General features: G+C 40.6%; 83 protein-coding genes, 1 other RNA gene and 1 pseudogene. 38 read left to right on the top strand and 47 right to left on the bottom strand.

The features are described 5' to 3' along the window. Positions 1-242: pseudogene (locus tag G3O08_RS20895) on the top strand (IS4 family transposase); the annotation flags it as partial. A 229-nt stretch (positions 243-471) separates the two neighbouring features. Here the strand turns inward: G3O08_RS20895 and G3O08_RS21710 are convergent. The 8 genes from G3O08_RS21710 to G3O08_RS09150 all read right to left on the bottom strand — a co-directional run bounded on the left by G3O08_RS21710 (position 472) and on the right by G3O08_RS09150 (position 12,634). Further along, a complete protein-coding gene (locus G3O08_RS21710) occupies positions 472-1,137 on the bottom strand; it encodes an energy transducer TonB (protein WP_163285067.1) in 666 nt (221 codons plus the stop codon). A 254-nt stretch (positions 1,138-1,391) separates the two neighbouring features. Beyond that, positions 1,392-3,539, bottom strand: coding sequence for a tetratricopeptide repeat-containing sensor histidine kinase (locus G3O08_RS09180; protein ID WP_163285066.1), 2,148 nt, complete (start codon positions 3,537-3,539; stop codon positions 1,392-1,394). Positions 3,540-3,882: 343 nt separating this feature from the next. Continuing rightward, a complete protein-coding gene (locus G3O08_RS09175; protein WP_163285065.1) occupies positions 3,883-4,503 on the bottom strand; it encodes an HD domain-containing protein in 621 nt (206 codons plus the stop codon). 194 nt (positions 4,504-4,697) lie between these two features. After that, on the bottom strand, positions 4,698-8,447 hold the full coding sequence (locus tag G3O08_RS09170; RefSeq protein ID WP_163285064.1) for a DEAD/DEAH box helicase: 3,750 nt from the start codon (positions 8,445-8,447) through the stop codon (positions 4,698-4,700). Positions 8,448-8,868: 421 nt separating this feature from the next. Next, positions 8,869-9,111, bottom strand: a complete 243-nt coding sequence (locus G3O08_RS09165; RefSeq protein WP_163285063.1) for a 4a-hydroxytetrahydrobiopterin dehydratase — start codon at positions 9,109-9,111, stop codon at positions 8,869-8,871. A gap of 2 nt (positions 9,112-9,113) precedes the next feature. Continuing rightward, complete coding sequence (locus G3O08_RS09160) at positions 9,114-11,327, bottom strand: S46 family peptidase (RefSeq protein WP_317164049.1); 2,214 nt, start codon at positions 11,325-11,327, stop codon at positions 9,114-9,116. A gap of 16 nt (positions 11,328-11,343) precedes the next feature. Further along, positions 11,344-11,898, bottom strand: coding sequence for a J domain-containing protein (locus tag G3O08_RS09155; RefSeq protein WP_163285062.1), 555 nt, complete (start codon positions 11,896-11,898; stop codon positions 11,344-11,346). Between the two features lie 103 nt (positions 11,899-12,001). Further along, a complete protein-coding gene (locus tag G3O08_RS09150) occupies positions 12,002-12,634 on the bottom strand; it encodes a transposase (RefSeq protein WP_163285061.1) in 633 nt (210 codons plus the stop codon). A gap of 361 nt (positions 12,635-12,995) precedes the next feature. Here G3O08_RS09150 and G3O08_RS09145 point away from each other — a divergent pair, with 361 nt between their 5' ends. From G3O08_RS09145 to G3O08_RS09125, 5 genes are all read left to right on the top strand, one after another. Next, a complete protein-coding gene (locus G3O08_RS09145) occupies positions 12,996-16,997 on the top strand; it encodes a DUF7948 domain-containing protein (RefSeq protein WP_163285060.1) in 4,002 nt (1,333 codons plus the stop codon). After that, positions 16,997-18,007 carry a PorP/SprF family type IX secretion system membrane protein gene (locus G3O08_RS09140; RefSeq protein ID WP_163285059.1) on the top strand — a complete coding sequence of 337 codons (1,011 nt, stop codon included), beginning with the start codon at positions 16,997-16,999 and terminating at the stop codon, positions 18,005-18,007. Before G3O08_RS09145 ends, G3O08_RS09140 begins: the two co-directional genes overlap by 1 nt. Positions 18,008-18,015: 8 nt before the next feature. Further along, a complete protein-coding gene (locus G3O08_RS09135; RefSeq protein ID WP_204336823.1) occupies positions 18,016-20,217 on the top strand; it encodes a hypothetical protein in 2,202 nt (733 codons plus the stop codon). A 7-nt stretch (positions 20,218-20,224) separates the two neighbouring features. Then, entirely contained in the window at positions 20,225-20,923 is a 699-nt protein-coding gene (locus G3O08_RS09130; RefSeq protein ID WP_163285057.1) for a peptidoglycan DD-metalloendopeptidase family protein, read from the top strand. 95 nt (positions 20,924-21,018) lie between these two features. Next, positions 21,019-21,873, top strand: a complete 855-nt coding sequence (locus G3O08_RS09125; protein WP_163285056.1) for a hypothetical protein — start codon at positions 21,019-21,021, stop codon at positions 21,871-21,873. Here the strand turns inward: G3O08_RS09125 and G3O08_RS09120 are convergent. From G3O08_RS09120 to rnpB, 3 genes are all read right to left on the bottom strand, one after another. Next, entirely contained in the window at positions 21,836-22,876 is a 1,041-nt protein-coding gene (locus G3O08_RS09120; protein ID WP_163285055.1) for a tryptophan 2,3-dioxygenase family protein, read from the bottom strand. The genes G3O08_RS09125 and G3O08_RS09120 overlap by 38 nt on opposite strands. 133 nt (positions 22,877-23,009) lie before the next feature. Beyond that, positions 23,010-23,951, bottom strand: a complete 942-nt coding sequence (locus G3O08_RS09115) for a hypothetical protein (RefSeq protein WP_163285054.1) — start codon at positions 23,949-23,951, stop codon at positions 23,010-23,012. Positions 23,952-24,818: 867 nt separating this feature from the next. Then, positions 24,819-25,287: RNase P RNA component class A (rnpB, locus tag G3O08_RS09110), an RNA gene on the bottom strand. A gap of 93 nt (positions 25,288-25,380) precedes the next feature. Between rnpB and trhO the strand changes: the two genes are divergently transcribed. From trhO to G3O08_RS09095, 3 genes are all read left to right on the top strand, one after another. Next, entirely contained in the window at positions 25,381-26,508 is a 1,128-nt protein-coding gene (gene trhO / locus G3O08_RS09105) for an oxygen-dependent tRNA uridine(34) hydroxylase TrhO (RefSeq protein WP_163285053.1), read from the top strand. Positions 26,509-26,722: 214 nt separating this feature from the next. After that, a complete protein-coding gene (locus G3O08_RS09100) occupies positions 26,723-27,052 on the top strand; it encodes a hypothetical protein (protein WP_163285052.1) in 330 nt (109 codons plus the stop codon). An 86-nt stretch (positions 27,053-27,138) separates the two neighbouring features. Further along, complete coding sequence (locus G3O08_RS09095) at positions 27,139-27,858, top strand: SDR family oxidoreductase (RefSeq protein ID WP_163285051.1); 720 nt, start codon at positions 27,139-27,141, stop codon at positions 27,856-27,858. A gap of 83 nt (positions 27,859-27,941) precedes the next feature. Here G3O08_RS09095 and rimK read toward each other — a convergent pair whose 3' ends face one another. Both rimK and G3O08_RS09085 read right to left on the bottom strand, forming a co-directional pair. Then, on the bottom strand, positions 27,942-28,847 hold the full coding sequence (gene rimK / locus G3O08_RS09090) for a 30S ribosomal protein S6--L-glutamate ligase (protein WP_163285050.1): 906 nt from the start codon (positions 28,845-28,847) through the stop codon (positions 27,942-27,944). Next, the gene (locus tag G3O08_RS09085; RefSeq protein ID WP_163285049.1) at positions 28,844-29,290 is read right to left on the bottom strand and encodes an ATP-dependent zinc protease family protein; all 447 of its coding nucleotides are present in this window, start codon (positions 29,288-29,290) and stop codon (positions 28,844-28,846) included. Before G3O08_RS09085 ends, rimK begins: the two co-directional genes overlap by 4 nt. A gap of 37 nt (positions 29,291-29,327) precedes the next feature. Between G3O08_RS09085 and G3O08_RS09080 the strand changes: the two genes are divergently transcribed. Beyond that, a complete protein-coding gene (locus G3O08_RS09080) occupies positions 29,328-30,329 on the top strand; it encodes a succinylglutamate desuccinylase/aspartoacylase family protein (protein WP_163285048.1) in 1,002 nt (333 codons plus the stop codon). 12 nt (positions 30,330-30,341) lie between these two features. Here the strand turns inward: G3O08_RS09080 and G3O08_RS21705 are convergent, their stop codons facing one another. The 4 genes from G3O08_RS21705 to G3O08_RS09060 all read right to left on the bottom strand — a co-directional run bounded on the left by G3O08_RS21705 (position 30,342) and on the right by G3O08_RS09060 (position 32,965). Next, entirely contained in the window at positions 30,342-30,989 is a 648-nt protein-coding gene (locus G3O08_RS21705; protein ID WP_163285047.1) for a response regulator transcription factor, read from the bottom strand. Between the two features lie 76 nt (positions 30,990-31,065). Further along, the gene (locus tag G3O08_RS09070; RefSeq protein WP_163285046.1) at positions 31,066-31,761 is read right to left on the bottom strand and encodes a hypothetical protein; all 696 of its coding nucleotides are present in this window, start codon (positions 31,759-31,761) and stop codon (positions 31,066-31,068) included. Between the two features lie 15 nt (positions 31,762-31,776). Then, the gene (locus G3O08_RS09065; protein WP_163285045.1) at positions 31,777-32,298 is read right to left on the bottom strand and encodes a hypothetical protein; all 522 of its coding nucleotides are present in this window, start codon (positions 32,296-32,298) and stop codon (positions 31,777-31,779) included. Positions 32,299-32,335: 37 nt separating this feature from the next. Beyond that, complete coding sequence (locus G3O08_RS09060) at positions 32,336-32,965, bottom strand: hypothetical protein (protein WP_163285044.1); 630 nt, start codon at positions 32,963-32,965, stop codon at positions 32,336-32,338. A 259-nt stretch (positions 32,966-33,224) separates the two neighbouring features. Between G3O08_RS09060 and G3O08_RS09055 the strand changes: the two genes are divergently transcribed. After that, positions 33,225-33,767 carry a helix-turn-helix domain-containing protein gene (locus tag G3O08_RS09055; RefSeq protein ID WP_163285043.1) on the top strand — a complete coding sequence of 181 codons (543 nt, stop codon included), beginning with the start codon at positions 33,225-33,227 and terminating at the stop codon, positions 33,765-33,767. A gap of 3 nt (positions 33,768-33,770) precedes the next feature. Here G3O08_RS09055 and G3O08_RS09050 read toward each other — a convergent pair whose 3' ends face one another. The 4 genes from G3O08_RS09050 to G3O08_RS09035 form a co-directional block, all read right to left on the bottom strand. Next, positions 33,771-34,556, bottom strand: coding sequence for a sensor histidine kinase (locus tag G3O08_RS09050; protein WP_163285042.1), 786 nt, complete (start codon positions 34,554-34,556; stop codon positions 33,771-33,773). Positions 34,557-34,671: 115 nt separating this feature from the next. After that, positions 34,672-35,349 (bottom strand): hypothetical protein, encoded by a 678-nt coding sequence (locus G3O08_RS09045; protein WP_163285041.1) that lies wholly within the window; start codon positions 35,347-35,349, stop codon positions 34,672-34,674. An 18-nt stretch (positions 35,350-35,367) separates the two neighbouring features. Further along, positions 35,368-35,910, bottom strand: coding sequence for a hypothetical protein (locus tag G3O08_RS09040; RefSeq protein ID WP_163285040.1), 543 nt, complete (start codon positions 35,908-35,910; stop codon positions 35,368-35,370). A 658-nt stretch (positions 35,911-36,568) separates the two neighbouring features. After that, on the bottom strand, positions 36,569-36,739 hold the full coding sequence (locus G3O08_RS09035) for a hypothetical protein (RefSeq protein WP_163285039.1): 171 nt from the start codon (positions 36,737-36,739) through the stop codon (positions 36,569-36,571). Between the two features lie 202 nt (positions 36,740-36,941). Between G3O08_RS09035 and G3O08_RS09030 the strand changes: the two genes are divergently transcribed. From G3O08_RS09030 to G3O08_RS08990, 9 genes are all read left to right on the top strand, one after another. Then, a complete protein-coding gene (locus tag G3O08_RS09030; protein WP_163285038.1) occupies positions 36,942-37,820 on the top strand; it encodes an SdiA-regulated domain-containing protein in 879 nt (292 codons plus the stop codon). A 41-nt stretch (positions 37,821-37,861) separates the two neighbouring features. Beyond that, the gene (locus G3O08_RS09025) at positions 37,862-38,188 is read left to right on the top strand and encodes a PadR family transcriptional regulator (RefSeq protein WP_163285037.1); all 327 of its coding nucleotides are present in this window, start codon (positions 37,862-37,864) and stop codon (positions 38,186-38,188) included. A gap of 2 nt (positions 38,189-38,190) precedes the next feature. Next, positions 38,191-39,852 carry a PspC domain-containing protein gene (locus tag G3O08_RS09020; RefSeq protein ID WP_163285036.1) on the top strand — a complete coding sequence of 554 codons (1,662 nt, stop codon included), beginning with the start codon at positions 38,191-38,193 and terminating at the stop codon, positions 39,850-39,852. Between the two features lie 238 nt (positions 39,853-40,090). After that, positions 40,091-40,276: a hypothetical protein gene (locus G3O08_RS09015; protein ID WP_163285035.1), complete on the top strand. Its 186-nt coding sequence runs from the start codon at positions 40,091-40,093 to the stop codon at positions 40,274-40,276. A gap of 72 nt (positions 40,277-40,348) precedes the next feature. Beyond that, a complete protein-coding gene (locus G3O08_RS09010) occupies positions 40,349-42,754 on the top strand; it encodes an alpha-ketoacid dehydrogenase subunit alpha/beta (RefSeq protein ID WP_163285034.1) in 2,406 nt (801 codons plus the stop codon). A 248-nt stretch (positions 42,755-43,002) separates the two neighbouring features. Then, positions 43,003-45,954: a TonB-dependent receptor gene (locus tag G3O08_RS09005; RefSeq protein WP_239541088.1), complete on the top strand. Its 2,952-nt coding sequence runs from the start codon at positions 43,003-43,005 to the stop codon at positions 45,952-45,954. Between the two features lie 39 nt (positions 45,955-45,993). Next, the gene (locus G3O08_RS09000) at positions 45,994-47,724 is read left to right on the top strand and encodes a T9SS type A sorting domain-containing protein (protein WP_163285033.1); all 1,731 of its coding nucleotides are present in this window, start codon (positions 45,994-45,996) and stop codon (positions 47,722-47,724) included. Between the two features lie 126 nt (positions 47,725-47,850). Further along, positions 47,851-48,657: an N-acetylmuramic acid 6-phosphate etherase gene (murQ, locus tag G3O08_RS08995; RefSeq protein WP_163285032.1), complete on the top strand. Its 807-nt coding sequence runs from the start codon at positions 47,851-47,853 to the stop codon at positions 48,655-48,657. Then, on the top strand, positions 48,657-49,235 hold the full coding sequence (locus G3O08_RS08990) for a hypothetical protein (RefSeq protein WP_163285031.1): 579 nt from the start codon (positions 48,657-48,659) through the stop codon (positions 49,233-49,235). The genes murQ and G3O08_RS08990 overlap by 1 nt, the downstream gene beginning before the upstream one ends. Before the next feature lie 12 nt (positions 49,236-49,247). On the opposite strand, the gene G3O08_RS08985 is transcribed toward G3O08_RS08990, so the two are convergent. Together G3O08_RS08985 and mnmD are read right to left on the bottom strand one after the other, a co-directional pair. Continuing rightward, positions 49,248-49,682, bottom strand: a complete 435-nt coding sequence (locus G3O08_RS08985) for an NUDIX domain-containing protein (protein WP_163285030.1) — start codon at positions 49,680-49,682, stop codon at positions 49,248-49,250. Next, positions 49,682-50,368 carry a tRNA (5-methylaminomethyl-2-thiouridine)(34)-methyltransferase MnmD gene (mnmD, locus tag G3O08_RS08980; protein ID WP_163285029.1) on the bottom strand — a complete coding sequence of 229 codons (687 nt, stop codon included), beginning with the start codon at positions 50,366-50,368 and terminating at the stop codon, positions 49,682-49,684. The genes G3O08_RS08985 and mnmD overlap by 1 nt, the downstream gene beginning before the upstream one ends. 87 nt (positions 50,369-50,455) lie before the next feature. Between mnmD and G3O08_RS08975 the strand changes: the two genes are divergently transcribed. Continuing rightward, entirely contained in the window at positions 50,456-53,779 is a 3,324-nt protein-coding gene (locus G3O08_RS08975; protein WP_163285028.1) for a T9SS type A sorting domain-containing protein, read from the top strand. A 108-nt stretch (positions 53,780-53,887) separates the two neighbouring features. Here the strand turns inward: G3O08_RS08975 and G3O08_RS08970 are convergent, their stop codons facing one another. Together G3O08_RS08970 and G3O08_RS08965 are read right to left on the bottom strand one after the other, a co-directional pair. Continuing rightward, entirely contained in the window at positions 53,888-55,951 is a 2,064-nt protein-coding gene (locus G3O08_RS08970) for an OmpA family protein (RefSeq protein ID WP_163285027.1), read from the bottom strand. Positions 55,952-55,954: 3 nt separating this feature from the next. Then, positions 55,955-57,049, bottom strand: coding sequence for a tetratricopeptide repeat protein (locus G3O08_RS08965; protein ID WP_163285026.1), 1,095 nt, complete (start codon positions 57,047-57,049; stop codon positions 55,955-55,957). A gap of 114 nt (positions 57,050-57,163) precedes the next feature. Between G3O08_RS08965 and G3O08_RS08960 the strand changes: the two genes are divergently transcribed. After that, entirely contained in the window at positions 57,164-58,261 is a 1,098-nt protein-coding gene (locus G3O08_RS08960; RefSeq protein ID WP_163285025.1) for a M42 family metallopeptidase, read from the top strand. Here the strand turns inward: G3O08_RS08960 and G3O08_RS08955 are convergent, their stop codons facing one another. The 6 genes from G3O08_RS08955 to G3O08_RS08930 form a co-directional block, all read right to left on the bottom strand. Then, the gene (locus tag G3O08_RS08955; protein ID WP_163285024.1) at positions 58,262-58,810 is read right to left on the bottom strand and encodes a DUF4924 family protein; all 549 of its coding nucleotides are present in this window, start codon (positions 58,808-58,810) and stop codon (positions 58,262-58,264) included. 1 nt (position 58,811) lies between these two features. Further along, the gene (locus G3O08_RS08950; RefSeq protein WP_163285023.1) at positions 58,812-59,450 is read right to left on the bottom strand and encodes an OmpH family outer membrane protein; all 639 of its coding nucleotides are present in this window, start codon (positions 59,448-59,450) and stop codon (positions 58,812-58,814) included. 4 nt (positions 59,451-59,454) lie between these two features. Further along, positions 59,455-59,715 (bottom strand): hypothetical protein, encoded by a 261-nt coding sequence (locus G3O08_RS08945; RefSeq protein ID WP_163285022.1) that lies wholly within the window; start codon positions 59,713-59,715, stop codon positions 59,455-59,457. A 64-nt stretch (positions 59,716-59,779) separates the two neighbouring features. Next, positions 59,780-60,202, bottom strand: coding sequence for a DUF1987 domain-containing protein (locus G3O08_RS08940; RefSeq protein WP_163285021.1), 423 nt, complete (start codon positions 60,200-60,202; stop codon positions 59,780-59,782). A gap of 167 nt (positions 60,203-60,369) precedes the next feature. Next, the gene (locus G3O08_RS08935) at positions 60,370-61,107 is read right to left on the bottom strand and encodes a LytR/AlgR family response regulator transcription factor (RefSeq protein WP_163285020.1); all 738 of its coding nucleotides are present in this window, start codon (positions 61,105-61,107) and stop codon (positions 60,370-60,372) included. Beyond that, complete coding sequence (locus G3O08_RS08930; protein WP_163285019.1) at positions 61,088-62,173, bottom strand: sensor histidine kinase; 1,086 nt, start codon at positions 62,171-62,173, stop codon at positions 61,088-61,090. Before G3O08_RS08930 ends, G3O08_RS08935 begins: the two co-directional genes overlap by 20 nt. Positions 62,174-62,251: 78 nt before the next feature. On the opposite strand from G3O08_RS08930, the gene G3O08_RS08925 reads away from it, so the two are divergent. The 4 genes from G3O08_RS08925 to G3O08_RS08910 all read left to right on the top strand — a co-directional run bounded on the left by G3O08_RS08925 (position 62,252) and on the right by G3O08_RS08910 (position 65,345). Continuing rightward, positions 62,252-62,857 carry an acyl carrier protein phosphodiesterase gene (locus G3O08_RS08925; protein WP_163285018.1) on the top strand — a complete coding sequence of 202 codons (606 nt, stop codon included), beginning with the start codon at positions 62,252-62,254 and terminating at the stop codon, positions 62,855-62,857. Between the two features lie 39 nt (positions 62,858-62,896). Then, a complete protein-coding gene (locus G3O08_RS08920; protein ID WP_317164050.1) occupies positions 62,897-63,232 on the top strand; it encodes a type II toxin-antitoxin system RelE/ParE family toxin in 336 nt (111 codons plus the stop codon). Position 63,233: 1 nt separating this feature from the next. Then, entirely contained in the window at positions 63,234-63,524 is a 291-nt protein-coding gene (locus G3O08_RS08915) for a helix-turn-helix domain-containing protein (RefSeq protein WP_163285017.1), read from the top strand. 351 nt (positions 63,525-63,875) lie between these two features. Continuing rightward, positions 63,876-65,345: an MltF family protein gene (locus tag G3O08_RS08910; RefSeq protein ID WP_163285016.1), complete on the top strand. Its 1,470-nt coding sequence runs from the start codon at positions 63,876-63,878 to the stop codon at positions 65,343-65,345. Here the strand turns inward: G3O08_RS08910 and G3O08_RS08905 are convergent. After that, on the bottom strand, positions 65,342-65,941 hold the full coding sequence (locus G3O08_RS08905; RefSeq protein ID WP_163285015.1) for a hypothetical protein: 600 nt from the start codon (positions 65,939-65,941) through the stop codon (positions 65,342-65,344). The two genes, G3O08_RS08910 and G3O08_RS08905, sit on opposite strands and share 4 nt — an antisense overlap. Before the next feature lie 31 nt (positions 65,942-65,972). Between G3O08_RS08905 and G3O08_RS08900 the strand changes: the two genes are divergently transcribed. The 5 genes from G3O08_RS08900 to G3O08_RS08880 all read left to right on the top strand — a co-directional run bounded on the left by G3O08_RS08900 (position 65,973) and on the right by G3O08_RS08880 (position 70,775). Then, complete coding sequence (locus tag G3O08_RS08900; RefSeq protein ID WP_163285014.1) at positions 65,973-66,623, top strand: alpha/beta hydrolase; 651 nt, start codon at positions 65,973-65,975, stop codon at positions 66,621-66,623. 88 nt (positions 66,624-66,711) lie between these two features. Continuing rightward, positions 66,712-67,083: a BlaI/MecI/CopY family transcriptional regulator gene (locus tag G3O08_RS08895; RefSeq protein ID WP_163285013.1), complete on the top strand. Its 372-nt coding sequence runs from the start codon at positions 66,712-66,714 to the stop codon at positions 67,081-67,083. Beyond that, a complete protein-coding gene (locus G3O08_RS08890; protein ID WP_163285012.1) occupies positions 67,080-68,324 on the top strand; it encodes a M56 family metallopeptidase in 1,245 nt (414 codons plus the stop codon). The genes G3O08_RS08895 and G3O08_RS08890 overlap by 4 nt, the downstream gene beginning before the upstream one ends. Before the next feature lie 100 nt (positions 68,325-68,424). Further along, positions 68,425-70,209 carry an agmatine deiminase family protein gene (locus tag G3O08_RS08885; RefSeq protein ID WP_163285011.1) on the top strand — a complete coding sequence of 595 codons (1,785 nt, stop codon included), beginning with the start codon at positions 68,425-68,427 and terminating at the stop codon, positions 70,207-70,209. A 95-nt stretch (positions 70,210-70,304) separates the two neighbouring features. After that, positions 70,305-70,775 carry a hypothetical protein gene (locus G3O08_RS08880; RefSeq protein ID WP_163285010.1) on the top strand — a complete coding sequence of 157 codons (471 nt, stop codon included), beginning with the start codon at positions 70,305-70,307 and terminating at the stop codon, positions 70,773-70,775. 131 nt (positions 70,776-70,906) lie between these two features. Here the strand turns inward: G3O08_RS08880 and G3O08_RS08875 are convergent, their stop codons facing one another. Continuing rightward, positions 70,907-71,746 carry a mechanosensitive ion channel family protein gene (locus G3O08_RS08875; RefSeq protein ID WP_163285009.1) on the bottom strand — a complete coding sequence of 280 codons (840 nt, stop codon included), beginning with the start codon at positions 71,744-71,746 and terminating at the stop codon, positions 70,907-70,909. A 22-nt stretch (positions 71,747-71,768) separates the two neighbouring features. Then, entirely contained in the window at positions 71,769-73,595 is a 1,827-nt protein-coding gene (locus G3O08_RS08870) for a MutS-related protein (protein WP_163285008.1), read from the bottom strand. Positions 73,596-73,637: 42 nt separating this feature from the next. Between G3O08_RS08870 and G3O08_RS08865 the strand changes: the two genes are divergently transcribed. Together G3O08_RS08865 and G3O08_RS08860 are read left to right on the top strand one after the other, a co-directional pair. Next, a complete protein-coding gene (locus G3O08_RS08865; RefSeq protein ID WP_163285007.1) occupies positions 73,638-74,087 on the top strand; it encodes a MarR family winged helix-turn-helix transcriptional regulator in 450 nt (149 codons plus the stop codon). A 16-nt stretch (positions 74,088-74,103) separates the two neighbouring features. Then, positions 74,104-74,715 carry a YceI family protein gene (locus G3O08_RS08860; protein WP_163285006.1) on the top strand — a complete coding sequence of 204 codons (612 nt, stop codon included), beginning with the start codon at positions 74,104-74,106 and terminating at the stop codon, positions 74,713-74,715. A 111-nt stretch (positions 74,716-74,826) separates the two neighbouring features. Here G3O08_RS08860 and G3O08_RS08855 read toward each other — a convergent pair whose 3' ends face one another. From G3O08_RS08855 to G3O08_RS08840, 4 genes are read right to left on the bottom strand one after another with little or no spacing between them, the layout of a single operon-like run. Then, positions 74,827-75,612 (bottom strand): outer membrane beta-barrel protein, encoded by a 786-nt coding sequence (locus G3O08_RS08855; protein WP_163285005.1) that lies wholly within the window; start codon positions 75,610-75,612, stop codon positions 74,827-74,829. Then, positions 75,602-76,738 carry a M23 family metallopeptidase gene (locus G3O08_RS08850; RefSeq protein ID WP_163285004.1) on the bottom strand — a complete coding sequence of 379 codons (1,137 nt, stop codon included), beginning with the start codon at positions 76,736-76,738 and terminating at the stop codon, positions 75,602-75,604. The genes G3O08_RS08855 and G3O08_RS08850 overlap by 11 nt, the downstream gene beginning before the upstream one ends. A 59-nt stretch (positions 76,739-76,797) precedes the next feature. Then, positions 76,798-77,130 (bottom strand): hypothetical protein, encoded by a 333-nt coding sequence (locus G3O08_RS08845; RefSeq protein WP_163285003.1) that lies wholly within the window; start codon positions 77,128-77,130, stop codon positions 76,798-76,800. A 3-nt stretch (positions 77,131-77,133) separates the two neighbouring features. Continuing rightward, positions 77,134-77,718 (bottom strand): nitroreductase family protein, encoded by a 585-nt coding sequence (locus tag G3O08_RS08840; RefSeq protein ID WP_163285002.1) that lies wholly within the window; start codon positions 77,716-77,718, stop codon positions 77,134-77,136. A 361-nt stretch (positions 77,719-78,079) separates the two neighbouring features. On the opposite strand from G3O08_RS08840, the gene G3O08_RS08835 reads away from it, so the two are divergent. Then, complete coding sequence (locus tag G3O08_RS08835) at positions 78,080-79,462, top strand: M20/M25/M40 family metallo-hydrolase (RefSeq protein WP_163285001.1); 1,383 nt, start codon at positions 78,080-78,082, stop codon at positions 79,460-79,462. On the opposite strand, the gene G3O08_RS08830 is transcribed toward G3O08_RS08835, so the two are convergent. Together G3O08_RS08830 and G3O08_RS08825 are read right to left on the bottom strand one after the other, a co-directional pair. After that, the gene (locus tag G3O08_RS08830; protein WP_163285000.1) at positions 79,459-80,262 is read right to left on the bottom strand and encodes a TIGR00266 family protein; all 804 of its coding nucleotides are present in this window, start codon (positions 80,260-80,262) and stop codon (positions 79,459-79,461) included. The genes G3O08_RS08835 and G3O08_RS08830 overlap by 4 nt on opposite strands. Further along, positions 80,255-81,556 (bottom strand): mechanosensitive ion channel family protein, encoded by a 1,302-nt coding sequence (locus tag G3O08_RS08825; RefSeq protein WP_163284999.1) that lies wholly within the window; start codon positions 81,554-81,556, stop codon positions 80,255-80,257. The genes G3O08_RS08830 and G3O08_RS08825 overlap by 8 nt, the downstream gene beginning before the upstream one ends. A 115-nt stretch (positions 81,557-81,671) precedes the next feature. On the opposite strand from G3O08_RS08825, the gene G3O08_RS08820 reads away from it, so the two are divergent. Continuing rightward, positions 81,672-82,766 (top strand): vWA domain-containing protein, encoded by a 1,095-nt coding sequence (locus G3O08_RS08820; protein WP_163284998.1) that lies wholly within the window; start codon positions 81,672-81,674, stop codon positions 82,764-82,766. 217 nt (positions 82,767-82,983) lie between these two features. Continuing rightward, the gene (locus G3O08_RS08815) at positions 82,984-83,484 is read left to right on the top strand and encodes a hypothetical protein (protein ID WP_163284997.1); all 501 of its coding nucleotides are present in this window, start codon (positions 82,984-82,986) and stop codon (positions 83,482-83,484) included. Positions 83,485-83,882: 398 nt separating this feature from the next. On the opposite strand, the gene nqrF is transcribed toward G3O08_RS08815, so the two are convergent. Genes nqrF through G3O08_RS08785 form a run of 6 tightly spaced genes read right to left on the bottom strand, consistent with a single transcriptional unit; the run spans position 83,883 to position 89,889 of the window. Continuing rightward, positions 83,883-85,181 (bottom strand): NADH:ubiquinone reductase (Na(+)-transporting) subunit F, encoded by a 1,299-nt coding sequence (gene nqrF / locus G3O08_RS08810; protein WP_163284996.1) that lies wholly within the window; start codon positions 85,179-85,181, stop codon positions 83,883-83,885. Between the two features lie 38 nt (positions 85,182-85,219). Then, entirely contained in the window at positions 85,220-85,834 is a 615-nt protein-coding gene (nqrE, locus tag G3O08_RS08805; protein WP_163284995.1) for an NADH:ubiquinone reductase (Na(+)-transporting) subunit E, read from the bottom strand. Between the two features lie 21 nt (positions 85,835-85,855). Next, entirely contained in the window at positions 85,856-86,560 is a 705-nt protein-coding gene (locus tag G3O08_RS08800) for an NADH:ubiquinone reductase (Na(+)-transporting) subunit D (protein WP_163284993.1), read from the bottom strand. Beyond that, positions 86,557-87,321, bottom strand: a complete 765-nt coding sequence (gene nqrC, locus G3O08_RS08795; protein WP_204336821.1) for an NADH:ubiquinone reductase (Na(+)-transporting) subunit C — start codon at positions 87,319-87,321, stop codon at positions 86,557-86,559. The genes G3O08_RS08800 and nqrC overlap by 4 nt, the downstream gene beginning before the upstream one ends. A gap of 2 nt (positions 87,322-87,323) precedes the next feature. Continuing rightward, positions 87,324-88,523 (bottom strand): NADH:ubiquinone reductase (Na(+)-transporting) subunit B, encoded by a 1,200-nt coding sequence (locus tag G3O08_RS08790; RefSeq protein WP_163284991.1) that lies wholly within the window; start codon positions 88,521-88,523, stop codon positions 87,324-87,326. A 13-nt stretch (positions 88,524-88,536) separates the two neighbouring features. Next, positions 88,537-89,889, bottom strand: coding sequence for a Na(+)-translocating NADH-quinone reductase subunit A (locus G3O08_RS08785; protein WP_163284989.1), 1,353 nt, complete (start codon positions 89,887-89,889; stop codon positions 88,537-88,539). Between the two features lie 128 nt (positions 89,890-90,017). On the opposite strand from G3O08_RS08785, the gene G3O08_RS08780 reads away from it, so the two are divergent. After that, the gene (locus G3O08_RS08780; RefSeq protein ID WP_163284987.1) at positions 90,018-91,385 is read left to right on the top strand and encodes a type IX secretion system plug protein; all 1,368 of its coding nucleotides are present in this window, start codon (positions 90,018-90,020) and stop codon (positions 91,383-91,385) included. A 70-nt stretch (positions 91,386-91,455) separates the two neighbouring features. Continuing rightward, positions 91,456-91,842 (top strand): Co2+/Mg2+ efflux protein ApaG, encoded by a 387-nt coding sequence (gene apaG, locus G3O08_RS08775; RefSeq protein WP_163284985.1) that lies wholly within the window; start codon positions 91,456-91,458, stop codon positions 91,840-91,842. 537 nt (positions 91,843-92,379) lie between these two features. Here apaG and G3O08_RS08770 read toward each other — a convergent pair. Beyond that, the gene (locus G3O08_RS08770; protein WP_163284983.1) at positions 92,380-95,547 is read right to left on the bottom strand and encodes a ligand-binding sensor domain-containing protein; all 3,168 of its coding nucleotides are present in this window, start codon (positions 95,545-95,547) and stop codon (positions 92,380-92,382) included. Positions 95,548-95,726 lie beyond the last annotated feature (179 nt).

The following is a 95,726-nucleotide window of genomic DNA, read 5'->3' as shown; positions in this document are numbered from 1 at the left end:
AAACGCATCTACAAGAAATAGAACGTATAGAAAAACTAATACTGCTGGTTATGATGGCTTTGGTTTGGTGTTATAAAGTTGGTATCTATCTGCATCAAAATGTAAAACCAATAACAATAAAAAAACATGGCCGCAAAGCAAAAAGTATCTTCAAGCATGGATTAGACCATTTAGCAAGCTGTTTGTTAAATCCTAAGAATCAGAACAATATGGATATATATCAATTTTTGTCATGTACTTAGAAAATTCAACTATTCGAATCTCTGCCTTTAAGCGCGAAACGGGCTTTAACTTTCCGTTCATCGTATATTTGAAATACGTGGTATCACTCTTAGTTGGATGCAAGGTAACCTGGGCAGTTAAACTCGTAATTCCACAGAGGAAAAAGCTCATTACAAGGATGGAAAAATAATGCTTCATTGCTTCTGTTTCAAACCCAAATATACGTTGAAGCGTTGCACCTAAAAGTGTTTACTTCAACTTAAAGCTTACAGGTAAGTAAAAACTTACTCTTACTGGTTTTTCGTCTTCCGTCGGTGGCGACCACAATGGCATATTCTCAATAATTTCCCAGACAACAAGATCGCAATAACCATCGAGACCATCGCCGCAGATGTTTAAAACAATCGCCTTCCCGGATTCATTTACCACAAATTTGATTCTCACTCTGCCATTAACACCGCTGCTTAAGCTCTCTATCGGATATTTAATATTTTCACCAAGATAATTCATCAAATCGCTATAACCTTTCCCAAATTGTGTAAAGAGCAACGTGTCACTGACTGGCTCCTCATCCGCACAATATCCATAAACCAACTTATCAAAATTGCGCTCACGAACAACCTTGCCAGTTTCATCATAATACTGCCATTTGCCGGAAGGGCGCCCGTCCTTATAAAATTTGTGCTGGGTTAAGCTTCCTGTATCCATATCAGATATTCTCCGTTCCACAGCACTTCCATTTTGCGATGAAGTAATAATTCTTACATCAGCCTTGCGTGATGGAACGGGTTTTAGATTTCCTCTTTTCTTCGTCTGGTAATATGCCGTATCTGTAGTGATGGCTGAAGAATTGGTTTGAGCTGAGAGACCATCCAGGACAAAACACAAAATAATTAAAGATGAAAAATATTTCACTGAATTAAATTAAAAATGTTAATCATTTATAGGCGATCTTGAGGAAACCTATTTCAACTTAAAATTTAAATAAACAGCTAAATTAGAATATGTAATCATCGTTTTACAATTCATTCTAAATATTTCACATCATGGTTTATTCTCAAACAAATCCCAGACACGAAAGTCGCACTATCAAATCAGACCTTTGCCATAGAGCTGTGCAACACCCACTCTGCCAATTGTATCTACTACAATGCTAAACACAAAGCAGTTTACGCCAAAGCCTTCAAACTCCTTTTTTCAGAAGGGAAAAACACTTCTACTTCAGTTCCACCGGTTTCAATAGTGCGAAATTTCAAATAGCCCCCGTGGAGTTCAGCAAAATCGCTGACTATACGCAAACCTATCCCTGTACCTTTCTCTCCCTGGGTTCCACGTTTCGAAATGACTTTATGGCTCTTGTTAATCTTTGCGACCAATTCTTCAGAAATTCCTTCGCCCGCATTGCGAACTAGGAAATATGTTCCCTCTGCATCTTTAAATGTTTTCAATTTGATCTTTCCACCCTTGGGCGAAAATTTGATCGCATTAGAAATCAAGTTGAACGCTATACTTTTAAATTGATTCTTATCTGCCGGTATGGTTCGCGCGCGACCCCAGTCGGTGGAAATAAGGAGTTCCTTATTTTCTATTTGCCGCTTGCTATTTGTCAGGCACTCATTCACCACCGACGCGACGGATAGTTCTTCTACATCTGGTTTTCCTTTTCCAGTTTTCGCCTGAGACCATACCAGAATATTTTGAAGTGAAATTAACCCGGCCTTCGTCTCCTGCTCCAGCTGCTGAGTGAGCTTGGCGAATTCTTCCGGTTCTAAATCGTCCGAATTCATAAGACCTACCAACGATGAAATGCTTGTAAGTGGTGCCTTTAAATCGTGTCCGAGAACAGAAAAAATATTGTTTTTCAGTTCGTTCAGCTCTTTGAGCTCTTCTTTTTGAACTTTTACGGTTTGGTACTGGGTTTGGAGCTCTTGACGCAAGGCGGCTTCCTTTTTAAGGGACTTACTTCGCCTGCTGTAGCCAATGAAAAGGATTAACGTTATAACCAGCACTAATCCCAGAAGCAACCACAACCCAATTGACATGATGCGCTGCCTTTTGATTTCTGCATTTTGGGATACCTGATTCGCTTTTAAAAGCATATTTTCGGTGTGAGCCAAATCTGTTTCGTACCGTGTTCTCAGCTCTGCAAATTCATTTTCATTTTGCCTCATCCTGATAGAATCTGAATAAGCGCTATATGCTTCGAAGTGATTTAAGGCAGTTCGGAAATCTCCATCTTCGCGTTCCAACTCGTATAAGCTTTTATGGCTGTCTGCAATCATTGGCAGTGAGTTCAGATTCTTGGCTATGCCGAGTGCCTTATCATAATACGTTTTCGCAACAGTATAAGCACCATTGGTAGAATACGTTTTGCCCAGACCCCAGTTCCCATAAAACAATCCCGGGTAAATCTGGTGTTCTTCACTGATTTGAATTGTTTCCGAAAAAGCCTTTCTAGCCGCCTCGATATCTCCATTGCGCAGGTTTATCTGCCCCAGCGTATTATACACAAGGGCAAGGCCCCCAACGTCTCCTATTTCTTCACGTATTTTTAGGGAGAGGTATATATAATGACGTGCAGAATCCATTTGCTGATTATTCTCTAAAGTAAGCGCCAGATTGAGGTAATTGGATGCAAGCCCTGCGTTAAAACCCTGAGATTTATTGATGACTATAGCTTTTCGGTAGTGCTTTTCGGCCATTGCATAATCTTCAAATTGCTCACGGTAGAGTTCTCCAATATTGTTGAGGCTTACTCCCAATTCCAAATACCGCTCTTCCCTTTCGTAAAAACCCTTTGCTGCTAAGGCATATTGAAGCGATTTTTCAGTATTGTGATCGTGCAGGTAAGAGATGGAAATATTTGAAGTAAGGGCATAATACTGCAGGCTGTCGGTGCTTTTTAAATAGCTTAATGCCTCGTTGCCATAAACTATGGAAGCCCCGTAAAGCGACTGTTCGGCCTTTAGCTGACTCATCACAGCGTTGGCCATCACTAGTTGTGATGAGTCGGCAGATTTGCGAGCCAATGCTAAGCATTCCATCAAAATGGGCTCAGCAGATTCTAACTGCCACTTTTTTAGCAAAAGGATTCCCTCGTTATAGCGCAAATTGAAGTAATCTTCATGATGGGGAGCAGTGCCTAATCGCGCCCGCGATTCATTTAGCCAAACTTCCGCTTTTGTAAAATCCCCAACGTCTATGTGTTTCGTTAAAGAGTCTATGGCAGTTTTCAGCTCGGGCGACCTATCTGTTTTTTGTGGATAAGCCTCGTTCATAAAAGTAAAGGCAAGAAACAGCAATAGGAATAAACGCATAAAAGAAGAATTTAGATAAAGAGTAAACTTAACCAAATGTAGGACAGCTTTGAAGTTAAGTTCTGTTAGTTTAAACAATGTGCTGTGTATTATCAATGCTTTTGATTCAAAAATATATTAAGAATCCGTTTCAATCTGACCTTCAAGACATTCCCCACTGCTTAGTTTAAAACTTGGTCTCCGGCATAAACCATTTCAAGAATTTGAGAAAGGGAATTAAGGAATCAAAAAATAATTCATTCACAATGGTAGGCTTACTTAAAAGTTGATTTTGCTAATAAAACCCTAATTTCTCGTAGCGTTTTTAAGAAAGCGTTGAAACAAAAAATCTAAAACCAACTACTCACAATATTTCAAGCTCCTTTCTCAAATTATCCCTCGCCTTCTTCTCTCTCAATTCAAAAAACCGCTTGGTTCTAAAAATCCTCTCCGAGTCCAGAAATGACCGAACCACCTTCTTCCGACCCTTTATGTAAAAAATATCAGGGTAAATGGAGTATTCTTTTCTGACATTCTGGGCATAAATACTATATTTTTCAAAGGTATCACCAAGTATGGCCAGATCGAAATCAATTAGATACGAAGTGTCAGAGTCATCACTAAATTTATGATGCTTCGTCGCGAGAATCTGCTCCTTGCATCGCTCAACACGCTTTGGTTCAAGCCCAAGCAGTGAAAGTTTTTCTGCTGCAATCTCCGCACTTCTCTCTTCATTTTTCTGGCGCTTTACGTTGTAAACAATATCATGATAAAAGATGGAAAACGAAACGACATCCCAATCTTCCAATTCATCCCTATTCTCTTCCGCCAATCGCAGCATATAATCCAAGTGATTGAGATTGTGGTAGTACCGCTTCTTTTGGCTGTAAGCCGATACAATTTCCTTCCACAACTGCTCTCTAAATTCCGCATCGTTCGTGTAGGCTGAAACCAACTGATAAAAATGAGACTTTAAGTAATCCATGATTCAAATATCTCTCGGTTTATGTTTATTTCACTTGATTATTGTATAACGCTTATGCCTATTTCTAATTGCCCATTGCCTATTGCACATTGCCTATTGCCTATTGCTAATTGCACATTGCCTATTGCCCATTGCACATTGCACATTGCACATTACCTATTGCTAATTGCACATTGCCTATTGCCCATTGAAATTCACCCAAACAAATCCATTAAATCATCTTTGTTCAACTTTTTCAAAATGCCCTCATCAGTAGTAACAATGTCTCCCGCGATAGCCTTTTTCTTTTTCTGAAGCTCCATAATCTTCTCCTCAACGGTGTTTTTACAAATCATTCTGTAGGCTATTACCTTCTTATCTTGCCCTATACGGTAGCAGCGGTCAATGGCCTGATTTTCTACTGCAGGGTTCCACCATGGATCAACAATATAAACGTAGTCGGCAGCCATTAAATTTAATCCGGTGCCACCCGCTTTCAGGCTAATGAGGAAGACTCTGCAAGTCTCATCTTCCTGAAAATGCTCCACACTCGCTTGCCGCTGTGTGGTGTTAGATTGGCCGTCAAGGTATTCATAAGAAATCCCTTCTTCTTTTATTCTGCCTTCAATAACCCGCAGCATTTTTACAAATTGAGAAAATATTAAAATCTTGTGATTCGCTGTTTTCTCTTTGATATGCCTTACGAGCAAATCTATTTTAACCGACTTCCCGGTGTATTTCTCATCACCCGGCAATATTTCGGGTGTATCGCATATTTGTCGCAATTTTGTGAGTCCTTCCAATACAGCAAACCGCGCTTTGTTTACTCCCTCCTCATCTATTTTTTCAATCAGCCTGTTGCGGTATTCATTCCTGAAAGCGTCATACACTTTCTGTTGCGATTTGTCCATTTCGCAATAAAGCACTTCTTCGGTTTTGTCGGGAAGCTCTGTGGCAACTTGCTTTTTTGTACGCCGAAGTACAAAAGGCTTAATCAATCGCTGCAATTCGGCGGCTCTGTTTTCATCGCGGTCGGTATCAATTGCTTTCGCGAAATCATTCTTGAAATTCTTAGCTGCACCGAGAAATCCCGGATTCAAAAACGACATTTGCGCGAAGAGATCAAAGGTGTTATTCTCAATAGGTGTGCCCGTCATCGCAATGCGATTATTCGCTTTAAGCAAACGCACAGCCTTGTATCTTTTGCTGGCCGGGTTTTTAATGGCCTGCGATTCGTCGAGAATCACATAATTAAAATTATAATCTTTAAAGACTTCAATATCGCTTAACGCATGACCATAACTGGTAAAAACGATATCGTACTTCTTAAAATTATCTGTAGATTTAATGCGCTGACTTCCATAATAAAAATGAACTTTTAAAGAAGGTGCGAACTTTTTAATCTCATTTTCCCAATTAAAGAGAAGCGAAGTGGGAACGACAATTAAATTGGCCTGCTTGGTTTTTAAAATCACATGCTTTAAAAAAGTGATTATCTGTAGGGTTTTCCCGAGCCCCATATCATCTGCCAGAATACCGCCCCACTTAAATTCATCCAAAAAACAAAGCCACTGAAACCCATCTTCCTGATAATGTCTCAAAGTGCCTTTTATACCTTTCGGCAAAGGGTGGGTTTGGATTTTATCAAAATTTAAAAGCTTCGATTTCTTATCATTAATTTGCAAGGTCACTTCATCATCAAGGGCATCAAAAAGCTCTTCTACCAGAGTAAACTTTTTACTCGACACCAGAAGTTTATCTCCTTTTACTTCTCCGCTTTCAAATAAACGCTCCAACTTTTTAAGCCACTCTGCAGGAATAATTCCCTTTGAACCATCACTCAATTCTATATAATCACTCCCGGGAATAAATCGTTTCTTAAGCTGATCTATTCCAATCTCTATGTCGCCAAATGCAATTTTCGCCTCTACTTCAAACCAATCAACACCTGATTTAACGGAATAAATCACCTTTCCAGGATACGGATTTACCTTAAGCCCTTTTAAATCGCGCAGGCCAAATACCTTTATTTCCAGCTCTTCAAATTTTCCAAAAATCTTAATGAATGTATTGTCCTTCATTAAATCTCTGTAGCTAATATGAAGGTAATCTGTTCTGGAAAACTGGTCTTTAAACATCGGATATATTTCGCAGAGTTCATTTCTGAATTCATCTGCTTTTTGCATATCCTGCTCGGTTTTAACAATTCCTTCTTCACCAACTTCCCACTGACTTTCTTGTGAAAGGGCATCCATGAGATAATCGTTTTCATACCGGATAAATGGTCGAAAAAGAACGAAATTACCTACTTCCGAGAGGTAAATTTCTTTGGCAACAGCCGTAACAGTTTGAGTACTCACTGCATATTTTTTAAAGTTAATAAACTCTACATCACTTGATTTAAGTGCATAGCCGAGGTATTTTTCAAAAAGTGCGGGCAATTTACTTAGCGCAACCATTTTACCATCTAGCTTGCGCGCGCTTCTAACATGATTGATATCAGAGTCTGAAATAAGAAGATAAATGTGCTCACCCGATTTCAAGAAATTTCTATGCAAATCTTCTATATTTTCTGCATTGAGAAACACTTCGGCACCACCTTGATTAAAAGCTACCTGAATTTCTACAAATCCGTCTTTCTCGGTGAGGATATATTTTAATCGGGGTGCAGTCGATTGAAATTTTACGTCTAGCAGGTCTCCCTTGCGAAAGTTGCGGTGCGAAGGAGCTGTATTCAAATAGATATTGGGATGCTCTTCCAACGCGGTTTTATATTCGAGCAGATATTTAATCTTCTCATCCATCGACTCACTCCCAAAGCTTACGCTCAACGCATTACACAAAGCCAGAAGCGAAATATCTCTGTTTTGCTTCACTACATGATCAGAAAAACCTATTTTATCATACTCCTTAAAACCAATGGACATTGGCACACCTTTTTTATTGGCGCGTGCTACAATAGGTATCAGATCAAAATCGCCATCATACGGATCAAATTCCAATGAAAAACCCATCTCAAAATCGGGCTGATCCGTATCGCTGATAGTCGGTAATTCATGATTTGGGTTTGTACTAAACGCGCTGCCGGGATTTTCTAAGCTCCACAATTCGGGCGATATCAAATTGGAAAGAGATGGCTTTGGAACAATGGTTTTCACATTATCCGAAAATCCAATTTCGAAATAATCCATCCAGTTGGCTTCTTTGTCAAAACCGTAGTTATTAAGCATTTCGGCACCCTTTTTCTCAACAAAATCTTCATCTAAATCTGTAAAAAGCGCTGTCAACTGCTTACCGGAAACTTCTTTTAAAAAAACAGCAATATGATCGCACACTCGCTTTCGCTCATCACCACACGAACAGGATAGTTTAAGATCGATATTATCAGAAACTGCGTTAAGTGTAAAGATTTCGGCCTGAGAATAAAAATAAGTCTTCCTTATTGCCAACGTAATTTCATAGTGACCTTTATCCGCTTGGCGAATAGTAAAGTCACGCAATTCGGGAATATGCCTCTTGTAAAGAGATCGGTATAGTACTTCCCTATTAAAAGATTTGAAATTCTTTAACAGCCAGCCATTTTCTGTTATTTCTAAAGACGCTTGATCGATTTTAGATACTTCCGGCCAGGTAAATTCTTGATTTTTATCAAAGCTAAGGCTTAAAGTTTTCCAATTTGCTTTGATCCAAAGCCCTGCGGCTGCAATGTGTTTACACGCGCCCTTTCCGCTATAAGGACAGTTGCAACCCATCTCGTAAATCAATTTTACCGAATGGATATCCACATTCAGAAAGACTTGATATGACATTGTCCCCTTTACCCCAAAAAAGATGTTTTTCTGCAGCGGCTTAATAGAAACGCTCTCCACATGTCCCGAAAGGTAATAAGCACGCCCCCTTTGAAGCACTTCCGGAATTACATTTCTATTAAAAAACCCATCTACACGGTCACTTATTGAAATCATGCCACGAAAATAAAGGCTTTAAGAGTATGCTGAAACCAATGTTGATAAGAATTGATATCTAATTTTTGCTTTTTTTGGAATAATTGGAAATAGCGAAAACCGGATTTGAAAACGCTAGCTTTTTAGGTTAAGCTTCTTGTTTGGGTTTTTTGGGATGCCGTGACAAATAACTAAAGCTTCTCCGAATTAACCTTAGTCATGATTAACCTTAGTCATGAAAATCCTGGCGAGGCGCCAGAGTATACCAAGCCGTAGGCATGGCGAGACGCCACGCTAAAAAGCGTAGTAAACTGAGCGTGTGCGCAAAACTATTTTTCGAATCACAAACAGACCCCTTAATGACCCACGAAACCATGCGCCCGCAATCTGAAATCTGAAATCATCATTCTGAAATCAAAAGTCTGAAATCATCATTCTGAAATCACAAATCTGAAATCTTATCAATCGCCTTAGCCAATTTATGATCCTTCTCGGTAACTTTATCTCCATCATCATGCGATTGAAGCGCAATGTCGACAGTATTGTAAACATTGGTCCACTCGGGGTGATGGTTCATCTTTTCGGCTATCAATGCCACTTGACTCATAAAGCCAAACGCGCCGACAAAGTCTTTGAATTCAAATGATTTTTTGAGCTTGTTATCTTCTTCTTTCCAGTTCTTCATAATTAATTGGTAACAGGCTCTACCGTCTTTTGTTCACCTCTTGATGATTCTGCACCAGCGGATGAAACCAATTTCATTTCATCTACAAGGTGTCCCGCGCCGGCAAATTTGTCTACAATGAAAAGCACGTATTTTACATCGACCATGATGTTGCGGCAAATCTCTCCGTTAAACATCAAATCGCTCATCGTGCTCTCCCAGGTGCGGTCAAAGTTCAACCCAACCAGCTGACCTTTCCCATCAAGTGCGGGGCTTCCCGAATTGCCCCCTGTGGTGTGATTAGAACCGAGAAAGCAGACGCGAAGCTCTCCATCAGTAGCATACTTGCCGTAATCGCCATTTTGCTGAAGCTCGAGCAATCTTTCAGGCACATCAAACTCTTTATCACCGGGAATGTATTTTTGCACAATTCCATCGAGGGTTGTGTAGGCTTTGTATTCCAGTCCATCTTGCGGTTCAGAACCTTCCATTTTACCGTAAGTCAGTCGCATGGTACTATTTGCATCCGGCCAGTATTTTTTATTCGGAAATAATTCCATGGTTGCCTTTACGTATTCTTCCATCATCTCGCTTTCCCGATTCACAAAGTTTTCGTACCCCGCTCTTACTTTTCCGTTGTACGCCTCAAGCAGCTCATCGCCAATTTTGTAAATGGGATCGTTGTTTAGAATTTTTACCTGCTTCTTACCCGATAGGTCGAGTAGTTTTAGCAATCCTGCTTCATTGTCCATCATCGATTCATCGTAAATGGCATCGGCAGCAGCTTTCGAATTTCCGTATTTAGCGAGATAGGTATTCAGCGTAGGCGAATTTAAAACATCGGGACACCTTTCGGCAAATATTGCCAGTTGTGCAGCCATAATGCGGCGATCTGTTTCAGCGTCGTAATCTTTATTAAACCCGGCAATCGAATTTCTAAGACGTTCTTTTTCCTCTTTCATTTTGCCATTTTCTGTAAGGGATGCGTTTTCTGAAGCCAGCTTTTTAAAATTCGTAGAAAACCGAATCGCTTCGGGGCCGTAATAGAAAAATTCGATCAAAAACGTGCGCGCAAGTTGGTACTGCTCGTTTTCGCTGTAAAGCACAGCAAACTCATCGGGCAATGCTGCATAGCTATCAAAACCTTTGGCCCGGGCGGCATCTACAAACAATTTCTCCTGCGCCTCTTTCTTTTCTACCGCGTCAAATCGCTCAAGACCCATATTCTGGCCTATCCATTTTTTGTATGCATTGCTTATTCGAGATTGCTTTGCCGCATATTGAATACGCAATTTATCGCTGCTTTCCATAGCAGCATCAATCACGCTCAAACTCGCTTCGCGCATCGCAATAGCTACAGGGTTTTGAACCTCTGTAATGTATTTTACGCCATAGCTCGAAAGGTATTGATCGGTACTACCGGGAAATCCAAAAACCATCGTAAAATCGCCTTCTTTCAGGCCATCCATATTTACCGGAAGGCTGTACTTTGGGGTATAAGGCACATTGTCTACGCTGTAATCTGCCGGTGAATTATCGGGAGCTGCATAGATTCTAAAAAGTGAAAAATCGCCTGTATGGCGTGGCCATTCCCAGTTATCTGTATCGCCACCAAATTTACCTATTGACGATGGCGGAGCTCCTACCAAACGCACATCGCGATACGTTTCGGTAACAATCATATAGTATGCATTTCCATAAAAGAAAGGCTTTACGCTGGCTTCGTAGCCATTTCCTTCGGTAGCTCCTTTTTCGAGCGCTCTCGTTACATCGGCAATAGCCGCCATTTTCTCATCGCCTTTTAATCCTTTTGTACGTTTCTCCACAAATTCTGTAACGTCTTCTATTCGCACCACAAAGGTGGCTGTGAGGTTCGGGTTCTGGAGTTCCTCGCCATGATTCATTGCCCAGAATCCATTTTTGAGGTAATCATTCTCAACCGATGAGTGCGATTGAATTTGCGAATATCCGCAGTGGTGGTTGGTTAATATCAACCCTTCTTCAGAGATGACACTCGCCGTGCAACCGCCACCAAAATGCACAATGGCATCTTTTAAACTGCTTTGATTAATGGAATAAATATCTTCGGCAGATAGCTTTAATCCGGCATTTTGCATATCGCCTTCCACAAGCTTTGCCAGCGTAGAAGGTATCCACATTCCTTCATGGGCGTGGCCAAATTGAAAACTTAATACGCATAGAAATAGAACCGAAAATTTCAGAAAAGTCTTAATCACAATTATAGGGTTTAAATTAGGAATCTTTATTTTTTATTAGAAAATACCAGAGGCCGTAAAGAAACAAAATCCCGAGGAAGATAGGAAATATATGAAATTCGGCTTCTTTGCCATCCGGCCGACCGTAAACCACCTCTCTGTAATAGCCCACAAATGGAGAGAGAATCATTACTACGCCAATACCGACAAACACATAATTGGCCGCAGAATTAATCACTAAAGCCGTGCGATAAATGGGTGATTTTTCAAACTCCCTAAACCGCAAATCCGCGTTTCCCATTGCTCTCTCTCTGGCGCCAGCGGCATAATCTCGTCCGTATTTTCGCTGCAAGATTTCGCGGGCTTCCTTCCGTTTTTGATAACGGATCACCGCATCTCTCACGTAGGCATCGCGGTTCATCAGCACCTCATAAGCCTCATTTACATCAATAAATTTGTGGCGACTGGTTTGATTGCCGCTTTTATCGGGATGATATAATTTGGCAAGCCTTCTGTACGCAGCCTTTATATCAACATCAGTGCTGTCTGTAGGCAGTTCGAGAATACGATAATATTTCTCAAAGATTTTCAATGGTCATAAAAATAGGAAATTCCACAAACAATGAGGTGCAAAAGAACGTGCAATCTATGAATTTAGTGCCTCAGCTTATATCTAACACCAACTTCCGTTCTGGTTAAGAATAGAATTTGTCATCCTTCCAATTTTGGGGATTACTGACAATATAATCTGATATGCGCTGGTATTCACCGTCATCCCTGATAATGTGGTCATGAAAGCGTGGCTGCCAGCCATTTTCCAATCCCAGCCTATTTGCATGAAACGTTACCGCAGATTTATAAGATCGGCCAATGGCAGATACCGTTTCGGCATTCGGGGACATTTCAGACATTTTTTGATTTTTATTAGGTGGTGGCGATCCACCATCCGGTATATCCGGCACATCCGGTAGAGACGTTGCATGCAACATCTGTACAACGGGCGGCAACGGCGGCAAACCCGGCGATAGCGCAGATTTATCAGATTCCCCTGATCCAGGTTTATTCAAAATCAAAATGCCATGCATATGATTTGGCATCACCACAAAATCACCCAATTCCACATGCGGAATACGTTGCGGAATGGTATACCAGAAAACATCAGCAAGAATTCCGGTGCGCGACAAGTCCATTTTATCATTTACAATTTTTCCGAAAAAACATTTGCGGCCTGCTGTGCAAATTGTAATGAAATAGGCACCATTCCATCCATAATTCCACCATTGCGCCCGGGCAGATGGAATGCGGTATTTGTTTTGGTATTTTTTCATTGTTATGGTTTTATAATTCAATTATACGTAGAGACGTTGCATGCAACGTCTGTACATTATGGCATGCAACGTCTGTACATTATGGCGTGCAACGTCTGTACATTATGGCGTGCAACGTCTGTACATTATGGCATGCAACGTCTGTACATTATGGCGTGCAACGTCTGTACATTATGGCGTGCAACGTCTGTACATTATGGCGTGCAACTGTACATTGTTATGGAATACAATATTTGTAATGTACAAATAAATTTAACGCGTGTAATGAACGAAGCCATGCAATGCCCATACAATTCAAATCTTCGAATTACACCTCGTAAATTTGTTTTCCGTAAATTCACCCTCCAAAATGCGTATCAAATTGAGAATTTACCAATTGCTTTTGTTTGTATTCGTTTTCGCTGCTGCGAATGTGTCGGCTCAACATCGTTTTATCGAAAATGGCGGCCAGTGGAATCATGCGGTGAAATACCGCGCAGATATCCCTGGCGGAAAAGTGTATTTCGAATCTGATCGGTTTACTTTCGATCTCTACGATGTAGAAACTACCAGCGCCGTTTTTTCAGCCCACTCGGGCAATCCAAACCCAATGCCGCCACCTGAAAAGCTAAAATGTCATGCCTATCAAATGATATTTAAAAATGCTTCCGGTTTGCCTTCCGGCGAAAAGGCCTTTGATACAGATTACAACTTTTATATTGGCAACGACCCAACAAAATGGGCCGGAAACTTAAAAGCCTTCGAAGCTGTGCGATACACCGAAATTTATCAAGGCATTGATCTCAAAGTGTATAGCAATGCCGTTTTGAAATACGATTTTATTTTAAAACCAGGCGCTTCGCCAGGTCTTATCCAAATAGAATACGCCGGTGTAAAACCAAAAATCAATTCTGCAGGACAGCTCGAGATCTCTACTTCAGTTGGCGATGTACTCGAATCAAAACCCTTTGCTTATCAGATAATTAACGGCAATATTACGAAAGTGGAATGCAAGTACGTTCTAAGCCGCAATATCCTTGGGTTTGAGCTTGGAGATTACGACCCATCACGAGAACTTATTATAGATCCCGAATTGATTTTCAGCACTTTTAGTGGCTCCTTTGCAGACAATTTCGGATACTCTGCAACATATGATTCGCAAGGGTTCTTATACTCTGGCAGCTCTGCCTTTGGGACTGGTTATCCCGTTACAATAGGCGCCTATCAAGCCACCTGGGCCGGCGGAGAGGGACAAGGCAGCCTTACAGGAACAGATATTGCCATCACCAAATATTCACTTGATGGTACTTCCCTAATTTACAGCACCTATCTTGGCGGAGCAAAAGATGATCTTCCACATAGTTTAATTGTAAATGATAACAACGAACTCTACGTATATGGCACATCCGGCTCAGCAAATTTTCCCACTACTACCAATGCTTTTCAAACAACATTTGCCGGCGGTACGCTTTTTGTCCCCGGCGGTATAGGTGTATCGTACCAGGAAGGAACCGATATTATTGTTTCGCGGCTAAGTGCAAATGGCGGATCATTGCTTTCATCAACCTATCTGGGTGGGCAGGGAAACGACGGAATAAACTCTGCCACCAGCCTCAAGAAAAATTACGCCGACGAGATGCGTGGCGAAATAGAAATAGACGGTGATGGAAATATCATTATCGGATCTCATACCTATTCCGATGATTTTCCGGTGTCTGAATCTGCCTTTCAAACCGTAAAAGATGTCGGCCAGGATGGTATTCTGGTTCGCATGAATCCAGATCTTTCAGAAGTACTCGCAGCGACCTTTTTTGGCGGTGATGGTGCCGATGCCATTTACTCAATAGATGCCACGTACGACCGGAGAATTACGGTTGCCGGCGGCACCACATCGCTCAATCTTCCCACAAGCGCCAATGCTTTTCAAACCGAATTTGGCGGAATAGCCGATGGTTTTATTGCAGTTTTTAACGAAGACATGCAATCGCTAAACGCCATGACCTACTACGGATCAAGCGCTTACGATCAAATTTATTTTGTGGAGCGCGATGACGTGGGTCGCCCGCATATTTATGGACAAACGAGAGCACCCGATAATACGTTTATCGATAATGCTGATTACGCAATACCCAATAGCGGTATGTTGCTCAGCAGCTTTTCCGACAATTTGGATTCCCGAACCTGGTCAACTGTTTTTGGAAACGGTCAGAATATACCGAATCTCTCACCAACCGCCTTTTCGGTTGATATTTGTAACCGCATTTACCTTTCTGGATGGGGCGGTCCACTTGTAAACGGAGGTGTGGGCGGCACCAATGGCCTACCCATTACTTCAGATGCCATTCAAGCCACAACCGATAACAATGACTTTTATTTTATGGTGCTCGAAGGCGATGCAAGCGCATTGACCTTTGCCTCTTTTTATGGCGGTAACCAAAGTGCAGAGCATGTTGACGGAGGCACCAGCCGGTTTGATAAATCTGGTAAAATATATCAGGCAGCATGCGCCGGCTGCGGAAGTCACGACGATTGGCCTGCCTTTCCCTCAAATGCGTACAGCCCAACAAATAACAGCACCAACTGCAACCTCGGCGTAGTAAAAATCGACTTTGACCTGCCTCTTATTTTCGCCGATTTCGAAGCTGAAAATTTCTGTCTGCCCGATTCCATTGTATTGGAAAATACCAGTACGCTTTACAGCGGAAGCAATCCGAACTATCAATGGCTACTGCCCGATGGAACTTTTTCATTCAATGAAAATTACACCTTTCACCCCGGTAATTCGGGCACTTTCGAAATTGCATTGGTGGTAACCGATCCCGACGCCTGTAATATTTCAGATACGATTGTAAAAACAGTCACCGTTTATCCCGAGCTGGAAATCATGATCGCTGATACCCTAACATCATGTACTAGCACAAACTTCACCGTTACCGCCAATTCGCAGGGTTCAGCGAGTTCTTATCAATGGGCTACCGATCCCAATTTTACAACAACTATTTCTACCGACAGCAGTTTTACCTACAACCCCGATTCCGATCAAACCATTTACCTCCTCACTTCAAATGGCCTTTGCCAAAGCGTTGACAGCATTTTTCTTTCGCCAAAACCAGATCTTCAAATCAGCTTGAGCGATACCTTACTCTGCGCTGTGCAAGAATTACCGATTTCGGTATCCCTTTCGGGGAATGTGGATGCAGCGACTTTCGATTGGCTTCCCGATGATAAAATCATTTCGGGCGACTCCACCCAAAATATCGTTTTAGATGCCTCTGAAACAGTTACGCTTACCGCTTCCGCGAATACAGAATACGGTTGCGAACTCACAGCATCTATTGAAATAACTGTAAACCCTATTTCACTGGAAACGAACAGCGATACGCTTGCTTGTTTAGGCGAACCCCTAATGCTATCAGCAAACAGCAATGGGCTGGCGCAAAGCTTTTTATGGTCAACCGACAGCGATTTTGGCTCTCTTTTAAATCCATCCGGCGACAGCACAATTACAGTTACGCCAACCAGCATTACGTACTATTACATAAAAGCTGTAAATGGCGGCTGCAGCCTGATAGACAGTATAGCTGTGAGCTTGCTCTCCGCGGGTACAAGCGTATCGGCAAACCAGTATATCTGCATTGGCGATACAGCCAGGATTACAGTTAGCAACGATTTTCCCGGAAATAAACTATCACACATCTGGGAACCCGAAGAGTATATTTTATCTGGTCAGGGAAGTACACAGATTCTTGTTTTGGTAAACGAACCAACGACTTTTACAGTAATCAGCTCCACTTCTCAGGGCTGTTCCGTTGAGAATTCAACAACGGTTTATGTCTCAAGCCTGGGCAGCATGGCCATAGAAGCTTCTGCCGATCCTGAAAATATTCTGGAAGGCGGATCTAGCACCCTCACTGCCTTGCCCGCTGCCGATTTTTACAATTATCAATGGAGCCCGCCTCAAACGCTTGCTAGTCCCAATTCGAGAATTACCACCGCCAGCCCAATGGTTACGACCACCTATGAAGTGCTGATCATTGACAATGGCGAGTTTGGCACCTGCCTGCGAAGAGATAGCGTAACGATTTACGTATTTGAAGCAATTTGCGGCGAGCCCAATATTTTTATACCCAATACCTTTACGCCAAATAGCGATGGCGAAAATGATGAAGTATGGGTGCGCGGCGGAAACATCACCGATTTGGAATTTTCGATTTTTAACCGCTGGGGCGAGTTGGTTTTCAAAACTACAAATCAAAGTATAGGCTGGGACGGAAGTTATAAAGGCAATCTAGCAGAGCCTGCCGTTTACGTTTTCCATCTGCGCGCACGTTGCGGTAACGGGCAAGAGTACTTTACCAAAGGAAATATTACCCTGCTGCGCTAATGAAGACCATCGGAATAATAGCCAGTTTATTTTGCTTTGCGCAAACGCTCTCTTGTCAAGACGTACACTTCTCGCAGTTTTTCTTTTCACCTCAAATGCTCAACCCCGCAGAAATTGGAAATTTTGATGCCCAATACCGGCTCAATGCCAATCAAAAAACCCAGTGGAAAGAAGTGAGCCGGCCTTATACCAGTTTTGCTCTAATGGGCGATGGTCGCTTTGCATTTACCCCTAAAGAAATCGCAATGGGGCTGCTCATTATGAACGACAATGCCGGCGATTCGAGATACAATACGCTGAGTATTCTGGCAGGTGGCTCATACAGATACCTTATTCACGGAAGTGAAAAACACAGCTTACAGGGCGGACTGCAAACGGGAGTAACCCAGATAAAACTGAATTACGACGCACTAAGTTTTAATAACCAGTTTAATGGCGTGGTGTACGACCCCAATCTGCCAACCGGAGAAAATTTTGCCCGAAATAGCAGGTGGTACTTCAACCTGAATGCCGGTGCGACATACACCTACAATCCCGAATACCGGAAAAGTCTGACTATCGGTTTTTCGGGGCATAATGTTACCTCGCCAAAGCAATCGTTTTACAACGATACAGGCATAAAGCTGCCCTTTCGCTCATCGGTTTACGCCACGGCAGATTGGAAAATAGCCGAAGATTTTGACCTGATGCCGGCTGTGCGCTGGATGGATCAGGCTACGTTTACAGAAGTAATTTTTGGATCGGCACTGCGCTATGTGCTTATGGACGAAAGCATAATCTACCGCAGCATTTTTGCCGGATACTTTGGCCGTTTTGGCGATAGCGGCATTGCTATGGTGGGCTTTGACCTGGATGCCTGGCGCGTGGCAGCGAGCTACGATATAAATGTGAGCTCCCTAAAACCGGCGAGTAGAAACCGAGGTGGATTTGAATTTTCAGTGCAGTATTTATTCAATAAATCAAGTGGCAAAAACCAGATTCCACACAAATTCTGCCCGGTGTTTCTATGAAGTCAATCTTGAAAATAGCGCTAATACTTGTGGCTGCCTTTTTCGCGGAAGCGGCAACTGCCCAGAGATTGCAGGACTGGTTGAACCTGGGCGACAAGGCCATGGAAGAAAATGACCCCTACGGAGCATTGCGCTACTACACGCGCGCTATGGAAATGGACAGCGCAAAAGGCGAAGTAAAGTACAAATATGCAGAGGCGCTGCGGGCAAATCACGATTACGCAAAAGCGGCCTACTACTACGGCGAGGTGTATCGACGTGAGCGCGGTAGGATATATCCGCAAGGGGGCGTATGGCTTGCCACGATGCAAAAACAGGCTGGCGAATATGCCGAAGCAAAACAAAATTGGAGGCGTGTACGAAATCAGTTTTCAAGAGATAGAAATGGATATTATTATAAAAAAGCAGTGCAGGAAATGCGCTCTACGACGCTTGCTATGGACTGGAGCAAAGATGAAACACCCTTTGAGCTGGAGCAAATAGGGGAGCCGATAAACTCTGAACAAAGCGAATTTGCCGGCTATTTTATTGATGACGGAGAATTGATTTTTTCGTCCCTCCGTGGTACATTTAACGAAAAAGGGCAGCTTACAAGCAAACCCGAAAAATACATTCCCCGGCTTTATAAAGCAGACTCAGCGCTCAAAACTGTTGAAATTTATTCCGAATTTCCATTTTCTAACCCGGTATTTAATTATGCTTCTTCCGCAAATGAAGAGAGGATTGCCGTGGCAGGAATAAACAAAAAAGGGAAAAACACCATTTCTATTTTTGAAAAAGGCAGCAAATCATTGATTTATCAAATTCCTGCCGATAGCGATACTGCCTGGTATTCACAGCCTGCCTATGGCTTTGTGGGCGACCGCAAAGTGCTTTTCTTTTCTTCAAACCGCCCAGGTGGTTTTGGGCAAGAAGATATCTGGTATGTTTTTGCCGATGAGCCCAATGGAGAGCCTGTTAATGCAGGTAAGTTTGTGAATTCGCCAGGAAGCGAGATTACGCCTTTTTACCGCGGCGATTTGCAAAAACTTTACTTCGCATCTGATTGGCACGCCGGTTTTGGGGGCTACGACATTTTTGAAAGCGATATGATAGGCAGCAATTTGGGCTTTCCGGAAAATCTGAAACAGCCGTTTAACTCGCCTGCAAATGATCTCTACTATTCGTTTAATGAAAAAATTGGAAAAGGCAGCATTAGCTCAAACAGACTGGGTAGCAAGGCCAATGATGGCGCAGGATGCTGCAATGATCTATGGCTATTTACGGAAGAACTGATTCAAAAATCGGATACCCTTCCACAAATTACAACCCTCGAAGAGTTGAACGATTACCTTCCGGTAAAGCTCTACTTTCACAATGATGAGCCCGATCCGCGTACCCGAACCGAGACTACGCCTCAAAACTATTTGGATACATACCGAAACTACGTGGCACTGCTTCCGGAATATCGAAAAGAGTATCGTGCCGGACTAACTGAAGATGAAGGCGATGAAGCTGAAGATGCGATGGATTTATTTTTTATTGACGAGATAGACCAGGGCGTAAATGATCTGGAACAGTTTACCAAATTGCTTTTGGTTGAATTGGAAAAAGGCCAAAGAGTGGTGGTAACGGTAAAAGGATTTGCGAGCCCGCTGGCAGAAACAGATTACAATGTAAAGCTTACCTCGCGCAGAATTTCTTCATTGGAAAACTACCTTAAAAGCTATAAGCGCGGCATTTTTTTACCTTATTTTCAAGCTTCCGCTGAAGCTGGTGGAACCCTTGATATAAACAAAATTCCTTTTGGAGAGTACGTAGCGAGTGCAGTGGTAAGCGACAACCCCAACGAGCGAAACGCCATCTATAGCATTGCAGCAGCTCAGGAGCGCAAAATTGAAATCGTATCGGTGCAGCGCGCGCAAAACGATACCAGCCTTGCAGAAATTCGTTTTAATTCAGAGATTCAAGATTTTGGAACCATCACTGCCGGCTACTCTATTCCTTTTTCGTTCGCGTTTTCTTGTGTGGGGAATTTGACTATTGACTCCATTCGTACCAACCCTATGGAAATCACCATTTTAGACCAATCATATGAAAACGGATCTGGTCGCATAGCGGGTATTTTGCACCCCTCCCATTCGCGCGGAAAGCAAAATAATGTAATTTTGATCTTTGCAAACATTCCCGGGCAAAGCAGGGAGCTAAATATCACCTACGAGATTGAGTAAAAAAAACATGACATACACCATTTTTGGTGAGCAGTTTACACCAAAATTCAGCCTGCCTCTTGGTGGAGAATTATCGCCTGAAGATTTTATCACGATAGACCTTTCCAAAAAAAATCCAGATTTACTCAATGGAACTACCGACGACGTAGCAGGCCTTCACGCTTATGTTTTTGGAAAAATAGAAGCTGCCAATGCGAAATGCGCTTATGGTGGATATGCCGAAAAACGAGATTTATACCAACGCAGCAGCCACTTTGCCGACAGCGAAGATTTTAGATCAGTGCACTTGGGTATTGATTTCTGGATGCCCGCCGGAACCGATATTGTTGCGCCAATGCCGGGTAGAATTCACAGCTTTAAAAACAACGACAATCCAGGCGATTATGGCCCGACGATTATTCTGGAACACCATATCGGAAACGAGAAAATTCATGCGCTTTACGGTCACCTAAGCAAGGTCTCGCTTCCCGGACTAATGGAAGGACAGCTTATAAACCGCGGTCAAAAAATAGGCACCTTGGGTATACCCGACGAAAACCGCGACTGGCCGCCTCACCTCCACTTTCAACTCATAAAAGATATAGGCGAATACAAAGGCGACTACCCCGGCGTATGCCACAAAAAAGACAAGAAATATTATCTGGAAAATTGCCCCGACCCACTGGTTTTCTTTGAGAATAGCTGGAGCAAGAAAATGGTTTCTTGATCACTTATTATAGTGTTTCTATTAAAAAAGCGCCCAGCTTATTTCATTTTCAGCTTTTTAGCACTACCTTGGTACATCGTTTAACGTGTCTCACCTTGACCAAATTTTTCAAAATATCATTTACAGATTTCCTTTTTTACGGCATTTTCGTATTGCTCCTTACAGGATGTAACACTAGAGACAGTTCCGAATTCGAAAGCACAATTGAGGCAGAGCCAGCTTCGGTTATGCCCAAAGATTTGTGGATTGCCGACGCAGAAAACTGGACAAATTTAGATCTGAAAAAGAAAGAAGATTACAAGCTCTACTCCACTTATTCCAATTCCGATAAGGAAATTGAAATGCATTTTGATCCGGAGAAAAAACTTTTTCTGGTCAGACTTTTAAACGATCCCAAATTCAATCAAAATTTATTCTGCGAAGAAGGACGTATTGTATTTTCAAACCACTCCACACAAAATGACAGTTCGCAGTGGATGGCTGCATACGCTAATGGTAAAGCCTATGCTGCCGCAGAAAAAGCGGCTGGCGACTGGAAAAGCCGCGGTATTGATGAAGTACCTATTGATTTTAATGCCGTAAATGCAGCTTTAAAAACTGCAGCCGACTATCAGCGAAAGGAACTTAAACAGAGCTACCACAGTAGATTTTTAGATAATCAGGAAAGAATAACTGCCGCTTTTAATTCTGAAATCTCACTTTCATTTTCATTAAATGTGCGCAAAGGCGATAAAGTAAATATCGACCTTACAGACGATTCTAAAGACGTATATTTTATAGTTGAACCTAACAATGGTTCAAATATGGAGCATAGCAGCTGGGATGGAATTGCCGAGAAGACAGGAGACATGGCAATTATCGTCTATGCTGTAAATGCACAGCCGGGGAAAAAATTTACCCTAAAAGCAAAGGCTACCCCGCAAAACCAAGAGATTGCCCAAGTGCGTTAGGAAGTTTTGGCAGGCTTTGGCGCGCAACGAGTAAACCGTTAAGCTGAGCCAGCTCGGTAAAAATATAGTGCTTGTCCATTGCCGCTTTCAAATATCCTCTTCCACTCGAATTACCGGTTCCCACTCGGGTACCGATCATTCTTGTAACCATATTCATATGCCGGGTTCGCCAGGTAGACATTAGCTCATCAGTTTCGAGCAGAGATATTAACAATTGGTAGGGCAAATGCAAAAGTGGATAGCCGCGGTAAAGCATAATAAAAAGTGCAGCGCGCGAAGCTTTTGCCGAAAGGCGACGTGAATCTTCTTCCTCTTTTCCATAAAGTACCTTGTCAAAAAGATCGAGGTTGGCGTGTTCAATTTCAATCAAACTGTCTTTGTAGGCAGCTCGGTACTGACTCCAAAATGGATGTGTTTCGATATTATCCGCTTCTATTTTCTCACCCCAAAGTTCTGAATCTTCAAAGTAAGGCATGCGCTCAAGCCAAACATTCAGCAGGGTAATAAGTGATGGGGACGACTCGGTATTTTTAACCTTGTCTACATCTTCTTTGTGCAACTGCGAAACGTAATACTGCTTTCCATGACGATCTTGATACTGCAGACCAAGACGCGCTTCGAGCTCTTTCCATTGTATACTTTGAAAACCACTGGCAGGGCGCAATAAATCCCTGAAATCAAGAAAATCAAGCGATGACATGGTTTCCATAACATTGATTTGATCTACCAGCAAGCGCAAAATGGTATTGATCCGATGGCCCCGATGAACAACAACCTGTAATGCGGGGCTATTGTCATTAACTGTTGGCGACGATAGAATATCAATAATTGAGTTTAATTCATAGAGCACCTGCTTAAACCATAACTCATACGCCTGATGTGTAATGATGAACAGCATTTCGTCGTGGGCGTCTACCCCCGCAATGTCGCTTTCAAGGTCTTGGGCATTCAGTATTTTATTGAGTTGGAGATAATCTTTATAGTAAACTTCCTTTTCGGCCATGGATGGTTTCTTTTTTGAAAGCCGAAAGATAGGTATTCTATATTTTTTTAGAATGAAATCTTAAACTATTTCGGATAGTTTAATCTCAATAAAGCCAATTGAAGGAAATTGAAGGAAAATAACGGTTTAAAATCTATTCAGCGTATTTTCCCGCCTGAAGCACATAGTTCGCGCATTCAATTTGAAAACTGATTATTTCTGGTTTTTTGAAGGGAATATCCCATTGACCGCTGTATTCAATTTTTGATGGAAGCAGACGGCCTTCTTGCAGTTTGTTTTCGACCTTCATGGTAATATCAAAATCAAAGAGAATTGTATTGTGAGCCAGCCGGTATTCGCGGGCAATAACTTCGTGTGTATCGCGGTGAAAATAGGAAGTCATATCGCGGATAACCACTTCGTCCTCATCGCCCTCTTTTACGTAACACGAAAATGCAATGCATGGAATGGAATCTTGCCAGGAATAGGCGTAAATGCTGTAATTGTAGAAAGGCGTCATTGTCTCATCAAAAATCGCCATTTTATCGCCTATAAAAGGTACATTTTGAATTTCCTGACCGGGATTAAAAAGCATTTTTTTGAGTTGAGCTTTATGCTTATCCAATCCCGATCCACTAAGCTCCTGCTCTTTTTCTACAATTTGGTTACCGACACGTTGCTTTTCGGTGGGAAAAAACACCTCGTCGTACATTTCGGCCGTGAGGTATTTCCAGGTGCCATTTCGCTTTTTAAGCTTTCCGTTTGTTTTTTCGTAGGTTATGTCAACCCACATTATTTCGTCGGTGCTCAAAAACTGCCTGGCTTTTCGCTGCAGCGTTCCCCTTTCAGATTCATCTTTCTCATAAACAACCATAGCACTTTTCATATCGTGCGGAAAATATTTGAGGTTTAAAAAAGCCTGATAAAAAGTGGTGTCTTCCTGAATTTGCCTTATAAAATCGGCGGCGTCAAAATCTTCAAGCCCGGCGCTTACAACAAACTCATCGAGGGTGATGAGTTTGGCAATATCTGTTTGGGCATTCGCTTTTGCAAAGCCCGCAATAAATAGAACGGAAATGGCAATTCTTGACAACATGGTCTTATGTAACGTAAATGTATGGATAGAGTTTTAGAAGCTTTACAAAATATGCAAATTGCTGCATTTTTTAAGGCGGTACTGTGCTTAGTTTTGCTCTTTCGCTCCGCAGGATATCCATCCTGCGCCCTGTTCCGTTCAAATTACGACTTTCATTTTAGTTCAAGAACCTAGAGAATTCATCGATCATTATAGTTTTATTTGAGTAAAGACCACCTAGTTCTTCAGCTGTATTTCCGCGGGGTGGATACCCACTACGCACTCCCGCTGGTCGACGGAGCGTATTGCGATAACAAGCGCGACGCTCCACAGGGTATCAACCCAATGTCATTAAGTTAACACCTCGCCCCGCCCCTGAAGGGAGTTTACATCACGGTACAGTGAATATTAGAATTTGAATGTAGGATTCGTGTCATTGCCCCGCTACTAAGGGTATCCACCCAATGTCATTAAGTTGAGGTTTTTATAGTTTAAAAGCGCTAAAATGGCCTAGCTCTTAAAGTGGCGTAAACTCAAAGTCTTATAATAAACGGCGATGCCGTTAAGGCCTGAAAGGCTGACATTCAATAGCCCAGGGTGCAGCGCAGGGTTATTGAATGTCAGGAATTTAGGTTTTGGCGACATTTTTGCCTTTTCGCAAAAATGATGTCAAAACCGAGTCTAAATGAATATGGTTCGTTTTTACCGCAGCATTTCAGATGGCAGCGGAGCGTGACGCGTGCCAGCGAGTTTTCTTTAACTTAATGACATTGGGTATCAACCCAGCGGCCTGCTTCGATCATAACACGACTTTCATTTTAGTTCAAAAACCTAGAGATCCTCCTTATGATATTAATCAGCCTAAAGCAAAAAAGGTCGCCTTGCAGCGACCCTTAAAAACCTATAAGCCGGATTCTGTACGCCGATGTTTTACCATCTGCGCTTCCATCATTTATCTGGGTTTACCGTCGCCGATAAACTCTAGCAACCTACCCTCCCGGATCGGGCGAGCAGCCCTCAAGCCCGGGTTTACATGGTCTTGCAATCCACGAGGTTTTCCTCCCATGCCTGTTGCCAAACATGGCTGTGGGCTCTTACCCCACTCTTTTCACCCTTACCCCTCGACTCCGCTCGGGGACCGATTCGACTCCGCTCGGGAAGCAGCCGAAAAAGCCGATATAAATCCCGAATGATCGATAAACGAACCCCCAGCGAAGCCGAGGGGCGGTATTGTCTCTGTGGCACTTTCTATTGCTCCGATAAATCGAAACATCTTCCCGTTAGGAAGCGTGGTGCTCTGTATTGTCCGGACTTTCCTACACGCTTTTGCAAACGCATCGATGGAACGGTTTTCACGCAAAGATAAAAGACCTTTTTATCAAAAACGATTTTTCTTATCTTTGCGCCCTTATTCTTCAGGATAAATCATAATTTAACTTGCCATTGAAAGATGAAAAAACTCCATAATGAAGAGGATTGGCGCATTTTAAAAAAGCGCATGGAAGAAGGTAGTGACGAGCGCGTAACCATCTCCTTTTACCAATATGCCAAATTGGGAAATCCTCAACTTTTCCGCGATTATCTGTTTATCCACTGGAGCGAATTGGGCGTTTATGGACGCACCTACGTAGCTCACGAGGGAATCAACGCACAAATATCTGTTCCCCTAGAAAATCTCGACGCATTCCGCGATCATGTTTACAGCATTAGCTTCTTAAATGGAATACGCTTGAACATTGCCATTGACGACGATGGAAAAAGTTTTTATAAGCTGATTGTAAAAGTGCGTCCAAAAATTCTGGCCGATGGGCTGGAAGATGAGACTTTTGACGTGCGCAATCGCGGTACGCACTTAGGTGCAAAAAAATTTAACGAGATTACTTCGAAAGACGACACCATTTTAATTGACATGCGCAACCACTACGAACACGAAGTGGGTTATTTCAAAAATGCAATTACCCCCGATGTGGACACCTTTAGAGATTCCCTTCCCTATATTTTGGATAATATAAAAGGATTGGAAGACAAAAATCTGGTGATGTACTGCACCGGTGGCATTCGTTGCGAAAAGGCATCTGCATGGCTGAAGCATCAGGGGTTTAAAAATGTCTTTCAACTCGAAGGTGGAATTATTGAATACGCGAGGCAGGTAGAAAACGAAAAGCTTGAAAACCGCTTTATCGGAAAGAATTTTGTTTTTGATGAGCGAATGGCCGAGCAGATTTCAGACGAGGTTGTTGCAAAGTGCCACCAATGCGGAGCGGCTTGCGATACACATACCAATTGTGTGAACTCCGGCTGCCACTTGCTTTTCATTCAATGCGAGAAGTGCAAAGAAAAAAATGAAGGTTGTTGCAGTCCTGACTGCCGCGCCGTAATTCACCTTCCGGAAGATGAACAGTACAAACTTCGTGAAGGAATAGACCGTGGAATGCTGACTTTCAAAAAAGGAAGATCGGAGCATCTGGATCATAAAACGATTTACAAACCACTTGAGGCGGCGATTGCTGGTATAAAAGTTAGCTTTAAGCTGCAAGAGAGTCGCGAGTCGCTAGTCTCTAGTCGCGAGGGAGAATAATGGCGAGAAAAGGGTCGCGAGTTTTGAGAAAGTATCATCCTTGGATTAAACTCCAGACTTCAACATAAGGTATATAACGCTAGAGATAGTTTAATTGTAATTTCTAAAAAATATCTCAAATCGGAGAACCGCTTGAGGCTTGAGGCTTAAAGCCTGAGGCTTAAAACTATTGCACACAATCCAATAATTATTAACTTTCGCAAAAAATAAACCGGTGATCACCTTCCGTCCATACAACCTTATTATTCCAATTTTCAAAATAGAAGATTTGGTGCCGGGTGGTTTAAGAACAATTCGGGCAGCATTTAATGCTCCCGATATTCAAGAAGATGAATACCTTCTTGCGGTAGGATTAAAAAACGCTACAGAGGTAAGACAGGCTATGGAGATCATCGAAGATCTGGGTCTTCATTTCGATCAAAAATCATCGCGTAGCGACGATTTTACCATCCTTGCCAAAGAGGGAATATGGTGGCCTGTTGCCTGGCTGGTAAACAATGAGGGCAGTTCGTGGTTTATTGCTGATGTAGAAGCACCCGTTTAATTTAAGCCCGCGCATCTGCACCTCGCGGTGATTCCAAACCCACCGGTAAAAGTCTCATTGAAACTCATTTTTAAAAAATTTAAAACATGAAATTACAAGGAAAAAACGTACTTATTACCGGCGGTAGTAAGGGCATTGGATATGGAATAGCAGAATCTCTGGTAAAAGCCGGTTGCAACGTGGTTATTACAAGCCGCCATGCCGAGGAAGCCACTAAAGCTGCAGAAAAACTGAGCAAATCTGGCGGAAAAGCTATTGGCCTGAAAGCCGATGTACGCGAAATGGCTGAAATGGAACGTGTAGCCAAAGCTGCAGAATCAGAATTTGGAAAACTTGATGTGGTAATTGCCAATGCCGGCCTAGGCCACTTTGCAAATATAGAAGAACTCACCGAGAAGCAGTGGAAGGAAATGATTGACACCAACCTTACCGGATTGTTTACCACGATAAAATCGACGGTAAAAATGCTCAAGGCAACTAAAGGTTACTTTATTTCGATAGCGAGTTTGGCGGGAACCAATTTCTTTGAAAACGGTTCCGGTTACAACGCCAGTAAATTTGGTGCTGTTGGGTTTACACAAGCTGTAATGCTCGATTTGCGAGGAAGCGATGTGAAAGTAACTACGATTATGCCGGGCTCTGTTACGAGTCATTTTGCCGGTCATACGCCGAATGCCGATGATGAATGGAAAATTCAACCCGAAGATTTGGGCGAAATGGTGATCGATCTTTTGAAGATGAATCCGAGAACGCTTCCTTCCAAAATAGAAGTGCGTCCGTCTAAGCCACCATCAGCTAAGAAATAGCCCCGCGATAAATCGCAGGTGGTACCCTCGCGATTTATCGCGAGGCTTTGCTCATCGCGAGCCTGTAGGGTCATCGAGCAAAGCTATGCCCCCACCCTATCAGACTTCAATCCTTTTGTTGCTCTGCTTTCAATGTATTTTATCACTTCACCGGCTATGTCTTTCCCCGTTGCTTTTTCTATGCCTTCAAGTCCTGGCGATGAATTAACTTCTAGCACCAGTGGACCTCTGGCTGATTCGAGCATATCGACCCCGGCCATTTCCAGCCCCATAGCTTTCGCGGCTGCGAGCGCTAGAGCGCGCTGTGATTTCGTTAGCCGCACCATGCTGGCACTTCCACCTCGGTGAAGGTTTGACCTAAATTCGCCTTCAGCTCCCTGGCGCTTCATCGCTCCTACCACTTTACCGTTTACCACAAAGGCTCTAATATCTGCTCCACCGGCCTCTTCAATAAATTCCTGAATAAGCATATTGGCATTTAAGCCATGAAAAGCTTCAACGACTGATTTTGCAGCCTTTTTGGTTTCAGCCAAAACAACCCCAATTCCTTGAGTTCCTTCCAGAAGTTTAATAACAATTGGCGCTCCGCCCAGCTCTTTAATCAAAGGCTCGATGGACTTGGGATTTTTGGTGAAAACCGTTTTAGGAATGCCAATATCGTGTCGCGAAAAAATCTGAAGGCTGCGCAGCTTATCGCGCGAGCGCACTATGGAAATAGACGAGTTTACAGAAAAGACTTTTTGCATTTCAAATTGTCGCACTACAGCAGTTCCATAAAACGTGACTGATGCGCCAATTCTTGGAATTACTGCATCAACATCAGTTAGTTCCTCGCCATTATAGATAATTCTGGGGTTGTTGTGCTCGCCAATAATAGAACACTTCAAATGATCTATTACCAAGCACTTATGCCCTCTTTTTTCTGCCGCTTCTTTTAAACGACGGGTAGAATATAATTTTCCATTTCTGGAAAGAATAACAATTTTCATAATCCTTTTTTTCTTTGGAGATAGCTGCGCGAAACGTCAATCAGAAAATCATTTGTGAGAAACTTTCTTCCCAGAAGAACGGTGTAGTTCATCGTAGATCTATCTGTAAGTGTAACATCTGTAAGCTTTACAATGTTTCCGAGCTTAATTTTTAATTGCACCACATACCTGCTTTGGAAGGTACCATTGGAGCTTTTTATTTTTCTTTTTTTGAATTTTTCAAAACGTACCACTTTATGCGACCTTTTCAGAAAATGACAGCATAAAATTCGCTTTCCCGCCATTTTTTCAATCCATATCTTATCGCAATGCGCAGATGATGAGCGTGCACCGCTATCTATTCGTGCCACAATACCAAAACGCTTCATATCGGGAAAGTCGATTTTCTCTTTATTGCCTATGATAAGTTTCTCCGATATGTCGTCTTTTGGTGCTTTTTCCATTTTGGGAAGCCAAAGGTATTATTTTTGAAAATAGCCAATGAATAGTTTGGCTTATATTTGCAGCTTCTTCTTTAAATTATTCGCTATCGCAAATTCAGAAATTAAAATTAACGGCAAAACTTTTAGTTCCGGAGAATCGGGAAAAGTAAAGGCCAACATCGCAAAATTGCCATCCGGAACGCTTATTGACCTACCTATATATGTTTTCAGAAGCAAGAAAAAAGGTCCTACCGTACTGCTTAGCGGCGGCCTTCACGGCGATGAGATCAATGGAATTGAGATTATAAGAAGGATGCTCGACGAGTCAAAATTCGACTTTTTGAACAGAGGCTCTGTTATAGCTATTCCAGTAATGAATATTTACGGCTTCTTAAACTTTAGCAGGGAAGTACCTGACGGAAAAGACATTAACCGCAGTTTTCCGGGTCATTCCGGAGGCTCACTGGCATCGCGGGTTGCTCATTTTTTGAATAAAAACATTCTTACACAAATAGACTACGGGATTGATTTTCATACTGGCGGAGCCTCCCGATTTAACTTTCCTCAGGTGCGCTATGCCGATGCGGATAAGAAAGCAGGACAATTGGCGGAAGCTTTTGCCCCTCCGGTTATTTTAAAAAGCAACCTGATAGATAAAAGTTTGCGGAAGCAAGCGCATAAAATGGGTAAACCCATGCTTGTTTTTGAAGGTGGCGAGAGTTTGCGGCTCGATGAAGAGGTGGTACAGGAGGGAATTGGTGGCGCACTTCGCGTATTGCATCACCTAAAGATGATAGATCATGCTCCACCCGCAGAGCATCAGCCAGTGGTTTTAGGGCAATCAACCTGGGTGCGCGCCAAGCGATCTGGCATTTATACCGGCACAATGAAAAGCGGTATGTCAGTTGGGAAAAATGATACAATAGGTATGATTACTGATCCATTTAGTGAATTTAAAGTCAAAATCACAGCGGGAAGAGCCGGTTTTATTATTGGCCATAACAATATGCCTGTAGTAAATCAAGGCGATGCACTAATACATTTGGGGCTGCTGAAATAAAGATCAGAGGGTTTATAGCTCTACGATATGATGCTTTATAGCCGACATAACCAGACCAACGCGCGAGCGCGATTCGAGCTTTGTAAATAGTGCATCTCTGTATCCATCAACCGTTCTGGGGCTGACACTCATCTTATTGGCAATTTCTTTGTACGTATATTCGGTACAGCACAATTTCAAGAATTCCATTTCACGGTCTGACAGCAATTCCAGCACATGACCTTCACCATCTTGCCCCGAAAAAGACTTGTAGAGGTACCCCGAAACAAAATCGGAGTGGTAAAAACCATTTTTATACACATCGTGAATGGCACGAACGAGTTCGGCAGGTTCAGCATCTTTGAGGAGATATCCGCGGGCGCCTGCTCTTATTATTTTAACCACCGAAAGGTCGTCATCGAGCATGCTTAGACCAATTACTTTTACAGAAGGTTTGTCTTTTTGCAAGGCTGCCGTCGCTTCCCAGCCATTCATTACGGGCATATTCATGTCCATTATTACCACGTCCACATCATTTTTCAATGCGTATTCGTACATTTCTTTACCGTTTTCGCATTGGTAAATCACGTCAAAATCACGCGACAGCAATAAGTTAGCAATTCCATTGCGCACCAGCTTATGGTCGTCAGCGATTGCAATCTTTATATCTTTATTATTCACTGTTTTGGTTATTTAAGGGGTTGGAAAAATACAGAATCTTTTCAGATATTAAAGATTCATTGGCAAGATCATTTAATTATTGAAGAAAGCTGGAAGATTTTATGCTTCTTCTCGGTTTTGGATTATTGTTTGCATCGCCAAATTTGAGCTGGATTATTATGGCGGTTAAGAGAATTAGGTAGAAGATTATGATAAGTACAATATTCACGTTCTGCAAAGATTTTTTTGCGTTAACCTGGCTTGTGAATTCAGTGGCTGTCCAATACGAAAACGTACTTGTGTAATAAAATAAAAAACCCATTAGCAACCATAACCAACCCATTTTTAGTGGAGAAGAATTTAAGGGATTTCGCATCATTCCAAAAAGTATGATTAAGGCGCCCAATGCAACGGTTATGGACATTAATGCCAATCCCTGCACCGAAAAAGTTTGATTTGCTATTCCGCTCCACACGAAACTCAAAGTTGAAAGAAATCCAAAGGCAAAAATTCCTGTTAGCCATATTTTTGTACGCCTGTTCCCATTTATATTCACAAAAATATTGAAGATCAAAATTATATTTACCAGAATGACGACGTTATAAAAATCAACATTTGATCCTCTGGTAACCATTAAGGCATAAGCAGTTATCTGTGACAAACTCGCTGCTAGTAAAAAAATTCCAAGCCATCTAAAAGATTTATTCAATTTTCGAAAATTAACCAGACAGATTATGCTCGCTCCAAGACTTATGGTGTAAATAAAGATGCGCACCATTAATATTTCGTTCATTTCATATTCAATTAATTAGTGAAAAATTTCCGTTTGGTTTTCAACACACATGCTTGGGCATACGTCAAGATGGTCATAAAAGAACAAATTTCGTTGAGCCGGCGGGACTTCGGAGTCCGGAATAAGATGCTTGTATTTTGTGTCAGTACTTCCTTGCACGAGCGCACTCACAACCAAAGTACTTCCATTGTCGTTTACGCCGAGATTTAATGCAATTCCTTTGAACTCCTCTCGCCGAGATTCGGCTAATTCTTTAAGGTTATCAAAAATGGTATCTTGAATGAGAAAGGTTTGAATGTTTTGAGTACCATTATCGCGCGTTCTAACTTTTAGCTTTTTAAAAAACGCCATTTGGTGGTATGTCTTAATCATACGAACTGCCTCTTCCAGCTCGATTTGCTCAACATGTCTATCCGTTGCATTTGTTGTACCACCTGAAAAGAAAACAGGGTTGCAAAATACCAATTTGGTTAATACAATACCTACAAAAAGGCCGATTACAAAAAAAGCGGACTTATGAAATAATGAAGTTTTCATGGTTTTTTGGTTGGTTAGGAAATTTAGGTATACTTTTTTATTTTATATTGGACCAGGGTTTGTTAGCGCTGGTTAATCTTTTTTCATTTGTAACACATATGTCAGGACATACGTCGAGATGGTCTTCTATAAAAGTAGTATCCTGATCATCATTGGGTAGGATGAGATACTTACCACCTTTGTCATCCAATTTATAACCAACCATAATAAGTGTATGCCCCTTCTGAACACCTTTAATATCTTCGGTTATCAATCCGGGAATTAAAGCGATTCCGGCAAAGTCTTGTCCTGCTGCATCTTGAATATTTCTGATTGACTTTGCTTCAATTGTGAACATCCGAATATTCTGATCTCCAATATTCCCATTAGCATCATGCACCCTCGTTTTTAAAACCGGAGTTCCGTTTATGTAATTTTGGTGATACTTATGAGCAATTGCAGCAGGCAGGGGTTGAGGAGTGATTACAAAAGAATCTGGAGGAGCCAAATTCTTTAAACTAATTTTGAAATCGTCTTGTAACTCCTCCGAAACAGCTCTAAGTATTCTATTTTCATTTTCACATTTAACCAATAAGCTTTCTGAATTGGAAAGTCTATTCTGAAAATAAAAATAAGTTGCACCACCACCAACAAGAAGGCCAATAAATAAAAGCAAAGACTTTTTCATAGTATAAGGTTTTGGTTATGAAATCAATACCCAAATATATCAGAAATATGATTAAGAATTACAACTTTCAAAATCCTGCATTTCTCTAAATCAATTTAAATATCTGACTATCAGTGATTAAAAATTATATGAGATTAAAATTTGGGTGATTTCACCCCCCTGTTTAGGCCATTACACGATATAATATTCAGTGATTTTCAGGTGTCAAGAACTATTACGACCCTATACCTTTACCAACATAATCAAAAACCACCGCGTCATGAATAACGAAATAAAAGAATCCATCCAAATTATCTCAGAAGTCTTTCCGGTTTCTTATGCCAATACCGATTTCGGTTACAAACATTTTCACACCTCTACTTCGGGCATCAAACACATTTTTTGCAAGGGTACAAACAAGCCAGAATACTTTATAAATACAGAACCGCGTGCAGAAATGGAAAGATACGAAGATCTCGATGTCATTGAGCTCACTTCAAATCGCGCGGCCTCACAGAAAAAATATAGTTTCTATATAGGTATCTCAAAACTGGAGATAGAACCTACTGATTCAATCTACGAGTCGCGTAATGTGCTATGCAACAGAAATTTTATAGCGTCATATATGCGCTTAAGTCAGCGAGAGAAAGAAGTTTTAAAGCAGCTTGCTTTAATGAAGACTTCAGAAGAAATTGCAAGCCAACTTTGTATTTCGCCCAATACGGTAAAAAATCATAGAAGAAATATCAGGCAAAAAGTAGAATTCGTATCACGCGAAGAAAGCAGTCGGTTTTTATACTGGGTGCGTGGATTTGTATCTTAGTATTCAGACGTTTGCTTTAAATCTCGGAAGCTTGATGAGAACTTTCGTTCCGCTACCTTTTCCACTTTCTATCGCAAACTCGCCACCCAACATTCCTATTCGCTTTGTCATACTGCCCATCCCAACTCCTTTTGTGGTTTCTTCGGTTTCTTCAAACCCCACACCGTCATCTTGAATTTCTAAGGTTAAAAGATCTTGCATCATAACGGCAACAACTTTTATACGACCCGCCTGAGCATGTTTTAGGGCGTTGCTCAAAGCTTCCTGTACACATCTGAATAGAATGATTTCAGAATTCGGCGTAAGCCAATTGGCAGGAATCTCGCCATCAAAAGAACAATTCAATTCTCCCGAAGCGTTTATAACATCTACTTCGCGGGCTATAGCATTCTGCAAACCCTCGCGAAGAATATAATCGCCGTTTAGTGTCTTGCTTAAATTTCTCAAGTCTTGCAGCGATCTGGTAATTAAATCTTTTGCATTCTTCGCGTGTTCTTTGTAGTCAGTGTCGCTCATGGCATTGAGATTGAGCTTAGCCACAGTAAGGGTTTGGCCAATATTGTCGTGAATTTCTTCTGATATATTGCGCATTACCTGCTCACTTAGCTCTAGCTGCGTGCGCAAAAGCTCTTCCGAAAATTCTTGCTCCATAACCAGTCGCTCATTCTCAAATTCGAGCTGGCGCCGTCGGTACATCAAAACAAAAGCAAAGAAAAAGCCAACCATCAGAACAAATAAAATCGTTCCCATGAGCGTAAAAAAGAGTACGTCGCCTTCGTTGATATTCATTTTTCAGTCAGCCTTAGCGGCAATACATTAATTATAAGGATAGCATAAAACGGATGTAAGATAGCATGTAAAAATAATTTTGGCAATTCTGTTTATAAATATGTGCTTACGAGACCTATTTGGTCTTAATAATTTTATGAGAATCCGTTTGTTCAGGATTGTATTTACGCTCAACAATCAAAGCTCCGAACAAAACGCAGTAGTATATCAAAACCATAAAGACATTTACCATATTAAGTGAAACCTTATTCATTTCTGTCTGAAAAAACTTTTGCGAAGTCCAAAAGAAAAATATGGCAGAATGATAAAAAAGAAAGGCCGTAAGTGCATAAAATTTAGGAAGCTTGAATGGGCTAAACTTTAAGGGTGTATTTAGAATATCTAAAAAGTAGATCATGGCAGCAATAGAATAAACCACATTTGCTATTGATATTGCCTCAATGGCTACTTCAACCTTATTAATTGAAATAACCGTATAAATTAATATAGGCAGTGACCCAATAATAAAGACAAGATTATTGGCTTTTATGGTCAGCCTATTTTTGGAAAAATTAGAAAATATGAGATATATAAGTATGTAATAGAATGGTGTCAAAAGACTTAAATAAATCTTATTGTTTCCGTACTTAGTGCCCAGATAGATTGCCAAAAATTGCGCAAGCCCTGAGAAAAGGAGAAATACAGCCAGCCAGATAAATGACTTTCGGATATATTTATGCTGACTTAACCCGAATAATCCTCCCAATACAGCAATAGAAAGAAGAATGTAATTTAAGATAAGGAAAAACTTCATTATACCAATTATAGAATCTTATTCTACCCAATTTGTATTCCAGAGCCAATTGGAATTTTCAACGCACATTTCGGGACATGCCAGCGTATAATCGTAAATATAATCACTCCACCGCTCGCCCGATTTTGGAAGCATTAATTCGCGCTTTACGCCGGCGGTTGAATCAGCATCTACCACTGCTACCCAAATAAGCGTATGCGAACTGTCCGCAAGATTATAGGCGGGAATAGCACTCAATCCCAAGAATTCCTTTCCAAGAGCCAGGGCTTTTGCTTTTAGAGGCTCAATTAACTGTTCCTGATCTACATAAAATTGAACTATTGCTTTATCACCAGTTCTTAACACGCCTTTGCTGTCTTTTTCATTATTAGACTGATGATAATCGCTAAAAAGTTTATAAGCTACAGTATCGCTAATAGGCTGGGCAAAGACTGAAGGCGGGGGTGGTGTCAGGAAATCAGAGCGTAGAGAATTATCGTCGGCCATAACGGTTTTGTATAAGGCAAAAATCAAAATAAGTACTGCCCCGCTGATGAAGGTAATAATAAATGGTCTATTCATTAGAAGTGGTTGTTTAAATAGTGAGCAAAATTGGTTAAGCTTGGCGAATAAGTTAGGAATGGATGTATCGCCAGTCTATTCTATCAATTTCACAAAAGAACAAAATAGAGAGCAGAAAAACACGGCTAAAAATCAAAAAGGGTGTTTTCACCCCCCTACCTCCCGTTAAAAAACGGTATATATTCAGGTGTTTTAACGCACTCAAAACAAGCATCTTGCCGTATCTTTGACCCAGAAGGTAGCAACACGCTCTTTATACGTTTAATGAAAAATGAAATGTTAGGATTCATTTTAGCGAAAAAGCAGGTATACGACCAAAACCAATAAGCATCACGCACATACCTGGTTTTCGATAACCAAAACCCTTACTCAAACTATCTAAACGTAGATAGAAACTTGAGATTAAGCTTAAACTATATTGACGACCTTACAATTGGTAAACACAACAATCACCTAACAACCATTAAGCCCTTAATTGCACATTTTGTCGTGAAGAAATGTTGCTCTTAAGGTGTCGCTATGAAATTAAAAGCCCGAAACGCTCGTTTCGGGCTTTTTGCTTTACATCTGTGTAAAGAAATAAAATATAAAATATTGTTGCACAAGGAGATATCAGTATTTCACTGAATAACTTCAAAGTAACATTCTCTCAAAAATACTACTGCAAATCTTTGTACGCAGGAGTGATATGCTGACCCTGGGCTTGAACCGGGGTTTTGTCAATAGTCTCGTGCTTGGCGTAAGCCGCACACCCTTTGTGAGCATTTGAACATGAAGTGATAACCAAAATAAAGGCTAAACCGGAGATTAAGCTGATCGTTTTTTTCATTCCTTATTTTTCTGAAATACTATTTCTTATACACGAGGGCTTTTTAAAAGGTTTCAATATCACTTCTATTCGCCGTTTAAACTTTCGAAAATACCGCTTATAAAGTACTGGGTAAAATAATGGTACTTTGTTTTGCATAGTACCATATGGAATTATATATTTGTCCCGTAATAATATCTAAACAGCAATTACATTAATGATTATGAACCGAATTACAGCGCTATCATTTTTTCTATTACTTATTGTGATTCAGTCATGTGCACAAGAAAGCAGCTATAATTTCTCGAAACCAAACGAAAAAATAGTCCTGCCGGAAATTTTGCACGAAATATCGGGGCTAACCATGATTGATCAAAATAGCTTTGCCTGCGTACAGGACGAAGTGGGAACTGTGTTTTTTTACAATATGGAAACCAAAAAAATCGTTCGCCAGATTAATTTTGAAAAAGAAGGCGACTATGAAGCTATAACTGAAGTTGGCGATGACCTTTATATTTTAAGAAGCGATGGACAGTTAACCAAACTGGAAAAATATGAATCAGAGAATTTTAAAATAGAAACCTACGATACGAAAGTTCCCGCCAAAGACAATGAAGGATTATGCTACGACGCTGCAAATAACCGGCTTTTAATTGGCTGTAAAAGCAAACTTGATATTGCGCCAGAAAATAGAGACCTGCGCGCCATTTATGGATTTGACTTAAAAACGGCCACCCTAAGCACCAAACCTGTTTTTGAATTTGATGTAGCCGAAATGAAGGCTTTCGCCGAGGCAAGTGGTATTAAAATGCCATATAAAATCAAAAAAAACGGCGAAAAGAAAGCAGGCTCAATTAAGTTCAACATGTCGGCCATTGCTATACATCCACTTTCGCGAAAGCTCTATCTCATATCTGCTAAAGATCATTTACTCTTTGTATTTGACCAAAACGGTAAGCCGGAATACGTTGAGCTACTTGATCAAAAACTATTTAACAAAGCCGAAGGAATTACTTTTTTAGCTAACGGCGATTTATTGATTACCAATGAAGGCCAAGATCACAAGCCTACCCTATTGCGCTTTAAAATGAAAGAGAAATAGGATCAATTTATAAACAACACATTGAAACATGGACTAAAATCATGAAAATTGAAAACACAAAAGCGCAAATGCGGAAAGGTATTCTGGAGTTTTGCATTCTTCAATTAATCAGAAAAGAAGAAATGTATCCTTCAGATATCATCGCAGCGCTTAAAGAATCGAAATTAATTGTGGTGGAGGGCACATTATACCCTCTACTAACACGGCTCAAAAACGCCGGAATACTTGACTACCGCTGGGAAGAATCTAAAGCCGGCCCACCGAGAAAATACTATAGTTTAACACAAACCGGAGAACAGGTACTAAACGAATTACGAGAAACCTGGGACGAATTATTAATAGCCGTAAACCGCACACTAAAGGACTAGCCATGAATAAAACAATAAGTGTAAATATAGGAGGGCGCGTATTCAACATTGAAGAAATCGCCTTTGACAAGCTGAATAAATATCTGAATACCATACGCGGATATTTCAAAAATCAAGAAAGTGCCGATGAAATTATTTCGGATATAGAACTTCGCATTGCGGAGCTTTTTATCGAGCGTATTTCAAATCAAAAGCAGGTAATAACTGTAAGTGACGTAGATGAAATAATTGCCATAATGGGTCAACCCGAAGACTACGTAGATGCAGAAGAAGAAGCGGAGGAAACCGGATACACATATAGAACCCGGGCGCAAAAACAAGTTTTTAGAGACCCGGACAATAAAGTAGTGGCGGGTGTATGTAGCGGAATAAGTGCCTATTTTGGGATAGATCCGATAATTTTGCGCGCCATCTTTGTGATTTTCACCATTTTTTACGGCTCGGGAATTCTTATTTACGTAGTTCTTGCCATTATTATTCCAAAAGCTAGAACTACCGCCGAAAAACTTCAAATGCGCGGAGAGCCTGTAACAGTCGAAAACATTTCCCGAAAGGTGAATGAATCTTTTAGGGATGTAAGCGAAGACATTAAAGATTTCGGAAAAAAGAACAATATCAATAAAGATACTGTAAACACCGCTGGACGAAGGGCTGCTGACGCTACAAGTGGAATTTTGGGAAATATAGGCAACATACTTAGAGTATTGCTGGTAATTCTGGCCAAAGTAATAGGAGCTGCTTTTATAGTAATTGGAATAACCGGGATTTTCTTAAGCCTGGGTCTCTTATTCGGCTGGGAGAGCATATTGGCAATAAGCCAAAACGGTATGTTTAATAATGCCAATGTACCTGTAATTGTAAACTCTTTTTTTGACACGGTAAATCAAAGAACCTTGTTTTCAGCTGGTGTTTTCCTCACCACCATTACCCCCGCTATCGGTATGCTGCTGCTCGGAATCCGATTGCTTTTCGATTTTAAAAAAATTCCGATCTGGACGGGAATTGTATTGGTAATACTTTGGTTTGCCGGCATAACTATGGTAGCAGTGAGCGCTACCGAAATATACGACAAGTTTCAGGTAGAAACCTCATTTACGGAAAACGTACCGCTGGAATTGCCTGTATCTGATACCCTGTATTTAGACCTGCTTCCGGAATACAGTACCATGTACAAATTTAAAAAAGGATTTTATCGAAATAGATTTTCTTACGATTCCAATGTAACATTTCCGGATATTAAATCGACTGATGTACTGTATATCGGTAGAAACGATTTTACGGTAGAAATGAATAATGCTGACACTTTATTTAGATTAATGATTGAGCGCGAAGCACATGGGTCATCACAAACCGATGCTGTGGCAAACGCCATGGGCATTGAAAGTTATGTAGAAATAATTGGCGACAGCCTGCTCGTACATCCCTATCACGCGGTATTAAAGACTGCGAAAATTAGGGGACAGGAGATAAAATACATTTTGCAAATACCTGTGGGTAAATCCATTCATTTTAATCAAAAATCGAAATTTATTCTGGATGATGTACCCAATGTTACTGATACATGGGATGGTGATATGATAAACCAAACATGGCTAATGACCAGAAATGGACTACTGTGTACTTCTTGTCCGCCGGAAATGCTTGAGAAGGATGATGATGATTAGATTTTTTGTATTGCGTATTGAGTATTGCGTATTGAGTATTGCGTATTGAGTATTGCGCAGGGTCATCGAGCGAAGTCGAGATGTTGCGTATAGAGTATTGCGTAGTCGCGTCGATTTATCGCGAGGAACAATGAATGAAAATTATTAACACTGAACATTAAACAAACCAAACATACAGGGATGCTCCTGTAAAAAGCAGGAGCATCCTTTAAACCAAACCATTAAAACCTGACTAACCATGAATCCCAAAAAAGTTTTTTTCACTTTCGGCTTTATACTTGCCTTTTTTATTGTGGCCTGCTGTATTTCTTTAGCTTCTGCAAAAAGTGCCGATAGAACTTCAGAAGCTGAACAAAGTAGAAGTGCAACACACCATTACGAATTACCGAAACTTATTCCTGCTGCCTGGCTAGTAGGTAGATAGGGTATAATTTAAGAGCACTGCGAATAGCGTCTCGTTTTATTATCTTTGCAGAGCTGAATACTTTGTAAAAATATGAACCAAGAGAAAGAAGAAATAGCTACCCGCGAAGAAGTTTTTGTAAGAGAAGTAATAGCTGATTACAAGCTTGCTTGCGAGAGCCGTGAGGCATCGCTGCTGGGGCGAAAGGAAGTGCTGACCGGAAAAGCCAAATTTGGCATTTTTGGCGACGGGAAGGAATTGGCGCAGATTGCCATGGCCAAGCAGTTTAAAAACGGCGATTTCAGATCTGGATATTACCGCGATCAAACTTTTATGATGGCTATTGGAGCGCTGAGCATTCAGCAGGCCTTTGCGGCACTGTATGCGCATACCAATGCCGATAAAGAACCGGCAAGTGCAGGTCGCCAAATGGGTGGGCATTTCTCTACCCGAAGCTTAAATGCAGATGGCACCTGGCGCGACCTTACCAAACAAAAAAATTCTTCGGCCGATATTTCTCCTACAGCCGCGCAAATGCCGCGCTTACTCGGGTTGGCGCAAGCCTCTAAGGTTTACCGCCAAAACAAAGCGCTTCACAACGATTTCAAAACATTTTCTGACAAAGGAAACGAAGTAGCTTTTGGAACAATTGGCGATGCCAGTACAAGCGAAGGTTTGTTTTTTGAAACAATGAATGCCGCAGGTGTTCTGCAGGTTCCTATGGTTATGTCGGTTTGGGATGATGGATACGGAATATCTGTTCCCAAAGAATTTCAAACCACAGGCGGCAGCATTTCTCAACTTTTAAAAGGATTACAACGCGATGAAAACCGCGGTGGATACGATATTTATAATGTAAAAGGATGGGATTATCCCGCACTTGTAAACACTTACGAAAAGGCGGTTAAGACGGCACGTGAAGAGCATGTTCCTATTTTAATTCACGTAGAAGAAGTAACGCAACCGCAGGGCCACTCTACTTCAGGTTCGCATGAGCGGTATAAGTCGCCTGAAACGCTTCAGTGGGGGAAAGATTTTGACTGCATTAAAAAAATGCGCGAGTGGATTCTCGAACACGATTTATCGACTGACGAAGATCTGGAAGAAATCGAAAAAACTGCCAAGAAAGATGTCCGCACCGCTCAAAAAGCCGCGTGGAAAGACTTTCATGAAGAAATTAGCGTAGAGCGCGATCAGGTAGTTGTGCTTTTACAGCAAATGGGCGGCGACAATGAAGCTATTGCCACATTAGGAGAAAATCTCAAAAAGGCGATGGATCCGGTGCGTAAAGATATATTTACCGCCGCTCGCAAAGCAATTTACAATTCTATTGGCTCTGAAACCGATGCACGTGAAGAATTAAAAAAATGGCTTAGCGAGAATAAAGACAAAAATGCCGATCGGTACAACTCTCATTTATACTCACAGAGTGCTATGTCGGCTTTAAAAGTTGAAGAAATTAAGCCGGAGTTTTCGGACAGTTCAGAAGAGGTGGATGGAAGGCTCGTGCTTCGCGACAATTTTGATGCCTTGTTTACAAAATATCCTCTGGTTCTCACTTATGGTGAAGACGTTGGAAAGATAGGTGGAGTAAATCAGAGCATGGAAGGAATGCAAGAAAAATTCGGCCAATTGCGTGTAAGCGATGCCGGAATTCGTGAAGCATCTATTCTTGGCCAGGGAATTGGAATGGCGATGCGCGGTTTGCGACCCATTGCCGAAATTCAATATCTGGACTATTTGCTATATGCCCTGCAGATTATGTCAGATGATTTGGCCACACTGCACTATCGCACAAAAGGCGGCCAAAAAGCACCGGTAATTATACGTACGCGTGGTCACAGACTCGAAGGCATCTGGCATTCAGGCTCACCACTGGGAACCATTATTCACGCCATAAGAGGTATTTATGTTTGCGTGCCGCGCAATATGGTCACCGCAGCCGGTTTTTACAATACATTGCTTAAGAGCGACGATCCGGCATTGGTAATTGAGCCCCTAAACGGTTACCGTCTCAAAGAACAAAGGCCCGATAATCTGGCAGAGTTTACCATTCCGCTGGGTGTACCCGAAATTGTGCGTGAAGGAAATGATATTACTATAGTATCTTACGGCTCAACCTGCAATCTTGCCGAAGATGCAGCCACCCAGCTGTTAGATCTGGGAATCGATGTAGAACTTATAGATGTGCGAACCTTATTGCCTTTCGATAAGAATCACTTAATTGTTGAAAGTCTGAAAAAAACCAACCGATTGCTCATTGTAGATGAAGATGTACCAGGTGGTGCCTCGGCATTTATTCTCGATAAAATTCTGAATGAGCAGAATGGTTATTTTCATCTGGACAGCAAACCAGTAACCCTTACATCAAAAGCTCACCGACCTGCTTATGGAAGCGATGGCGATTATTTCTCAAAACCCAATATTGAAGATATTGTAGAGACCACTTATTCGATTCTTCACGAGGCAGATCCGGAAAGTTACCCAAAAATGTTTTAGGGCCACAATAGATTTTATTTTCATTTTTCTTGATCTGTAACTCTCAAAAAGAGGGTGATGAAGGCACCAACTGAGTGCGTATAAATTTACAAAAGCAAGCTTCACACAAAAGCCTAAATATCAATAGGAAACAAAGATTCACAAGAATCTACTTTAAAATAACAAGATAATTATGTCTTTTCAAAGGTGAAAATATCTATTTTGGCTTCTCAAGGTGTCAAATTAACACGAATTCATTGATCAAATACATGCTAATAAAGAGATTAACTCTACCAATCATCCTATGTGCTTTCGGAATGTTTTTTTTTGCGCAGAGTTCTTTTGCTCAAGGAACAATAAAAGGCACAGTTTACGATGACAATAGTGGCGAAACGCTGATAGGAGCCACCGTTATTTTAAAAGGCACCTCTACCGGAATAACAACAGATATAGACGGAAATTTTTCATTTCAAGTCAACCAAAATCCACCACTTATATTGGTAATCAACTTTTTGGGATATACACCAAAGGAAATTACTGTTAATTCATTTTCTGAAAAGATAAAGGTTAATTTGGGTACCGATCAGGTAATGATGAGTGAAGTGGAAGTTGTGGGAAGCCGTATCAGTGAGAAGTCTAAGCAGGCTGCACTTACCGTTGAATCAATGGATTTAATAGCTATCAAGGAAGCTCCGAGTGGAAGCTTTTATGAAAGTCTGGGCAACTTAAAAGGTGTAGACGTTACTTCTGCCAGCCTGGGATTCAAGATTGTGAATACTCGAGGTTTCAATTCTACATCGCCTGTGCGATCCTTACAACTTATTGATGGGGTTGACAATCAATCTCCGGGATTAAACTTTTCGCTTGGAAACTTTCTGGGAGCATCCGACCTTGATGTATTATCTGTCGATGTAATTGCCGGAGCAAGTTCGGCTTACTTCGGGCCAGGAGCGTTTAACGGGGTTATAGATATGCGCACCAAAGATCCGTTCCTCTTTCCTGGATTAAATGTTTCTCTGAAAGCCGGAGAGCGTCAGATGTTTGAAGGAGCTATTCGCTGGGCCGATGTAATTAAGAATAAGGAAGGTATTGAAAAGTTCGGATATAAAATCAACTTGTTTTACCTTACGGCAAATGACTGGGAAGCCGACAATTACAATGCTGTAGATGATTCTCCTGTAACCACTGAAAACTATTCAGGCTACGATGCTGTAAACATTTATGGTGATGAAGTGACCACGGGTGGAAATAATTATACCACAAATTTAGATTATCCCGGCTTAGGTAGAATATATCGATCGGGTTATAAAGAAGTAGACATTGCCGATTACGACACCCGAAATACAAAGGCAAATTTAGGGTTGTACTACAAGCTTAAAAAGGATCTGATTCTGAACTATTCGTTGAATTACGGAAATGGAACAACGATTTATCAGGGCGACAACAGGATAAGCCTGCGCGACATTCAGTTTTTACAGAATAAAATTGAACTAAAAAAAGAAAATAAGTACTTCTTACGATTCTACTCAACGCATGAAGATGCCGGTAACTCATACGATGCAGTGCTTACGGCAAATATTATGTCTGACATTGCAAAAAGAGAAGGAAATTATTACAAAGATTACGCAGCATTTTACAGATTAAACAGGAATCAACTTTATGATCAGGGAATGCCGAACCAAACTGAATTTAGCGATACAAGACCTAATATTACGGATTATATCGGTGATGATGGTGTGATTAATTTCGATGCATTCGCTGCCGCTAATGTTCAATGGAGACAAGGCATAGCCGGAGCTCAAAATGAATGGGCAAATGACAACCCAGGCGCCATGCAAGATTACAATGCTACTATTCGGAGAGCAACAGAAGAATCTGCCCTGGAGGGGGAATATCCTTTTTTCAAGCCGGGCACACAGCGCTTTGACAGCCTTTTTCAAGACGTAACGTCACGACTTTTTACCGATAACGGCTCTCGATTTTATGATAAATCGGCACTGTACCACGCCCAAGGTGAGTATATTTTTGACCTAGATTTTGGGAAAATAATTGTTGGTGCTAATGGCCGCTTGTACACGCCAGATTCGCGGGGAACAATTTTTAGGGACACACTGACCTTTACGAGAGAAAGGATTATGGAGATTGATCCCATAACATCTGACACCACATTTAAAACCGTAAAAACAGATTCAACTTTTACCAAAATAACAAATTGGGAATTTGGCGTTTATGCCGGATATGAGAAGAAATTTATCGACGAAACCTTAACTTTTAAGGCCACCTTAAGAATGGATAAAAATGAAAATTTCGATGCCGTTTTTTCACCTGCTGTATCTCTGGTTTACCAACTTGGTGAAAACCATATACTTCGCGGTGGTGTTTCTTCTGCTGTGCGAAATCCTACCCTTGCAGACCAATACTTGTATTATGATGTAGGTAGGGCTACACTTATTGGTAACTTAAGTGGATTCGACTCACTAGCGACAATTGAATCATTTAACGAAGCGCGTAATACCGGTGCAAACTTTGCATGGAATAAACTCAATTACTACAGTGTGGATCCGATCAGACCGGAAAGAGTACAAACGTTTGAAGTAGGCTATCGCGGAACAGTATCAAATAAAATTTATGTCGATGCAGGGTATTACTACAGTATTTATACTGATTTTATTGGTTACAATATCGGTTTAGATATTCCTTACGCACCCGACAACCCGCTTCCCGGAAATTTCACCGTATATCGTGTTGCAGCAAATGCACAAGAAAAAGTAACCACACAAGGCGCTTCAATTGGCGTAAATTATTATTTCTTGAAGAATTACGCACTTACAACCAACTATTCATACAACAATTTGGTAAGCGGAGACGACGACCCGATAATTCCAGCATTTAATACTCCTAAGCATAAAGTAAATATTGGTGTAAACGCGAGAGATTTGACTACGGATTTTGGTATTTTCAAATTGAAAAATTGGGGTTTTGGAGTGAATTACAAATGGATCGACGGGTATCTATTTGAAGGTAGCCCCCAGTTTACAGGCTATGTGCCAAGCTATTACCTGGTTGATGCCGCAGTTTCAGCAAATTTCAAGAAAATAAATACTTCGGTGAAGCTCGGCGCTTCTAACCTTACTGATAACCGTGTATATACAGTGTTTGGTGGTCCATACATAGGACGTATGGCTTATATTTCTTTTGTATATGAATGGTTGAACCGATAATATTTCTTATTTTTCACAACAAATAAAAAATACATCTCTATGAAAAGAACTTTACAATCCTTAACAGTTGTTTTGGGTCTGATGACTCTAAGCAGCGCACATGCTCAAGTGAGATATCTTGACCAAATTTTTGAAACGAATCAATTGCAGTCAAATGTCGGCATTGGCTTTAATATCGATGCTCTCCGCTCGAACTTGGACTCTGTTACATTCGCTTCTGATTACGATGACATTCTCGCGATAATGGCTAATGGAGAAACTCCACCATTGAATTATTTCCAAAGTAATGGAGCTTTGCCTGTAGATCAGCAAACAACTGCCAAGCTTTACCCAATCAGATTAGATATCTATACCCCACCTGCGAGTGATACAGAGGTTAATAGACCTGTAATTATTTATCTTCATACTGGAAATTTTCTGCCCCCTGTAATAAATGGTAGCCCAACAGGGACTAAGATAGATAGTGCCGCTGTTAACTTATGTAAGCAATGGGCTCGAAGTGGCTATGTTGTTGCATCCGTTGACTATCGAATGGGTTGGAATCCGCTATCAACAGTGCCGGATATTAGAAGAGGAACCTTGCTACAAGCTGTTTACCGTGCATTGCACGATGCTCAAACCAGTGTTAGGTATATGCGAGCAACTGTCGCCCAAGGAAATCCTTACAACATCGACCCAACTAAAATTGCTTTGTTTGGTCAAGGGTCTGGTGGATATGTTTCTCAAGCTTACGCAACACTAGACGACTACAATACGGATATTGCTATTCAAAAATTTATTGGTGAAGATGGCTTTCCGTATGTTATTGAATCTATAGATGGAACTATTGACGGTGGCCCTGGCTCTCAAAGACTTCCCGACCCACTTCAATTAGCAGGTATTTCTAAAGAAATAAGTCTTTCAATGAATATTGGGGGAGCACTGGCTGATATCTCTTGGCTTGATGATACAGACCCACCTATGATTTCTCTACATTGTGTTCGCGATCCATTTGCTCCATTTGATGATGGAACTGTAGTTGTTCCTACAACAAATGAAGATGTTGTTGACGTTTCTGGTGCAAATGTGTTTATACAAGAGGCAGTTGACTTAGGTAATAATGCTGCATTTTTGACGATTCCAAATGGAAACGATCCATATACTGATAGAGCTCGCTCTCTGTATGGTCAAACTTTTGACTATATCTTGCCTACACAACCTACTATTACTGTTGCAGAAAATCCTGAAGGATTGTTTCCATTTGTGCTACCAATTAATACAATTAATGGAAATAGATTTACAAATCAAGGTGGACCATGGGATTGGTGGGATTTCGGCACTCTAGAATTATTAGTAGCTGGAGCTGAAGCTGCCACTGGGAACGATTACGACGCAGCCCTTATCAACGCTCAAAGCGTAGCCGGAAACCCAGGAATGGGTCCTGAAAAAGGCTTGGCGTATATTGATACTATTCAGGGATATATCAATCCTAGAATGATGTGTGTTTTTGAGCTTGAAGGAGCTCCATGTATTACAGGCATTAGCAAAGTAGAAACCCAAAACAACACAACAATTTTCCCAAACCCTTCACAATCTGCAATTACAATCCGTAATACAGACGAAGTTATCCGTCGTATTCAAATGATTGATATTACAGGACGTGTGGTATTAGAGAGAAATGTAAACGATCATACGTACCTCTTAGAAAGAGGGCAACTTAGTGATGGTGTTTACTTGTTGCAAATTACTTTTGACAATCAGCAGATTACCAAAAAAGTGCTTTTTAATTAATCGTCTTTCGATTATAATTGTAAGCCTCCGCACAGCAATGTGTGGAGGCTTTTTTAATGCCATTATTTTAATTCATTTTAGTAGTTCATCTTTCAGTAGTCAAATTCTCATTCTTATCTTTGCACCGTGGAAAGACAAACTGAAAAAGAATCGCTTTACAACAATCTGGAGGGAAAATCGATTCTTGAAATTCTGACAGATATAAACCGCGAGGATGCAAAAATTGCCGCCGCGGTAAATACGTGTATTCCAAAAATCAACACATTGGTAATTGAGATTGCCAAACGCATAAGCGAAGGCGGACGATTGTTTTATACAGGAGCCGGCACAAGCGGAAGACTAGGAATAGTAGATGCCAGCGAGTGCCCTCCCACTTTTGGTGTTCCCCACGGAATGGTGATAGGACTGATGGCAGGCGGCGATAGCGCCATGCGCAAAGCTGTAGAATTTGCCGAAGACGATGAAACACAGGGCTGGGATGATCTAAAAGAATACAAAATTGACAAACTAGATACTGTAATAGGCATTGCAGCTTCTGGCACCACACCTTATGTAATCGGTGCTTTGCGAAATGCACGCCAGCACGGTATTTTAACAGGCTGCATTACCTGCAATCCCGGATCGCCCATTGGCAAAGAAGCCGAATTTCCAATTGAAGTTGCCGTAGGGCCTGAATATGTAACCGGAAGCACGCGCATGAAATCGGGCACTGCGCAAAAGTTGGTTCTCAACATGATCTCCACTGCAGTAATGATAAAACTCGGTAGGGTAAAAGGAAATAAAATGGTAGATATGCAGCTGAGTAACAACAAGCTTGTAGATCGAGGTACACGTATGGTAATGAATGAGTTGGATATCAATTACGAATTAGCGAAAGAATTATTATTAAAATATGGCAGCGTGCGAAACGCTGTGATTAATGGGAGTAATTAATGCATAGCATAGAACCATACTACAACTGGAGGGATGAATACATTGCCGAAGAAGATGAACGATCCCCTTTTTACGGAAGGGAATACAGCGAATTTGAATTTACAAATTCCATTTACGATCATCTGATTCATCCGCAATGGGATGAGTTTGGCTCTCCTTCCCTGCTTATGAAAATTCTCTACGCCGATTATGATCGCGGTTTTGCGATTATGGAGTTTTTGGGTGAGTGGAATGATTGCCTTCACAACGATATCATGTTTCTGAAAAGAGATGTTGCCGATGACCTGATGAATCAGGGTATCAATAAATTTATTCTAATCGGCGAAAATGTGTTGAACTTTCACTATTCAGATGATTCGTATTACGAAGAGTGGTTTGAAGATGCAGCCGAAACCGATGGATGGATAGCGATGGTCAATTTTCGAGATCATGTAATGCAGGAATTTTCGGCTGTAAATGCGGATAGCTATTTTGCTACCGGCGGAAATTTGGATGAATTGGACTGGCGAACCTTAAAACCGGTTTCGTTTTTTAAACGGGTGCAAAAGCTTGTGGAGAGACGTTTTTTGTCGGCTTAGATAAATATGCCTTCAGGAAATAGTTTTTATCTCTTTTAAAAACTGGCACACATATTTATCGATGGGAAAGGTAAAATCGTTTTCACTTAAAGATTCCAGGTCTTTCCAGAAAACCTCTTTCCCCTCTTCCCGTGCCATTATGTCTTTGAGGTTTATATTGTTTTCGGCAGCGCTTACGCGAAAATAAACTGATAGTACCTGTTCCTTATCATTAAATGCCGACCGTTGAAAAAAATCGGTGGTGAAAATATGAGCTTCTACGGTTACGGGCAATGCGAGCTCTTCCATAAATTCTCTTTCCACACATTCGCGCAAGCCCTCACCAAATTCAAGCCCCCCACCGGGAAGTTTTGTAAAAGTTCTGTTTTGATAGGATTCCGTGCTGAGCAAGATTTTGTTGTCGAAAATCAAGGCACCATACACGCGCACATTAAATGGATATTTCATCACAAAGGTTTTGTGGCGCGCATCATTTCACGTTTTCCGGGTGCACCTGTTATTCTCTCCACTTTAAAACCAACAGACTCCATGGTTCTACGCGCAACCCCCTTTGAAGCGTAGGTTACCAAAATACCGCCGGGTGCCAGAATCTCAAAGCACTTTTTAAAAACAGCTTCGCTCCACATCTCACTTTGGGCTCTAAAGCCGAAAGCATCAAAATAAAATACATCAAAGGAATTTGAAGGATGCTCAAAGCTGAGAAAGTCACCGTACTTTTTAAACAATTTAAAATGAGGAGTTATTTCAACTTCCTTATCCCAGCCGGCATCGACTATTGCAGAACAAAACGCTGAATAATCTTGAAGGCCCGGGAGCATTGAATAATTCATTTTCTTAAGTGACTCCGGTTCTACCGGAAACTTTTCTATTCCATAATGCGAAATTTCAACACCCTTCCTTTCGGCGTAAGCCATTGTAATAAAAGTATTTAAGAAAGTGCCAAGGCCGAGCTCAAATACCCGCGGCTTGCTACATCCATTCGCGACAGCGTGCTCCAAACCAGCTTTGATATATACATGCATTGACTCCTGCAAAGCGCCGTGATGTGAGTGATAATGCTCATCGAGTTCGGGCAGGTAGAGCGACTCGCTGCCATCTGCAGTTGAGACGATTTTTGGGTTTATAAATTTCAAGGCGATTTAGCTTTCAAGTATTGCTATTAAACAAGAATGGCGAAGTTAGTCGGATTTCTATAAATTCGCGATTGATATCTCTTCACTATGAAAAAAATTCTCTTCTCTGCTGTTCTTATTGGCTTTTCAAGTTTTTTATTCGCCCAGGAGTGGGTTAATAAAATGATGGATCCCAACGTGAATTTTTATGAAGTTCAGGAAGCATTTAATGCCCACTGGGGAGACAAAGGTTACGAGCGTGGCAAAGGCTGGAAACAATACAAACGATGGGAGTACAATGTGGCCGCCCGCACGTATCCAAGCGGAGAAAGGAATTACTCAATAGAATATTTTGAAGCCTGGAAACAGGTTCAAAAATTGAATAAAAGCGAGGTCAAATCAAATTCTGACTGGCAACCTGTAGGTCCTACATCTTGGGAAAGCCAAGGCTGGAATCCCGGTTTGGGACGAATAAATGCCATTGTTGAAGACCCGAATGATCCCAATACCATTTATGCAGCAACCCCAGCGGGCGGACTATGGAAATCTGTAAATTCAGGAAATGACTGGACTCCAATTACCGACAATCTGCCGGTAATTGGTGCTTCGGGATTGGCCATTGACCCCAACGATTCCAACATTCTGTATTTAGCTACGGGCGATGGCGATGGATCTGATACCTATAGCTTTGGCGTAATGAAAAGTACAGATGGAGGCTTAAGCTGGGAACCTACTTCGCTGATTCACAATATAGCCGATGGAGTGCGCTGTACCAAAATACTTATGGATCCCACCAATTCGCAAAAGTTATGGGTTTCTACAAATCAGGGGTTTTTTGTCACTAGTGATGCCGGTGAGTCATGGACTCAGACATTAAGCGACAATATTCGCGATATAGAAATCAAGCCGGGCGACCCGAACGTAATTTATTGTTCGGGACGAAAATTTTATAAATCGACAGATGGAGGGATGAATTTCACCCAGATTTTGGAAGGAGTACCTTCTTCTTTAGCTGTGAATCGTCTTGCAATAACGGTATCTGCCGATAATCCAAACGTGGTGTATATGGTAGCCGGTAGCGATGAAGACAGCGGATTTTACGGTTTGTATCGCAGCAGTGATTCAGGAGATAACTTTGAACTGCGCAGCGATTCACCCAATATTCTCACCTATTCTGAAATTGGAGACGGTGATGGTGGACAAAGTTGGTACGACCTGGCAATTACCGCATCGCCAAATGATGCTGACGAAATATATGTAGGTGGTATAAATGTATGGAGAAGCAATGATGGCGGAGCTAACTGGACAATTGTTTCGCATTGGGTTCACCCATCATCTATTGGATACACCCACGCGGATATACACTCACTTGATACCTACGGCGATAAAATTTACTGCGGTAGCGATGGAGGTCTATTTGTGAGCTCTGATTTCGGGAATTCATGGACAGACCTGAGCGAAGGCTTGCAGATCTCACAATATTATCGCATTGCGGTTTCAACTACAAATCCCGATTATATCCTCACAGCATCGCAGGATAATGGAACCAATCTATTTTCGGCACCCGGCGATTACAATCACTTGCTGGGCGGAGACGGAAATATGGCACTGATTGATTATACAAACGATCAAATAATGTACAGCGCCTACCCCGGTGGAGAATTTCAAAGGTCGACAGATGGTGGTATGAGTTTTTCTAATTTTTCAGATGGTCTTGAAGAGTCGGGAGCATGGGTAACGCCGCTTCAAATGCATCCGACTAATAACAATATTCTCTTTTCGGCTTTCGAAAATGTATGGAAAACTGGAAGCAATGGAGCCTGGACTCCGATTAGCAATTTCCCGTTTGCAGGTACACTTTTGGCACTTAGAGTTGCCCCATCAAACGCCGATGTGATTTATACATCGACTTATGGAACTATTAGGAAGACCACAGACGGAGGCGCTAACTGGTCAACGATAACCAGTGGACTACCCGATCTCACCATTACGGGAATAGAAGTGCATCCCACCGATCCCGACGAGGTTTGGATTACTATGTCGGGTTATAATTCCAATGCAAAAGTTTTTCATTCTGTTAATGGAGGGAGCGCTTGGGAAAATCTTACCTTAAACCTCCCCAACATTCCTGTAAATTGTGTGAGCTATCAGTTAGGAAGCAACGATGGAATTTATATTGGCACAGATGCAGGAGTTTACTACAAAGATGCCGAAAATATTAATTGGAGCAGCTATAACAATGGTTTGCCAAATGTAATTGTGAACCAGATTATTTTTCAATATCAAAGCGGTAAAGTGTTGCTTGGCACCTATGGACGCGGAGTTTGGGAAAATGAGTTTTTTGATCCGGGAAGTGTTATGCCTGTAGTGAATTTCAGCACTGACAAAGATTTGATTTGCTCGGGCGAAACAGTCGCTTTTTTAAATCAGTCTCTGAATATATCTTCCAATGTTTTGTGGACTTTTGAAGGTGGAACTCCGGCTGAAAGCACAGAAATAAGCCCGACTGTAACTTACAATGAGAGTGGACTTTTCTCTGCCAAATTATGGGCAGCCAATGCCAATGGTGCTGACAGTTTGATTGTTGAAAATTACATAACAGTTATGGACACCATAGGCACATCCGTGCCTTATTCTGAAGATTTTGAGGCCGCTAGCTCTGTAGATGATATTCCATGGTACATTGAAAATGAAGATGACCAAAACACTTGGGGAATCAATAACGTAGTTGGTTATCAGAGCAATAAGTCAGTATGGATTAATAATTTCACCAATTTGCCTCAAAATTTTGATCTCCTCAACAGCACCACTTTCGATTTATCTGAAATGGATACGGCTATTGTTACAATGCGCGTAGCCTATGCGCGCAGACCAAACTCATCGCTTGAATCGCTGCGTATTTCTATAAGTACTGACTGTGGCGAAACCTGGACTTTTAAAAAAGTCTATAATTCTTCATCGACTTTATCTTCAGCCGATCCGACTCCTGCCCCATTTGCTCCTGCGAATGATTTGGAGTGGAAGCTGCTCACCATTGACAACATACAACCGGATGAACGCACCGGAAATTTCAGGATTCAGCTGCAATTTTTGTCAAATGGTGGAAACAATATTTATGTAGACGATATAAATATTCTACAATCAACGCCTGTAAATGTTGAAAATTTAAAATCAGTTTTTGAGCGATTATATGTTTATCCCAATCCATCTAGCGATTTCACTACTGTAAGTATCTCAGCGCGCAATGCAGATGACGCCAGAATTGAACTCATTGATATTCAAGGTCGCTCCGTAAAGAATCTTTGGTCTGGCAAAATTAATGAAGGAGAGAATTCCATTCAGCTTCCGCTAAAAGGGATTGCACCCGGCATTTATGCGCTTTCGGTAAAAACGACAAATGGAGACCAAAACATTCAGCTGGTTGTGAAGTGATTGGTGTTTGGTGTTTAGTGTTTAGTGTTTGGTGTTTAGTGTTTGGTGTTTGGTTTAAAAATAAGGTTAATTCCGAAATAAGGTTAATTCTGACAAAACTTTAAGAAATTATTCAATAATTTTAAACTCCGTTCTTCGGTTTTCCTGACGGCCTTCAGGCGTATCGTTCGTTGCCATTGGCACTTGCTTTCCGTAACCCACATAAATCATTCGGCTTGCCGGAATGCCTTTTTGAACCAGATAGTCAACTACCGATTTTGCGCGCGCTTCAGACAATTCCTGATTGTATTTATCGCCACCAACATTATCGGTATGCCCTGAAATCTCAACTTTAATGGTTGGATTTTCTATGAGCAATTCTTTTAACCGATCGAGTTCTGCTTCAGATTCTGATCTTACCGTACTCATATTATAATCATAGAAAACATTGCGTAACACGATGCTCTCTCCGATTAAAATCTTTTTAAGCCTTACCACTTTGTACAGTTCTTTAAAAACTGCTGTATCGGGCAAATTAAAGTTCATAGAGTTAAAGAGATACCCATCTGCATTAAAGTTCAAACCGTAGTTTCGGCCTGCAGGTAGCGACACCAAATATTCGCCAAGAGCGGCATTGGATTTAAAGGTAGCCAGCACTTCAGACGTACTATTGTCTATAAGATCTATCGCGGCGCTAACGGGTTGAGAAGTTTTATCGTCAAGCACCAATCCTTTAAGCAATACCATTCTGCTGGTCCTCACTTTTACTTCGGGTTGCAAAGCGAGTTCGGGGTTTTTCTCTTCAGATCCAACCAGAAGTTGTTCTTCGGTATTTAAAACCGGCTCTTTTTCCGGGCCAAGAAATGATATTCTGTATATATCTTTTTCACCATAGCCTTCGTCTCTGATTGATGAATAATAGGCTGTGCGACCGTCGGCAGCTACTACAAAAAACACATCATCGTCTGGTGTATTTATTGGATATCCGATATTTACGGGCTTAGTCCATATCCCGTTTACTTTTTCAGAATAAAAAATATCATTTCCACCTATGCTATTATGCCCTTTACTGGAAAAATAGAGTGTTTTACCATCGGGATGCAGAAATACACCGTCTTCGTCATATGCCGAATTTACTGTTGCACCCAGATTCTGTGCTTCGTTCCAATCTTCTTTTTGCGCATTCCAGCGTGAAGTATAAATATCCTTTCCTCCTATTCCACCTTCCTTATCACTAATAAAAAAGAGTTCATTGCCATCGTAAGAAAGCGCAACTGCACTTTCGTGATAATTGGTATTGATATACTTGCCCAATGCGCGTGGCTTTGACCATTCATCACCATCAATTTCTGACATAAAAACATCGCCGCCACCCTTTGCGGTACCCCGAAATACAAACAGCATTTTACCATCGGGCGATAAACCGCTGCTGGCATCGTGACCAGTTGAGTTTACATCTTCGCCCAAGTTTTGTAAAGGGCTCCATATCCCACCTTTATTATAGCTGATGTATAAATCTTCATAAGGCAGGTTGTCAATGGCATCTTTCATTCCACCCACAGTATTTTCACGGCGGGCGGTAATAATGAGAATACTTTCGTCAGTTGAAATTAAGGGAGCATATTCTGGAGATGAAGAATTGATATTCGGCCCCAGATTATCAATCCAAACGCGTACTTTTTCTTTCGAAATTTCTTTTCCGTTTTTGGCTTCTTCCAGGTTTTTTTCAATAACGGCAAATTCTTCTCGCGATGCATTCTGATTTCTCAAAACCACCAGCTGCTTTTCATAAGCTGCAATTGCCAAGTCCCATTTTTCATTCAGGTGATAACCTCTAGCCAGCAAGTATTCAATATTGTAGGAGTCGTACGAAGGATTGAGTGCGTATGATTTTTCAAAATATTCCAGGCATTTTCGCTTTACCGGAGAGTAGAGATAGCACACTCCTAGCTTGTAGTTCAGTTCGGCATTATTTGGATTAAAGGCATACGCTTTTTCGTAAAATGGCAAAGCGAGATTCATATAGCTGTTATTGCCTTCGTCAAATATTTTATCGCCCTCTTTCAGGTGATAGCGGGCTTCTTTAAACCCGTCTTTATCGTTGGGAAAATTGTCTTTTTCAAAAGCTAAATCGCCTTGAGCGAAACTAGAATAGCCCGAAAGTATAAATAGAATAAGGAGTAAGTTTTTCATAGATCAATATTTACAAGAACCGCTTTGATAAATACCGGCATTTTTAATATTCATGGCTTCCGCCTTTTCCCAATCGGCACATGCTCCGGGAATATCGCGAACCATTTCACGCGCAATACCTCTATTGAGATAGGCGAAACCGTAGTTTGAATCCAGTTCAATTGCTTTTCCGGCACTGGTTATGGCTTCCTGATATTTTTCCTGCTTAATAAGTGTACTTGCCAGATTGTTATGGGCAAACGCATAAGCCGGATCTAAATCAATTGCTTTTTCAAAATCTTTTGCAGCTTCATCGTATTTTTCCTGAAGGAAATAAACGTACCCGCGATTGTTGAGGGCGAGCACATTATTTGGCTCAAGCCGTATTGCCTGATTGTATTCAGAAAGCGCCTTATCAAGCTTATTCTGCTTTCTATACACGCCAGCCAGATTCATATATGCCATGGTCATTCTAGGGTTTAGCTTTATGGCATTGTTATAATCTCCGGCGGCTCCATCCAGGTTTTCAAGTAGCTTTCGTGTGCTGCCTCTGTCGTGAAAAGCCACAGCATTTTGCGGATTTTCAGCAATCGCTCCAGAATATGCTGTTTCGGCTTCTGTATAATTGCCCATTCTAAAATTGAGCTCGGCACTGTATAGAAAACTATTTTCGCGCTCTACTCTTTTTTCAATAGCTATTTTATAATCTGCAATAGCTTCTTCGCCAAAGCCTGATATATGAAGCGCTCTTGCCCGGAGGTAGTAAGCTTCTTTGGCCGTATCAGCAAGAGTTATGTAGGTGCTTAAATCAGAAATAACACTGCTATAGTCTTTCAACCTCAGATAAGCTGCAGCGCGGTTGTAAATCGCTTTTGGGAAGTTTGGCTCTTCGGCCAATGCATTGGTAAAGTCGGCAATTGCAAGTTCGGGTTCATTGTTTTGAAAATGGCTTAAACCATCATTATAAAATCCGATTGCTGCAACAGAAAGGCCATCTTCCTGCAAGTCGCTGCTCAATGTATCGGCAGCAATTTGAACAAGTGATGAGTCGTTTTGCGTATTGCCCGAGAGGCAAAACAAAAATGCAAAAACGACCATTAAGGGGAGTCGTAAATTCATACAATTAATTTTTAATCGTTAAAATTTACGAAACCTAGGCGCTACGGTTACATTAACCCCTTAGAGTTTTAGACTCTTGGCGGTATTATTATACATTTGAACAAAAATAAATCAATGGCTAAAAAATCTATTCTATCAAAAGACAGTTTAACTTTTCTCGAAAAATATTTAAACAATGCTTCACCTACAGGCTTTGAGACAAAAGGACAACAGCTTTGGCTGAATTATATAAAACCTTATATCGATGATTTTGAAACAGACGTATACGGCTCTGTAGCAGCGGTAATAAACCCCGGACAAAAATACAAAGTTGCTATAGAGGCTCATGCCGACGAAATAAGCTGGTATGTAAATTACATTAACGACAAAGGCTTTATTTACCTGCGCAGAAATGGCGGTTCAGATCATATGATAGCCCCGAGCAAGCGTGTAATTATACATACTGACAAAGGTCCTGTAAGAGCAGTTTTCGGCTGGCCTGCTATTCATACCAGAAATACGGCGCCAGGTGGTAAAGATGAGGCACCATCAATGAAGAATATATTTCTCGATTGCGGCTGCAACACAAAAGAAGAAGTAGAGAAGTTGGGAATACATGTAGGAAGTGTAGCCACTTTTGAAGATGAGTTTATGATGCTTAACAATAAATACTATGTAGGCCGTGCCCTCGACAACAGAATGGGTGGGTTTATGATAGCCGAAGTGGCGCGCATGTTGAAGGAGAATAAGACGAAACTTCCATTTACACTGTATGTTGTAAATGCCGTACAAGAAGAAATAGGACTACGGGGAGCCGAGATGATAAGCCGTAGAATTGAGCCTGATGTAGCAATTGTAACCGATGTATGCCACGACACTCAAACACCGATGATAGATAAAATTGAGCAGGGTGACTTACATAGCGGAAAAGGCCCAGTGTTGACCTATGGGCCGGCAGTTCAAAACAATTTACTCAAGAAAATTATCGCCACTGCCGAGGCTGAAAAAATTCCATTTCAGAGAGCAGCCGCGAGCCGAAGTACCGGAACTGATACTGACGCCTTTGCTTATTCGGGAAAAGGAGTGGCATCTGCTCTGATCTCTCTCCCACTTCGCTATATGCACACAACAGTAGAGATGACGCATAAAGACGATGTAGAAAACGTCATTAAGCTGATTTACGAAACGCTTATGAATATTAAAGCAGGCGAAGACTTTCGATACTTCAAGTAATTAATTCCTCATTGGAAGCTTCCCGGCGAGCATTAAGTGATATGCCCGTGTTAGCGACCTGATATAGGTACTGAACTTATCAACAGCAGCCCGGGTTTCCGGGCTGATTGTTTTTTTGGCCAGCTTAAGAGTAAGTACACCGTAAATAGCGGTAAGAGCTGTTTCAATATCGTTTCTCGGAATTTTATCTGCTTTGAGTTTAAACTCAGCTAATAAAGGTTTTGCCTCAGCGTATGCATTTTTAAATGATTTATCATCAATGGTAGTGAGCAAAGTTTGTTGCACCAGCATAAGCTCGCCAAGAATTTCGTTGCTCTCGTGGTGGTGACCGCTCACCTCCAATTTTTCTGCGCGCATGTCTTTGGCAAGTTTGCTAAACCACACCAGATTTTCATTGCGCATTTCTTCATCTTCCATCTCTCCGAAAATTTGCTCTTCAATTTTCAGGATGTCAAAATCAACACCGCGCAGCAAGTCTTCCATTTGCCACATAAAGAGCAAATATTCGGCAATATTTTCGGCTTTTTTTTCTTTTGCTATATGCAGCATATTACGGTTTTGCCTTGTCAGATTTCTTAGCGTTCAAGTCGTTCTGATACGCTTCATTAAGTCCGTCAATCACCTCATCGGTAATATTATACTTTTGCTTTATCCAAAGTAAATTGCCTCCATTCTGAAAATTGAGAATCATATCATACTGTCCATCAGCATTGTGATTCTCCAGATAAGCATTTACTTTGCTAATGTATTCTGTTTGCAACTCAGTCTCTCTTTTTCTGAAATCCAGACCCAGTTTTTCCTGATACTGCTGCATTTCCAAATCGAGATTTTGCAACTCAGCTTGGGCTTGCTGCATTTCGTTTTGAGTCATTGTAGGTGCTTTTCGCTGCAATTCTCCGGCGCGTTTTTCAGCTTCTTCAAGTTTGGTTCGCAACCTTCTGTCTATACGTTTGCGTTCAGACTCTAATTCTGCTTCAGCATCGAGTAAAAACTGATACCGTGTATTTACAGTATCTCCATAAATAAAAGCCACTTTCAGATCGTTGCCTTCTACTGCTCTCTTTGTAGAAAGAGTATCGCCATTAGTTGAAACCGGATTTGTTTGGGGCGCCTGTTCTTGCTTACACGAAAAAAGTGAAATGCCAAGCATCGTGAGCAGTGATAACTGCGCAATAGATTTAATATTCATTAATTTATTTTGAGTTTGAAGTAGAAAAACGATAATTCCAGGCTTCGCTAAAATCTTCGCTCATATCAGAAAATCGTTTTAAAACCTTGAGTAAAAAAGGTGTTGAAAGAATGTTTTCAAATTCGGCGAGACTGGAAACCTGTGCCTCGTCAATTTTGTAAATCTGCTCCAGATGAGCATCTTCAATTTTTATAATGTATTTGTTATTCCACGAAAAAACAGTAATCTTAAATCGCGGATGTGGAATGTCTTTTACGATGCGCATGATCTGAAATTGTGGCGCAAAGGTAAGAAGAATATGAAGAATTTAAAACCTTGTAGAATAGAGGTTAGCCCAACTTAAGAAACCTTTCAACTTTAAGTTTTTCAATATCAAACTCTTCAAATATAAAAGGGAGTTCTTCGATCATGTAGGAGTAATCCTGACCAATTTCGAGCATATCAAAATCATTCTTTTCGTACATCCACAAAACTGACACTACCCACCCCTCTTTTCTTAATTCGAGTAAACGATAAAGAATGAAAAGAACCCTTTTAGAAGAAGCAATATTAAAAAAGTCAAACCTGAAACAGAATTGCAATCTGCCTTTTGGCTGAGATTCAGAGAATCGATCAAGCCAATTTAAAATGGGTTTGTAAAACAATTCAGCATCAATAGGGATAGATCGCCCACCTATAACATAAGTCTTTGATGTAACATCAAGGTGTACATACGGTGTTGATTTCGTATTCTGTCGTATAAGTGGCTCCATCCAATAGTGTTTTGAAATCATATAATACCTTTATTCTTTGTCGAAGGTTCGCGTTTTTTAGCAGAAAAACAAGAGAAATTCTACCAACATGACTTTTTAAACCATAAAGGATATTGAAACAAAGACTAGAAAAAAGGTTATTCACAAATCAAGGTGGATAACCTCAGCTACAAGCTCAGAAGTTCTTTAAATCGGGAAGCCTGCCTACGAGAAACCTCAAGGGTTTCACCCGATTTCAACTTAATTTGAAGACCGCCATTAAACCATGGTTCAATGTGAATAAGTTCCTTTAAATTAACTATAAATTTTCTGTTTATCCTAAAAAAATCCCGCTCGTCGAGCCGCTTTTCTAAATTATTGAGGCTCTTAAGAATTAGTGGTTTGCTGCTATCAAAAAAAACCCGCACGTAATTGCCTTCAGATTCAAAATAACGGATATTTTTTAATGTCACAAACCAACATTTCTCACCATCTTTTAAAAAAATCTGATCGTCCATTTTTAATTGCTTCTCTCCTTCTCCACCTTCTACGTCATCTTTTTCTTCAGAACCTTCTCCACTGTCATTTTGCACCTTCTTAATTGCTGCGGCAAGCCGATCATCATCAACTGGTTTCAAAATATAATCGAGTGCATTCACTTCAAATGCTCTAATGGCGTAAGAGTCGAAGGCAGTAACAAAAATCACTTTTGGATGGCATTCCAATGTCTCCAGCAGGTCAAAGCCACTCTCTCCCGGCATTTGGATGTCGAGAAAAATTAAATCGGGTTTAAGTGTATGAATTGATTCGCGGGCTTCGGTGGCATTAGCACACTCCCCTATCACTTCAATCTCTGGATAGTTCTCAAGCAGCGAGATCAATTCCTTGCGCGCAAGACGTTCATCATCAATAATCAGCGTTCTCATTTTCAATAGTTATTTTAGTTCTTACTGGAAATACCAATTTGCAAACCACGGTTTTATTTTCATTCACAATGCTAATGCCCGACTCTTTTCCATACAGCAAATTTAATCGCCTTCTGGAATTATCAAGTCCAATTCCGGTGTTGGCATCGTCATTGGCCCTCTTGGGATTGTAGGTTCCTGTATTTATTACGTTGAGCTCGATCATTCCATCTGGGTTTTCAACTACCGATACACGAATGTCACCCCCATTAGGCAATTGGCTAATGCCGTGCTTAACTGCGTTTTCTACGAGAGTTTGGACAAGAAGTGGTGGAATGTGTACTTTAAATAAATTTTCCGGAATGGAAAAGCTGAAATTGAGTCTTTCCTCAAATCTAACTTTCTCCAAATCTAGATAGTCGCGCACTACTTTCATTTCCTCTTCTAAGGCTACAAATTTTCTTCTTCCGCTCGTAAGGCTACTCCTCAAAATATTACTCATTTGAGTAATACCTGTTTTAGCCTTTGCCGGATCTTCATCTACCAAGGCGCGAATACTATTTAATGCATTAAACATGAAGTGCGGATTTAGCTGGGCTCGCAAGTTGCGAAGCTCCGCTTCTGTGACCGAAGCCGTTAACCTCAAATTTTTTATCTCTTCACGTTCGTAATTTTTTAAATAAATGGCGGCAAAATAGAATACATTCCATATTAAAAACACCATTGTAAAGGGTATAATCAATTCGATTAAGACCATGGGCGAAAGCAGAAGCCAAGCTGTAGAACTTTGATAAATAAGGTCTTGGGCTGTAGCAATAATTAGTGTTGCAATCACTCCAGTAAGAATAGAGAGAAGAATACCTCGGGGCAATACCCGAGAGATTTTCATTCGCAGCATTCCAAATTTTATAATCGCTATGCGCATTAGGTGCGATAGGGTGAGACCTACACAGAAATTCAAAATCAGGAAAACCAAAATACCAACATCAACAGGGCCTGTAAGCATGTTTTGAAACAGGATAAGGAGGATGAATAAAAACCATCCCACTATCTGCGACATCCAATATATTGACTTTTCATCACTCATTATAGAAACGAATATAGTGCGATTAGCGAATTATTTTTTGTTGATTTACACAAACGGTTTAATCAAATTTAGGCAAACGTGAATTTTCTGGCGCATCAATACCTTTCTTTTCATTCAGAACCTGTGATGGTCGGTAATTTCATTGCCGATACAATTAACGGCGTAATACCTGATGAATATCCCGAAGCGGTAAAATTAGGTATTCAAATTCACAGATCAATTGATACTTACACAGATTCGCATCCCATTGTGCTCGAAACGCGAAAATTGCTCTATCCATGGTTTAGCAAGTATGCAGCAGTGGTTCAAGATGTTTATTACGATCATTTTCTGGCTATTAACTGGCACTTGTATTCTAAAATTCCCCTGGCTGAATTTGTCAATAATGTTTATGCTGTCTTATCTACCAACGAACAAGTGATGAACGAAAAGGCATTACGCATTCTACATTATATGAAACTGCATGACTGGCTTTATAACTACTCGAAAAAAGAAGGGATTGACAGGGCGCTTAAAGGCCTCTCCAGAAGAGCGACTTTTAAATCGAATATGGAAAAAGGACTTGAGGCGCTTGATGCTAATTACACGGCGCTAAATCAACATTTTCAAGAATTTTTCCCGCAATTGGAGAATGAAATAAACCGGATGTATGGCAACGAGTTGAATAATGATTTCTTAGAATAAGATCGATTTTGTAAACTAATTAGTTAACTTTGTCTTGTAATATGTCAGATTATATCATATCGAAACTATTTCGCTGATTTCTATATTGGACAGGAAGAGAAAATCCAAGAGAAGATTGAATTTGTTTTAGACTTGATACGATTTGAAAGACAAGTTCCGAAAAAGTTCTTTAAACTTCTTGAAAACACTGATGGAATTTATGAAGCTCGAGTCATCACAACTTTCAAAAGCATCCGTCTATTATGTTTTTTCGATAAAGGAAGTGTTGTAGTACTGGCGAATTGCTTCTTAAAGAAAACTCAAAAAACGCCTAGAAAGGATATAAAATTAGCGGAAAGACTAAAAAAAGAATATTCAAAAGAGAAATACGGCTGAAATGAAAAATGTAACTAATTTTGAAGATTTACTGGTTAAAAAATATGGAAGAAAAGGAACTACAAAGCGCGACAAATACGATGCAGATTCTCTTGCTTTTAGATTGGGTGATATGCTAAAGGAGGCTAGAAAAGAAGCTAATTTAACTCAAGAGGAACTTGCCGAACGAACCGGTACGAAAAAAAGCTATATTTCAAGAATTGAACGCGGCCTTAGTGATATCCAGGTTTCAACCTATTATAAGTTGATTGAAATCGGTCTTGGGAAACATCTAAACATAACCATTAGTTAGTTATCTTAGAAGGTGAATTAGTGGAAAAAGCAACTTGTAAGGATTTCTTACAAGTTCAAGTTGTGGCAGGGAGAGAAGTGAAATGGGAATGTGTCTTTTACAACTTAGATGCCATTACTTCAGTTGATTACCGAATAAAATATAGCGACAAATTTTATACTGTGTTACACAAGAGAGTTACATTTTAGGAATATCTAAATCACAGGATAAAACATCTCACCTATCCAGTCACCACCCATTTAAAAATGAATGCTGTTTCAATACGCCACATCAAAACTTATTTGAAACATTATAATTCTTAACCCGTAAAAATACATTGCTTCATGGGGCAACCCTATTAAGAAGCAAGCTATGAAAACGGAAAAACACATACTCAAGTTTGTATTTCTCACCGTGGTTCTATTTTTCTTTACCACTGCCTGCCAGCACGACGTTTCGGTGCAGGAAAGGGCACTTATAAAAACCACAGATTTTATCAGGAAGGAGCCTATTCGGTTTGACTTAGACGCTATTAAAAAGCGTGGCAAACTCATTGCGCTTACGCTAAACAGTTCCACATCTTATTTTGTATATCGCGGCCAGCCAATGGGCTACGAATACGAACTTCTGAAGCGTTTTACAAACAGCATAGGCGTAGATCTCGAGATTAAAATTATTCCCGATGTGAATGCCATGTTTGATTTATTAAATAAGGGCGAAGGCGACGTTATAGCCTGCAATTTGGCTATTACCAAAAATCGATTGGAGCACGCAGATTTTAGTGACCCTTATAATTTCACCAGGCAGGTATTGGTGCAGCGCATGCCCGAAGGTTGGGAAACAATGAACAATAAAGACATTGCCAAAGAGCTGATCGTTACACCTATCGATTTAATTGGCAAAAAAGTTTATGTCAATAAAAGCTCCTCTTTTTTTAGCCGTCTAGAAAATCTGCAAGGCGAAATTGGCGGTGACATAGATATTGTAAGCGTGCCGGGGTATATCGACACTGAAAAACTCATTAAAAAAGTATCGACAGGAGAGCTTGATTATACCGTAGCTGATGACAATATCGCCAAATTAAATGCCACCTATTACCCGAATATTGATGTATCGGTGCAACTAAGTTTTCCTCAGCAAATAGCGTGGGCCACGCGCAAAAACAGTCCAAATTTGCTCCATGCAATCAACGAATGGTTTGATTCTGATCGCAAGAAATCAGTCTATGCCTATATTTATAACAAGTATTTCAAGTCATCTAAAGAGCAGTGGGCAAAATTTAATAGCGAGTACTCATCGCTAAAAGGAAACAGGATTAGCGATTATGACGAACTTTTAAAAGAATACTCCAAACTCATTGGCTGGGATTGGCGCCTACTTGCTGCACAAATGTATCAGGAAAGCAAGTTTAAAGAAGACGCCAGATCTTGGGCGGGAGCTTTTGGGCTCATGCAATTTATGCCTGCTACAGCAGCCATGTATGGCATTGATACCTCTTCTACCCCAGAGCAGCACATACGAGCTGCAATACTCTATATCAGTTGGTTAAATGATTTTTGGCAAGAGCGTGTATTTGATCCGGATGAGCGAATGAAGTTTATTCTCGCCTCTTACAATGCCGGCCTGGGTCACGTTATTGACGCCATGAACATTGCATTAAATTTAGGCTACGATCCGCAAGTTTGGGAAAACAATGTGGCCGAATGTATTCTGCTCAAATCGTCAAGCGAGTACTACACATCTGCCATGGTTAAATATGGATACTGTCGCGGTGAAGAGCCATATGGATATGTTCAGAAAATCATTGAACAGTACGAGCATTATAAACAGGTTATTTCTTAGCTGCTTTTAAATAGTACTTCTGCAAATTGTTCAAACGGTAGCGCTTCCGCGAATTTTCGATCTGAATAAACACTGACCATACATTTTAAATACTGCGCTTCTTCATTTAAGGAGTAGAGCTCCAAAAGCACATTCCCGTATTTTTGATCATATACATCGCTTTGTTCTGCTGCATTCATCGGCTTGAGATAATGCTTATCTATACGCTGTATTCCGGCAGGCACTTCTACATACTTCTTATCTGAAGTGTAAATCGAATACCCCATTTCTACCACGCTATCGCGAAAGGCGTCGAGCAAAAAACTAAAACCCAACTCTGAAATACCCAGTTTGGTGTTGAAGTAAAACCCATTGGCCTGTGGGCTGCCAAAAGAGAATAAGCCGGGACTGTAGGCAATATCCCTGCGCACATTCCAAAAAACATTCGAAATGCTTTGCAATATTTCTTCGGCTTTAGGGCTAGCCTTCCAAAGCTCAAACGCCTCGTTGTACGATTCGCTTCTTTCTAATGGACCGTCTAAAACCTCAACTGACTTCTCTGAAGCATTCCGCCCAAAGAGCTTTTCGTAAATATTCTGAACAAAATTATCTGCCATCTAACCTCTTTTTGATTTTATACATTTGCGCATGGACAATCGGGAAGTCAAAATTAATATTTCTAAAACAGCGCGGTACTACACTTTTGGCAATGCTAACACCGCAAAGCATATTTGGTTCGTTTTGCACGGATATGGTCAGCTGGCAAAATATTTTATCCGAAATTTTGAGCATTTAAATCCTGATGAATACTTTATTGTAGCTCCCGAAGGACTCTACCGATTTTACTTAAATGGATTTGACGGGCGCGTAGGAGCAACTTGGATGACTAAAGAAGCGAGGCTCGACGACATAACCGACTACGTTAATTTTCTCGATCAGGTTTTTGAAACGACAGTTAAACCACTATTAAATTCAGAAAAAGTATTTACCTGTTTTGGATTTTCTCAAGGTGTGGCAACAGCTTCGCGCTGGATAGCTTATGGAAAGTACAAACCCGAAAAAGCTATTTTCTGGGCGGGCTCTTTCCCTCCCGACCTGGAACCTGTTGCGGCCAAAAAATCTTTTGAATCAATCAAAACGCTTTGCTGTGTTGGAATAGATGATCCTTTTGTGAAAGAAAAGCAAATAGAAGAGACTAAAAAACACCTTTCGGCGCTGAATATCCATGCCAAGTGGATAACCTATTCCGGCGAACACAAGATTCCGACCACTGAACTTAATCGAGTAATCGAATTTTAAACTCTGAAAATCAGTAAGTTTATAACATTACTAAAATTTAAAACTACTTTTTTAGTTGATTAACTAATTTTTTAGTTACATTTGCCTTATGAAAGAATTAACAAAAGCCGAAGAGCAGGTTATGCAAATTCTCTGGGATAGAGAAAACGCCTTTGTGAAGGAAATTCTCGAAGAGATGCCTGAACCAAAACCTGCATACAATACTGTTTCAACCATCGTGCGTATTTTAGAATCTAAAGGATTTGTAGGTCACGACGCTTTTGGCAAAAGCCACCGCTATCGCCCTATTATTGCCAAAGATCAGTATCGAAAGTTTAGCATGAATCAAATGATGAAAGGCTATTTCAGTGGTTCGGCTTCTAACTTAGTTTCGTTTTTCATTAAAGAAAAAAACCTGAATATGAAAGATCTCGACGAAATTCTAAAAATTATTGAAAGTAAAAAGGAGGGAGAAAAATGAATGCTTTTCTAATCTATATCCTCGAGCTCAATTTATACCTCTCACTATTTGCCGTTGCTTACTTTATCCTTTACAAAAATGAGCCATATCACCGTGTTAATCGCTGGCTTATATTGAGTTCTGTTACTCTTTCTGCTCTGCTGCCTCTGCTTAGTTTTGGAAAATCAGGGGAGGTTGTGTTGAGAATAATCGAATTAGAACCTATTCTCATATTTGCAAAAGCAGACGTTGCCCACACCCCTGTAGGCTCTAATCTGCCTTCACTATTTACAGCCATTTACATTATCGGATTTGGAATTTCCATGATTGCATTCGCTTTTGAAGCCTTCCGTTTAAAGAAATTGATAGATCTCGGCAGGAAGCAGAAAGAAGGCGCTATAAATGAATGTGTCAACTCTGAATTAAAATCGCCAGCCAGTTTTTTCAACACAATTATTTGGTCAGAAAATATAGATTCTTCTTCCAGCCAATGGATAAAAGATCACGAACTAGTTCACATTCGCGAAAAGCACAGCATCGATCTTTTGATTCTTCGGTTTTTTGAAGCCGTTTGTTGGTTCAATCCACTCACCTACCTCTTGCGACATTCGCTTGAAGCAACCCATGAATTCAGAGCCGACGAAGTAGTTGCAAAAAAGCACGGCGACACCAAGCTGTACAGCAAAATACTTTTGAGTCAGGCTATGGATATCAGTCCAAATGTATTGGCTCATCAATTTTCAAAAACTAAACTTTTAAAACGCAGAATTATGATGTTAAACAAACAATCGCGCAGAAAACTAGCTTACACCAAATATCTGGCTTTGATTCCGATATTGGCAGCAGCTTTTATTTTAAATGCCTGCACAGACGAACAGTCCGAAGCTCCCATGACGAGAGAGAATGTACAAGAAGCGAAAACAGAAAGCAGCAAAATAGAAGGTACAGATGTCTATCAAACAGCAGATGAAATGCCCGAATATCCCGGAGGCCAATCTGCCATGATGTCCTACTTAGGAGATAATATTGAATATCCCGAAGAATGCAAGAAAGAAGGCGTGGAAGGAACCGTTTATTTAAGCTTCGTAATAGACACCGATGGAAAACCCAGCGATATTAAAGCTGTGAGAAGTCCTGACGAGCGCCTTTCGGCAAATGCTACCGAGGTGGTGAAGAAAATGCCAAAATGGAAACCTGGTAAAGAAGATGGGAAAAATGTAAAGGTGCAGTACAGTCTGCCAATAAAGTATCAATTAAAATAGCTTTTTGACAGATTTGTTTTAGTGATCTTTTTTATAGACCCGAAAAAATTCGGGTCTTTTTTGGTTCTAGATTTTCATAAAAGCCTATCTTGCATGACTTATGAAAATACTTTACTCACTTATTTTCGCGCTAAGCGCAAATATCCTTTTCGCGCAAAGCGAAACAATACTCCCCAGATTTTTGACATCTGACGAAGTAGAAGCAATGAAGACCTACCATTTCCCAACAAATCGCGGAATAGAAACCCCTCCCGAATTTGAGAATTTGCGTACCATGGCCGAATGGGAAGAAATTCAGGCTTTAACCGTTTCATGGACCGGCTACCCCGGAATTTTAAAGCAGATAGTACGCGCGGCAAAAGAAGAATGTAAAGTGATTATTTTTTGTGAAAACTGCGGCAGTGCCGAAAACTACCTAACCGGAAGTCAAGCCGGTGGCCCCTTAAATAATCTTGATAATATTGATTTTGTAAATGTAGATCTTAACAGTATATGGATACGCGACTATGGCGCAAATACGGTGTATGGCAATCGTGTTGACACCTTGCTTTTAGTTGACTGGATATACAATCGCCCAAGACCTGATGATGATGTAATTCCGCAAGAACTTGCAGATCACATGGGGCTGAATTTATACAGTACTACCTCCTCTCCCACCGATTTGGTAAATACGGGAGGTAATTTTATGAGCGACGGGCAGGGAACAGCGTGGGCAAGCGAATTGGTTCTAGAAGAAAATGAGCTCGGAAACCCATATAATGTTTCCGTAAAAAGCGAAACAGATATTGATGACATCTTTCAGGAATTTCAAGGGATATCACATTTTATAAAAATGACGGCATTGCAATATGATATCATAAACCATATTGATATGCACCTCAAAATTATCGATGAGGAGACTTTGCTCGTTGGAGAATACCCACCCGGAATAGCAGATGGTCCGCAGATTAATGCAAACATAGATTATGTGGTCAACGCATTTCTATCTTATTTTAACAGCGATTATAAAGTAGTGCGTATACCCATGCCTAATAGCAGCAGCGGACTTTATCCCGACGACAATCCTGCCGGTTATTACCGCACTTATACCAATGGTGTTTTTGTCAATAAATCATACCTCTACCCTTCTTACCGGGAGCAATATGACACGACTGCTGCAAGAATTTACGCAGAGCTTTTGCCCGGATATAATTTAATACCAATAGATTGCGATAACAATCCCGAAGCAATAATAGCAGCTGCCGGAGCGATACACTGCATTACACATAGTGTTGGTGTAAGCGATCCCCTGCTGATTACTCACCAGCCTCTCGCAGACACGTATGATGATGCGAATTCGTATGAGGTGGCTGCATCAATGGAACATAGGTCGGGTATTTCGATGGCGACACTGCACTGGCGCGTGGAGGGAGAAATTGGATTTGAAGAGATCAACATGATTGCCGGTACAGCAAATGCAAGCGAATTTTCTCAAAGTATACCACCTATGCCAGTAGGAACTGTTATTGAATATTATTTGAGTGGCGAAGCGGCGAGTGGTAAAATTCAGGTGCGACCCATTGTTGCTCCGCTTGGGTTTTGGTCTTTTAAAATACTTGGTAATTCGGTAGGAATTGAGCAGGTTACAGCCGTAAAATTAAATCCGGTTTACCCAAATCCCGCCAGCAGTTTGGTGAGCATTCCTGTAATAACGCAGCAGCCTATTCATGTAAAGATTTACATTACAGATATTGCGGGAAGGCTGGTAGAAACTGTTTATAGCGGTGTGGTAAATGGAGACAAACGTTTCTCTCTTTTTGTAGACGAGTATTCAGCCGGAGCATATAAAGTAGTAATAGAAGGAGAGTTTGGAGTTCATTCTATTCCTCTTATGGTCGTAAAATAATCGGTGTCAACCAAGAATGATTATATTTTGCGTTTGGCTTAATCTGTAACCCGTGGTGCACTTGTCTTGAAAGTGTCTAATTGTAAGTTGTGAACATGAATTATATGCTAAGCTTGTTATTTATTCTAGTGCCTTTTTTGTTTTATAACGCAGCTTCATATCCATTAGCGCAAAATGACAAGGATGATGGTCGATTAAGTGTTTCTTGCCGAAATTTACCCGATTCTATCAGAATAGAAAATCTTCTATTTCAATTATTTAGTGATAAGAATCAAATTGAAAACATTAAGAAATTTGTTCAAACTGATCGCGGATTCTGTGAAATTGAAGAAGATACTAATTTACTTTCCGGTCTTTATAACACAAAACTAACTGGTCTTTTCGAGTATGAAATTATGATAAAGGATGTTGAAATTAAGGCAGGCTTTTTCACCTTTCTAAACTTTGACTACAAAGTTTTAAAGTCAATACGCCAGAACAATGATAATTCCAGCTTCTTGGTAATTGACTGGGAAGAAATTTCACCTAAAATTTATAAAGACAAGTGTACAGTAGATCAAAAATGATCAATTGTCAAAACGATTATCCAAGGTGTTAGAAAGATCAACTTTCTGAAACCTGTCTTCGAGAAGAAGCAAATATGTTGATATTTCTTATACCACACGACTCATCACACAAAGTTTAAAGAAATTATTCTTTACTTTTTAAGAGCAATAGTCGGATCCCCTTGAAAAACCTCTTTCTTCGGAATTGGAATTTTAATTCCGTTCGCATCAAGGTCTTTCTTTACACCTTCGAGCAATTCCCAATAAAGCGGCCAATAATCTACAGATTCAACCCAGCAGCGAGCCTTAAACCTCATGTCAGATTCGCCTATTTCATTAAAATATAATTCTACCGGGAGATCTTGAACCAGTTGTGGATGCTTTCTAAGAGCACCCGTAACCAGAATTCTAAGCTCATCTATATTCTCTTCAAAATTAAACCTGAGGTCTAAATCTACGCGTCGGTATTTCTCCATTGTTCGGTTGTCAACATCACTGTTAGACACATTTCCATTTGGCATTGTGATTATTCTGCCATCAAAGGTTTTGATTCGGGTGTATAAAATATCTATTTGCTGAACAAACCCAATATTACCATTCACTTGTATGAGGTCATTTACTTTAAATGGCTTAAAAACCAATATTAAAACTCCTCCGGCAAAGTTGGCAAGGCTGCCTTGCAATGCCAGGGCAATTGCAATACCGACTGCACCAAATACAGCTAAAAACGAGGTGGTTTCTATTCCCATTATTGAGCCCACCCCAAAGATTAAAAACCCATAAAATAAAAATATACTCAGGCTCTCAATAAAGGTTTTTAATGACAGTTCAACTCTAGATTTTTTCAATCCGCGCTTAAGTACACGCATGAGTATCTTTATCAGAAAAACACCGATAATGAAAGCTAAAATTGCGAAGAGAATCTTAGGACCTATCGCAGTCAGATAAGTAATAACCTGTGATTTTATTTCCAACCAAAATTCTTTGTCCATAATAATGATTTTAAAAACTGTGTTACTCGGTTAAGCCCATTTTTTTCAATAAAAAACTGGCATTCATATTTTGGCATACGCCTGATTCGAGTTTGTAATCAAAAGCTAGTTCGTCGCCATCAAAGCGCACCTCAAACTTTTTATTTTCAATTTCCTGTGGGTGTAACTCGCTTAAGTTGCATAGCGAAAGATCGTGGGTAGCGATAAGCCCTTTTACTGGTAGCTTAAGTAGCTTTTCCATAAACTTTTTTGAACCTTCGGCTTTATCTACAGAGTTTGTACCTTTTAAAATCTCGTCTAGAATGACAAAAAGTGGCTGGCCGGCTTCAAGCTTATCAGTCATCTGGCGCAAGCGCTTTAGCTCATTAAAAAAATAAGATTCATTGTCACCCAAAGAATCGGCGGCGAGCATAGAAGTAAATAATTGGGTAGGCTTAAACCGCATTGCAGAAACATTTACTGGTAAGCCGCGCATGGCCAATATCAGGTTTGTACCTATTGTGCGCAGGTAAGTGCTTTTGCCGGCCATATTTGCACCTGTAATGATAAAAAAACGTTTTGAATTAGCAATTTGAAGTGAGTTTGCAACAGCGCTCTCGTTCATTAAAATATGGCGTGCATTGTCCATTTCAAAATCTTGCTTATTCGTAAATTCAGCGTACTTATAGGCTGGATGATTGTACACGAAAATGGCGAATGAGGCGTAAGTTTCAAATGTATTTGCGAGTAAAAGCCACTGTGGTACCTGCGATGCATAAGTCTCTTTCCACTTGTTTAACCGACGCGCGGTGTGAAAATCCCACATAAGCAATAAGTTAAGTACTATAGAGACCAATACATTGTTTCGGCTTTCAACTGCACCAACAATTTTTCGCAATTCAGCAATCCCCTTTGTGCTTTTTTCGAGCGACATGTTTAAAAGCAACTCTTGCACGGCTTTAGATTCAAATTTTTCTGATTTGATGAGCTCAAGCATTGACCCGAACTGATCGGCGTGAAAAAGGATTTCAAGCAATTTGGTAAATCGTTTCTGATGCTCTGCTAGCTTCATTCCCACCAATGCGCCAGGCAAAATTAAAGTGAGCAGATATAGATTAAAGGTTAAAATATCTAGAGAAAAAAGTATGGTAGAAACTATGGCATACGCGGGCACAAAATAATTGGTGAATGCCCAGAATGCCTTGCTGCGTTTGAACTCCTTCTCTTTCGACCAGATTTCCAGATTTGCAAAAAGTTGAGCATCGGCTTTCAAAAATTCGGCGTAAGCCAATAAGCGCATTAAAAAACCAGGATGTTTTGCCAGTTCGGCTATTATTTCTTGCTCTTTTTCAATCTCTTCGGGTTTTATTAAAGGAGACTTTAGCCATTCGGCGATACGGGTTTTCGCTAAATTGGTTTTGGTTCGGTTCAGGTATTGAAAGATTCCGTGTTTGCCAAAAACATTTAGATCTGCAGCGTATGAATGATCAGAATCTATAAATTCTTTTCCTTCTTCGCGGTCTCGCCAATCGCCATTTAAAATTCTTATTTCGTCTTCGCAATTTGACAATACCGCCTGCTCTACTTTCAACTTCGATTTTAAATCGGAATGATAACGCACCAAAACTAAAAAAGCGGCTATAGACATGAGAACGACTATGAAAATAATAGTAGTATTTCCCCAAAAGAAGTAAACACCAGCCACCGCAATAAAAAATACGAAAAGGCGAACAAGCGAGTTTTTGAGAAGTTGAGACTTGAGTTTCTTTATAACATCGGCAGTCTTACTGCTCAATTGACCAAAATATTCTTTTGCATTCATCGCTGCAAAAGTAAGGATTGCAATGACCTTATCAATTTTATTTATCAATAAGATGTAGGTAAATTAAATGTACCTACATATATTTGCAGTATGGAAATTGAACAAGCCATTCATCAAAAAGAATTTGCCAATGAGCGCGAACGCGCCATAGTAAATATTTTATATACCAGCAGTTGGCTGACATATATACAGATGGGTGTTTTTAAAAAGTATGATATTTCCATGCAGCAGTACAATGTGCTGCGCATACTAAAAGGTCAGTATCCCAAACCTGCAACGGTGAATATGCTTATTGAGCGCATGATTGATAAAAGCTCAAACGCTTCGAGAATAGTAGAAAAATTGCGCTCAAAAGATTTGGTAGTGCGGAGCGAATGTCCAAAAGATCGCCGACAAGTTGACGTGGTACTTACCCAAACAGGCATAGATTTGTTGACAAATTGCACAAAGGAAGTCTATGCCATACACAAGAAGACTGACAAATTAGATGATGCCGAAAACAAAGAATTAAATCGCTTATTAAACAAGCTTAGATCATAAACCAAATAAAAAAAAGATGAAAACGATTCTAACAACAATTACAGCTGCTCTGATTGCAGTAAGTACATTTGCCGGAAACGGCGACACCGAGAAGACAACGCATACCGTGAATACCGAAAAAAGTACCATTTTCTGGACAGGTAAAAAAGTGACCGGAATGCATACCGGAACTTTAATGCTTAAAGACGGAACCGTAACAGTAAAAGACGGAATTCCTGTAGAAGCTATGATGACAATGAACATGACAACCATTGAAGTAACTGACATTCAGGATGCTGAAATGAATGGGAAACTTAAAGGACATCTTCACTCTCCGGATTTCTTTTCAACCGAAGAGAACCCGGAAGGAGTATTTAAATCTACGAGCTTTACCCCAATTGAAGGCGCTAAAGACCGTATGCCAAATTATACTGTAAAGGGTATGCTTACGCTGAAAGGAATTACACACGAAGTTGAATTCCCAGCCTTTGTAGCAGTAAGGGATAATGGAATTGTGGCCAATGGAAAAATTACAATAGACCGCAGTAAATGGGACATTAAATATGGTTCTTCTTCATTTTTTGAAGGACTTGGCGACAAGGTTATCTATGATGATATTGACATGAACTTTGTGCTAAGCACAAAATAATTCTAAATCATATTTTTTCGAAAGCCGATTCAGCAATGGATCGGCTTTTTTTATGCTTATTGAGCCGTTTTACTTTGACAGTCATTATTTTTATGATCCGGCAGCCGATTTTCACCTCATATTCTTCCAGTTGGGAATTACACGATTCACTTTATCCTTCTTTGGAGGCTTTGGCGGAAATAAATATTTAAAATCAACAGAAAAATAAGTGCCATCTATTTCTCCATTTTGAAAGTAGGCCCTACCCTTATTGTCGCGGAAATAATTAACCTGGGTAGTAAAAGTATTGCCAAAAGGCTGGTGAAAAGTGGCTCCCAGATAAAAATAACCATCTTTTTCTGTTCGATATTCAGCTCCAATGCTGCCCAGAACACCCAGTCTCACCCAAGCATTTTTAAATGTTTGAATGTTGTAACTAAGTCGCTGAACTTCTGTGTCGCTGGCAAAGAAATCGGCAGAAACGCCTAGGGCCACATCCATAAAAACCCGCTTTCCCATCTGAATATAAACAAGGCCCTTAATAGGGATTTCGTAGCCGATTGTGCTCATGGTAGTAGATTCATTAAAACTTACGGAAGGGTCGCGCACTATGTATTCAAAATTCCTACGGGTGTAGTAGATCCCGGTTTCGAGATTCCATAATTCGGTAAATTTCACCCGGATAACCCCTCCAAAACCAATTCCGCCGGTGTAAGAATAAACGGCATTAAAATTATTATCAGCTTCGAGCAGATTTACCGAATCCATCGTAAAAAACGAAACAGGAAAAAGTCCGCGAAGTTCTATTCCGGCAGTTAATTCAATAGATTCTCTTTGACTTTGAGCAAGGATTTGCTCTGCGCTCCAGGCGAATAAAAATAGGAGAAGAAGACTCCTTATGAGTACTTTAAGTGCCAATAATTAATTTTTGACCAGTCACCAAACTCGATTTTGACTGAATATTATTCAAGGTACAAATCTTATCGACAGAAGTACCAAACTTCTCTGCGATTTTGTAAAGGTAATCACCTTGCTTTACAACATAAACCTTTTTTACTCCGGTTTCATTATCGGCGGCAACGGCAAGAAAAGCACCCGACTTTTGCAAAGCTACGACATTGGTTCTAATCTTATTTGATTTAAAGTCAATAAGAGACGACGGCTTGATGGGCACGCCCTGAAAGCGAACTTCGAAGTGGAGATGGCTACCTGTGGAGTGCCCAGAACTTCCGCCAAGGCCTACTACATCGCCTGCTTCAATAATATCGCCAGGCCGCACTTTAAATCTGTGCAAATGTGCGTAAAGCGTTTCCAGCCCGTTGTAATGGCGCACCACCACTACCCTTCCAAAACCCTGGTAATATTTAGCAACACGCACCACCCCTGCAAAAGCTGAATGAACGGGATCCCAAACTTCAAGATCAATATCAATTCCATTGTGGTTGCGGCCGTATCTCCATCCAAAATGAGATGTTACAACACCTTCAAAAGGTGGATAATATCCACAATTTTGAGCTGAATCAACAAGCATTAACTTCAGTGTAGAGTCAAATTTGCTCAAGTTATTTCGGTACGGATTTGGTACTTCCGTATTCCAATCCTTGTAAAAATAATCAGAAGGATGCGGCGCTGTGCTTTCTGGCACATAAGCATATAACCCAGTAGGTTGCGCCAAAGCATCTTCCATTGTAGTCATGTAAATGTTTACGGCATTTAGTACCGGTTGCGGTACATTTTCCATATCGAAAATACTGTCAATTACGAGTTCGAGCTCGCCGGCATTTTTATCAGCCAACATTCTGTAAACGCTCAATTGATTAACCAACGAAACTGGCACCGTATCAAGCACCACAAGGGAATCAATCATTCTGGTATATTCTTTAACCCCATAATTTGCCTGTGGCAAAAAGCGCGCATCGGCATTGTAAACAACTACAGCCGTTGCCGTATCCCTAACTGATTCAGGCTCTGTATGAATAGCGTACCCTTTAGAAATTGATAAGAACGATAGAAGAAAGACAGAAATGGTGAAAGAAAAACGCATACTCATTAAAGTTATAAGGTTGCCTTTATTTACTCAATACAGCAAATTTTGTTACGCCCTTACCGCTTAAAGTAGCCGATTAGCGCCAGAATTATGATCACTAACGTAAAAATTAATACAACATTGCGCATCTTGATAGTTCCCAAAAACGGCTTTCTGAAAAAATTGCCAGTAATGTCGTTTAGTTCCTCGGCTTTTGCGTGATGGTCGCGGTGTACACCTATTAAATGCCGTTTCACCAAATCTTTTCCTTGTCCACGCTCATAAGGAATATCGTGTTCGATAAGCAAGCTTTCAAAATAATCGGCGGGATCGCGCGCATAAAAATAAAACACGAGATAGGAGCGCTGCCGCTCGTGGGTTTCAAAGTTTTTATATTTAAAATTGGCCATTAATTAATCAATCCATTCAGTTACATATTCTACCGGTTTACGGTGGCTTTTCGGCCAATCTACAGACGGGTATCCCAGATAGATTAATCCCTGTATAAAATCATCGTCCTTCAAACCAAAAGCAGCATTTGCTTCGGGCGTGTAGAAATATTTTGGCGAAGACCAATACCCTCCTAAACCATACGCAGCAGCCGTGAGCAGCATATTCTGACCGGCACAAGCTACAGCCTCAATTTCTTCGATTTTTGGAATTTTGGTATTTTCGGTTCGGCACATAATAAGCAAAATCAATACAGAAGTTCTCTCAATCCGCTGTTCCATTCGCGCTAGCTTATGCTTATTATAATCTTCGGCGGGGGTACAATCGGTATAGAGCTTTCGCACAATTTCCAAAAGTTTTAACCGCCCTTCTCCGCTATAAACTTTAAATCGCCAGGGTTGTGTTTTTCCATGCGTGGGAGCCCATGTAGCATTTGAAATGATTTGTTGAACCATCTCTTTCTGAACGATTCTGTCAGTATATTCTTCGGGATATATGGTGCGGCGATCTCTGATTACGCCATTAATTTCGCTTAAATCGTACTTCATAGTTTGTGTTGCAAGTCTGCAAAAATAGCTATTTAGCTGCAAGCTGCAAGCTACGAGCTTAGAGAAAAATATGGTGGAAAAGAGCTTAAAGTTGCAATAAACACGGAATGTATAGAATGGCATTCGAATAGTTGTGCGTGTCAAAACCGCACAAACGCCAGGGTGCGCCAAGGCCGCTAAGTTGCGATGCTGTGGCACTTATTATTAACAAAGCACGGCTGAATCTTTAAAGTTCACAGAAAGCAGTTTGGTAGAAACAGCCTAATGCCTGCAACTTAAGCCATGCCTTTTGGCTTGATCGAAAGACTTGAGTCTTTTAATTACCTACTTTCGTCCAGATTTTGCAAAATATCCAGATAATATGAAATTCATCAACAGCGCATTTTGTTTTTTCACTCTTATAATTTGGTCAGGCAGCTTGCTTGGACAAACGGATAGTCTCAAAATAAGGGAGATTTACGATGAAGCACTTATAAATGGAGAAGGATATGAAAATCTTAGGGAACTTTGTAAGGACATTGGCCACAGGCTTAGCGGGTCTGCAAGCGCAGAAAGAGCCGTTGAGTGGAGTGAGGAAAAAATGAAAGGCTACGGATTTGACAAGGTATGGCTTGAACCGGTAATGGTTCCTAAATGGGTACGTGGTGAGCCGGAAAAATGTCGGATACTTTCTGAAAATAAAGAACTTGATGTATTAGCACTTGGGTTTAGCACTGGGACAAATGGAAAATTAAAAGGAAAGGTTGTAGAATTTCAAACACTTCAAGCTCTCAAAGATGCGCCTGAAGGATCTTTAAATGGCAAGATTGTATTTTTAAATCAGGGAATGAATGCAAAACTCATTGATACGTTTAATGCCTATGGCGGTTGTGCCGGAGGGCGTGTGGTAGGCCCTTCCGAAGCAGCAAAAAAAGGGGCTATTGGTTTTGTAATGCGATCTTTAGGATTACGTGCCGATGATTTTCCGCATACCGGAATCATGGTTTACGAGGAAGGAACGGATAGTATTCCGGCATTTGCACTAAGCACAAACTCGGCTTTTTATTTGGCGACTGCCTTAGAAAAAAATCCAAATTTAGAACTTGAACTTGAATCAAATTGCAAGCTGCACCCCGATGTAGCCTCTTACAATGTTGTTGCAGAAATTACCGGTACAGATTTTCCCGATCGGGTAATAAGTGTTGGTGGTCATCTTGATAGCTGGGATGTAGGAGAAGGTGCGCACGACGATGGTGCGGGAGTAGTTCAGTCATTAGAAATGCTGAGAATTTTTAAAGCTCTTGGCATTAAGCCGCAACATACCATTCGCTGTGTGTTTTTCATGAATGAAGAAAATGGTTCGCGTGGAGGTAAGGCTTACGCCGAATACTGCAAAGAGCGCGGCGACAAACACATAGCTGCAATGGAGAGCGATCGTGGTGGTTTCACTCCGCGTGGGTTCCACATTGACGGTACAGCGACAGACATTGCGTATTTAAATGAATGGCTTCCGCTTTTTGAACCTTATAATATTCACATAATGAAAAAAGGTTATGGTGGAGTTGACATTAATTATTTGCGCGATACAGGCGCAGCATTAATTGGCTTTATACCTGATAGCCAACGCTATTTTGACATTCATCACACAGCAAACGATGTGTTTGAAAATGTAAACAAGCGGGAGCTCGAACTTGGAACGGCTACAATGACTGCGCTAATATATCTGATTGACAAATATGGAATGCCTGAAGAAATAAATAATTAGAGTCTGTTATCGCCATCGAGCAAACCGCCTAGACCGCCCAGAATACTGCCTTCGCCTCTACGCTTTCCACCCATTTTTGGCGCGGCAGAAATAATCTTATCGGCCAGTCGGCTAAAAGGCATACTTTGAATCCATACTCTTCCCGGGCCGCGAAGGGTAGCCAGAAACAATCCTTCGCCTCCAAAGAAAGCATTGCGGATACCGCGTACCATTTCTATATTATAATCAACAGATTGGGTAAATGCAACGAGGCAACCTGTGTCTACACGCAAAACATCGCCCGGGCCAAGCTCGCGCGTGATGATAGTTCCACCGGCGTGTACAAAAGCCAAACCGTCGCCTTCCAGCTTTTGCATAATGAAGCCTTCGCCTCCAAAAAGCCCTACGCCTATGCGTTTTTGAAATTCTATTCCCACCGCTACGCCTTTTGCAGCACAGAGAAAGGCAGATTTTTGGCAAATTATCTTTCCGTCGTAATGAGTCAGATTAAAAGGCACAACTTTTCCCGGATACGGTGCTGCAAAAGTCACTTGTCTTTTGCCATAACCTTGGTTTGTGTAGGTCGTAAGGAAGAGACTTTCGCCGGTGAGGACGCGCTTACCAGCCGATAAAAATTTACCCAAAATACCGCTTTCTTTGTCTGATCCATCACCAAAAATGGTTTTCATCTCTATGGTATCGTCCATATACATGAGCGATCCTGCTTCGGCTACAACAGCTTCTTGCGGATCAAGCTCAATTTCTACACATTGCAGCTCTTCGCCTATAATCTTGAAATCAATTTCGTGGTTTTTAGTCATGGTTTAGGATTGGTTTAGGATTAATTATCCTTAAGTTCCTAATATCGGAACTGGCGGGATTTTCAAAAACTTCAAGGTCGAAATGATTGGCTGTTGCGAGAATATGATCAAATATATCAGATTGAATTCCCTCGTATTCAATCCATGATTTTATTCTCGAAAAGCAGTAAACTTCAAGTGGCACGCCCAGTTCAGTAGGGTCCTGCTGTCGCACCATACAAACCAAGTCCTGATTGATATTCGGGTTGTGGCGAAGTACATTTAAAATATAGGCTCTAAAAATTCCAAGATTCGTCATGCGTCTGCCATTAACAATAGACGCCTCTGTATTTACAGCCTTCTCTTCATTATAGATCTTTATTTCGGCGCTTCTTTTTTCGATATGTGGCTGGGCAAGCTCAATTTTAGAAAAGCGTTCGAGCATTTCATCATCCACAAATTGAACAGAAGAAATTTTAAAACTAATGGCGCGCTTAATTCTTCTCCCTCCGCTTTCCTGCATTCCGCGCCAGTTTTTAAAGCTGTCGCTAACAAAAGAATAAGTTGGTACAGTTGAAATAGTATTGTCCCAATTTTTCACCTTGATTGTAGTGAGGTAAATTTCCATCACATCTCCATCTGCTCCGTACTTTGGCACAGAAACCCAATCGCCAATACGCACCATATCATTAATAGTAAGCTGAATACTGGCGATAAATCCTAAGATCGTATCCTTAAAAATTAAGAGTAGAACCGCAGAGATTGCCCCCATGGCGCCAAAAAGGGCGATGGGATTTCTGTCTATTAAAATGGACAGCACAAAAATAATTCCTGTTATCCAAACAATAATTTTAGCAAGCTGGGTAAAACTGCCAATGGGCTTATCCTTAAAGCGTTCGGAGCGGCTAAAGTAAATATTGGTAGCCGAAATAAAAGAGATAAAAATTCTAACTATGACCAATGCAATATAAGCAGAGGTAAGTGTCTTTATTGCTGGAATCCAACCAGGATAATCTGTGAAGACAAAGGGAAGGGCGCCCGTAATGTAGATTGCCGGTACCAGGTAACCCAGTTTTCTAAAAACGCCCTCGTCCATTAATACATCATCCCACTTGGCAGATGTGCGTTGAACCACTCGCTTTATAAACTTATTGATAAAAAACTGGCCAAGAGTCCTTAAAATAATAGCCACTAAAACGGTGACAACAACCAGAATGACCATTTTCAGGAACTGGGTATTCGAGGGGTCAACTCCTAAATTATCCAGGAGCCAATCTTCAATAAATTGTGCAAACTGAGTTTCATTATCTGACATAATACAAAAGTATAAAAAGCCTTTCAAGAACCATACAAAACAAGGTGAGTGGTTGCCTTGTTATGTAGAACGGTAACACCCTATTTTCAATGGTATTTTTATCTTTACTCAAACTATGCAAGGATTTAATTTTACAGAATATATTCCCGAAAAAGACGACCGCTCGCCTTTTGAAAAATTGCTCCCCATTTTTCTCGAGCTGGTTACTCACACTTCGGGCGATGTGGAAGAGGCGCTTGAGTGGATGCGCGAACTCGATAAAGCGCACAATCTCACCACAGAGAATTATACAATTGATGATTTCATCGAAGACCTTTTTGAAAAAGGATATTTGAGAGAACCGGGAGATGGCACTGGAGGTGGCCTCACGGCAAAATCGGAACAAGCTGTTAGAAGGCGCTCCTTAGATCAGGTTTTTGGGAAAATGAAACGAAGCGCTGAGGGCGGCCACCGAACAAACGAAGCGGGCAAGGGTGATGAACCTACAGGCGATAAACGGCCATATAGATTTGGTGATTCTACCCACGAAATAGATTTTAGCAATAGCATACGCAATGCACAGGTGCGCGGCGGAATTGGCGATTTTTCCTTATTCGAGCAAGATCTAGAGGTGAATGAAACCGAGATCAAAACATCTGCTTCTACGGTATTAATGATTGATATTTCGCACAGTATGATTTTATACGGCGAAGACCGAATTACTCCAGCCAAAAAAGTAGCTATGGCACTTTCGGAATTTATTACTACCCGGTATCCCAAAGACACACTCGATATTGTGGTATTTGGAAATGATGCCTGGCAGATTGGGATTAAAGATTTACCTTATTTAAAGGTAGGACCATTTCATACGAATACGGTGGCGGGCTTGCTACTCGCAATGGACTTGTTGCGTAGAAGAAAAAATTCGAATAAGCAAATCTTTATGATTACCGATGGGAAACCAAGCTGCTTGAAAGTAGAAGGCGGGTATTATAAAAATAGTTTTGGTCTCGATCCGGTTATAGTCAATAAATGCTTGAATCTGGCTGGTGAAGCGCGCAAGATTCACATACCCATTACCACCTTTATGATAGCCGAAGATCCTTATTTGCAAAAATTCGTAGAAGACTTCACTGAAGCCAATAACGGGAGAGCCATTTACACCGGCTTAGGCGGATTGGGCGAGTGGATTTTTAGCGATTATGAACGCAATAGAAAACGAAAAGGGTAATTTGCTGTGGCACGAAAATGCGTTAATGATTTGGTAACATTGGGTTAGAAATCCAATCATTTTACGTATATTAGCGGTTCTCCGAATATTTCAAGATTATTTTTAGAGGTTAATAATGCTGTAATACAGAGAATTACACATTCTACTGAAACCTTATGTTTTGGTATGAGTAAAATTATCATTACCTTTATGTTACCTTATTGTTAAGAACAGAATTATGGCACGTAAATTTTTCACAGAAAAACAAAAAATTAAAGATCCGTTATTACTTGGCGTTTTTATAACACTTCTTGCGTATAGCTTATTTTTATTGGGCCATGAGTTGTATATGAATAGCTTTGAAAATGCTATACCCGTATTTTTATTGGGAATTGCTGTTCTAGTTGTGGGATTAGGCCTTTGGGTTTTAATCAGATTGCAACTTAAAGTAGCAGTAACCAAAAAAGGTATTGACTATAAAATGAGCCCCCTTCACACCAAAAAGAAGAGAATTAAATGGGATGAAGTTGAAGAATGCAAAGTAATTGAAACTCCAAAGGTTGCCCACATGCACGGCAGCAATATGAAATTTTGGTACGAAAAGAAGTTTACACTCTCCGGCCGAAATGGAATTGCGGTAATTACAAAAGATGGTGAGCGATACTTTATTGGCACCCGCGAAACTGCTGCTCTAAAGCGAAGTATTAAAAAGGCATTAGGCAAAAGAATAGAGAAATAAGACCAAGTGGAAGGTAGGAAGCTGCCGAAACCGGTCTATGAAAATAAAAGCCTGCAACGAGAGTTGTGGGCTTTTTTATTAGAGATTTGTCTTTGGCTCCCAATTCGCAACGCATTCGTCTGTGATCCTGAAATTTATGAAAATCTAAATTCCCTTCTAATTGCCGAACTCAGGTTATTTAAATCTTTTCCAGAATACTGAAATCGAAATCAAAAATGACAACCAAAAAAATACCCACAAGCAGTGCTTGCGGGTATAACAATTATTTCAAATTAAAAATTAAGCTTCGCGCACCACCCGACTTCTCTTCCCGTATCATTCTACACACCCAGCGATGAGAGAAAGCGCAAGTTTACACCTGATAGCTTAAAGCTTTTAGCTCAATTGCCTATTGCAACCTATCCGCCAAAGTCATCAAAAGCAACATTCTCTGGTGGCACACCCCAATCATCAACCATTTTTAGAACAGCTGCATTCATTAGTGGAGGACCACAGAAGTAGAATTCAATATCTTCAGGTGCGTCGTGATTGTTTAAGTATTGATCTATAACCGCTTGGTGCACAAATCCGGTAAATCCATCACCTTCCTTGTCATCAAGATCTTTTTTCACTTTCCAATTATCGGCAGGAACCGGTTCTGATAGAACAATATTGAATGTAAAGTTCGGGAATTCTTTTTCAATTGCGCGGAAGTGATCTAAGTAGAATAGTTCTCGTTTAGAACGGCCACCGTACCAATATGATACTTTACGATCTGTTTTAAGCGTGTGAAATAAGTGAAAAAGGTGCGAGCGCATTGGAGCCATTCCGGCACCACCGCCAATATAGAGCATTTCAGAACCCGTATCTTTAATAAAGAACTCACCATAAGGACCACTGATGGTTACTTTATCACCAGGCTTACATCCGAATACATACGAAGAGCAAATACCTGGATTTACATCCATCCATTTGTTTTTAGCTCTATCCCATGGTGGCGTCGCAATACGAATATTCAGCATTACGATATTTCCTTCCGCAGGGTGATTGGCCATTGAATAAGCACGAAAAATCATTTCAGGATTTTTCATTTTCAGATCCCAAAGTCCAAACTTATCCCATTCGCCTTTAAAGTCCATTGGATCTCTTTCCAAATCAGGATGAGAAGTAATGTCCATATCCTTAAATTCCAATTCAATTCGCGGAACATCTATCTGAATATATCCACCCGCTTCAAAGTCCAGATGCTCTCCCTCAGGGAGTTTTACTATAAACTCTTTAATGAAAGATGCCACGTTGTAATTACTTACCACTTCACACTCCCATTTCTTGATACCAAAAATCTCTTCAGGTATTTCAATTTTCATGTCTTGCTTTACCTTAACCTGGCAACCAAGGCGGTAATCTTCGGCAATTTCTTTACGTGAGAAGTAAGGTACTTCCGTAGGCAGAATACTTCCACCGCCTTCGTGCACCTGGCATTTGCACATGGCGCATGTACCACCACCACCACATGCCGATGGGAGGAATATTTTGTGATTACTCAACGTAGTAAGCACGGTATCACCCGATTCTACTTTAATGGTTTTTTCGCCATTGATGGTAATTTTTACTGGACCCGAAGGCGATAGTTTAGATTTTGCGAACAGCAACACACCTACAAGAAGCAGGGTAACTGCCATGAACACAATTATTGATGCAATTATCGTAACGCTCATAATTCGATATTATTTACTGAATAAACAGTTGTATTCTATTAAAGTTCAATTCCCATAAAGGACATAAATCCTATACCCATAAGGCCGGTAATGATAAATGTGATACCAAGGCCACGCAATGGTGCGGGAACATTCGAATAACGTATTTTTTCGCGAATAGCTGCAATGGCTACAATAGCCAAAAACCAGCCAACACCACTACCCAAACCAAATACCGTAGCATCTGTAATATTTGGATATTGGCGCTCTTGCATAAACAATGCACCCCCCAAAATAGAACAGTTTACGGCAATAAGTGGAAGGAAAATACCAAGAGCACCGTAAAGTGCTGGAGCAAACTTCTCAACTATCATCTCTACCAACTGCACCATTGATGCAATAACGGCGATGAACATAATAAAGCTCAGAAAGCCCAAATCAACAGTTGCCATGCTTGGATCTACCCAAGCCAAAGCACCTGCTTTGAGCACATAATTCTCTAACAAATAGTTAATTGGCACTGTAATACCAAGTACAAAAATTACTGCTGCACCAAGACCAACTGCCGTTTTTACAGTTTTTGATACCGCCAGGTACGAACACATACCCAAGAAGTATGCGAAAATCATATTGTCAACAAAAATTGACTTAACAAAAATATTTACAGCTTCCATAGTTTTCAGTTTTTATGCTGTTTAGTTTTCTTCAATGAGTTTTGGATTGCGCGAGCGCTGAATCCAAATTATAATTCCTACCACTATAAGTGCACTTGGAGGCAAAATCATCAGGTTGTTATTCATATACCCAGCTTCAAAAAAGCTTTGCGGAATAAATTTTATCTGACCAATTCCCGGAAAGCTGATTGCGCCGGAACCAAATACTTCGCGCACAACGGCAACCACAACCAATATCCAGGCATAGCCCAAGCCGTTACCGATTGCATCAAGACCCGACGGCCATAATTTATTTCCCATTGCAAAGGCTTCAAAACGTCCCATAATGATGCAGTTGGTAATAATCAGACCAACGAATACCGAGAGTTTCTCTGAAATATCCGGTAAGTATGCTTTCAGAATTTCGTTTACTAAAATTACAAGAGCGGCAACTACCACAAGTTGTACAATAATTCTGATCCGCGACGGAATAATGTTTCTCATAGCAGAGATAATGATATTTCCACATATCATTACAAATATTACTGAAAGCGACATAACCACAGCCTGCTGTACCTGTACGGTAATAGCCAGTGCCGAACAAATACCAAGTACCTGAACGGTAATTGGGTTATCGTCATTTAGGGGATCTGTAATTAGTCGTTTATTCTTTGCACCAAAGAGTGGTTCTCTCGGAACAGCCTCTTTAATGACTTCTTTATTTACTGCTGCAGCTTCTGTGCTCATATCTCCTGAGATGTTTGCGTTCTGTTCTTTTCGAAATACTTGTCGTACACGCTGAAAGTTCTCTCCAGCATTTCTTGTACTCCTTTACTGGTAATGGTTCCACCTGTAATAGCATCTACGGCGTGTGGGGCATCCGGAGAGGCTCCACCTTTTTGTACCTCGATAGAAACCAATTTACCTTGTTCGTCATAAATCGTTTTACCGGCAAATTCATTAGTAAAGAAAGGTTCGGTAATCTCTGCTCCCAATCCTGGAGTTTCACTTTGGTGATTAAATGTAGCACCATAAATAGTATTGTAATCGCTTTTAAGTGCAACATAACCCCAAACCGGGCCCCAAAGTCCTTTACCTACCATAGGAATAACAACAACTTTTTCTCCATCAATATTTGCTACGTACAATGGATAGTGTTTTTTTTCATTGGTCATTTGACGATCACGGAATTCCTTTTTTACATCCACATTAAATGGTTCGTTCTTATCGTCGGCATCAATTTTTCCGTCTCTTTCCTCTACCACTTCGCCCTGATGATTCAAAACGATTCTATTTGTTATATACTCATAAAAATTGCCTTCTGCATTATCGCGCGTAGATTCAACTCCTACCGAACCGAGGATACTCATCATTTCCTTTTCGATGGTATTTTGTACCTGTAGGGGTTTTAGAGACATTGATGCAAACGAAAGTGCGGCACCAACTATCAGCACCATAATTATGGCGAAGAGGAAAGTAAATGCATTGCTGTTTCTATTAATTGCCATTATTATGCTGTTTTAAGTCGTTTTAGTCGTTTTTTGATATTACCCTGAATTACGTAGTGGTCAATAGTTGGAGCCATTACATTCATAAATAAAATCGACATCATAATTCCTTCAGGATAAGCGGGATTAACCACACGGATTAGAATAGCCAATAAACCTATAAGAAATCCATAAATGAGTTTTCCATTTTCTGTTTGCGCTGCCGTAACTGGGTCGGTAGCCATAAACACAATTCCAAAGGCAAATCCACCCATTACCATTTGCTGCCACCACGGCACAGTTAAGTACAGGTTATCTGGAAAGTACATTGGGCCAAGAATATTAAATATCATACCCATAGCAGCACCACCTACAATTCCCATAAAAATTATTCGCCAGCTGGCAATTCCTGTCCAGAGCAGAATAGCCGCTCCAATCAATATTGCAAGCACAGAGGTTTCACCAATCGATCCCGGAATAAATCCAAGAAAAGATGCCATAAAGCTATCGCTTAAACTGGCATATGCGTTATTTGCAACGTCTTTAAAATTAGCTCCATGCTCAATAGCTTGTGCAAGAAGCGTTTCGCCAGTGTATCCATCTACTACAGAGCCACCATCGGTATTAACCCACACTTTGTTACCCGACATTTTCGTTGGATACGCAAAGAATATGAATGCGCGTGCCGTAAGGGCTACATTGACAATATTCATTCCGGTACCTCCGAAAACTTCTTTACCTATTACCACTGCAAAAGCAGTAGCCACGGCCACCATCCATAGCGGCACGTCCATAGGCATAATGAGTGGAATTAACATTCCCGATACCAGAAATCCTTCGTTTATAGCATGTCCTTTAATAATGCAAAACACAAACTCAATTCCGAGGCCAACGCCATACGATACCACAATAAGCGGCAAGACTTTCGTGAGACCAAAACCAACCATTTCCAAGAAAGAAGCATCCATACCCAAGGCAGTAAAATGCTGATATCCGGTATTGTATATTCCAAACAGTAAGGCTGGAATCATTGCAACGATCACCAAAAACATGGTTCGTTTCATATCAATGGCATCACGTATATGAGAACCTTTGATAGTAGTATGATCTGGTACGAATGCAAATGTTTCAAGCGCATCGTATACAGGATAAAACTTCTCAAGCTTTCCACCTTTGTCAAAAGGCGTTTTAAGCTTTTCCAATAAATTTTCTAATGCTTTCACTATACTCTATCTTTTAAGATGCAAATTCGTTTCTCATATCAGCAAGCCCTTGCCTAACTACAGATTGAATATTGATTTTGGAGGTGCAGGCAAACTCACAAAGTGCAAAATCTTCTGGCAGTACTTCATAGATGCCGAGATTTTCCATTGAGTCAATATCGTTAATCATTATAGCTTTAATAAGTTGCATTGGATAAATATCAAACGGAAAAACCTTTTCCAATTCGCCAGTAACTACAAATGCTCTGGTTTCACCATTTAGATTGGTATCAAGTTTGTATTTTTTGTTACCTAACAACCAGCTCGGGTATGAATGATTCAGGCTAAAACGCGAAAATCCCGGAGCAAGCCATCCCTCAGTGATAAAAAATTTCTTTTCGTCTCCTTCTGGAATAATTGATACCATATTGCTGTAGAAACTCAAGTATCCATCGCGCTCAACTTTAGTCCCGGTTAGTACATTTCCACTAATGATTCTGTTATGGCCTGCCTTCTCATTATCGCCTAAGATAGACTCAATTGAGGCACCAATAATAGTAGAATAATACTGTGGATTTTTTACTTCAGAACCGGCCAATGCGATAGTTCTTTCGGCTCGAAATTTTCCTTCTTTGAGGCTCTTGCCAATAATTGCGACATCTGATGGATTTACTGTCCATAGTACCTCGCCTTTATTAATGGGCTTTGTGTGATGAATTTGCACACCGACATTCCCAACAGGGTGAGGCCCTGAAAATTCTGTTTTTTCAACGCCATTTACACCTGCATAAAGCGAAGAACCTTTTCGAACACCAAGATGCACATGGCCGCCACTAAGGATTTTTAAAGCTTCCAGACCGGTTTTAAAGTTTTCTATTTCGCCTTTTAGCGCCACTTCGTTATCTGCGCTAAGCGGAGCAGAATCAAATCCCGAGATATAAATGTCTCGAGGAGTATCGTCCGGGCTGGCAATAACTCCGTAAGGTCTTTGCGTAATGAATGGCCACAATCCCATTCCGAGCATAGTGTCAACTAATGTTTGACGATCGCCACCGCCCGTCCAGGGTGTGAAGGAAGCGTAAGCTGTTTCTGAATCGGCGAGAATTTTAACCTCCAGAATTTTTCGCTTATCGCCGCGTTTGATTTCCACCACTTCGCCGCTTACAGGCGATGTGAATTTAATCTTATCGCGCTTCTTATCGAAAAATAAAGGAGTGCCGGCTTTCACCGTCTCGCCTTGTTTTACCATTAATTTCGGAACGGTTCCGAAAAAATCGTCAGGTTTTATCGCATAAACATTCGATCTTTGCGCAGGAGAAATTTTATTTTCTGCTGCACCGACGAGTTTTATATCGACACCTTTCGTAATCTTTATGGCTTTTGACATGCCTTAGGAGTCCTTTAAAATTTGGCGCAAAAATAGCAATTGTTTTAACATCGAACACAGTTGTTTTTGAACGATAAAAGGCAGGTAGCTAATTTAGAATGAATCTAAATACAAAATTAGAAAAATATATGAATCCCACAATTCGAATTTCAATCTTTTTTCTTGCTACCGGCCTTGCCCTTAGCTTCTGTACCACTGGAAAAACGATCGCTTCAGGCGAAAAAAATAGCACTGGCAATGAGCCGAAAATGGGTACAGCTAGCAATTTTCTTGAAGAGCGCTCTCCGCCAGCCCAGACATATACCAATCAAATTTTTGATCCAAAGGTTAAAACCATGCTTTTGTACACATCAAAATCGGAACTTAACCCGCCCATTATACAGCTTAACGGTACTGAGCAAATCATTTTAAAATTTGATGATTTGGGAGAGAATGCGCGAGACATGTATTATAGATTTGAGCACTGCACTCACGATTGGAAATCATCAGAATTACACTTACTGGATTATCAGGAAGGGTATAACACTGATTTTATAAGTGATTATCAATTTTCATTTAACACCATTCAGCCTTTTACCCATTACTCGCTTGCATTTCCCAATGACCGTATTCAGCTCACTAAAAGTGGAAACTATGTCGTAAAGGTTTATGCCGATGATGATGAAAAGCAGCCAATACTTACAGCCCGATTTATGATTGTGGAGCCACTTGCTACAGTATCTGGCACCATTAAGCGACCTAGCGTAATTTCAGAGCGCGACTACCGTCAAAAAGTCGATATCAACGTAAATTTAAATGGTGTGGGAACCCTGAATCCTTACAGTGAAATAGAACTCGTAGTACTGCAAAATAATAGATTAGACAATGCAATACGAGGCATAAAACCTAGCTTTATAAAAGGACGGGAGTTAATTTATGACTTCCAGAGTGAACTGACCTTCGACGGCATTAATGAATTCAGGAATTTTGACGCTAAAAGCGTGCGCTACCGAAGTGAACGAGTAACTGAAGTCGATCTCATGGATAATGGATACCATATTTACCTGTCTCCCGACATAAGGCGTGCTTTTAAGCAGTACTCTTTTGATCAGGATATTAATGGCAAACTGCTCATCAAAAATGACGATATGCAAAATGCGCATCTTGAATCTGATTACGTTACAGTGCATTTTACGATGCCAGTAGATGCTTTTTTGGGAAACGGTGATATGTACCTTTTCGGACAGCTGTCAAACTGGGAGATGGATGACCGCTTTAAGATGGATTATAATCCGCTTGATTTGCGCTACGAAAAATCGCTCAAGCTAAAACAGGGCTACTACAATTATATTTATTTATGGAAATACAAATCGCAGGAGAGCGGAACAACAGAATTAACTGAAGGAAACTATTTCGAGACAGAGAACAATTACACCATATTGCTATATTATAAAGACAGAAGCACTTTTTCTGATCGATTGGTAGGATATAAAGTAATAAACACCCTTAAAAATTAAATATTTTGCATTCTTCTTTCATCTTCGCAGGTAATTTCATAACCTTGCTCAGTACAAGCAATACACAACAATGACAACCGCACTGAATTCGGGGATTATAATTTCTGTTGATAGCAGATATGAAGAGAAATTTTCAAATCCAATAGCTAAGCTCTACCTATTTTCCTACGGAATAAGAATTGAAAATAAAAATGAAGGTGCCATTCAGTTGATAAGCAGGTACTGGAAAATTACCGATAGTAATACACACGAGAGAGAAGTGAAAGGCGAAGGTGTTATTGGCGAAAAGCCCATTATCAAACCCGGAGAGAGCTACACTTACCGTTCTTCGTGCGATTTTACCACCGATATGGGAAAAATGAGTGGTTATTATGTAATGAAAAATTTAGAAAGTGGTTTAAACTTTAACGTTGAAATTCCCGAATTCTCGCTAATCGTTCCTTATAAGCTTAATTAAAGTCTGTCAATAGAGTCAGGTGGCTGGATCATATAGTTCAATAGCAAGGCGCACGTAGGATTGAAAAACAAGGAGTTGACATTTGTCAATGACTGTTTTCAAGACAAGTGCAACGCAGATAGTGGACTGTATGGACAGACACTAATTAAAGTCTGTCAATAGAGTCAGGTGGCTGGATCATATAGTTCAATAGCAAACGATGTGCTGAGCGAAGTCGAAGTAGCGCACGCAGGATTGAATACCTAGCGTAGCGATTTCACAACCGAAGGGCGTAATCAAGGAGTCCCGCTGGGGCGGGATGCGCTGTCTTGAGTGGTTATTGAGCCTGTCGAAATGCGAAGTCGAAAGGACTGTCAGGCCGAAATGGCTTGATCTTCGATTTTCAAGACAAGGCTTTAGACCAAGCCAACGGCATGGTGCAACGCCGATCGAGGATCAAGCCACAGGCATGATAGTGGACTGTGTGGACAGACACTAATTAGGTGGAATGGGGGTTGAATGAATATTAGGGGTACTAAAAGATTTATTCAAAACACATTAGGCCACATCTTCAAATTCAACTTCGTACACAGTACCTTTTACATCACCAAGAAGTTTAATAGTCCCATTAAGTTGTTCGCTAAGTGCTGTGATAAGTTCGGTTCCAAAAGATTCAGTTTTTCCCATTATAATATCATTCGGAATTCCTATTCCATCATCGCCAATGATTAAAGTAAATCGTCCGTTTTCAAGTTTTGACAATCTCACTATTATGGTTCCGGTTTTATCTTCCTGAAAAGCATATTTTAGGGCGTTTGAAATAACTTCATTAATAATTAAACCCAATGGTGTAAGCGTATCGCTGTGGAAACTATTTACATCTACTTTTATATCGAGATGCACTTTTTGACCAAGACGATATGTACTCAGCAGACTTTTAGAAAGGTCGGTAATATACTCTTCAATATTTACGGTTTTCAAATCTTTGGTTTTGTACATCTTTTCGTGAATCAATGACATAGACCGAACTCTATTTTGAATTTCACTAAAAACATTCAGTAATTTGGAATCTGAAATAAACCGTGATTGCAAATTGAGTAAACTCACTATTATCTGAAGGTTATTTTTAACGCGATGATGTACTTCCTTAAGCAGTATAGCATTTGTATCGCGTTCTCTGGATATTTCGGTAGTTCGCACTTTTACTGCAGATTCCAATTGTTGATTTCTTTCTTTTTCACTTGAAAGCTTATATCGATAAAAAAGATAAAGAACCCCCATAACTGCGACTATAATAAGTATTTGAAACCAGCTTGTCTGCCAATACGCCGGCCTTACTACAATACGCATTGAGGTAGGATTCTCATTCCAATAACCATCATTATTACTTCCTTTTACTTCAAAAGTGTACGTTCCAGGTCTAAGGTTAGAAAATGTGGCAAAATGCCTGTTACCGATGTAGCGCCATTGATCAAAAAGCCCTATAAGGCGATACGCATATTGGTTTTTATCTGATTGCTCAAAATTGAGTGCTGCAAATTCGATTGTAAATCCGGAATGGTTATATTCCAAAACGGTTTTTTCAGGAGATTCGGAAAGTATATTTAATTCAGAGGCATTATCAGGCTTGTCCATCAACTGAAATGCTGTAATGACTACCGGTGGTATAAAAAGATTCTCACGAATGCCCAGGGTATTGATATAATCAAATCCATTGGCTCCCCCAAAGATCACTAGATTGCTAGAGGTATGCAGGCAACTTCGGGGATAGAAAGTATTTTGACCCAAAACCTCCTGCTCGTTGTAATTGCGAAAAGTTTCAGTTTTAACATTGAATGTTGTAATCCCGCCATTGGTGCTCATCCACAAGGTTCCATTTCCATCTGAAGTGAGCCCCAAGACCACATTATTCGACAAACCATTATTCACATTAAAAGTCTCAAAGCTTTCCTTTTCAGCAATATATTTTGAAAGACCGCCACCGGAGGTTGCTATCCACAACTGCCCAAAAGAATCAAAATAAACCTGATTAATTGAGTTTGAGGGAAGCATACCTTCCTTCATGTTTCCGGCAGTATAATTTTTTAATTCATCGGTTTTTACATCTAGAAAGTAAAGTCCCGAATTTCCGGTTCCAAACCACACATTCTCATCAGAATCAAGCACAATAGAATTTACATTATTGTCTCGGATGCTACTCTGATCTGCTCCGTCAAACCGGTAGGTTCTAAATGATTTTGTAACTCTATTGAAGTAGCACAAACCACCACCCGCAGTTGCAATCCAGAGATTATCTTTTGAGGTAACCTTAATGTCGTTAATGGTATTGCTGGAAATGCTGAAGGGGTTTTGAAATTGGGTAGTATATGAAACCAATGAGTCATTTGGAAACTGATAAGATATAAGCCCTCCCCCATCGGTTCCAAGCCAATATATGCCATCAGCCGTCTTGGCAAAACTCATTACAGGTTTCGAAATTGTACCAAGTCTCCGCTTTGTAGAATTTGCAAAGAAAAAAGACTTGTCAAAATAATGGTTATAAACAACTAATCCTCTACCCGTACCGACCCAAAAATGATTGGTATCTGCTTCAAAAAAGGAATAAATTTGATTCTCTTCAGGTTCAAATCCATCCTGCCCGGAATATACAACTGAATAAAATTGAGTTGCATTCATATCGAGCGTGGCAATCCCGGCAGAGTTTGTACCAATCCATATCATATTAGAGCTTCCGCTAAAAAGACTTAAGATATGGTCGTTTGGCAATGAATTTGTCTTTCCGGGAATAGTATTGTATTGGATTGATTTACTCATTTCATGCGAAATTCTGGAAAGACCGCTGGGAGTACCTACCCATAAATCGCCTGAAACATCAATTTTTACATCGTTAATAATATTAGATGCAATTAGCCCTGCTTTTGGCTTTTCGGCGAAGTATCTCGTAAATACATCCATTTCGGGATTGTATTTATTGAGGCCATACTTTGTACCAATCCATAAGTTTCCGTCCAGATCTTCACAAATGGTTTGAATCTGATTATTGCTTAGGCTATTATCATCTTCAAATTTAAATCTAAAGCGCTTGAAGTCATTTGTTTCTGGCAGGTATAGATTTAAACCACCATCTGTGCCCACCCAAATTCTTCCTTTCGAATCTATTAAGATATCATTTACCGTATTATTTGAAAGGCTTTTTTCCTGATCAGACTCAATAGAGTACTTCTTAAAATCGTTTTTTTCCCAGTCATCCAGCCGGTTCAACCCATTATTAGTTCCTATCCAAATTCTACCATGATGGTCTTCTGCCAGTGCTCTGATTTTGTTGCTGCTTATCGCTGTTGGATCTTCAAACCAATGATAGAAAGCTTTGGCCTGAAGCGTGCGCGTGTTAATTTTATTGAGACCAAATGTAGTTCCTGCCCAAATATCTCCATTGTTATCTACGAGTAGCGATGTAATGTCATTGTTACTTATAGATGAGCTGTCCTGCGCATTGTATTTCAATACCTCAAATTTATATCCGTCAAATCTGTTTAAGCCATCTCGGGTGCCAAACCACATAAAGCCATAATTATCCTGCTCAATAGAAGTGGCTGTGCCCTGCGATAAACCATCCTTTAGCGAAAGAATATTAAACTGTGGAGATTGCGCTGCTAACTCACTCCAGGCCAGTAAGCCAAAAAGAACAACAAGAAATCTGAATATAAGAGGATTAATATTCTTCAAGATTTAATAACTAAAGTTTCGCAGGAGCTATTGTGTTGATAATTAACATTGAAAAGTTAAAAAGTGCAGCATTTTTATTACTTTAAGATTCTGAAAAACAGTATCTTAAAGGCGTAATTCCAAATACGTAAAAATGCTGCAATCCAAAGATATTAAAAATTTGTCAGAGCTGACTACTT

This window comes from Cryomorpha ignava (genome assembly GCF_010686655.1).
GTDB classification, from domain to species: domain Bacteria; phylum Bacteroidota; class Bacteroidia; order Flavobacteriales_D; family Cryomorphaceae; genus Cryomorpha; species Cryomorpha ignava.
The sequence above is the reverse complement of the archived record's forward strand: the minus strand, read 5'-3'. Positions and strand labels throughout refer to the sequence as shown.

What these genes read in the sequence shown, in the direction of transcription:
- G3O08_RS08960 (WP_163285025.1), top strand. Translation starts at nt 57,164, where the DNA reads ATGGCTAAAAAATCTATTCTATCAAAAGACAGTTTAACTTTTCTCGAA.
- G3O08_RS09095 (WP_163285051.1), top strand. Translation starts at nt 27,139, where the DNA reads ATGAAATTACAAGGAAAAAACGTACTTATTACCGGCGGTAGTAAGGGC.
- G3O08_RS09025 (WP_163285037.1), top strand. Translation starts at nt 37,862, where the DNA reads ATGAAAATTGAAAACACAAAAGCGCAAATGCGGAAAGGTATTCTGGAG.
- G3O08_RS09070 (WP_163285046.1), bottom strand. Translation starts at nt 31,761, where the DNA reads ATGAACGAAATATTAATGGTGCGCATCTTTATTTACACCATAAGTCTT.
- G3O08_RS08985 (WP_163285030.1), bottom strand. Translation starts at nt 49,682, where the DNA reads ATGAAATATCCATTTAATGTGCGCGTGTATGGTGCCTTGATTTTCGAC.
- trhO (WP_163285053.1), top strand. Translation starts at nt 25,381, where the DNA reads ATGAAAAAACTCCATAATGAAGAGGATTGGCGCATTTTAAAAAAGCGC.
- G3O08_RS09010 (WP_163285034.1), top strand. Translation starts at nt 40,349, where the DNA reads ATGAACCAAGAGAAAGAAGAAATAGCTACCCGCGAAGAAGTTTTTGTA.
- G3O08_RS09050 (WP_163285042.1), bottom strand. Translation starts at nt 34,556, where the DNA reads ATGAATATCAACGAAGGCGACGTACTCTTTTTTACGCTCATGGGAACG.
- G3O08_RS08825 (WP_163284999.1), bottom strand. Translation starts at nt 81,556, where the DNA reads ATGTCAGATAATGAAACTCAGTTTGCACAATTTATTGAAGATTGGCTC.
- G3O08_RS08850 (WP_163285004.1), bottom strand. Translation starts at nt 76,738, where the DNA reads ATGCGTTTTTCTTTCACCATTTCTGTCTTTCTTCTATCGTTCTTATCA.
- rimK (WP_163285050.1), bottom strand. Translation starts at nt 28,847, where the DNA reads ATGAAAATTGTTATTCTTTCCAGAAATGGAAAATTATATTCTACCCGT.
- G3O08_RS09165 (WP_163285063.1), bottom strand. Translation starts at nt 9,111, where the DNA reads ATGAAGAACTGGAAAGAAGAAGATAACAAGCTCAAAAAATCATTTGAA.
- G3O08_RS08815 (WP_163284997.1), top strand. Translation starts at nt 82,984, where the DNA reads ATGGCACGTAAATTTTTCACAGAAAAACAAAAAATTAAAGATCCGTTA.
- G3O08_RS08970 (WP_163285027.1), bottom strand. Translation starts at nt 55,951, where the DNA reads ATGAAAAACTTACTCCTTATTCTATTTATACTTTCGGGCTATTCTAGT.
- G3O08_RS09035 (WP_163285039.1), bottom strand. Translation starts at nt 36,739, where the DNA reads ATGAAAAAAACGATCAGCTTAATCTCCGGTTTAGCCTTTATTTTGGTT.
- G3O08_RS09115 (WP_163285054.1), bottom strand. Translation starts at nt 23,951, where the DNA reads ATGTTGTCAAGAATTGCCATTTCCGTTCTATTTATTGCGGGCTTTGCA.
- G3O08_RS08785 (WP_163284989.1), bottom strand. Translation starts at nt 89,889, where the DNA reads ATGTCAAAAGCCATAAAGATTACGAAAGGTGTCGATATAAAACTCGTC.
- G3O08_RS09080 (WP_163285048.1), top strand. Translation starts at nt 29,328, where the DNA reads ATGAATAGTTTGGCTTATATTTGCAGCTTCTTCTTTAAATTATTCGCT.
- nqrE (WP_163284995.1), bottom strand. Translation starts at nt 85,834, where the DNA reads ATGGAAGCTGTAAATATTTTTGTTAAGTCAATTTTTGTTGACAATATG.
- G3O08_RS09000 (WP_163285033.1), top strand. Translation starts at nt 45,994, where the DNA reads ATGAAAAGAACTTTACAATCCTTAACAGTTGTTTTGGGTCTGATGACT.
- G3O08_RS09040 (WP_163285040.1), bottom strand. Translation starts at nt 35,910, where the DNA reads ATGAATAGACCATTTATTATTACCTTCATCAGCGGGGCAGTACTTATT.
- G3O08_RS08910 (WP_163285016.1), top strand. Translation starts at nt 63,876, where the DNA reads ATGAAAACGGAAAAACACATACTCAAGTTTGTATTTCTCACCGTGGTT.
- G3O08_RS09140 (WP_163285059.1), top strand. Translation starts at nt 16,997, where the DNA reads ATGAAGACCATCGGAATAATAGCCAGTTTATTTTGCTTTGCGCAAACG.
- G3O08_RS08845 (WP_163285003.1), bottom strand. Translation starts at nt 77,130, where the DNA reads ATGGCCAATTTTAAATATAAAAACTTTGAAACCCACGAGCGGCAGCGC.
- G3O08_RS08915 (WP_163285017.1), top strand. Translation starts at nt 63,234, where the DNA reads ATGAAAAATGTAACTAATTTTGAAGATTTACTGGTTAAAAAATATGGA.
- G3O08_RS09005 (WP_239541088.1), top strand. Translation starts at nt 43,003, where the DNA reads ATGCTAATAAAGAGATTAACTCTACCAATCATCCTATGTGCTTTCGGA.
- G3O08_RS08885 (WP_163285011.1), top strand. Translation starts at nt 68,425, where the DNA reads ATGAAAATACTTTACTCACTTATTTTCGCGCTAAGCGCAAATATCCTT.
- nqrC (WP_204336821.1), bottom strand. Translation starts at nt 87,321, where the DNA reads ATGGCAATTAATAGAAACAGCAATGCATTTACTTTCCTCTTCGCCATA.
- G3O08_RS08880 (WP_163285010.1), top strand. Translation starts at nt 70,305, where the DNA reads ATGAATTATATGCTAAGCTTGTTATTTATTCTAGTGCCTTTTTTGTTT.
- G3O08_RS08820 (WP_163284998.1), top strand. Translation starts at nt 81,672, where the DNA reads ATGCAAGGATTTAATTTTACAGAATATATTCCCGAAAAAGACGACCGC.
- G3O08_RS08935 (WP_163285020.1), bottom strand. Translation starts at nt 61,107, where the DNA reads ATGAGAACGCTGATTATTGATGATGAACGTCTTGCGCGCAAGGAATTG.
- G3O08_RS09020 (WP_163285036.1), top strand. Translation starts at nt 38,191, where the DNA reads ATGAATAAAACAATAAGTGTAAATATAGGAGGGCGCGTATTCAACATT.
- G3O08_RS08800 (WP_163284993.1), bottom strand. Translation starts at nt 86,560, where the DNA reads ATGAGCACAGAAGCTGCAGCAGTAAATAAAGAAGTCATTAAAGAGGCT.
- G3O08_RS08865 (WP_163285007.1), top strand. Translation starts at nt 73,638, where the DNA reads ATGGAAATTGAACAAGCCATTCATCAAAAAGAATTTGCCAATGAGCGC.
- G3O08_RS09150 (WP_163285061.1), bottom strand. Translation starts at nt 12,634, where the DNA reads ATGAAAAAATACCAAAACAAATACCGCATTCCATCTGCCCGGGCGCAA.
- G3O08_RS08965 (WP_163285026.1), bottom strand. Translation starts at nt 57,049, where the DNA reads ATGAATTTACGACTCCCCTTAATGGTCGTTTTTGCATTTTTGTTTTGC.
- G3O08_RS08830 (WP_163285000.1), bottom strand. Translation starts at nt 80,262, where the DNA reads ATGACTAAAAACCACGAAATTGATTTCAAGATTATAGGCGAAGAGCTG.
- G3O08_RS09175 (WP_163285065.1), bottom strand. Translation starts at nt 4,503, where the DNA reads ATGGATTACTTAAAGTCTCATTTTTATCAGTTGGTTTCAGCCTACACG.
- G3O08_RS08780 (WP_163284987.1), top strand. Translation starts at nt 90,018, where the DNA reads ATGAATCCCACAATTCGAATTTCAATCTTTTTTCTTGCTACCGGCCTT.
- G3O08_RS09130 (WP_163285057.1), top strand. Translation starts at nt 20,225, where the DNA reads ATGACATACACCATTTTTGGTGAGCAGTTTACACCAAAATTCAGCCTG.
- G3O08_RS08975 (WP_163285028.1), top strand. Translation starts at nt 50,456, where the DNA reads ATGAAAAAAATTCTCTTCTCTGCTGTTCTTATTGGCTTTTCAAGTTTT.
- apaG (WP_163284985.1), top strand. Translation starts at nt 91,456, where the DNA reads ATGACAACCGCACTGAATTCGGGGATTATAATTTCTGTTGATAGCAGA.
- G3O08_RS08990 (WP_163285031.1), top strand. Translation starts at nt 48,657, where the DNA reads ATGCATAGCATAGAACCATACTACAACTGGAGGGATGAATACATTGCC.
- G3O08_RS09060 (WP_163285044.1), bottom strand. Translation starts at nt 32,965, where the DNA reads ATGAAAAAGTCTTTGCTTTTATTTATTGGCCTTCTTGTTGGTGGTGGT.
- G3O08_RS08945 (WP_163285022.1), bottom strand. Translation starts at nt 59,715, where the DNA reads ATGCGCATCGTAAAAGACATTCCACATCCGCGATTTAAGATTACTGTT.
- G3O08_RS08835 (WP_163285001.1), top strand. Translation starts at nt 78,080, where the DNA reads ATGAAATTCATCAACAGCGCATTTTGTTTTTTCACTCTTATAATTTGG.
- G3O08_RS09030 (WP_163285038.1), top strand. Translation starts at nt 36,942, where the DNA reads ATGAACCGAATTACAGCGCTATCATTTTTTCTATTACTTATTGTGATT.
- nqrF (WP_163284996.1), bottom strand. Translation starts at nt 85,181, where the DNA reads ATGAGCGTTACGATAATTGCATCAATAATTGTGTTCATGGCAGTTACC.
- G3O08_RS08905 (WP_163285015.1), bottom strand. Translation starts at nt 65,941, where the DNA reads ATGGCAGATAATTTTGTTCAGAATATTTACGAAAAGCTCTTTGGGCGG.
- G3O08_RS08950 (WP_163285023.1), bottom strand. Translation starts at nt 59,450, where the DNA reads ATGAATATTAAATCTATTGCGCAGTTATCACTGCTCACGATGCTTGGC.
- G3O08_RS08900 (WP_163285014.1), top strand. Translation starts at nt 65,973, where the DNA reads ATGGACAATCGGGAAGTCAAAATTAATATTTCTAAAACAGCGCGGTAC.
- G3O08_RS08955 (WP_163285024.1), bottom strand. Translation starts at nt 58,810, where the DNA reads ATGCTGCATATAGCAAAAGAAAAAAAAGCCGAAAATATTGCCGAATAT.
- G3O08_RS09085 (WP_163285049.1), bottom strand. Translation starts at nt 29,290, where the DNA reads ATGGAAAAAGCACCAAAAGACGACATATCGGAGAAACTTATCATAGGC.
- G3O08_RS09055 (WP_163285043.1), top strand. Translation starts at nt 33,225, where the DNA reads ATGAATAACGAAATAAAAGAATCCATCCAAATTATCTCAGAAGTCTTT.
- G3O08_RS08875 (WP_163285009.1), bottom strand. Translation starts at nt 71,746, where the DNA reads ATGGACAAAGAATTTTGGTTGGAAATAAAATCACAGGTTATTACTTAT.
- G3O08_RS08895 (WP_163285013.1), top strand. Translation starts at nt 66,712, where the DNA reads ATGAAAGAATTAACAAAAGCCGAAGAGCAGGTTATGCAAATTCTCTGG.
- G3O08_RS09065 (WP_163285045.1), bottom strand. Translation starts at nt 32,298, where the DNA reads ATGAAAACTTCATTATTTCATAAGTCCGCTTTTTTTGTAATCGGCCTT.
- G3O08_RS09015 (WP_163285035.1), top strand. Translation starts at nt 40,091, where the DNA reads ATGAATCCCAAAAAAGTTTTTTTCACTTTCGGCTTTATACTTGCCTTT.
- G3O08_RS09170 (WP_163285064.1), bottom strand. Translation starts at nt 8,447, where the DNA reads ATGATTTCAATAAGTGACCGTGTAGATGGGTTTTTTAATAGAAATGTA.
- G3O08_RS08930 (WP_163285019.1), bottom strand. Translation starts at nt 62,173, where the DNA reads ATGAGTGATGAAAAGTCAATATATTGGATGTCGCAGATAGTGGGATGG.
- G3O08_RS08890 (WP_163285012.1), top strand. Translation starts at nt 67,080, where the DNA reads ATGAATGCTTTTCTAATCTATATCCTCGAGCTCAATTTATACCTCTCA.
- G3O08_RS09045 (WP_163285041.1), bottom strand. Translation starts at nt 35,349, where the DNA reads ATGAAGTTTTTCCTTATCTTAAATTACATTCTTCTTTCTATTGCTGTA.
- G3O08_RS09180 (WP_163285066.1), bottom strand. Translation starts at nt 3,539, where the DNA reads ATGCGTTTATTCCTATTGCTGTTTCTTGCCTTTACTTTTATGAACGAG.
- G3O08_RS09120 (WP_163285055.1), bottom strand. Translation starts at nt 22,876, where the DNA reads ATGGCCGAAAAGGAAGTTTACTATAAAGATTATCTCCAACTCAATAAA.
- G3O08_RS08860 (WP_163285006.1), top strand. Translation starts at nt 74,104, where the DNA reads ATGAAAACGATTCTAACAACAATTACAGCTGCTCTGATTGCAGTAAGT.
- G3O08_RS08840 (WP_163285002.1), bottom strand. Translation starts at nt 77,718, where the DNA reads ATGAAGTACGATTTAAGCGAAATTAATGGCGTAATCAGAGATCGCCGC.
- G3O08_RS08940 (WP_163285021.1), bottom strand. Translation starts at nt 60,202, where the DNA reads ATGGAGCCACTTATACGACAGAATACGAAATCAACACCGTATGTACAC.